This is a genomic window from Nocardia sp. CDC159 (genome assembly GCF_023740735.1).
Taxonomy (GTDB): Bacteria; Actinomycetota; Actinomycetes; order Mycobacteriales; family Mycobacteriaceae; genus Nocardia; species Nocardia pulmonis.
In genome coordinates this window covers 171,969-287,311 of the sequence record NZ_JAMRXH010000005.1, presented here as the reverse complement: position 1 = coordinate 287,311, position 115,343 = coordinate 171,969, and the positions used below count along the sequence as shown (strand labels likewise).

The window sequence follows — 115,343 nt, the reverse complement described above, 5'->3', positions numbered from 1 at the left end:
GTATCCGGAGCAGCTGACCGATGAACATGCCGTGCAGGCAGGTATTCACCCCGCCATCAGCGGACACATCCGAGACGGTGCCCGGCATCTGACGTTCACGTCGCTGGTCGATGTCGGTCACGAGCACGCGCACGGCCGCCCGCTCGGGGTCGCGGTGCTGCTGCCCCGCATCGAGGATGCAGCTCAGCGGAAGCTGTTGCGACAGCAACTGTTCCGCGCGATCGGCGATACTCCAGGATTGACGCGGTTGCAGCCGTGGCGTATTTCGCGTGCCATTGATATCGAGCGGGTGGATCCCACCCAAGGCCGCACGCCGTGGACGTTGCAGCCGCGGCGCTGGAGTGGCCCGAGCAGGTACTGGGCGACGGTGACACCGTATGTGCTGGATCGCTATGTCAAGCGTGGCGGGCCGCGGGAGGCGTTCGCACTGTCGTGCGAACTGGCCGGGCTACCCGTCCCGCGCACGGTGGCCGTGCATCCCGCCCCGGTCGTCACAGGTGCGATCACGTTGCGCGACAGCGACATTGCCTGGGGTAACCGCCGCCGCCGACCGCAGTACCATGTCGCGGCCGCATTCGATCAGCAGATCACCGGCCCGGTCCTGGTCGGGGCGCTGCGCTACATGGGACTCGGGCTGATGGTCCCGCTGACCGAGAGGCACTGGCAGTCGTTGCTGACCCAGGACGCGAAACGGGGACAACACCGTGGCGTTTCCTGAGTTCGCGGACTTCTACCGCGAGGTCCACGGTGTCGCACCGCACCGGTGGCAGATCGACCTGGCCGCCCGAGTGATCACCGAGGGATGGCCGACGGCCCTGGACGTGCCCACCGGGCTCGGCAAGACCTCGGTCCTCGACATCGCCGTCTACGCCTTCGCCCACGACCGGCTCACCCATCCGCGCCGGATGTTTCTGGTGGTCGACCGGCGCCTCGTGGTCGACCAGGCCCACACCCACGCACACCAGCTGGCGGCAGCGCTGCAGATCCCATCCGGCCCGGCGACCACAATGGTCGCTGAGCGGCTGCGGGCGGCGACCGCGGCCACGCAGCCGGTGCAGAATCCGTTGGTAGTCGCGCGACTGCGCGGTGGTGTCAGCTGGGCTACGCGGTGGGTGTCGCGTCCGGATCAGCCGGTGATCGTGACCGGGACCGTGGACCAGATCGGCAGCCGCATGCTGTTCCGCGGCTACGGCACCAGCACCTACGCGCGCCCGATCGATGCCGCGCTGACCTTCGCCGACTCCCTGATCCTGCTCGACGAAGCCCACCTGTCCGCGCCGTTCCAACAGACCATCATCCGAATCAGCGCCCTCGAACACCGTCGCGCGCTGCCGGTCCGGCCGGCTCGATTCGTGTCGATGTCGGCCACCACCAGTGGCCACGACACCACGGTGTTTCGGCTCGACCCCGACACCCACCGCACCGGCCACGCCGCACAGGTCTTGTCCGCCGGCAAACGCCTGTTCCCGGTGCGCAGCACCGACAAACCCTACGCACAAGCCGCAGCAACACTCGCCATCCACGCCGCGACACAGCCCGGCCGAGCAGTGGTGGTGTTCGCCAACACCGTCGCCACCGCACGCACCGTCTTCGGGCTGGTCGCCAACAAGCTCGGCGACGCGGACACCCTGCTGCTCACCGGCCGGTCCCGCCCCGCCGATCGCGAAGCGCTGCTACAGGCCTGGCTACCGCGAATCACCGCCGGCCGGTCGCGAACCGACGCGCGGTCGCTGGTCGTGGTCGCCACCCAAACCCTCGAGGTAGGTGCCGACGTCGACTTCGACATGCTGATCACAGAACCCGCCTCGCTCGACGCACTGATCCATCGCCTCGGCAGACTCAACCGCCGCGGCACACTCCCCGACCCGGCACCAGCGATCGTGCTGGCAGGCAAGGGATTCGACGACTCGACCCCGGTATACGGCACCACCGCCAGCGCCACCTGGGACCACCTCCTGCAACACCACGACGCCACCGCCTTCGACCCCACCCACCTCGCCGCAGGCACCGGCAGCGGGCTCGATGTGTCGCCGCTGGCGTTGCGAAGTCTGGTCGAGGCAGCCCCCCCGAGCACCCGCAGTACGGCGACGCCGGCACCGCTGTTGCTCGACACCCACCTGGACCTGTGGGCACGGACCTCACCGACACCGGATCCCGACCTGCCGGTCGCACCATTCCTGCACGGATTACAGAGTCCCCCAGCCGAAGTCAGCGTGGTATGGCGTGCAGCGACCAGTATCGACGCCGTCGATGCCGCGACCGAACAAGCCGAGATCGCCGACACTCTGGCTCTGCTGCCCCCGTCGGCCGAGGAGATGCTCGAACTCCCGCTTGCCGCGGTTCGCTCCTGGCTGGCTAGCGCGAAAACCGATATCCCCGTGGCCGATACCGATACCACGTCGGCACTAGTCAGCGATCCCGAACAGCGGTGGGCACTGCGATACCTCCCCGACCGTGACTCCGACACGACCGGTAACCCGTGGCGCTACGTTCCGCTCGACGAGCTGGATCTGCGGGCCGGGGACATCATCGTCGTTCCGTCCCGCTACGGCGGCTGCGACCGCAACGGCTGGTCCCCCCGCACCACGACCGCGGTACCCGACCTGTCGCTGCTACGGCACTCGGCCACCCGCCGCCCCGGCACCACGGTCCACCTGTCGGCAGGACTGCTCGCCTCCCTGGCCACACCCACCGATCACGGCACCTGGGTCAAACAGGTCAACGCACTATTCGAAAGGTTCACGGACACGCTCGACCAGCCGGGCCAGGCCGCCACGCTGCTGACCAGTTTCGCCCACGACCACGACACCCTGCTGTGGCCCGCGATCCGCGACAACCTCGCCTCGGCCGCAACCGTGCTGGCCAATCCTCGTGCCCACCTCGGATACCGCATCGACGATCACGGCACGGTCATAGCCGTCACGGCGTCGCTGGACGCCACCGTGGACGACAACGCCGACGACGAAGCCACCGACTCAAGCAGCCTCACCGGCTCCGTCGTCGCACTCGATGCCCACCAGCAGGCGGTCGCAGACTGCGCCGTCGGCTACGCCCGCGCGCTCGGCCTGCCCGAACCGCTGCAACGAGCCGTCTACGACGCCGGACGCCTGCACGACCTCGGCAAACACGACGAACGATTCCAACTGCAGTTGCACCGCGGCGACCCGATCCGCGCCGCGCTGGCCGAACAACCCCTCGCCAAATCCGGAATGGACCCCTCCGACCACGCGGCATGGCATCGCGCCCGGACCCTGTCCGGCTACCCACGGGGCCTGCGCCACGAAGCGCTCTCCGCCGCACTGGCCACCCACTACCTGAACACCACCGACGCCGACCCCGACCACACCGACCTGGTCATCCACCTCGTTGCCGCCCACCACGGCCGCACCCGCCCCCTGATGGACCCCCACACCGACCCCGACCCCCGACAAGTCACCGTCACCCTCGACGGCCACCAAGTCACCGCTTCCACCGGCGAGGTCATCGACTGGACCTCCCCGGCCCGATTCACCCGACTGCACCACCGCTACGGCCACTACGGGCTCGCCCTGCTGGAAACCATCGTTCGCCTCGCCGACATGACGTGCTCCGCGGAGGGATCATGACCCCACCCCTGACCCTGCCCGCCCTCGACGGCCGCTACGCCCTCGGCTTCCTCACCGCCCTGGGCACGCTGCGACTGCTCACCACCCGCGCCATCCCCGCCACCCTCGCCTGGGACTCCGACACCTACCGCGCCGTACTCACCGCCCCGGGCCACGCCACCATCGACGACCTCGTCACTACTCTCACCACCCTGGTCACCGGCATCGGTTCCGACGCAGCACTACCCGACACCGATCCCGGCTTCCCGCCACCGTCCCGCACCGGACGCGACCCCCTCCGCGTGCCTGCCACCGAACTCGCTGCCGCCGCCAGAGGGTGGTCTCGCCTGCGCGGCGCCGAGCAATGGTTCCCGGCATTCGTCACCGACCTCGTCGATGACCCCACCGCGCCCACCATGATCAACCCCTACGTCGCGCCCTCAGGCCAACAGAAATTCCGCACCCTGTTCGAGAAATCCCTCAACCTCGTACGCGCCGACCCGAAAACCCTGCTGCGCCAAGCCTTCACCGGATGGATCCGAGTCCCCGGATGCACCGGCGAATACTTCGACCACCGCGTCCTCTACAGCGCCGCCGACGCCCCCGACGGCACCAGCCGCGAACGAGGCGTCCCCGGCGCCACCTGGCTCGCCGTCATGGCCCTGCCGGCCCTGCCCGTCTACAGCGACGGCGCCCACCGCACCAGCCCCGGCTGGCACCGCCTCCCACAAACCCGCCGCGGCAAAACCACCTGGCGACCCATCCTCACCTGGCCACTGTGGCACCAACCCCTCGACATAGACGCCGTCACAGTCCTTCTCAACCACCCCGCACTCACCCCCACCAGGAACAACAATGACACCCTCACGATCCCCACCGCTCCCGCGCACGCTCTCGGCGTATTCACTGTCCGCGCCGCCGTCCGCCGCAAAATACCCGGCCGCACCTTCGACGGCGTCCTGGCCCCACACGGCGACGACGGCATCCCCCTCACCTGACCCACCCACACACCCACGCACTTTGATAACTCCACACAGACAAACCACGAGCGGTCCAATACCACCCGACACGCCTGCACCACTTGCACACAGGTCACGACATAATCCATGCCGACCCAGATAAGTGCACTTCGGCGTGTCGCAACATCGTGGGGCCACTGCTCGCAACAAGCTGACATCGCCGCAGGTCAAAGATGCGAAAATCCGGGAGCCTTGTCTCCGGTTGTCTCGGCCGGACTCGATTGCGGCCCTTGGGCGTCTCCCCCACCGCCCTGGAAGCGCTGGCTGCTTCCGGCCGAACCAGCCGGACTCTATGCAGGTCGAAGACACGAAAATTCGGGAGCCCCGACTCCGGCCATTCCGGCCGGACCATATTGCGGCCAGTCCTGGAATCCCGGGGTTCTCGCACCATTCGACGGCGGCTGCGTCCAGCCAACCGGGATCGGCCGGCCTAGATTGCGGCAAAGAAGTGCGGTTGCAGTTCTCCAGCGAGACACGGCGCTGCTCAGTACCAGCCGGACTCGATTGCGGCAGCCAGACGTCGGTGGTACCCACGAACAGGCCCTCCTCTCCGGCCGTACCAACCGGACTCTATTGCGGGCCGACGCCCATGGGCCCCGAGCACACGACCGAACACCCCTGTCTCCGGCCGTACCAGTGCGAACTCAATTGCGGCCAGGCGTTCGCGCTGTTGTGCACGGGTCCGCCGGGTCTGTCTCCGGCTGTAGCAGCCGGACTCGATTGCGGCTTGGATTGCTGGATGACTCCCACCGCAATCCGGCAGCCCTGACGCCGGGCGTCGTGGCCGGACCCGATTGCGGCCCGTTGGCTTTCATCGCGGTGCCAACGCTGTCGTACCTGGCTCTCCGTGAAAGCGGGGAACCTCAAGTCTATAACCGGTCGTCGACGAGTCCGTCGACCGAGATCCGACGGACCCGATTGCGGCATTTTGTCTCCCATGGGAGACGCGACGATGGGCTCGCTGCCTCCGGCCGTCCCCGGACCCCGAATTTTGCGAGTCGACCGGGCCCAGTACGCGACATGCGGTCCGCTGCTTCCTGGCCGCAGATGGACTCAATTGCGGTGCGACCCAGCTGCGCTCGGAGACCCTCGCGCGTCTTGCTGCTTCCGGCTGTCCAAACCGGATCCAATTGCGGCTGGATGACTTAGAAGGGCACCGGCGACGCCATTCCCACCCTTGCTTCCGGCTGAACCGGCCGGACTCGATTGCGGCGTCCTCGGCGGGCGGCGAGATGTCTTCGTACGTTGCTGCTTTCGGCCGAGCCAGCCCGAGCTCGATTGCGGCGGTTTAGTAGCTGAACGTTACTGCGATCACATACAACTGCTTCCGGCCGAATCGACCGGACTCGACTGCGGCTCCACAGGCAGCCTCACAGATTCATGCAGCGCCGCCACCGCTGATTCCGGCTGACCGGTGCCGGACTTGATTGTGGCCCACGCCGCCGGGCGGGGTCGGATCAGGCTCTCCATGGTGCTTCCGGCGGGTATTAACCGGACTCGTTTGCGGCGGTACCGCCAAGAAGCTGTGCAATGTGTTGGGCCGCAGTGCTTCCAGACGAACCAGCCGGACTCGATTGCGGCAAAGCGAACATCGGCGTTGAGCACAAAGGTGCTGCGTGCTTCCGGCCGTCCCGGCCGGACCCGATTGCGGCGAGAAATCGCTGAGGGAACGCGGGGCGAAGACAGCAGCAACTGCTTCCGGCTGTTCCGGCCGAATCCGATTGCAGCCACGAATTCCAGCATCGCTTTCCAGCCGAACCAGCCGGTCCCGTTGCGGCGAAACCTTCCCGGACCAGGTCGCCGAGGTGCGGTGCCTCCGGCCAGACCCGATTGCGGCCCTTCAAGCCATGCGGACCACAGGTCGTAGGCTTCCTGTCTGTCTCCACCCGTCCCGGCCGGACCGGATTGCGGTCAACCACCTCGATCCGCAATGATTTTCACGTCGTGGCCTGCTGCTTCCGGGCAACCTGCCGGACTCGATTGCGGCTCGTGTACTGGGATGATGACTGCGATCTCTTCCGCCTGCTTCCGGTCGAACTGGCCGGACTAGATTGCGGCCCCGAGAGGATATCTAGGGCCCGTTTCATCGCGCTGAGCTTTTCCGGCTGAACCTCCCGGACCCGATTGCGGCACCTCGGTGGCCAGATGGATCACCAGATCTCCCGGCCCGGCCGGACCCGTTTGCGGCGGGAACATGGAGCGCGTGTTCGGGCGCGAGCGGGCCGCCCCTGCTTCCGGCCGAACTAGCCGGACTCGATTGCGGCCCGGCATTGAACGGGCCCGTCGGATACCTGGCTTTCTGCTTCCGGCCGAACCAGCCGGACTCCATTGCGGCCACGCGACGACCTGGATCGAATACAGCGACGCCATCCCTGCCTCCGGCCGTCCCGGCCGGACCCTATTGCGGCAACGCGGCACAGGAACTCAATGGCATGAGCGATGCCTGCCTCCGGCCGTACCAGCCGGACTCGATTGCGGCGGGGCGTCGGACCGCACCACCCGCCGGATGGTCGCCAACTAATCCGGCCGTCCGGGCCGGACCTGATTGCGGCCAGGATATTTGGGCGAAGATGCCCAAGGGGGTCCAGCTGCCTCCGGCCGTCCCGGCCGGACCCGATTGCGGCGACGAATGGGCCGCGACCTTCGGCAAGACCAAGACAGCTGACTCCGGCCGGCCATACCAGCCGGCTCGATTGCGGCACCGACTGGTCCTGCTCCTCAAGGGAGCGGGTGACCTGCTTCCGGCCGTCCCAGCCGGACTCGCCCGATCGAACGCATTCAGCCGTGTGGGCTTGCGTTGCAACTGTTTCCGACCGATTTAGTCGGACTCGATTGCCGCGACCTCGGCGACCGCGATTTCCGCGCCGGTGACACCGACATCCTGCCCCGGCCGTCCCGGGCTGACCCGCTTGCGGCGCGCTTGCCCGCCGCACCTGCGGGTCCAGCTCCAGCACGCTGCCTCCGGCCGTCCCAGCCGAACCCGATTGCGGTGCGAGCGACCCGCTGCGAGCGCTTGCCTCGATCATTCACTGTTCTCCGGCCGAACCAGCCGGACTCGATTGCGGCTGCTGCACGGTGAGCGCCGAGAACATCATTGCGAACGTCTGCGTCCGGCCGAACGAGCCGCCGGACTCGATTGCGGTGAGCAGACCGGTGTGGCGGCCATCCATCTTGAGGATCTGCCTTCGGCCTGGCCTGCCCGATTGCGTCGCCTAGTTGCGGAACATCGATCACTGCGCGTCGGCCATCTGCCTCCGGCCGCCTCGGCCGGACCTGATTGCGGCATCTTGGTACAGATCGCGGTGAGCAAGGTTGTGTTGGGCTGTCTCCGGCCGTCCGGGCCGGACCCGATTGCGGCTGCGGCACGAACACTCGGTAGCGAACAGGACGAGGACCTGACTCCGGCCGTCCCGACCGGACTAGATTGCGGCTGAGGTTTGACGGAGCATCCTGGGAACGGGTCGGATCCTGCTTCCGGCCGAACCGGCCGGATTCGATTGCGGCGGTCTAGCCGGTTACAGCCAGGGCAGCCACGTCGTCAGCCTGACTCCGGCGGTCCTCCGCCGGACTCGATTGCGGCCATCAACCTGTTGGCAGAGCAGCGAATCCGAGCCTGTTTGGTTCAGGCGGCCCTGGCCAGGCCCGATTGCGGCATCTGCGACTCGAGCAGTGACAGTTCGGCATTGCCGCGCCTGCTTCCGGCTGTCCCGGCCGGACTCGAATGCGGCTACCGGTTCGCGGTGTCCGCATCGGAGGTCTACAACCCAGGTTTACCGACACCCCAGCCGGACCCGATCGGGGCACTGGTGGTGGGTAATCCGAGACGCGTTGGCAGCCAACTACTTCCGGCCGATCCAGCCGGACTCGATTGCGGCTAGACCTCATGGATCTCCGGGCCTGCCAGACAGGTCCCCCCTGCTTCCGGCTGAGGCCGGACTCGATTGCGGCCCGAAACCGGGCGACCCGTAGATGCCGACGCCAGACTGCGTCCGGCTGAATCAGCCGGACTCGATTGCGACGCGCTGTCGGGCAGTGAGGTCTACAACCGGTCGTGTACGACTTTGCCGACCGGCATCCAATCGTGCCGTTTGCACTGATCGATCGTAGATTTGCCGGGAGCTATGGGTGAGGAGAAGTATGGTCGCTGCGGCGACGTGGTTGCTGTCGGCGGGGCCTGGGCGTTGGTCCGATAGTCATCGGCGCTGCCACTGAGCAACTGATGTTTTGGCAAGGCCTACAGAGGATGATCTGGGTCTGCGAAACGGGCCATTGCCATTGGCGGCGTCCTTCATTTGTCACAAGCGACCGCGGTAGCCGAGGTTCTGGGAAGGGGCTGCGGCATGGACAGAATCTAGAGCCCGATGTCGTGATCTGGTCGGCGGCTGGGATTGTCTTCCCTGCTGAGGTCGACGGCTGTCTCGGCGTCGCTCGACTGGCGGTGGCTGTCGCGTAAGTCGTCTTCGGCGGTGACCTGATCCGGTGTCAATCGCGCACGGCGGTCCTGTTCCGCGGTGAGATCGGCAAGTTCGTCGCGTAGCCAGCCACGATGAACTCGCGGCTCGTTGGACTTGGAGTCAGTGCTGCTCGACGCGGGCCCGAACAGTATGGAGTCGTTGGCTTGCAACGCGATTCGCTGTTCGATGTTGCCGATGTGTTGAGCGAGTTGCCGGTCGGTGAGAATTTGGACGGGGTCGTTCGGATCGAAGGTCGGCGTCGCTGGCGTGTCGGGGAATGGATGATCGTGGACCCAGTCGGCGATGGCGTGGCGGTCGCGACGGGAGGGTGCGTGGCGCCAGTCGTGGGCGAGTTTGGCGCGTGCCTCGGTGGCCGGGTAGAGGCTGGTGACGTGGGTACAGCGGGCCGAGATGTGGTCGACAGGGTCGTGCTCGGGGATGGCGGGGACGCCGCCGTCGCGGCAGTTCTCGCAGAGGCCGTCGTCGCCGCGCCTGTGCGAGGGTAGGGCGATGACCGCGCGTTCGATGGCGCAATGGAAGCAACAGAATCCGAGGGATCGGGGTGCCGCGGCACAGTCGTAGTCCACTGTGTACGGGTCGGGTGTGTCGCGGTGTGTGACGGACTGATAGCGGTGGTCGACGGCGTCAGGTATCGGCATGTGGTCGGGGTCGTCATCGACGGTGGCTCGGGTGGCGTGGTAGGCCTCGATGGTGGCGGTACTGCGATCGCGGGATCGTGTCGGGCGAGGGCGGGGCGGCTGGTCGGGTTGTTCGTGGTCGCGGGGGGCGGTGCGGCGCCGTTCGTCGCGTCCGAGCGTTGTGGTTGCCGTGGCGCCGGGTTGGTAGACATGTGGGTCGGTGTCGGGGATGCAGGCGTGGATGAGCGCGCGGTGCTGCGGATATCGGTCGGCGGCCCAACGGAGTCGGGCGCGAGCGACGGGAAAACTGTTGTGATAGAGGGTGTCCGCTACGCGGGTGAAGATGTCGCGTTCATCGTCACCGAGCTTGCGATCGAGCGTCCGGAACATTGTGTTGGCGTCCTTGACCCGGCCGGCGCGGAACAGTTCGGCCACGCCGCGGAGCTGCTCGGGTACCGATGATGCCGAATCAATCAGGTCGGAATGGGGTGCGGGCTGCGGTGCTCGGCTATTTGTGGCGGGGGTTTCGGGGGTGGGTTCTGTGCTGTTCATAGTCGTTGTGGGGGTTGAGCTTTCGGTGCTTGCGGTGGGGGTTGGGGGGTGGAGGATGGTTTCGATGCGCCAGGCGAGCGCGGTGGCGAGCTGGTCGGGTCGGGGTCCGGAGGCCGGGTCGGGGTGGGCGGTGAGCAGTAGTTCGTGGGCGGTGGTGAGGATGTCGGCGGGTGTCCAGCCGGTGGCGCTGTCGACGGCGGCGACGAGGCGTGGCCAGGCCGGATCGATGATGAGTTGTTCGGCGATGTCGTCGCCGAACAGGCTGTGCAACTGCGGTATCCAGTCCGGGCGTAGGTTGCGGTGGCTGATGGTGGTGAGGGCGGAGGGGTCGAAACCGAGTCGGAACCACAGTGCGGCGGCGGGCATCTCGTCGGGCAGTGGGCGCTGTTCCGCGGCGGCGGGGAGCAGGGTGTCAATGTCGATGCCGGCGGCTGCAGCGGTGTCGAGACGGTCGGCGAGCACGGGCCACCACGGATCGGTGAGTAGTCGGGTGTCGATGCCTTTGGCGAGTGCGGACCACTTGTGGACCGCGGTGTGCAGGTCGCCGAGCGCATCGGTGACCCGAGCATCGAGTAGCTGCTGGTGATCGCGTTCACGGACCGCGTGACGGGAGGGGCCGGTCGGGCGCAGGTCGGTGTCGGAGACGCGGTTAGCGGCCCGCCACACCGCGAGGTCGGTGAGCAGGCGCGGATTGGCGAGGACGGGCCGCGCCCATACCGGCGCCGCGGCCGCTGACCATTCGGCGGTGGTCTGGGTGATCTGGTGGGCGAGTTCGGCGATAATTCGGTGGCGGGCGCGGAGATGGTCGGTGACCGGATCGGGTGGCAGGTTGGCGGGGACGTTGGGCAGCCACGGCAGTGGGCCAGTGCTGGTGGAGTGGTTGCCGCTGGAGTCCAGGCGCCAGTCCAGCACCGCCGCAACATCTTTGGCGGTATCGAGTTCACGTGCCAGTGCGGCGTCGGACAGGGCGGTGATGGGGTCGCGGCCCGACCACGCGATCGTCGCCAGATGCTGCCGCAGCATTGGGTAGGCGGGGGCGTCGGCGAGACGGGGCCAGAGCTGTTGGGCGGCCTGGTCGATGCGGGCGAGCACGGTAGAGCCGATGGCCTGTTCGGCGGCGAGCCCCAGTGCGTCGAGGTAGATATCGACGGCGGGTCCGAGCCGATTGTGGGGGTCGAGGGCGTCGCGGAGTTCGGCGTGCGGGGATATCTGGGCGGCGTCGCGGTCGAGGATGCGGAGCAGGACTTCCACCGCGGTGCGCGGGAACAGGCCGGGTTCGGTCCAGAACGAGGCTTCGCTGCCGTCGATCGCGGTCGGGACGTAGAGGTGATTGGTCGCGGCGCCGCGGGTGAGGGCGACATAGAGCTGGTTGCGGGATTCGAGCCCGGTGAGCACGACATGGCAGGTGTCGGTGGTGATGCCTTGCGCAGAGTCGATGGTGGCCGCGTACCCGAGCCGCACCTGCGCGCGCACATACTCCGGTGGCAGCACTGTCGTGGCGCCGCGCTGGCGGCCCTGACGCAGGTGGGTGACCGCCAGACTCCCATCCTCGCGGACGGCGTCGACGACCCACCGGTAGCCGTTGCGAACCCAATCCCGCTCACCCAACCGAATCCGGGGCGCGTTACGGCGTGTGGCGATGATGTCCCCGGCCGAGGCACACAGCTCATCGGACAGCCGGGTTTCCGCGCCCGGTGTCCCGGTGCGGGCGAGGCGTTCTACGCGGGCACGGTCGTTGAGTTCGGTGACGGTCTCGTGCGTGGGTGCGAGCATGACCGCGTCACGACCATCGCGATCGTCGGCGATCCAGGCGGCAAATGCCTGATCGTGCGCGGCGCCGGGCGCCCCGGAATGCACTCTTTGTTGGTCGAGATAGAACCCGAACGCGGCCGGATCACCCTCGCGAACCAACAGACTCGCGGACGCTTCCGCGGCGTCGGCGAACCGCACCACGTGAGTGAGAGTGGCGTCTGCGGTGTCGAGCGTGGTGCCGCCGGCCTCGATCGACGGCAGTTGATGGTCGTCGCCGACACACCGGATCGTCGCGCCGCGCTGGACCAGGAACTCGAACAGTCGCAGGCGTTTGTCGTCGCCGAGGCGCACATGCTCGTCGACGATCACGAGAGTTCCGTTGTCGATTTGCAGCATCCACTGAGGCAACGGCGGCGGAAAGCCGGGGTCGTCACGCGCCGGATCGGGGGTGTGGTGGGTCAGGACGGTGAGCAGTTTGTCGACCGTTTCCGCGCGCACCGTGGTGGCTTCGGCGAGCACGGCGGCCGCCTTGGCGGTGGGGGCGAGACCGAGCACGGTGCCACCCGAGGCGTGCCAGGCGTCAACCAGCACGCGCATCGCGGTGGTTTTTCCGGTGCCCGCGGGCGCGTTCGCGGTAGCGATCCGGCTCGGTGAGGTGGCAAATTCGGTGACGGCGGCGACCTGTCCCGCGTTGAGCCGGCGCTCGCAATTGTCGGGATCGGTGTTGTAGTCGCGGATCGCGGCGGCCACGAACCGTTCGGGAATGGTGCGGGCGCCGGTCTGGTTCGACAGCTCGATCAGCCTCGCTGCGACCGCCAATCGGCGTGGTGAGGTGTAGGACTGAGCGCCCGCGACCGTGTGCACGCTGGCGCCGTCACGACGGCGGAACACCTCCGGTACCTCGCCCAGAACGGGCTCGGCGACAAGATCGGGATCGCCGCGCGCCAGACTCCGCGACGGGTCCAGCGCCGCCGCGAGGACCCTGGAGGTGACCCGTTCCCACTGATCGCGGGCGACCAGGCCGCGGAGTTGACGCTCGGCTTCGCTGCGCAAGTGATGCGCGCGCCATGTCCCACGCTCGGCCGACACCGTCGCCACCACCTGATCGGCCAGACGAGCGATCCGTGCGGTGTCGAACTGTTGGCGGGGCCGCCGTGGTTGCCGCAGGATCTGGGACACCTTGTGGTTGAGGGCTTTTCGGCCGCCGAGGATCTGCTCAGCATCGCGGCGCCAGGCGGCGCGCTGCTCGATCCACGACCGCGAGCCGTGCTTGCGTGGACGGGTCTCGAGGGTGGCGCGCTCCATGAGCGCGAACATCTCCTTCGGCATCGGCTCGCGGCCGAGCTGCTGTTGAAACAGCGAGGCGAGTTCCCCAAGGCGGGTCGTGATGGCATGGTCGCGCCGCGACCAATGCTCGGCCAAAGCCCAGGGAAGACCGACAATTTCACGGATCGGACGCTTCGTCGGATCAGTGAACCTCTCCGCGAACGCCAGGCCCAGATCGGCATCCAGATGCTGTTCGAGGCGGGAGTTGTAGATCTCCGACACCGTGACCACCAAGCGGTAGATCATGGCGCCATCCAGGGTGCGCCACAGTCCGTTGAGGGTGCGGACCCGATTGGCGATCACCACGTGGGTGTGCAGATCCGGGTCCCCGGCACGGGATTGACGATGAGTGAACCGGGCCGCGACCACACCTTCCACGTCCACTTGGCGGATACCGTTGCGACCCAACCGGGTATAGACCCCGTGCTGCTCCAGCCACCTGATGGCGTCGTCGACAGCGCGATCATGGGCGGCGGCGATGCGCTCAGGGGTGTTCTTCGGTGCGATGGCCCACAGCGCCGACACGCTCTTGACCGGAGAGAACGTGATGTCGAAACCGGCCACCGCCGCCGATGCCGGCCGCGAGTTCTTCGCCACCCACCCGGACAACTCGCGCGCATCCAGCGACGCACGCCCGTACTGTTCGGTGAACATGCCGGCGGCGACCTCGGTGCGGATCCGAGCGCGAATGTCATCGGAAATCCCTGCGGTCGGCTCGTTTCCGGAGGTGACATTATGCTCGGAAAATGCTTGCCCGCAACGCTCGCGGAACGCATTATCGGCCACGTAAACGCGGTAGGGATTGCCCAATCGAGTCGCTTTATCCGCAGCATGCTCGGCCTCTTTACGGGATGCACCCTTGTCCATTTCTGTGTCGATGACACGCGCTTGGATCGCCTCGGCGTCTGGATGGCGGCCCATCCCGAACAGGGCTTCCATCTGCTTTTCGGTCACCTGATCGCCCGGTTGGAGCCCGAGAGCGGCTAGTCCGGAGCCGTGCCAGGTGCCGGGTGCCTCACCGTGTGCGGAGTAATAGTCGGCTAAACCGTCGGGCTTGGGATCGGTGGAATCGGCAGCAGCGACCTGCTGGACGTAATACAGATAACCACTCCCAGCCAAGACCTTGTGCAGCGTCGCTGTCATAGATCCATTCAGCTCGCGAATGAGCTAAAATTCAAGGATTTGGAGGTACGCTGTTTGCGTCAAAACTTAGGGGCGGTCAACATGGTTCCAGCGCATCCGCTTCGGGAGTGCATCTGGCTGGCGTGACGAGTAGGAAGTTTCGGGAGTGCCGCAGTCTTTTGGAACGCCATGGTTCTGTGACAGTCGCTGATCAAAGCGACCAAAGCCGGATTTCCTCGCCGTATTCGGCGATCGTGTCGAGACGCCTGTCGTCGGCGTAGATCGCGCTGAAGTCGGTTTCGACGGCATCGAACCGGTGTCTGTCCAGGTATGGGCACCAGCGGTGGGCGATGGTCAGGCAGGTGGCGTGCATCGCCGCATCGCCGAGGATGTAGCTGTCGGGGGTCAGGATCACCCAGGCGCGGCGCGGAAGTAATTCACCGCAGACCTGGCAAATCCACTCGGCCTGGCATCGCAACAGGCGAGCGGCATCAATGCGGGCCCAGGTCGGACCTTCGGCGCTGACACGGGTGACCCAGGGCACGGGCCTGCCGTCCATTCTCGGTCGGGGTAGGCCCGCAGCGGTTTCGTTGCGGTTCAAGGTGTTTCCGGTCGATGGGCTTTCGCCTCGACCATGTCGGAGTATGAGGTGTGGAGCTCGGGCCAGTCAGGGCCTGCTTCGAGTGCGGCCGGATCGAGGCGCTTGCTGTGGACAGCGAGGCGGACGCCAAGGTGGTAGTAGCCCACGGTGGCGAGCCATCCGGCACAAGCTTCCTCATGGCCTTCGGGGCTTTTGTGGCAGGCGAAGAGTGGAGCATCCAGCCATACTTCCTGGCCGGGACTGCCTGTGGTGGCTGCCAGGTAGTCGAAACGGTCTTGACTGAATTGTCCGGGTGCTGTGTCGCGTCGCCAGGGACATTCAGCGCAGGGGAATTTGCGGTGTCGCACCGATTCGATGGGCTCAGCGGGATCGTCACAGTGCGGATGTTGTGGTGCCGTCATCAGTTTGCCTTCCCATCCGGTACGCGTAGCTGATCGTAGCGGCGGCAGGTAGGGGACGGGTGAGGTTGAGGTGGCTCATCGCGGTATATCGAACGCAGCCGAAGTCGGCCAGGGAGGTCCAGCGCCCTGCGGTAACCCAGTGTGGGCCAGGTAGATCGGGCAGGACGAGGGTGATCACGTCAGTGGCAAGGTGGAACAACCCGGCGGGTGAGGTCGGCGGGGATGTGTCCCGAAGGTGGCGAGCTCGTCGCGGATGTGCTTGGCGATCAGGTGCTTTCCGGGCGACCGGCCGGGGAGCGACCGAGTTGCTGTATTGGCTTAGGAAGCGCGTGCGCCGACTCGGAACCCTTACATTTTCGAGATAGTCCGGAATGTGACCTCGGATGCAAGAGGTCTGCCTGTTGTGAGTGAGTGGCAGGGGTGGTGGGGATGAGGATGGTGGCGGTTGGTGGTGCGGTTGTGTGAGTGAGAGGTGGAGAGGGAGGGTTCATGGGTGGGGGATGTGCTGGAAGGGCTGGTAGGTGAACGGGGTTGCCTACCAGCCCTTCCGGTCCTGGAAAAATGCGGTCAGGCGTCGGAGCCGGGACCGCGGTCGCGGCGGCGGCGCGGGTTGCACGCGAGAATGATGTTGAACACGGAGCCCCCGGCGAACGGGTCGGGCGCGTAGCGGCTGCAGGTGATTCGGAGGAAAGATTGGCCGGTGGCGTCTTTCCAGCGGGCCCAACCGAGGTCGAAGGCGACGCTGGCGGCAGCGAGGGCGGCCAGGATCGAGAACAGCGGGCTGTCGAAGGACACCGGGAATCTGCAGAGGCTGGTCGTGGTGCTGGGAGAGCGGGCATGTCAGTGGTCGGGTGGGTCGGTGGTGCGGGGGACGTGGTGGATGGAGATTTGAATCTTGTCCGGCAGGAGCAGTCCGATGCGGATGCCGAGCAGGTAGTCGATGAGGTGGTGAGGCATGCGCGGTGCTCCGAGGTAGGCGGCTGGTGGTCCGGCCCGCCGCGGGGGTGGTCACCGTGGCGGGCCGGGGTAGGGGCGTGCGTTGTCTGTCAGGCGGCGCGCTGGCGGGCAGAGGGAATGGGCAGGCCGAGCCAGACGCGGCATTCAGTGCAGTAGCCGTCGTCGTAGATGCCACGAATACGCGTGCAGCCGTCGCATCGAGCCTGACGCTGCCCGAGCGGCAGAACCGGTCCGCGACGCGCAGTGCGAGCGGTGGGCCTGGCGCGCTCGGACGATTCAGCGGGAACCGATGACTCCTCGGTGACAGGCCGTGTGGTGACGAGAGTTTCGTCGATCACCGGACGGAGCCAGCGTGGGGCGCGGCGGCGGGTCTCGGCGAGCACTGCGTGCGCGGCGTCGGGGTGAAGCTCGGCCGGGTCGCGGGTAGTGAGGAAACGGCAGTAGGCGCGAGCGAGATCGCGACCGGTGAATCCAGCGGGCAACTCCGGCAGGCCGGGACGATCGTCGCGGCAGAAATCGCACAGGCCGTCGTCGCTGCGCCGGTGTCCGTTATGGACGTGGAGGGCGCGCTGGTCGGCGAGGGCGCGTTCGATGAAGCACGACACGCACCGCCACCCGACGATGGGGTTCATCGCCTCGTGGTCGTAGTCGAGACCATTACCGCCCGACGGGATTTCCTCACGCATGTCCCCACGCAACCGGGTGCGCCTGCCCGCCTGCACGAGCGCGTTCTCTTCGGAGATGGGGCGCTTGCCCGCGAGAGCAACGGCGCGCATGCGCTGCTCGGCGACGTAGTGCACCAACTCGTAATCCCAGCGCTCGCGCAAGTAGTCGGCGTCGGCTGGGGGAGTATGGCCAGGGTAGAGCGGCGTCCACTCTGCGGGTTCGGGATCGGGAAGCAGTCCGCGGGTGCGCAGCCGGTCCTCCTTGGCCCGCAGCTTGGCGAGTTCGCGCGCGGCGGTGTCGATGTAGAGCTGTTCGCCGACGTAGGCGGTGACGTCGGCCGGTTCAACGGTGGCGGGGCGGCGCTTGCCGCGGGCCAGGATCCGCTTGCGGACCTGCTCGACGCTCGAGGTCGCGGTGGCGCGCGACGGCGCGAGGAAGAGGCGCCCGGGTGCGTTGCGCCAGAATCGGATCGACTGGCGCGGCATCTCGGCGACGGCCAGACCGGTGTGCTCGGCGAAGTACTCGTCTTCGACGCTGGTCTTGTTGCGGCGGGCGCGCCGCTCGATCACAGCGAGGCGGTCGGCGCGGTCTCGGACATACAGGTGCGGGTCGGTATCGGGCAAAAGCCGCAGCATCCGCTCCCGCTGCGTCTCGTCACCAGCCCACTTCGCCTCTAGGCGGCGCAGCGCGGTCGGAAACGGGTAGCAGACGAAGCTTTCGATCATGTCGTCGAGAAATTCATGATCGGCAGGGGTGGCGAGTTCGAGCGCGGCGGTGAAGCGGTCGCGGGCCGCGCGCCGGTCGTAAGCGAAGGTGATATCCAAATCTGCGATGGCATCGAGGAACGCACGAGAGTCGGTCACGTCACTGCTCCTGTTCGATTTCCGTTGAGAGAGGACACCCGCCGCGATCACGAACCCCGCGCACGGGCTGTCCGGCTGGTCCGGATGACCAGCCGAGTGCGCAAGACCGGGGCGGGACGCGACGCACCGGCCGGGAACGCGCCGAGACGCGCGCGAGCGAATTCCCGCGCACAACAGCCGTGGTGGGACGGTCGCGGTCGCCGCGCCGGGGAATTCGGTTGCGCCGGGCGCGGTCTCGGTGGGCGCGGCGCGGCCCGACCTGGTAGCCCTCGGAATGGCTGGTCAGCCGGACCAGCCGGACAGTCACCCCCGAACCCACCCGACGCCGCCGAGGCCCCGGGTGGGTTACCTGAGAGATCAAAATCCGGGGTCGTCCCCGCCCGCAGCCGCGGCAGCGAATGCCGGTGCGGCCCACGGATCGTCAGCGGTGGTCTGCGATGCGGCAGAGTCGGAGGCGGGATCGGTGGATGCGGGCTGGCCGAACCCGTTGCGGCTGGTGGCCCGTCGCCGCGTCAGTGACGTGACGTTGGACCGGTTGCGCGTGATCGTGGCGGTCGCGAACCGCAGCGACACGGCGACCTCGTCTGCTTCCAGCTCCACCACGGTGCGCTTCTCCCCTTCGGGGGTGGTGAAGGAGCGCTTCTTGAGCGCGCCAGTAACCACGACCCGCGATCCGCGAGTCAGGCTTTCGGCCACGTTCTCCGCTGGTTGGCGCCACTGGCTGCACCGCATGAAAAGGGCTTCCCCGTCGCGCCACTCACCGGCGTTGCGGTCGTAATAACGTGGAGTGGAGGCGACGGTGAAGTTGACCACCGCGTCCCCGGACGGCACGAACGTCAATTCCGGATCAGTAGTCAGATTCCCGACGATCGTCAACGTCGTGTGTGTCGTCATGGACGAGTCTCCTCAGCATAGGAAAGCAGTGGACGAGAACGGGGTGCGTCGCCGCACTAGCCGCACGACGGCGGCAGGTCTCGGCGACGCACCCGATGGAGTGAGTCGAATGCGGTTCAGGCGGCGTCGATGTCGATGCTGTCGGCGTCGAGGAGCCCGGCCGCCGCTTGCTCCACCTCGTCGAGGTGATAGGTCAGTGGTTCGTCGAGCCCGGCGAGGAACCGGAGATAGTCCTGCACCGCCGTGCTCTTGTATCGCCACAGGGTCTTGTCGATGCGCGACTCCAGTGCGCCCAGGACCAAGCCGAGCACGATCACCCAGGCGCGATCCGCGGTGGACTGTTCGGCCGCGTCGGTGAGCCCGGTGACGGAGTTGCGGATGCCGAGCAGCTCACGCGCGGTGGGTTGGGCGTGGCAGCGGCTGAGCAGTTGGTGGTCGCGCACGAGCGCGCGGGCCACGAATGCCGCGGCCTGCGGCGGGGGCGCCGCCGCGCGGAGCAGCTCGGCGACGGCTTTTTCCCGTCGCTCCTTGGCCGCGAGGCCACGCTCGTTGAGCTTGCGCACTCGGCGTCGCGCGATCCGGGCGGCTTCGCGATCGGCCGCTGCGTCGGTGGCGTGGTCGAGCAGCGCGCCGTCGACGGGCTCGAAGGGACGCATGCGCAGTCCGCTGCCGTCGAGCTGGTCGGCGGGCATGAAATAAATCGGCGTCCACCGGTCCCGCCGCTCGACACTATCGGCGTGGCGCATTCCTTGCGCGGGTTCGAGTTCGCTGTCGTCGCTGGTGTTCCAGTCGACGCTGTCGGGGTCGACCAGCTCGCCAGTCTCGCGGTCGACGATATCGGCGTCCTCGTCGACGTCGACGTAGACCAACCACCGTTCGGCGTCGCCGTAGATCGTGTCTTCGGTGACCGCGTCGCCGGTGTCGGTCTCGAGCAACTCGGGAGGGATGAACTCCGGTGCCACGCCCGCCGTCGAGGGCTCGCCGGTGAGCACTCCGAAGCCGAGCGCGCCGTAGAGCAGCGACGCCTGCAACCGGGCGCGTTCGGTCGCCCGTTCCACCGCGATGCGGTGCGCGGTCATGCTCACCCGCCACGACGGCTCGGTCTCCAACCGCGCGACCGCGTCGGTGTCGCCGAGGTTTTCGTAGTCGGCGATCAGCTGCAGATGTTCGAGGGAGTACCCGTCGTCGAGCATCCGTTGCGCGGTGGGCGATTTCCCGATCGCGGCCTGGGCCTTGACTCGAGACCGCTTACGCTGCAACCCCTTCGCCACCCGGGTCACCGACGCGCCCAGATCGAGCATCAACGCGACCGCGGCCGCGTCGTCGGCCCGGGTCATCGGGATACGGCGATGGTTGGCGTTGAGCTGCCGCAGCATAGTCCGGATCCGGTGCTCGTTGTCGGGCACCGTGGTGTCGCGGACGCTCACCCATACCGGTACCTTCTCGATGCCGACCTCGAGAGCGATCAGGGTGCGGATCTGGCCCTCCCACACGTGCAGGGAGCCGTCGGGTTGACGTTCTGCGCAGATCGGGACCAGAACCCCGAACTCGCGGATCGACTCCTTGTCCTCGGGATAGTCGTCGAGCAAGAACGTCTTTCGCACGTTTTCCCCGATGACGAGCTCGGCAGGGTCGATCCGCACTGCTTCGACAGTCGGCCAACCGCCCGGCGTGAGGAGTTCCTCTCCGCCCGCGGTGGTGGCCGGGTCGGTGGGGACATGTGCGGCGTCGATGATCTCGGCGGGGTCCTCGCCGGCGGGTGGATCGAGAACCGCTGTCGCGGTGGTTGTTTCGGGTGAACCCATATCGGTCTCCTACTCTGTCGGCACGACGACGAACGGGGCCATCCAGCGTCGACCAGGGAGTCGATGCTGGCTGGCTTATGCGGGAAACCCGCAGGTGCAGTGAGTCGGGGTCAGGCGGCGGCTTGCGAGCGTGTCGTGCGGGCGACATTGAGCGGTCGCAGCCGCAGCACACCGTCGTCGGTCTCGGTGTAGGCCCAGTACCGGCCCCGCCAGTCGGGGTGATCGGCACGCCACCGCGTGATGACCGCGGAGTCCTCGATCATGGGAGCGGGGCCCGCGAGTCCGCGATGCACGCACCGCTCGTACTCGGCGCGGGACATGGTGACGGTCGCTGTCCTGGAAGAAGACATCACAACTCTCCTACTCATGGGGGAATCGGTTACCGAGATGCGTTGCGGGGCAGTGGGTGCAGTCCACGACATCGACAGACAGCGGATCGACTTCCTCCGGCCGGGGGCGCTGACGCTGATGCGGTCACGTGACCACGAGCTGATCAACGGGTGATAGTCGAAGGCGCCCCTTCCTGCAGCGCAGCGGATCTGCATGTCGAGGTCAGTGAGCGGGTTCGGTACCGGCGCGATGGGTGAGGATGTTGAGGACATCCTCGGTGCTGGTGGCCAGCCGGGCATGGCCGTCGCGAATGAGTTGATGGCAGCCGCGGGAGGCGGCGGAGTAGATCGAGCCGGGCACCGCGGCCACGGGCCTGCCCAGCTGGTATGCCCACCGCGCGGTGTTGAGGGTGCCCGAGCGCAGTCCGGCTTCACAGACCACGACACCGGTCGACAGGGCGACGGTCAGGCGATTGCGATGGATGAATCGGTCGCGGCGCGCGGGCTCGCCCGGCGGGTACTCCGAGACGATCAGCCCGTTGTCGAGGATGCGGGTGAACAGATCGGCGTTCTGACTCGGATACAGCCGGTCCAGACCGCAAGGCAGCACCGCGACCGTGGGTCTCCCGCAGCGCAGCGCCGCGGCATGCGCGGCAGCATCGACCCCGAACGCGCCGCCGCTGACGACATTCCACCCTCGGGTCGTGAGTTCTCCGGCGAGGTCTGCCGCCACATGAATGCCGTAGTCGGTCGCGGCGCGCGCCCCGACCACAGCCACCGTGTACGCCGAATACGCGTCGAGCCGGTGCTGCCCGCGGGTCCACAAGGCCACCGGCGCGAACGCGTCGGGTGCGAGGGTGTCGAGGTCGGCGAGTCGGCCCGGCCAGGAGTCGTCGTCGCGGGTGAGCAATCGGCCACCGACCCCATCGATGTGCGCCAGATCGTGGTCGGCCTGAGCCCAGGCATCGCGGGCCGCGCGGAAATCGCCGGAGCGTGAGGCGATTCGCGCGGCGGCCTCCACCACGTCCTGCGTGGTGAGGGCATGGTGGACCGAGTGGGGGACGTCGAGGGAGGCGCGCGACAGCAGCGCCCACGCCCGCAGACGACGTTCGTGATCGAGGACCGGTTCGGGCGCAGCGGAATTCACGGATGATCCTTCTAAGGGTGGAAGGGGCTTTGGCTGGAAAGGACCGAGCTCACCCGGCGCGTGGGGAAGGATGGTCGGAATCAATCGAGGGGGATGCCGAGCCTGTCGGCTGCTGTGTGCCCGGTGGTCGCCAGCGACCGCAGTTGCTCGATCGGTGGATGGCTGATGAGTGTGCGTGCCCACGATTGTGCGGGTGCCCGGGTTCGTCGACCAGGATGGTGCGCAACGCCGTACCTGCCAGCCATAGTTTGTCGGCGAGGATGGCCGCGCTTGCGGTCAGCAGAGCAGCCTGCGTGCGGCGACCGGGCGGCAACGCCTGCCAGGTGAGCGTCCACAGATCCAGCGCGGCAACTGCGCGGCGAGTGGTGGCCAGGGCGTGACAGCAGTCGCGCACGAGGTCGTCGTCGAGGATCAGGGTCAGCTCGACCACGTCCTGCGCGCTGGGCCAGCGGTGCGCCGCGATGCTGTCGACCAAGCGCAGGACGACACGGAGCTGATCTCGGTGGCGGGAACGCAGGTCGGCGTCGGCGGCCGGGGAGGGTTCCGCGCGTCGCTCGGTGAGCTGGGCGGCGACCTGCGCGGCCAGGCCCGATTGCGGGCCGGTCAAATCGAGCGGGGATGGAGAGTGGCCGGGCTGGGGCCGCTCGAATGCCTGCCCGGCGATGTCGGCGTGAACGACGCTCCACCACGGCTGCCCCGCGGCGACCTCGGGTGTGGCCCACGCATCCATCAACGGAACACCCCAGACCAGCGTTGCGCGTTCCCGCAGCAGCGCGATCACGTAGTCGTAGCGGTCACGGGGCTCGCGGGTGTGGAGGTCGTCGTCGATGATGACCGCGCACAACAGGTCCGGGTGGAAGTAGGCGCACAGGTCGAAGGCGGCCATCGCGATCGACTGCGCATCGATCGCGCCGTCTGGCAGCAGGAGATCGCACCGGCGCACGTGGGTGGCACGCAGCAGCTGATCGGGAACATCGGTGCGGTCCAACAGGATCAACACCATGGACCGTCGAGGTGTGTAACCGAGCCATGGTGGGAGCGCGGCGATCACTGCGCCCGGATTCTCGATAGCGACCATTGCGTAACTCCTGCTCTCCTGCACGGGATTCGGACTCCTGCCGTCGACCGTGCAGGCTTTCCGGGCGCGCGGCGGTGAGTCACGGCGTGGGCTGGCGGGCGGCCGGATGGGGGCGCGGTGTCGGCGGGTTGGGCGGTAGGGTGGTGGGGCGAGGGACTGACCGGCATGTTCGTGGCGCCTGTCAGGAGGCTTGTCATGGCCGAGAACACTCGTCGCGGTCCGCGTGGTGCGGCCCGCTCACCCGAACTCACCGCCCGGATGGAACGGGCGTCAGCCCGGATCGGGGAATTGCGGTCCGCGCAACGGGAACGGGAGAAGACGGTGAAGGCGCGGGTGCGGGAGTTTCACCGCGCCTGGGCGGCGATCGCGCTGGTTCGGACGAACTGTGACCGCGACATCGCCGATCTCGAACAGAAAATTGCCGAAATCAGAGCGCAGGCCGCCGCCGAGATCGACAACCACAACCGCGTCCAAGCCGCCGCGGCAGCCGCCATCCGCGCCCAGCGCTACACCGAGGAGGAAGTGGCCGATCTGCTGGATATCACGGTGAAACAGGCCCGCCAACTGATCACCCGCGACAACCGTCCCAGCCAAGCGCGGACACCGGAACCGGACCCGCGCAAACCCCGGACGAGGCACCGGCACACTGCCACCAGCTCAGGGCCCGACCATGGACCCGAACCAGCGTCCGAGGGACGTGGGATCATCGACAGTCGCGGCCCCACGGCGAGGGCCGAACCCAGCGCTGGCGAGGGTGGTGGTATCGGGGCGTCCCGTGAACCTGCCTAGGACTCGTCGTCGGTGCGGTCGGACTCCGGTGCGGGAATGTAGGCGGGGATGTGGGACAGGCTAGTTAGAAACTGGTATCGGGATCGGATCCTGGCCAGGATTCGGTCCAGGTGCCCGGTGTGGTGCTCTCACAGCGGCTGCCCACCGTCTTCGCTGGTGTGGCTCTCAAATTGGCTTGCCTCCCATCGGGCGCCGTGCCGGGAATGGCTGAAGAGGGGTCTGCCCAGCTCGAAGTAGCGGTGCCTTCCCGTGCGACACCATCGATGTCGAATCGGGAGGATGTGCTGGTGACGGTCATCATCGGAATGGACCCGCACAAGAGATCGGCCACGATCGAGATCATCGACAGTACCGCGACGGTGCTGCTGACCGGGCGGTATGACACCAACACCGCCGGATACACCGAAATGCTCAACGCCGCACAACGATTCAACGACCGCATCTGGGCGATCGAGGGCTGCAACGGTGTCGGCCGTCACCTGGCTCACCGCCTGGTCCACGACGGTGAAACCGTGGTCGACGTTTCAGCGAAATTGTCCGCGCAGGTGCGGGTCTTCGCCACCGGCAACGGCCGCAAAACCGACCCGGTCGACGCGCATCCGGTCGCGTTGGCGGCACTGCGCTCGCCGAATCTGCGCCGGGTGCACGCCGACCCGGAACTGGTCGCACTGGGCATGCTCGCCGACCGTCGCGACGAGCTCGGCCGGGCCCGCACCGACACCGTCAACCGGCTGCATCGGCTGCTGCTGGAACTGCTGCCCGGCGGGGCGAAGAAGTTTCTGTCGGCCATGCAAGCCCGGAAACTGGTCGCGACCGTGAAGCCGCGGGATCCGGCGGGCAAGGTCCGCCGTCGTTCGGCGGTGGAGGTGATCGAGGATCTGGAACGGATCGACCGCAAGATCAAGACCGCGGACAAAGAGCTGCGTGAGCTGGTCGGCGAGCGCGGTCCGCTCTTGCTCGAGCTGAACGGCATCGGACCATCCGGCGCGGCGCGGCTACTGGCCGATGTCGCTGATATCCACCGATTCTCCGATCGGGGCCGGTTCGCGTCCTGGAACGGCACCGCCCCGCTGGATGCGTCTTCGGGTGAGCAGAAACGACACTGGCTCTCCCGCGCCGGGAACCGGAAGATCAACCGGGTTCTGCATCAGGAACCGGGTGGAGCGTTCGACCAATGTCGCGATCGGGGTCATACCCCGGCCGAAGACCAGATCCCCTTCCCAATGTCCCGGCACCGCGGGATCATCGGCCTCCGCCGGCCGCGCGGCGATGTTCAACACTCCCGGCTGGCGGCGCATCGCGCGGCGGGTGCGCAGAGTACAGCGTGTTTTGGTCAGCAGCCGTCCCTTCAAATCGGTGAGCAGAGGATCACCAAGAGAGACGTCAGGGTGAGTCTACCGCGTACGATCGTGTCGGCTATCCGCATGCGGCGTTGAGTGCGTCGATCGCCGCTGCTTGGGTAGCGAAGTTCGGGTAGTCGTCGGCTTGCATCGGCGCATGCCAGCGGAATCCGTAGTCATCGTCGTCGCTGGTCAGCGAGTTCGCCTGGTGGGTAAGGAAATCGCTGGTAGCGGCCCGGGAGCGACCGGTATCGGCCAGTTCTCGGTAGGAGCGGACGAAGACGCCTTTGAATGTTTCCGCATCATGGCAACCGGGGCCGGGACAGTCCGTGGCGGCGTATTCCCATAGCACTCCGTCCCGGAGGAATGGAGAAGCGGCATCTGTGCTCGCGATGACGATCCTGTCGGCCGCGCGCAGGAGTTCTTCGTTTCCGGTGGCTCGATACAGGGCTACGAGTCCGCCGACCATTGCGCCTTGGGTGTAGGTCCACCGCGTGCCAGAGTCGACGAGGACGCAGGTGTCGCCGTACTGGTCGAGATGATCGTTGATCAGTCCGGATCGGTCCAGCAAGGCGCGACCGGCACGTTGGGTGAACCATTGCTGAGTCTGTTGCGCCCGAGCGAGATATGCAGGGCGGCTTGTCGGCTCGACACGGGTGCTCAACAATGCCGCGGCCGTCAGGTACAGCGCGTTGGTGATCGAGTTGACCTGGGTCCACGGACGCCGCTGCGGATCGATCCCCATCCGCGCCCACGCCAACCCGCCATCGCAGAACGCGGCCCGTTGGTCATCGAGGCTATCAACGATGGTCCGCGCGGCATCGAGGTAACGCTGCTCGGAGGTGAGATCGAAAGCATCGATCCAGGCCAATGCCCACCATAGTTCATCGTCGTTATACCCGGTATTCCTCGGAACGCCCGTCTGCGCAACCGTTCCGTGCCGGTAGGTTTTGTCGATATAGCCGACATACTGCCGGTCATCGGTACGCGCCATGTAGTCGATCAACGCGGTTAGCGCGTTGGCGCTCTGCCAGGTACTGGCATCGTTCTCCCACAGCCCGGTCGCGGTGTCGTAGCGATCCAGCAACCGCTCCACCGCACGCAGGCGGCGGTCAGCGGCTGCATCGTGCTGCCCGATCCAGCGGGTGCACCGGATCTCCTGCCTGTCACCAGCTTTCCCGCACGCACGCAACACGCCGCCCGCGAACTGGTAGGACTGCGTGCTTGCCGATGTCCCGGCCGCTGCGACCGCGACCACGCCGAGCTGTTCCTGACGAGGATCGTCGTCCTCGGCACGGCGATCGAGCCATACCATGTCACCGGGCTGCCCGTTGTCGATGGCCGCGCCAGCAACCGCGCCCGCAGTGGTCAGCGTGATCACCCGCGACCACTGCCGGACCTGCGCCACTGTCCTGGGACCGTTCGATGTCGCCGGGTCATCCCTGTCACACGCGCGACCGGAGCAACTCGGTGACTGTGCAGACAATCCTTCGAAAGCGGAAAACGGCCGCACTACCAGGAGAATCCCCAGCGCTACCGCCACCACGCAGGCGAGGACACCCCACCGAACCTTCCCGTTCTCGACCACCGCCTACACGGTAGCCGTCCGAGCGGCATTCCTACAAGATCTGTATCGGGAGCAGGGGACTGTCAAGTTTTCGGCTCTGGTGCACTTTCGGTGGTCGCAGCACGTGAGGGCTATACCAGACAACGATGGTAACCAGGAGCACCACGTCGACAAGCACATCGAACTCGCACCCAAACTTGTCGTATCACCACCGCCGGCAGTACACCACCGAAAGTGCACCAGAGCCGTTTACCGTACAGACCCGCCTGTTGTCGTTGTGCTGGCGGGCTGTCGGGGAGTGCGCCTCAACGAGGAGATAAGAATTCGATGGTCTGCGCGGGGGTTCCAGCTCAGTTCCCGAGTGTATGGGTGACATCGGCGCGCGTACGCAGGTCATCGTTGTGCGTGACTACGATGACAGTTGCTCCCGTCGTCGTCAATTCGCGCAGGATATTGATGACGATGTCGATGTTGGCGATGTCCAAGGCCGCGGTGGGTTCGTCGGCGAGGATGACGGGCGGTTGTTTGATTAGCAGCTGGGCCAGGGCCACGCGTTGTTGTTCACCGCCACTGAGTTGATGGATTGTGGTGTTTTCTCGACCGGCGAGTCCAACTTGTTCGAGCGCGCGATGGCAGCGGATTCGACGGGTGGCGCGAGTGGCGCGCTTAGTGAATGCCAACTCCAGATTATCTGCGACAGTGGCGTTTTCGATGAGTGCGTAGTGCTGGAACAGGTATCCGAGGCTGTTGCGTCGGTAGTGGCGGGCCTTGCGCCGGTTGAGGGCCGTCAGATCGGTACGCTCGTACACGATCCGACCCGAGGTGGGTGGTTCTAGTAAGCCGAGGCAGTTGAGCAGCGTGGATTTACCCGATCCGCTGGGACCGGTGATCGCGGCCATTTGTCCAGTGTCGACGGTGAGGTTCAACCCATCCCATAACGTCCGGGGGCCAAAAGACTTGCTCAGGTTCTCAACTCGGATCATGAGGAACTCTTCGTTTCGTGGAAGTGGAGGGAAGAGGTTATTTGGTGGTGATGCGTCGATGCGCGACTGCCAGGATCGCGGTGAGAAGTGCGGTGGCCAGCAGTACCGCGATGCTGCCTGGCACTATTCGCGACCAGTCCGGTGCCGCCAACTGTGGAGGGGGCGGGACATTGAGACCGTCGATGAAGAACGCACGGGCGCGAGCGCGCCGCCAGTTATCCCCGCAAATCCATGCCAGTATCCCGACCGGGAGGAGCGCTTCCCACAGTAAAATCCTGCGGTGAATGCGCCAAAATGATTGGCCCGCGAGATGGCCGGCAAAGATTGTGCGGACATTTTTTCGCGTATACAGCACACATGTGGTGATGGTGATCGACACCAGTGCCAATACCATGAGTCCCAGTACCGAGAGTTCAGTTACTAGGCGACGGATCGTGGTGGTGTGGTTATCGTCGAGCTGTGTGGTGATCGGCAGCATTCCGAGGATGTGGTCGCTAGGTAGGGTCTTATCGATGGCCGAGGTGATGTCGGAGGAAGAGAAAACCACCCTAGATTGGCTCGCCCACGCAGCGTAACGGATATCGCTGATCAGTTCGGTGCCGTTGGGGTACGACACGATAACCGGGTCATGGATCATCGGCTGGTTCATTTTGCGAATCCGCGTTGATGGCGGGGACGCAGGAATAATGCCCCCTGTGGCGGCGTAGGCGAAAAAGGTCTGTCCGTCGGCAGCCAGAAGCTGCTGAATGCGCGGGGGGTGCGCCCGGTCAGGAAGATTTTCGGGGTTGAAACTCCTGCGGATTGCGGCGGTGATGAATTCGCCGTATTGGCGCAGACTTTCTGGGATAATGATGCGCACCGTGTTCTCCGGCGCCGGACCGTAACGGCTGCCTGCGGGGTCTAGCACCGGTTGATTAGCCAGGAAAGTATCATTCACCGATATCATCTCCGCGCCCGTCGGGGTCACATGCAGAGGTAGGTACGGGGCTTGCAGCCATTCCCGGTTCACGATGATCACCCGTCCGTGGCTATCAAGATTGCGGATCCATCGTCCCGTCTCTTCATCGTTTTTATCTGCGGTCTCCTGCGTGCGTGAGCCAGGAAATGCGATGTTGACGGCGTCGCCGCCTCGTTCGATGTATGAGTTGGCGGCCGCCTGATTGGCTAGGTCGCTGTGCGCGGCTAGGACCGCCACCACGGCGGGTGCGATGGCTAATACCGCAATGATCCGAAGCGGGTAGAGCCCCAATAATGCTGGTCCCAACTTCAATCGGCCCTTCAGCGCTGCAACTATCGGAGTTGTTGTCACAAGGGCGATGGCAACAAGGTAGGAGAGAGTTACCACTATGCCCATGGCGACTGCGGCGATAGCGAAGCCGTAGGCGAATACCGAGAATTGTGCAAATCCGTTGTACCAGCAGAGAAAACCACTGGTGATCACCGCTGCGACCGCACCAGCGCACATGCCAAAACGAATGAGGCCCCGCATATCACGCCATATCACGTGTGATGTCGATGCCCCATGTGCCCGCCACACCGCGTACCGGCGCGCGTCCAGTAGAACCCCGCCCATAGTTAGTGCAACCAGCGCGGTCAACAGTCCGAGGATGACTTCCCAGGCCTGCAATGCCCATATCGTAGCTACATCGCCGAATGATTTGGCCGGTAACCATCGGCCGTACAGGCCAATCTGTTCGAACCGTGCCCTGAGATCTGCGGCCGCAGTCTGCGATCCGTAGATCCGATATTCGGTTCGTGGATCGAGTCGATCATCCCTGCTGATTGGAGAGATATCGAATTGCATCGCTGGTGACCGACCGAATGCGGCCAACCGATTCTGGATCGGCTCACCCGTATCCGTCTCACCGTTAACGACAAATAGATGTTGGCGGTGATTGACATCGTGAAAATCAGGGTCTACACGCATGATCGTCGCATGATGCTGCGTGGCTACTGTGGTGATAGTATCGGCCACCCGACTCCACGGCACTGCATCACGATTCTCGTCGATCCATCCCGTCGCAGCCCCTAACGCTCCCGGTGCTCGGTCCAGCTCCTCTGCCAGTAGAAACCCCGACAGTGATGCTGTGGCCAATATGCAGCATAGGATGAATCGCAACCCGAAAAACCGCACAGCAACAATCCTCTTGTGAAAAGTGGAAGTGCTGACTGTGACACTCGCGCCACAGTCAGCACTTAGCCTAATCGCTCTATGCGCTTTACCAACTCAACGCACACAATGATCTTCGGCTGTTGAATTACTCACTCCGCTGGGTGCATGAGACGCCTACACCTTAGTTGTTGATTCGCCAAAAGGCTTGCATACTCCCATCACCGCCGATCACCGTTCGGAAGAGGGATGTGTAGGCCCAAACCTCAGGCCCCTGATCATCACGCTGCTGCACGCTGCCACTTCGCGTTGTAGCGCCATGGTTGCGGCGGGGGTGCCAATAGTTAGACCATCCTCTCACGGGATCCGTGCCTTTGTCCCAGATTCCTCCCTCTGGGTACTCCCAGTGGGGCGGGTTGCCCCGTGGCGTCAAGTTGTTAGGCCCACTGGGGTCGGGGAGGAGTACCGAACCGCCCTTAACCCCACCATCACCAGGACCAGGCCGGTGAACTACCGGACCCGGAGAGGCCGAGCCGGCCGGGCTTTCTGCCCAGGCAGCTGCCTGGATCCCCAGGGAACTCATCACCGCAATAGCAAGGCCACCAACGATCGCTGCGGTACTTACTTTCTTGAACATTTTTCGATCAAACCCTTCTGAGATTTGCGTTGCCAGCAGAGAGTGGAAAACTATTTCCCATTGGCCGCCCGCGTAGCGGCCTACCTTATGGTCGAGTCGATGGAATAGCAGCAAGGCAGCGCGAATAACATCTCGGAAAACATGGTCCGATGATGTCCACGCAGCCACGACTTCAGGGACCTAGGCCTGTTGTATTAGCCCCCCATCCGTCTCCCAATCCCTGACACCGGTGACTCTACTGCACGGCCAGAAGTCGATGCAACCAGTTGGAACGACTTGTGCCGCGCGTAATCCCCTGCGCTGCAACCATTCTCGCTGATGGAAGGTCGAATAGGGGTTCCAGACTGGTGAGATCTCGTAATCAACTGTCGCGGGTTGTCGATGGTTTCCAACCGGTGGGTGACCGAACCGAGGAGTGGTGCCGTAGCGGCTCCAGGTCATTGCCGGGCCAGCTCCTCCAGCGACATTGATCAGATCCGCCGGATTGTCCTTCGTCTGCGCAGCCGCTCGTATCGCCGCCTCGGCAATTGCCCTCACCCGCGCCAGGCGCTGCCGTAGGCTGGTCGACCTCGCCTCGAACATGGGTGCGAACTGGGTGCCCGGACGTCGTGGCTGGAAGCCGCCGACATCCACGCGCGAGCCATCCGCGTCTACCGCCGTATGGGATGCACCTTCTGCGGGTTCGACACATCGCTGTATCGAGGGACGCCCGCCGAGGGGGACATCGCGATCTTCATGAGCCAGGATCTGACCGGCAACGGATCATGATCAAAATCGGCAACCGAGGGTTAGGAAGGCTTGTCCACCAACCAATCTGGCCGATTGACAATCGCCCTACCAGCGGCATGAGCGGATGTTCGTCGCTCTGCCCTGGATAGTTTCATCAGTTACGGGTCTCCGTCCCTGCCATGGGAGCAGTCGGGCAAACCTAAGGCTGCGGGCTGATCAATCGTGCGACCCGCTCCGCTGTTTCACTCGGCGTCAAGTCAGCGGTATCGAGCCAGAAACCCTCCTCGGCGAGTTCCCAGCGTATCTGCGCGTCCAGGTGGCCGTACAGGTGCGCGACACTCTTACCGCCGCGCACGCGATCCCGCTCGACACTGACCTCAACAGGTGGGGCCAGCACCACCACAGTCAGCGACCGTGGCGCTAGCGCCTCCCGCAGCAGAGCGACGCTGGCCCGGTCCGGCACGGCCCCCTCCATAATCACGGCGAACCCGGCATCATGGAAATTCACGGCCATCGCGGCGGCATTACGCAGGCCGAGCCGGATCTGCGACGGGTCCCCTGCATCCAACCCACTCACCACGAAATGGTGCAGGACCACGTCCAGATCCAGGTGGACACCACGGTCGAACTGCTTGGCGACGATCCGTGCGACGGTCGACTTGCCAGCACCGACCGCTCCGGAGAGCAGCACGATCGAGCCGAGCGTTCCCGACGCCCGCCCCGCGCATACATCCGCGGCATCGCCACGCACGCCACGCTCCCGCTGGGCCACCCCGCTCGGCATAAACAGTCCACACCCACACGGGCACCGCATCTCGGATGCATCCACATCCGCACCTTAGACAAACGTGGCCTCCGATCACCCGTCTCACACCATCACACTGCTGAACCCCGCGAAGACCGAATCCTCCGACCGCACATCGGCATTACCGCGCGTTCGGCACCGGGTGGGTCACGACTGAACCGGACCAGATGTGTCAAGGTTCAGGTTCAGGCACATTTTGCGTGATGTGCTCGGCGGATTGATTACGGTCGGTCGGGTAGCGCGCTGCGTGCTCCGCGACATCACATCTGTCAGACCCTCGGTTCATACTGCGTCTCATGTCAGAAGAACCCTTGGTGGAGGATGGTTTTGAGCTCACTCCAGGCGTCCCGGCCGTTGCGGATTACCAGTATTTGCGCACTGCATGCGGACTCAGCGCCAAGTCCATCGAGGCCGCGCAGCTTGGCTTGCCCAACACCTGGCACGGCATCATCGTGCTGCACAGCGGCGCGCCCGTCGGCATGGGACGCATCGTCGGTGACGGTGGCTGCTTCTTCCAGGTCGTCGATATCTGCGTGCTCCCCGAACATCAGGGCAAAGGGTTGGGGAAGCGCATCATGCAGGCACTCGCCGACGAGCTCGACCGTCGAGCCCCCGCCTCGGCCTACGTCTCCCTGATCGCTGATGGCGACGCGCATCATCTGTACCGCAAATTTGGCTTCACCGATACGGCGCCGGCTTCGATCGGCATGTACCGATTGATTGACTCTGGTACTGGGATGCGAACGGGCGCTTGATGATCGATCATGTTGCTGGTGTTCTGATCTTGGACCGCTGACGGTCCTGTTCCCGCATCTGGATGGGGTGAAGGTCGACGGGATGGACTCGACAGGACTGCGGGTTCGGCTCGACGCGAGCACTTGTGGCGGACCAGTCGCATGCCCAGGCTGCGGAATGTTGTCGCGTCGAGTCCACAGTCGCTACCAGCGGCGATTAGCCGACACCGCGATCACCGGCCGAGAGGTCTTGATTCGGTTGACGGTGCGGCGGTTGTTCTGCGACAACCCCAACTGCGGCAGAAGGACTTTCGCTGAGCAGGTCCCGGGCCTGGCAGCGCGGCATGCCCGGCGCACGACGGTCCTGCAACGCCTTCTATATGCGGTCGCGCTGGCATTGGGCGGTCGTCCCGGTGCCAGGCTGACACGGCATCTGGCAGCCACAGTCAGCCGGATGACGTTGCTGCGACAGATCCGGGCGCTGCCGGATCCGGACCAGCCGACACCTCGCGTACTCGGCGTCGACGACTTCGCGTTGCGCCGCGGACACCACTACGGCACGGTCCTGATCGACATCGAGACCCGGCGGCCGGTCGACGTGCTCGCCGACCGCACCGCCGACACCCTTGCTGCCTGGCTACGTGCCCATGCCGGAGTCGAGATCGTATGCCGGGACCGCGCTGGTGCCTATGCCGACGGCATCGCGGCCGGAGCACCGAATGCTCTGCAAGTCGCGGACCGATGGCACCTCTGGCACAACCTCGGCGAAGCCGTCGAACGCGTCGTGGCCCGGCATCGAGCCAGCTTTGGCGCCGCGACCGCAAAGTCCGATACCGAACCGGCGATTATGGGCCAGCAGGAAACTTCGGCGGCTGCCGAGGTAATCCGGTCACCAACGAATCGGACGGACAAATGGGCTGTCCGGACCCGCGAACGCTACGCCGCAGTCCATGGGCTGCTCGCCGAGGGAGTGAGCCTTCGCGCCATCGGCACCCAACTCGGTCTTGCCCGAGGAACCGTGCGGCGTTTCGCCCGGGCGACCAGCGTCGAGGAGTTACTGGTCAACAACGGGACCGGGCGACGCCCCAGCCTGCTGGAGAAGTTCAAACCCTACCTGCACCAGCGGTGGAATGAGGGCTGCACCAACGCAGCTCAACTGTTCCGTGAAATCCAGGACCTCGGCTACCGCGGCGGCCCGAAGATCCTCCTCCACTACCTGCATCCCCTCCGCGCCGCGAGCCTCATTCCCCGCCCAGACCGCAAGCCGCCATCGGTCCGCCGCGTCGTCAGCTGGATCATGAACGACCCGACCCGCCTCGACCCCGACGATCGGCAGCGGCTTGACGCGATCCTCGCCACCAGCGCTGAACTCACCGCCCTAGCAGGTCACGTCCGCGCCTTCGCGACGATGATGGGGCACCTTCGCGGTCGTGAGCTGGAGCAATGGATGACGGCCGTCGACACCGACGACCTGCCCGCTCTGCACTCGTTCGTCCGTGGCCTGCGCCGTGACTTCGATGCCGTCACCGCCGGACTGACGCTCCACTGGAGCAGCGGACCGGTCGAGGGGCACGTCAACCGCATCAAGATGATCAAGCGCCAAATGTTCGGGCGAGCAAAACCAGACCTCCTAAGGAAACGAATCCTTTTGAGCAACTGAGCAGCTCAACCGAACGAATCACCAAATTTGTGCCTGAACCAGGGTTCAGCCGGACTTGACATGTGGTCCGCCGATCGCGGCGGCGCGCACGAGTAGGTCGGCGGTCCGGATGCTGTTGCTGCGGCGGGAGATCTCGACCCCCGGATCTCGACCACGATCCGGGCGAGGACGGCCTGCGCGTCACGCACGCCGATACGGCGGCCACCGAGCGACTTGTCCTCCGCGAATCTCTTCCTGAGCCCCGAGATCCGGGATAGACAACGGGCCGCCGACAGCGGGGGCGACACCATCACCACTGCGAGCGAGACATCTATGCCAACCACCGCTCGGGGCGATATCACGGGATCGGCGCTACCGGTTGAGGATTCGGTCGAACGCGAGCGCGGCAGCGGCCACATCGAGGGCATTCGGTCTGTCGGCGTGCTCGGCACCGGGTGCGGCATCGCGGACCTTGCGGATGGCCAACGGGCGCACGCCAGCAAGCTGGACCCCGGTCAGTGCCGGGGTGTGCTCGTCGCCGGGACGATCGATGACGGTGTAGTCGCTGGCGGCGAGCCACACCGCGTACCAGGCGTCGGCTGGTTTGCCGGTCCGGTCGTCGGATTCGGCGACGGCGGCGTGCGATGCCCACCGACACGGTAGGCACAACGGGTCGCCGCAGGGGACGACCCGCGCCAAGGCCGGCGTGGATCGGTAGTGGGCCATGCGAGAAGCCAGCATGGGACAGGCGCGGATCGAGTAGGCGGCGCACTCGGGGTGGAGCCCAGCTTCGGGGCCGATGCGACGCAGCCAGTCACCCGGCCGCACCATGACCACGACCCGGTGATCGAACGGTTCGGCGCATACCTGACACAGCGCGAGCTGCCACACCACGCGCATGCGGCCCGGGTCGATCGAGCCCCAGATCGGGATCCGCTGTCCGCGGTGACAACGGGTGATGAAGGGCACGGTCAACCCCTGCGCCGTCGGGAGACGGTGCAGGCGCGCCACAATCGGCGCTCGCGTCGAATACGGTTTCCGCGGAACAGATTCCATGACGCAGATATCCTCGATTCGCTGTGTTACATACGGGAGGCGGGTGCTGACCCACAGGGTGCGGCGATCCACGGGAGTGACCGGACCGTGCAAGCGATTGAATCCATCGCGTCGCGCGGCCGGATCGCGGTCACGGCCACCGGCGCCGGGCACCGGTGGTGAGGTCGAGGTCGTGGACCGCGACGGCCGCAGGCGCGGTGGGGGCGTGGCGGGCGAGGGACCGCGTGAGCAGGGCGTGGTAGCCGCTGGCCGTCCAGCGGCCGGCGGCGATGTGGAAGCGGCCGTCTGGGCCGGGGTGGACAGGAAGCAGCCGCCAGCTGATGGGTGGTCCACCATGGATGCCGAATGCGTCGTGTTCCCAACGGATCTGGCGTTCGCCACCGGAGTCGATGGTCACGACTGGGGTGGCGTGCTCGACCGCGACGAGAACAACCGGCGCCGCCGTGCTGGAAACTACGGCGGCGGTGTCGATGGCATCGAACCCGGCCACCGGTGTGCCCGGTGCTGGGACGGTCGCGAATACGGCACGGTAGCCGATCACCACCATCGAGGTATCCAGGCCCGGGGCGGGCAGGACACCAGCGAGGGTTTGGTCGGGGCGCATCCGGACGGTGTAGGGGGTGGGGTCAGCGGGCATGTGCGCCACTGGTGGTGCGGGGGTTGTCGAGGGCGGCAGCGACGGCGGCACGCTCGATGAGCAACGTGTTTTCCAGCTGCCGGGTGGTGGCGGCGAGATCGGTTGCGGTGGCATGGATGTCGCCGCCGAGGTGACCGGTGACGGCGGTGGTGAAGTCGAGAACCCGGCGACAGTGATCGACGTAGTCGGTGACGGCCCGCAGCAGAGCCTGTTGAGCGGTGAACATCGAACCTCCAGGGGGAGAATGGGAATCGCGTGCCAATGCGCACATCCCGGGGTGCCGATCCGGCTGGGGGGAGGGCGCCTGCGGGATTCAGGCGGCAAGGTATTCCTCGAGATCGGCGTAGCGTTCGACGCCGGGTGCGGCGGGGCATTCGCAGTGGGGGAAGGTGTGGAAGCATTCGGCGCAGAAGCCGCAGTAGCTGCAGTGCGGGCCGAAGAGTTCCGGATCATATTCCCCGCACCCGTAGCAGTAGCCGTCGTCGTCGGGGTGGCGGTAGAGCAGGGATTGGTAGCTGGTGTTGGAGTACCAGACCCCGGTGTCGCTGTAGTGACCGCGGTGTTCGTTGAACACGTAGGCGCGGTGACGGTAGGCGGGATCGACGGTCAGTAGCACCATCTTGTCGCTGCGCAGCCACTGTTCGAGGCCGCTGCGGCCGACCCAAGAATCTGGGGGCCCGAACGGTTGCGCGGGGAGGAAGTCCTCGGCGGCGATGCGGGTATCGGATCGCAGATCGCCGGGCCGCGGTTGCACGAGGGCTGGCAGGATCCCGTTGTGCGCGAGCACGGTCCGCTCGTCGCCGCCAACGGCGAAGGGGTGGCAGTTGTCGATGGTGATCTGGCCGTGGGTGGCCCACCGGGAGTGGAACAGCGCCGGGGTGTGCGGGTATTTCGCGCGCAGGTCGGTGAATTCGGTGATGACCTGTGCAGGGTCGAGGTCGTGCCCGGTGCGAATGTGGTCCTCGGCCACCACGGCATAACCGTGGCCGTGCGGATTGGCGACGGCGCCGGCGGCGAGCGCGTCAACGTCGACGGGGACGCCGGGTTTGAAGAAAGTCAGGATGCACATGCGAGGTCCTCCAGTTCGGCCAGCAGCGGCAAGAATTTGGGGCGAGAGCGCAGCCAGGTCACGAACGCGGTCCATTCCCACCCGCGGTGGCGGGCGATGCCGGAGACGGTGAGGGTGCGGGTGTAGTCGACCGACGCGGCGACGAACGCGAGTGCGGCCTGCACCTGCTGGGGCAGTAGTGAGCTGGCGAAGATCCGGACTTCGAAGGTGTCGTCGGGCAAGGTGTTGATCGCCTGGAACCGGCCCAGGCCCGCCAGACCGCGGCTGTGGTGGCCTTTCGCGTAGTCGCCGATGCCGGCACGGGCGTCGGATGTGAAGCTGGCCCATTCATCCGACGAGCGGCGCGCGAGGCGGGTGGCGGCGGATTGGTTGCGGTAGACGAACTTCAGCCACCGATACACGTGCGCCCGGCTGGCGAACGCCGCCCGGGACACGTGGACGTGTATGCCGACCTCGTCGTCGACGTAGGCGCCCTGAGATGCCAGCTCCGGCAACAGCTCCCACGGGAAACGTTCGATCGCCCACTGGTAGCTCATCGGGTGGGTGACCAGCTCGAACCCACACCCGGAACCGATCGACCCGTCGTCTTTCAAATACGCCAAGCCGTCGACAGTGTCGGCCGCCAGGTCGACGCAGCGGTCGTATTCCTCGGCGGGAGTGCGGATCTCGAGTTCGAGGCCGAGAAACAGTGGTCCGCGTCCGTGGAAGACGGGGGTGGGTTTGTAGCTGTAATCGTGGACGCGCCAGTGCGTGTGGTTGTAGGTGCAGTCGAGGCAGTAGCTGTCGGAGGAGGAGCTGACCAGGATGTAGCAGTCGCGGCATGCGCTGTAGCCGTCGGAGCAGTCGTCGCAGACGATCAGATCGTTGTCGAGCCGGAGGTAGTCACGGGTGTAGCGCAGGCAGTCGGCGCAGGTGTCGCAATCGCGTGCGCAGCCGTCGCACAGGGCGTTGCCTTCAGCGGTGTCGTGTTCCAGGTTGGTGTAGAGGCGGCATTCGCGGCACTGCGTCCAGTCGCGGGCGCAGTCGGCGCACAGGTCGGCGTCATCGACGGTGCGGTGCGGGTTGGTGGCGGGTAGCTCGCATTGATCACAGGGCGGCCATTCGGCGCAGGCGGGGCAGAGTGGATCGCCGGCGGCCGGGGGATCATCGAGCAGCAACGCGCTGGAGCACGCCGCGCAGCGAAGCGTAGCGGATGCGACGGGCATGAGGGATCGCCTTCCAGGACAGTGGGATTGCGGACATGCGACGGCGCCCGCCGGGCTCGCACGGGAAACGAGCCCGGCGGGGCACCGGGTGGGTTGGCGTGGCCGGTCAGGGATCTCCCGCGGTCGGCAAGAAAGCCAGCTGGTGGCCGCGGCGGTGGGGCGGGGAGATCGAGGTGACCGTTGCGGTCACCTGGGGTGAGGGGGTGCAGTCGCAGTCGGGGTGGGGGTTGGTGCACCAGAAGCACCAGCCGCAGATCCCGCAGTAGCGGCCGAGGCGGGCGAAGTCGACGGTGTGGCAGCGTCCGCAGGTGTGCATCCACACCCAGCTCGCCTGGTGCCCGGGTAGGTAGCTGGCGTTGGAGTACCAGATGCCGCCGTGCCACATCCCGGCGTGCTCGTTGAAGATGTAGCCCTGCGCCGCGTACTCGGGATTGGTGGTAAGGATCAGTTTGCTGGCACCGAGCCAGGATTCGAGCCTGCGCCGCCCCCGCGCGGTGTCGAGGGACCCGAACGGACGAGCGGGGAGGTATTCCTCCGCGGCGATCCGAGTGTCCGAGCGGAGGTCACGCCCGCGGGGCTGCACCCGCCGGGGCAGGACACCGTTGTGGGCCAGCACGGTCCGCTGGTCGCGGCCCAAGTGAAACGGGTGGCAGTTGCTGATACTGATGGCGCCGTGCGTGGCCAGGCGAGAATGAAACAACGCGGGACCGTCTGGGAAATCGTTCCGGACACGGACGAACTCGGCGATCACCGTTTCCGCGTCCATGCCGTGGCCGACGAGGATGTTGCTGTCGGTGACGATCGCGAAGCCGTGCCCGTCGCGATTGACCCGAGCCCCGGCGGTCAACGCGTCGTTGTCGGGGGCGGTGCCGGGCGGCAGGTAGGTCAGCAGGCACATCCGAGGGCCTCCATCTGCGCGGACAGTGGCGCGTAGTCGGGGCGGGCGGCGACCCACTCGGCGAACCGCGTCCACACCCAGCCGTCGTGATGCAGGACGTCGGCGGCAGACAGCAGGCGGGTGTATTCGATGCTGGCAGCGGTGAACGCGAGCGCGGCCTGCACCTGCTCGGTGTCCAGGGATCCGGCGAACACCCGCAGTTCGAGGGTGTGGCGAGGGTGTGGGTTGATCGCCTGGTAACGGTTGAGCCCGAACCGGCTCAGGTCACCTTTCGCGGAGTCCTTGATCCGTGCGCGCGCATCCGCGGAGAACCCGGCGTACCGCGTCGAGTGCCGCCGTGCCAGCGTGACGGTCTGCTCCTGGTTGCGGTAGACGAGTTTGGCCCACCGGTAGATGTGGGCGGGGCTGGCGAACCCGGCCCGGGAGGCGTGTACGTGCAGGCCCACCCGTTCGTCGGAGACACAGCCCAGGTCAGCGAGCTCCTCGAGCAACGGCCAGGGGAATTCGGTGAGGGCGAACCCGTAGGACATGGGATGGGTGACCAGCTCGAAGCCCAGCGGCCGGATCGAGGAATCCTCTTTCAGATACCCCAGTGGCCCGAGCCGGTCGTAAGCACGCGCGACGCAGTCGTCGTAGTCCGCTTCGGGGACAACGATTTCCAGCTCCAACCCCAGAAACAGCGGACCGGCGCCGAAGAACAACGGATCGGGCCGATACCCGTAGCCACGCACGTGCGGGAAGCGGTGGCAGGTATCGCAGACCCCGCGACGGGGCACCAGCGTGCCGCAGTCCGGGCACGAGTCGAAGAATTCGGTCGCGCAGCGCTGGCAGGCACGGTCTCCACCGGACACATAGCGTGCCGCCGCGGAGTAGCGACCGCATCGGTGGCAGTAGTCGCACAATCGCCGCGCGCACAGCGGGCACGCATGCCCACCGGTGTCGGTGGGAAACCCCGGTGGGGTGTGGTAGCCGCAATGGACACACACCAGCCACTCCGAGGAACACCGGCGGCACAATCGCTGCAGCTCGTAGGTGACCGCGAGCCGCCGCGACGGTCGGCGGCAGTGATCACAGCAATCCAGACGCGATACGCATTCGTCGCACAAGCACACCGTCTCGCCGTCGACGTCACGCATCCGGGCGCCAGGGCCGCGCGAGCAGCACACCGCGCACCCACCGGACCGCAGTACTGATGTAGGCATGGCAGATCACCTCCCAATCGAGGACCGAAGAAGCGAAAAGTGCCGTGACGGAGGAATTTCCGTCACGGCACTGAAGAAGGCTTTGCTAGGAAGTGGAAATCGCGACGAACGGACACACCACGGGCACCGACAGGTGTGGGCCGGCGCAGATGAGACTGGACAGCGTGCGGTCGACGACGGCCAGACGTGTGCGGACGTCGTGTTCGGCCGCATCGATCGCGGGCTTGCGCGCGAGTTCGTGCGGGGCTCGCGGCGGATCGCGACCGTTCATCGGGCACCTTCCTTTTGCTTAAGGTGGGTTCCGCTTTCGCACGATAACGGCGGAGGACCGGGCCCCACTACGTGTACAACCACCCCGCCGCTCGCGGCCTGGTCGAGCACCTCCTCCAGCGCGCGCGGGGCCCAGCGCCTTCGACGCCGGACTGAGCGGCCTGGAACGCGCAATGAGACTGAGCTGACCCTGCGTTCGGACTGTACGTACGGGAAGGGCCCGACAAGAATTGTTGGACACCAATGGTTTTCGACACTTTCCTGGACGCTTGCGACGCGCAGGGGATCAGAACCTCCGGCCGCGGCGGTCCGGTGTCGATAAAGCGATCGACGATCGAGAGCGTCGATCGGCATCGCTAGGGGTCGGAGGGGTTCGAACGATGACCTCGTCTGGGCGCGCCTCGCTGGGTCCGTCGCCCCAGGTTCTTGGCGGAAGCACGGGCGACGGACCACTCGGCAGACACCAACAAACCTTGAACCAAACCACCCGGGCCCGGCGAGCCGCGAATCAAGAGTATTCGTCCGCGTCTCGGTTCACTGGGGCCTGTCGATGCTGGCGAGGTGGTGGGCTACGTCGTTGGCTTCGGGAGCGCCGAGGTCGGTGTAGAGGTCGAGGGATTGCAGCCAGTGGGTGTGCGCGGTGTGGGGGTCGGTGTCCAGGAGGGTGTGGGCGAGATTGTCGTGGGCGCGCGCCTGGTGGTAGCGCTCGCCGATCTCGCTGGCGAGAGCGAGGGTTTGGCGGAGATGGTCTTGGGCTTGGCGTTGATCGTTGGTGGAGTACGCGGTCTCGCCGAGGCCGAGCAGCGCCTGACATTCAAGAGCGCGGTCCCCGGTGTCACGGGCAAGGGTCAGGGATTTCCGGAAGTGGGCGAATGCCTCGTCGAAGCGTCCCATGCGTCGGCAAGCGGATCCGACGTCGTGGAGCGCCTGGCATTCGGCCGCTCGGCTGCCGGTGGCGCGGGCGACGTTCAGGGACTGCTGGGCGTAGTTCAACGCCTCGGCATTGCGTCCCAGACGCCGATAGACAACGCCGGTGCCGTGCAGCGCTTGGTATTCGATCTCGCGATTGCCGTGGTCACGAGCTAAGTCCAAGGCCCGCTGAAAATAGATGAACGCCTCGGTGAACCGCCCCGTCCGTTCGTGGACAAGGCCGATGCTGTGCAGCGCATAGCTTTCGATTTCGCGGTTGCCGATGGCTCGGGCCAGGCTCAGCGCCTGCAGTCCATGCGCCAGGGCCTCCTTCAAGCGGCCCAGCCGCCACTCTACGACGGCGCGCCCCTGCAACAGATAGCCTTCGATTTCGCGGTTGCCGATGGCTCGAGCCAAGCTCAGCGCCTGCAGGCCATGCGCCAGCGCCTCCTCGAAGCGGGACGCCCGCAGAAGCGCCAGGGCATGACCAGTCTGCGCAACGCATTCGACCGCGCGACCGCTGGTGCGGTCGTGGGCGGCCGCGACAACATGGGCGTGTACGACGAGTGCGTCGTCATTGTGGCCGCGCAGGTCGAGGTAGCGCATCAGAATGGCGGACAACTGGCCGGCATGGGCAGACCAACCATGGTCGGCGGCGTGGCGAACGGCGGCCAGGAGATTGAGCCGTTCGGTCTCCAGCCACGCTCCCGCCTGCCCACAGTCGGACAAAGTTGGGGTGGGAGTCGCCGCGACAGAGATGTCAGGTCGAAGGCTCTTGTCGTATGGGACGACAATGTCCATGGCCCTAGAGGCGGTGTGCACGTAGTAATCCAACGCACGGGTCAGTGCTGCGTGGCGGTCGGCGGCGGTATCACTGCCGGCGGATAGTTGAACGGCATATCGATGGAGCAGGTCGTGGAAACGGTATCGGCCAGGTGCGGGTTGCTGGATCAGGTGGATGTCGACCAGTTCTTCCAGCAACCGATCGGCCTCGACCAGGCCGATGTCGGCCAGGGCTGCGACAAGGTAGGTATCGAAGTCGGGGCCTGGATGCAGGCCCAGTAGTCGAAACAGGCGCTGCTGGTCGGGCGTGAGATGTTCGTAGGACAGAGCGAAAGCGCCGGCCACGCCGCGGTCGCCGATCGCCAGCTCGTCGAGCCGTCGTTGTCCTTCGCTCAAACGCATGGCTAGGTGCGCGACCGTCCATGCTGGGCGCGAGCGCAGCCGTCCGGCGGCGATCCGGATGGCCAGCGGCAAATAGCCGCACCGTTCCATGAGATCAGCGGTCGCAGCGGGATCGGTGGTGGCACGGTCATCCCCGAGGATCCGGCTGAACAAGGTGACCGCCTCGCCGTGGTCGAGCACCTCCAGGGACAGGATCTGCGCGGCATCCAGGGCCACCATCCGTCGTCGGCTGGTGATCAGGGCGAGGCAACCAGCGTTTCCGGGCAGCAGCGGCCGGACTTGGGCGGCATCGGCGGCGTTGTCCAAAACCACCAGCACTCGGCGTTGGGCGAGTTCGGCACGCCACAGTGCCGCCCGCTCAGCCAAGGTTTGGGGGATCTTCGTGCCCGGCACGTCAAGGGCGCGCAAGAGTATGTCGAGGGCCATCATCGGTTCGATGCCGCGATGGTCCTCGCTGTGTCCTTGCAGATCGATGAAGAGTTGTGCGTCGGGGTAGCGCTCGGTGAGCTGGTGGGCGGCATGCACCGCGAGCACGGTTTTGCCGACACCGGCCATGCCATCGATCGCCTCGATGATCACCGCGGTCGCGCCGTCCCCCTCCCTGGGAAGCACGGCATACAGTTGCTGCATCTCCTCGTCGCGACCGGTGTAGTCGGCGATGTCACCGGGAAGATCGTTGCGGCCAGTCGGTGGTTTCACCTGCGGGGGAACGGCCAGTTCCGGGTCACCGGCCAGAATTCGCTGATGTAATCGGCAGAGCTCCGGTCCGGGTTCGATACCCAGTTCCTCGGCTAGTTGGTGCCGTGTCTCCAGGAATACCGCGAGCGCGTCGGCCTGACGACCACAGCGGTAGAGCGCTACCATCAGCAGACCCCGTAGCCGCTCCTGCAGTGGGTGGGCCGCCACCAGGTGGGTGAGCTCGGCGACGGCGTCGCTGTGCAATCCGCGATCCAGGGTGATCGCCGCCCGCAGTTCCAGGGCGGCTAGATGGCGCTCCTGCAACCGTCGGCGTTCCGTCTCGATCAGTCGACCTTCCAGACCGCTGAACGGCTCACCGCGCCAGAGGTCCAGCGCCGCATCAATCTGCTCGGTCGCCGCGGCGAGATCGCCGCGGCGGCGGCAGTCCTCAGCCTGTGCCAGGTGCTGCTCGAACACGACAAGGTCCACCGCAGCGGTGTCGCCGCGTAACACGTACCCCGCGTCGGTCCACCCCAACCCGGGATCCGACTCACCCGCCGCGGGACCGAACCGTAGTGCCCGCCGCAGACGGCTGACGTAGCTCTGCACAACATTACGAGCCTCGTTCGGCGGTTGCTCACCCCACACCGCGTCGATGATCGCTGTCACCGGTACCGGCCGGTTCATCTCCAACAGCAGCACAGCCAGCACGGTTTGTTGTTTCGCCGGACCCAGCGCGAGGACTCGCCCATCCCGCCACGCCATCATGGAGCCGAGGACGCCGTACCGTATCTGCTCCACGGCAAATCCCTTCCCAGGATCGCGACCGTTCAACAGCCCAGCACCCGAATCTAACCACGTCACCACCGTGAACCGCCGACTTATCCGGCTACGGTTTCTGTCGGATCAGGGCGACCTGGGCCCGGCTGGGGAGGATGGCCGGTGATCGTGCTGGAGGGGATTTACGGCCGCGATGGCCGATGGCCAGGTGTTCAAGCGGTATTTCAGCTGTTTGCACGCGAAGAGGAGAAACCTTTTGGTGCACCGGCAGATCGTGCGGACAACGGCGGTCTGGACGGGTTCGAAATGTTCGACAACATCGCAGTTGGGTGCCGATGCGGGACCGCGGCGAGGCAGCCGCGAGAAAGCGTCGGGCTCGAGAAACCACACCAAAAGGATTGATCATGAACGCACGCAAGAGCATTACTCTCGCTACTGCCGCCGCGCTGGTGACCGCCGGACTCGCGGGAGCGGGAGCGGCTACCGCGCAACCGGAAGCGCCCGCCCCCGTGCGGTGGACCAAGGTATGGCAAAGCACCATCTCCGCAGATTACCTCGAAGGACATGGCGGTAAATGGCAGTCACAGAATTACACATTGCCCCGGGGCTCGAGGGTGGGTCGAGCGGTATTCTCATGCCACGGAGGCGGCCAGGCAAAGGTCACGATCAAGAATCTCAATACCGGGCAAAAGGGAACCAAGACCCACGACTGCAACGGGGACCGGCACCATACACCAGTAGTGGCCAATCGCGACGGTGAATCTTTCCGGATCTTCATAGACAGAAGCCGAAAGACGACCACTATCGAGGCGTGGGCGGGTAGGTAAGCGGGCGAGGTCGCCGGGCTCGGCTGACCACACCGCGACCGCTACGAATCAGCGTCTGACCGCCGAACGTTTCATATCGGCGGTCAGACATGTTCGGTTTCCGAAGCGAAATCGCCGCTTGATGCGAGCCGGAAACCGTTACGAAGAAGAGCGCATTCGGTCTGCGAATTTCACAGGGCAGGTCACTTTCTGGCCAATCCTGCTCGATGCCGCCGTCGAGATGCCCGCCCCCGACACCGACAATCACGCGCCAAGTCTGCGGTTGAAGTCTGGCGAGCACGCGACAGGGAATGCCGCGGGCACGTCGATCAGGTGTACTACGTAACGCACTGTCGTCCGGATCCGGCCGCCATCAAGGGGTGTGATTGCTCGTGGTTCGAGCCCGCCCGCACGATTCGACGCCCTTTGTCATTGGTGAGCCTTTTCGAGCTCTGATGCAGACCGGCACCGTGCGGGTGCGCTGGGATCGCGAACAGCTCATCGGAGGCCAGCCCATAGAGCTCTACGCACATTATCGCCGACCCGTGGATGCCAGTAACGGACCCCGCACTGAGTCGTACCGATCGGTATGCTCCTGTGGTGGATTGGAATTTCGCCGACCGACAACTGGTTTCGTGGCTGGGCACGCCGGAAACCGATCTCGGATGGTGTGGGTATGAGATCGACTCACGACCCCACGCGGCATGGCTGTTGCACGCGATGTACGAACACGAATCCGGCCCGACCGACATCACCTATCGTGAGGCACGGTGGCTGCGGCTGACGGCCGGTCTCGACACACCGGCAGCGTTCCCAGGCCTCGAGCTCGAAGCAGCGGAGTTCGGGGGCTACGACGGCGTCCGTTCCGCGCATCCCGGACCGGTCGACTTGGGCGGAGTTGACCAGATACCGTGCCGTGGGGTCGGCGACCACCCGGGCCGCGACTTGCGGGCGGCGCAGGAAGTCGGTGGCCACCCGTGCGGCCACGTGATCGTCGGGCGCCAGTTTGTGAATGGCCTCGACCCGCTCCTGCGCCGACACTGCCGTTTCCGGCCGGCGTCCCACCACGCGCCGGGCCGCGTCCGGTGTCCACCGCCGCCCGTCGGGCGGATGCTTGATCACCTCGAACGGATCATCGGCCGACAGCAGGATCCGGTGCACCTCGAACGGAACCTGCGACACCCGGTGCTCCTTGGGCCAATGGCCCGCGACCCACCGATACGTTTCCACCGTCGCCGGTGCCAGCCCGATATCGTCGGCGAACTGGGCCATCAGATACGTCACCGTGAACATTTCCTCACCCGGCCCGGGACACGCCCTTCTCATGCGGGTCGTGCAGCCCCTCGATCTCCAAGGCCAGCTCCCCGATCCGGAACTGCACGCTGGTCTTGGTCGCCACCAGCTTGCGACCCTCGGTCACAATCTCGTCGTAACGGTGCTTGCTCACGCTTCCGAACTTGTTCGACATCCCAGGTCACACCTCTCGCCGCCAGGGTCGCGGCACCGGTGCACCGCGAAGCGGGCCCCGGCGTCCGACCCGCTCAGCATGCACCCGGCGAACACCGACCCGCCAGACCCGCAAGACCCCTTATCTTCCCAGGTCGGACCCGGTAAAAGACCTAGAGGTATCCGTTCGTGAAACCGTCACCGTGACGGTTTCACGAACGCTGTTTCCGGTTCCGCCAACCCCGAGTCCGGCATTTCGGGCTGCAATACCGTGCCTGGGACCGCTTCCCGACGCCCCGCGGCCACACCGCACCGCATTCCGGGCACACCGACTGGGCGGTCGGCGACTCGTCGCGCATCGCCGCGAGCCGGGTCCGGCTGCGCTGCACCCACCGCCAATGCGACTCCGGCAGGGATCAGAACAGTACTTCGCCTTCGGCCCCCGACGCACGGACAGCGTCTTACCGCAGCTCAAACAGCATCTTGCCTTGGCCCTGTCCCGCCCCGTCGCCGAAGCGCCAGCGCCGCCGGAAGCGTTCGGATCCCACTGCCTGCCCATCCCTATCGAGCCTACGAGTCGGGGGGGAGCCACGATCACCAGATCAGGAAGTTCCGAGACACCCTCTTAAGACAGCCGGACGAACAACTGGTCAAATTTGGGAGCGGACCGCTGCGATAGTCGAACTCATCGTCGCGAAGACCGATCTCGCGCAGTGGATTCGTTACTAGTCGATGAGGCCGAGGTTCATTGGGAGTGTCGGCGTGAACGACAGGTTCAGCGCGGCGAGGTCCAGCTGGGCCGCGAGCGCGGGACCGCAGTCGAGCAGCCATCGCCGGATTTGCTCGACGCTCATCCCTGTGTGGAGGGCCAGATCCAAGTCGGTGGCCAGACGGTGCTCGGGATTGGATGCGAGTGCGGTCCGGAAGGCCAACTGCGCGAGCGGGCCGTTGCCGCTGACATAGGCGCAACAACCCAGCAGCACCGCCGCCTGCGCGCGATCGGGATCGGGTAAGCCGCGCACCAGAACAGCCCACAGTTGTTGGGCCGCAGCGGCTCTCTGGGTCACCGCCACCGCAGTCAGGAAGTCGGCCACGACCTTGTCCTGCAGGGCGAGACCACAGCGCGCGAGCATCTCCACCGACAGGCTCGCCCCGGAGGTCACGGCGTCCATACAGGCGAAAACGAAATCGACTACTCGAGCGCGGCTCATCCCGCCCGCCGTATCAGCCAGTGCGCCGTCGGGGTCACAGGTGGTCAGATCCTTCATGACGTTGGCCACCGCCCGCACCATGTCGTCGTCCGGGCGAACTATGGCCTCCAACTCGGTGCGGGAACCTAATATCGGGTGCCCTTCGAGGACATGCGCGACCGCGATCGGCGACGCATCCGGATCCGGTATCGGGCCGGATCGGTCGGGCTCGAACACATCCCACCACCGTGAATCCGCCGCGATCACCTGGGTCGCCAGCGCGCCCTCGAGGCGAATCCCATTGCTGGACAAACACTTTTCCAACTGATCTACCAGGCTGCGATGGTCGGACGCGCCTAGCTGTGAACCGTTGGTATCCGGCGGCGAGGCGGCGCTGTCGACCAGCACGGCGGCGGCCCGGTCGACCTCCTCACGCAGGCAGCGCGAAACAAGCTCCGCGCTCAATCCCGTCGGATTCGAACGGAACGAATCAAGATCAGTCCTGGCGACGAAGTGCAGCCGCAACGATTCGGCAGCCTGGTCAGCAGTGGGCGCGAAGGTGGCCACCACGAGCGAATCGTTGGGGTAGAAACCGAGCATCGCCGGCACTGCGGCCAGCAAATCGCCAGGGTCATTGATCGCCAAACTCGGACGAAACATCACTACTCCTTCAGCGGAAACGAGTGCAACGGGCGGCGACGGCGGGCGGACGCGGGAGACGGAGGCGATAACGGCAACGGCAGCAGCCGGGGCAGCGACGGCTCTCGTAGTCGGAAATCTCAAAACCTCTGTCGCGTTGGGTGGTTCGCCATTTCAAATCGGCGATCGGGAGGTGTATTACTTGATGGCAACAGGGACCGCCGGTAATGAGCAGGCGGGGGTCCGGTTGGCTTCGCGAACCACGACGGTGTCGAGTCGCAGATCGGCGGCCCGAGAAGGCTGGCCCAACTCGATCGGATGGGCGGGTCTCGACGCGGCGGAGTCGGACTGCTGCACAGGGAATTCCGATCGGTCGCCGGGCAGGAATTCAGCGCCGCTCGAGGCGGCGCTGGCTGGGTGGCTAGTGCGGTGGCGCAAGGGATTTGGGATTGTGCGCGGTGGTCGCGCAACTGTTCGACGGCCTCAGCAAGGAGATCGTGATGTCCGAGAGGCACATCCGCTCCGCGGGCCGGACACAGAACCCGCCAAAGCATACGTTGGCCGGGGCGGGTGATCTGGTGCCCGTCGTCGAGGACGTACTGGTTTGGTGTCACCCGATACACCTGCCAGGAATTGGGCCAATGCGGGCGCGGCGGAGGGTCGACCGGCGCCGGGCAGTCCAGAAGAGCACTCCGGCCGAGATCTGTGATCTCCCACCAGGTCCTGGCCCGCTTACGCACGAGTACTTGGCGCTGGCGCGCCCAGCCGCGGCGTGCCAGCGCGTGCAGAGTGCGCCTGTCGGTCTCTTGCATTTACCCGGTGTCATCGGCGCTGTCCAGCGCATGGAACTGCGCGCGGGTCATCCTTGGGCGGTTCATGTCGTGGGACGGCATCGAGGACTCCTACGTCGCAGGTGGAATGTGCGACATTGATGTGGCGGTGGCTGTGTAGATCGCGCCGTTTGTTGACCGCAGCGTGCCCACGAATGCCGCGCATGGCTCTATGGGCCGGTAGCGGGTTCGCAGCGGCTGGCAGCCGCGGCGCGGGAAGCTGTGCCGCACTGCTCTGCTGATCCACATGGGGGCTTGCATCTAGACACCCGGGGCCGTGGAGCCAGGCACTGCGAAACTTCGCTGTCGCCCACGAGGTAGGTCCCGTAGATCAGCTGCGGCGTAAGGGCAGCCGGGGTCCAACTTCGGATTTGATAGCGTCAGGGGAAATTGACCGAGCCAGCCGCAGCCCGGTCGGGCGAGAGCACGTGGTCGGCGCAGATATCAGAAGGCCCTCCGGTGGCCGCATACCGCGGCAACTGCGTCTGGGCGGTCGCGATGGCGCCTGGGGTGTGCTGTCAGAGGGCGGCGTATCCGCCGGTGGTCCATACCATCCTGCGGAAATCGTCTACCGAGAACGGATATCGCGCGGGGAGATGAGGGGACGGTGGGTCCGGCCAGTAGCAGACCCCACAGCGGTGGCAGTAGAAGCCAGCGCGCCACACCGCGAACGCCGCGCCACGCCCACGAGAAACACGGGCGTTGTGGCGGACTCGGCGCCGGAAAGTGGAGAAGGCGAGGAAGGTGGGGATCGCGAGTACGAAAGTGACGGCGAGGCCGACCATGAGCGACACGGTCTTCCATAGGAGCGTCGGTTGATCGATCCCAGGATGACTTATCACGTTCGTCAGCGTCGCGGCTCCCAGGACCAGGGAGGGAATCACAAGCACCGAACCGAGCAGAAGCGGTCGCGCGGTGGGCATCTGGCCTGGCTCGAACGCGAGGGCGGTGGCCAACGCGGTGCGACGGGTCTGTTCCGTGAATGTCGTGCCCAGGACCGGAACCGGACCTGAGGAGCTGATACCGATCCCGGCGCAGTAGCCGGTGCCGTCGACGGTGGACACACCGGTGGCCCGAAGGGCCGGGATGCTCTGGACCCAGTCTTGGCTGTGGCAAGTTGGACAAGCGATGTCGTTGACCATGTCGGTGTCCCATTCCGGCGATGTCGTTGAGGGCTGGTGAATGCCGTTCGCGTTCAACGGTTCAGCCCCCTTACTGGTGCTGGAGCGAAAGCTGTCTCTATGGAACACCGACCGCTAGGGAATGTCGATACCGCTGGATATGCGGTTGAGTGCCGCCGAGGGTGACGTTGCTGCATGGAATCTCCCTCCGGGATGCGAAACATAGGGCCCGCAGCGAAGACGTATCTCGAACATTTGTGCGATTGTGGTCTATGCTGCGAGTATGGATCGTTTGGGGCCCGAATTGAGAAATGCTCTGGCGGCAGCGTTGCAAAACGCGACGCATCCCCATTCTCGGCCGTATGGGCGTGCCCTGGTGATCGAGGAGATCCTCCGAGCGGTGGAGGAGGAGCTGGCTGATCCGCGGTATGGCCGCGCTGAGCGCCGAAGCGTCCGTGAGATCACTCTGGAAGCGATGAACCACGGCCGCCGGATGACTTCCTGACTCGTGCTTCGGGCGGGGACCGGTCTTCTCGCCTGGTGGGTGCAGCGTTGGCGGACTCAGCTCCGGGTGCCAATTCGCCACGGATCTGCGCGGCCTGCTTGATGATCCTGCTGACCGTGGACCGGCTGCGCTCGGTCGTCCGAGCGATTTCGCTGGGCACAAGGCCGCGGTCGTAGTGCGCAATCAGTATCCGCACAACCTCGTCGCGGTCCCGTCGGTGCGCACGGTCCCGGTCACAGATGATCGTGGCGATGTCCGCCCAGCTGAGGTGTGCACACGCGCTGACAGCGTCGTAGTCACCGTTGCCTTGCTCGACGGCGGTGGGGGAGTCGACGGTCGACGGCGCGGCGGGGGTCGGTTCGGACCGTTCCATCGCAGGCGTGTGTGGAGGGCGGACAGTGAGTGGCTGCGAGGGGTGAGCGAGGGTGATGAGGGCGATGGTGGCTTGCGTCATCGATCCCTCCACGATCAGTGGCCAGAGCCAGGCCTGGGCGTGTGAGATACCGGCCATCTCGGCGAAAGCCCGTAATGCGGTGAACGACAGCCAGAAAGAGCCGATGGCGATCAGCAAGGTCATCGTGGTCGAGATCAGGTGGGCTGCGCCCGCCCGAGCCCGTGCGCGCAGCAGGACGGTCACGCCGTGCACGGCATCGAGCAGGATGACCGGCGGCACGACGGCGACCGCGGCGGCCACGATCGGTTGGGCCCGGACGTTTAGGACGGCGTGTATCGCGTTGCCGGTGACGCTCACGCTCGCCGCTGCTGTGAGCACAGTCCAGAAGAAGGCGTGCGCACGCGATGCGGCTCGAGTGCCGGGCCAAGCGGGTGTCGGTGCGGATGGTGCGCACACCGACGGATCGTGTCGTGTGGGTATGATGCGTGTCCTGATCCTGTGCGGCCATGGAATACACGGGGAGGTGCGGGCGATGGGCATGCACACCAGTGGCGCGCACGACTCGAACGCGGCAACGCAATGCGATCGGTTTGGTCATGATCGATCGGTGGACAGAATTCTGGTGTTGGTGAACGGGCTTCCCGGGGCAGGGAAGACGACCTTGGCAGATGCGTTAGCCCGGGAGTTGAACGCCTGGTTGTTGTCCAAGGACGCCGTCAAGGAGGCCTTGGTAGGCTGCCTGAAAAACGCGTTCCTGATACCGGAACTCGGCGGGATCGCTATGGACACGGTGTGGGCGTTGGCGAAGGCGTCACCGGTCGATGTCGTCATCGACTCGTGGTGGTTCAAGCCACGCGATCTGGCTTTCGCTCGTGCCGGCATCGAGCAGGCCGGTGCTCGACGGATCGTGGAGATCTGGTGTGATGTTCCCGCAGCGACGGCCAAGGCGCGCTTCGCATCCCGAGACCGATCGGCGATCTACCAAGACGAGCGCCGCCTCGCGGAGAACTGGGACGACTGGGCGGCGCATGCCGCTCCGCTCGGCCTGGCCACCACGGTCACCGTCGACACCACCCGCGCGGTCGACATCGCTGGCCTTGCCGACCGGATCAGGACCATCGCAAGCTCATAGGCGTGGCGGGTCATCTATCAGGGGAGAGCGACCCGTCCTCCGGGTACCTCGGCGCCATACGGTAGATACGAATGCGCATGAGCGCGGTTCCGCGATCGATGACCGGGCTCGACCCGAAAACTTATCTAGGTCAAGCCTTTCCGGATGGATCCGTGCCCCCCGGTTGCACCGGCGAATACCCTGGAGTCCGTGCCTCTACAGCGCCGCCGACGCCCCGACGCAAAATCCCCGGCCGTGGGCATCGGACAGATCACCCTGGCCTGACTCCTCCTGCTCGCCAAGATCTTTGACAACTCAAAGCGCACCGATCACGAGCGGTCCAGTGACACCGCGACACGCCTGGGGCGCTCGCACCTGGTCAGCCTCGCTTCCACGACCCGACCACCGCGTGTCGAAGTCATTGCTGCACCGCTCGCGAACAGGCGAATCGACCCAGCTCAGACACGGCAAAGTCGACGAGCCCTGCTTCCGGATGTCCTCGGCCGGACTCTATTGCGGCTCGTCGCCGAAAGTTGTTTTCAGCACCTCGAGGTTGGCCTGCTTCCGGCTGTCCTGGCCGGACTCCATTGCGGCTAGCCGACGCGTTGATCCCCGTACAGGTACAGTCCGTGCTTCCGACTGTTCCAGTCGGACTCCATTGCAGTCCCCACTGGGTGTACCACCGAGCGGGTGACCGGACGGACGTACTTCGAGCTGGCACTGCCGGACTCCATTGCGGCGCCGCTGGGCTGATCAGCAATCCGTCAGCGTTCGTACCTGCTTCCGGCCGTTCCGGCCGGACTCCATTGCGGCATCGCGACCGCGGCCATCATCTCCTCCAGCAGCGCGTGCTTCCGGCCTCAACAGCCGGACTCCATTGCGGCCATGAGGGCAATCACGACGAGAGGCCCAGGGTCTACGTGCTTCCGGCCTCAATGGCCGGACTCCATTGCGGCATCACGGCGGCGTGCAGCTCGGCGTCCAGGCCCGCCGCCGGTGCTTCCGGCCTAAACGGCCGGGTTCCATTTGCCAATATCGGTCTGAAACCGATATTGGCTAGGCAGGCAGGTGGATTCTGATGTCGATTCCAGGTGAATCCGAGCGTCGCAGGGTGCCCTCCGTGATAGCCAATCCAGACGAGAAACGACCTCACTCGGGTACCCGGGACGCGGTCGTCGGGCGAGCGGGTGCCTATGGTCGTAGAGGAGCGGGTCCTGAGATTGTCAGAGAGTCGTGGTGAGAGACGTAGTTCGGCGATCACATTGTGCCCGAGGGCGTGCTCGGGGTCCACCAGCCATTGCAGCATCGGCCCGGTCAGCAAGGCGAGCGGCAACGACTCGCCGAGTTCTGTGCTCCCCTCGCGTTGTCCGCTGCCGAGGTATTTTGCGCATGTCGGGCGATCTTCGGCTTGCACGATGCCTTCGAGTTGGGCGACCCAGTGAGATCGAATAGTGGCTACGGAAGGCCGTCCATCTCTCCGACTCCGCCCGGGACCGGCTGAACCCGATCACGCGGGCGCCGGCGCTTTGAGGTTGTCGTAACGGATCTTGCCGAACGGCACCCCGCCGAGCACCCGGAACGCGTGAACGTGCCCTTCCAGGAAAGCTTCCTGCCCGCCCGAGGCGAAGAGCCGGTGCACCGCCCGGCCGCTGAACGACATCCGCAGCGAGAACAGGTAGACCACGACCTCTTCACCACGCAGCCGGATCGTCACGTCACCGAAATCGACCTCGGCTTCCTCCCCGGGCCGGTGGGTCTGCGGGATGAACACCTTCGCCGGGCCGCGGCCGGCCTCGATCCTGATCTGCGGCTTACGTACGGCAACGTAGTCGTGGACCGTCTGATACGCGACACCGGCCAGGTCGTGTTCGTCGATCAGCCGCGCGTAGATCCGCTTGATCGTATGCCGCTGCTTGCGAGGCGCGTCCAGATCCTTGCGCAGCATCTCATCGATGAACGGCTTGAACGGATCCAGCTTCGACGCCCGCCGCGGATACTGCTTGCGCTGCTCGGGCCACGCCGAGGTCACCGCCGCGTTCACCGTTCGGTACCCCACGTTGTACTTGCGCTGAAGCTCCCGCCCCGACATCCCCGCTCGCGAGTCCCGGCGGATCGCGGCATACAGCTGCACCTTGGACTGGTTCGGCGACAAGGCTCAGCTCCTCGGATGGTGCGGGGACAGCACGAAGATCTTGCCACTGCAACCGGTCAGATGGTGTCAAAGTTGGCCGATTCCAACATCTTCCACAACAAGGTGATGTCGGGGTTCACCGATCAACGATGCCGTAATTCACCGATGTGGCCAAGACGACTTTGGCCGATGCGTTGGCCCGGGAGTTGAACGCCTGGTTGTTGTCCAAGGACGCTGTCAAGGAAGCCTTGGCGAGTTGCCTGGAAACGCTTGTGCGGTACCGGAACTCGGCGGGATCGCTATGGACACGGTGTGGGCGTTGGCGAAGGCGTCACCGGTCGATGTCGTCATCGACTCGTGGTGGTTCAAGCTACGCGATCTGGCTTTCGCTCGTGCCGGCATCGAGCAGGCCGGTGCTCGACGGATCGTGGAGATCTGGTGCGATGTTCCCGCCGCGACGGCCAGGGCGCACTACACATCCCGACAACGATCCGCGATCTACCGAGACGAGCGACACCTCGCGGAGAACCTGCTTGACGTTGGGTTCGCGTTTCAACCCCCGTCATAGGACGCGGCATCGGGAAATAGCTGCGCATTGGCTATTCAGGGAAAGCTTGATGACCCCGTTATCCTTTTGCTGTGAGCCCGAGCGAGCCGACACGTGAGCGCGGTTCCGCCATCGATGACCCGGCTCGACCCGAACACTTGTCTACGCCAAGCCTTTCCGGATGGATCCGTGTCCCGGCTGCACCGGAGGATACCCTCGACCCCGTGCCTCTAAAGCTCCGCCGACGCCCCGACGCAAATCCCCGGCCGTACCTTCGGCGGCGTCTTCGCACCACTGGACATCGGACAGATCACCCTGGCCTGACTCCCCCTTCTCGCCAAGATCTTTGACAACTCAAAGCGCACCGATCGCGAGGGGTCCAGTGACAGCCGACACGCGTGCAGCGCTCGCACCCAGGTCAGCCTCGATCTCAAGACCCGACTATCGCGTGTCTTCCCGGCGTGTCGAAGTCATTCCTGCAACGCTCGCGAACCCGCGACTCGACCCAGCTCAGACATGGCAAATCGGCGAGTCCTGCTTCCGGCCGTTCCGGCCGGACACAATTGCGGCTTGATCGCGAACGTGATCGCGGCATTCACCCAGCCCTGCTTTCCGGCCGTTGCGGCCGGACCCAATTGCGGCTCCTTCGCCACCACGTTGTTGCAGGCGCTGCTCACGCTCGCTGCTTCCGGCCGTCCCGGCCGGACCCAATTGCGGCCCCCATCTGGTGGACTCCCCCGGCTTGGCCACCACCCTGCTTCCGGCCGTCCCGGCCGGACTCCATTACGGCTGCCGCAGCGTGTCTCGTTCCTCGTCGTTGTGCAACTGCTTCCGACCGGACTCCATTGCGGCGTGTCGATCACGCTGTGTGACAATCGGTCCGACTTGTGCTTCCGGCCTCAACGGCCGGACTCTATTGCGGCACTATCGCGTCCGGCCTGAGCTGACGCTCCGGCATCCTGCTCCCGGCGGTTCCGGTCGGACTCCATTGCGTCCGCCATCCCTTGAACGTGCCGGGTAAGCAGGCGGCCTGAGGTCTGTCGTCGGCCGAGCATGACGAGTTGGCCCGGTTGCGGAGAGAACCGTAGTCGAAGGCGGATTTGCACTTTCGCAACCAAGTACCCGGTGCAACGATGGCACCTATGCCTGATAGCCCGCAGGGCACTACGCCCCCGCCTGCGGCGGCCCAGAACGCGCGTCACACACAAGCGATGAAGCGTCTCCGCGATATCAGGCAGCTGAAGGATTCAGCAGCCGCCTGGATGCATGACGCAATGGACGCCTGGAGCGACGACAAATACGAGAAGGTCGCGGTGCTGGCACCGCTGGCAGTCGAACATCTTGGCAAGGCGTTGCTGTGGCGCACGAACCCGGTACTCGTTGTGCCCCTGTTGCCGGAAGCCGAAGCGAGCCTAGTGAAATTGGCGACCGCGCCGTCGCTGGCTGACCCGAAGCTACGGACCATTGGACTGAGACTGCTACTGAGCAGAATCGAAGCGGCCACCGGTGCGCTACCGCTCAACGCCGAGCGGCGCACGCGCATGGTGGAGGTCCGCAACGGTGCGACGCACGTGGCGGCGGCAATCACCTCACGCCATGTCCTCATCGACTCGTTGACTGTGTGCAATGTGTTTCTCGAACGCCTGGGACTGGACCCACTCAACTTTTATCGCGAGCACTTAAACAACGTCACACAGCTTGTCGCACAGGGCCGTTCCGAGGTCGAGCATCGGGTAGCCGCTAAACGTGCACGGGCCAGGAAGGAGCTCGATAAGTTGGCAGAACGGCTGAGCCTTGAACTGTTCGAGGAGCTGACCGACCGTATGGTGGAGGATGCCCGGCGATTGCGCGAACTTCCCCTCGATGGATGGGCTATCACGCAGTACTGTCCGGAGTGCGGACGCCCCGGCTCCCTCGCCGGAGCGATCGAGGTGGACCCGCAGGTCGAAGTCGCCCACGAGCCCGGTGTGGAAACGCCCTATGCCTCCGTCGCGGGGTACGAGGTCACGATGTCGCCGGATCGCTTCGCCTGCAGCGTCTGTCGTCTCGCGCTGGAGGGCACACAAGAGCTGGCCGCAGCGGGGATGCCTGCCTCCGCCTTCGGGATCGACCCCGGCGACCTGGGGCCGGAGTTCGACCCTGCGGAGGAAGCCGCGCAGCGCTATGACTTCGACAACTACTGACTTGATGTGCGAGCCATGGGATGGCGGCTGTTAACCGGCCGTAGCTGCCGCTTCCAAGAACCCCAGCGTGCTGCGACGAAAATCGGAATCGGACGGCTCCGGAATCCAGCGGCCACTCGCGCAAATGCGGACCGAGCTAGGTTTGATGGAGAAGGTATCGAGACCGAGGGAGTCCTTGTTTGGACAGGTGAGATTGGGTGCCGAGGGTGCCACCAGTGTGCCAAGACTCCACCACACGGGACGGACACGGAAACGGCTGCGACCTGGACGGGACGGACTCAGACGGACGCACGATCACGGTTCCCGCGTCCCTGGGGGTCGAGGGGCGAAGGTTCAATCCTGTCAACCGTGCTTAACTTAGTTGGGGCGGACAGGTCGGCTGCAGTCGCTGCTGTTCGGATCTCCTAGTGCTCGGCTTCGCTCTCGTCGGTGCTCATGGCGTTGGTGGCTTTGGCGAGCTTTGAGATGTTCTCTGCCAAGGTTTGTGCGCGCCCTGCGGCTATCTTCTGATAGCGCATGGCCGCTTGAGGTGTTTTGTGGCGGAGCCGTTCCATGACTTCAGGGAGTGTGCCGCCAGCTTGTGCTGCAACTGTGCCGCCGGTATGTCTTTGTTCGCCGGGGCGGAAGTCTGGGCGGCCGATGGCTGTGCATGCCTTGTTGAACGTTCGGCGGTAGATCCACTCCCGCATGGTCTTGCCCGTGTCTGGGTCCGGGAATAGGAGCGCGTCCGGCGCTGAACCCACGTACTTTTCGAGGTGGTTGCGTATCGCTGGGCGAATGTGGTCGGGGATCACGACATCTCCGCTTGAGCCCGCTTTTGGTCGGTCGATGACGATCTTCTGCTCCCGATACGTGGCGGCGAAGGCCACTGTCAGTACGGAGCAGTCAGCGTTCAGGTTCCGGCGGCGAAGCTCGAAGGTCTCGGAAGGGCGAAGGCCGCACCACGCCGCGAGTAGGACGGAGGCGGCGAGTTCTTTGGGCATCGCCGCAGCCAGTGCCTCGATCTCGGCGGGCAATAGTACCGTCGCGTCGTGTGCGGGCTGCACTGCGGTTGCGCCCTTTATCCGGCATGGGTTCTTGTCACGGAGACCGTCGTCAACCGCAACGTTGAGCACCATTCGGAGGACTTCGTAGGCGCGGGCGCGGGCGGTGGGAATTTCGACATCGTCCTTGTTGGCCTTGGACTTACGGCCCTTAGGGCGCACGCGTGACACCGAGCTGTACCAGTCGCGAACCATCTGATAGGTGATCTCGTCAACGGGGGTGGTTTCAAACGTAGGGTTGAGGTGTTCCCGCAGGAGGTAGTTGTACGAGTCGACGGTGCGACGTGCCAATGGTCTACCCCGGCGAGATACCCGTGTCGCGATGACTCGTTTAGCGTAGTCGCCGAACAGTATCCGATCGCTCTTCGCGGCTTCGGCGGCTTCGGCGGCCCGGTCAGCGGGGGAGGTCCAGATACCTAGATCTATTAGCCTGCGTTCGTCCGCGATCCAGCCTTCCGCGCGGTCCTTGGTGTCGAACGTGTGAGGAGCCTTGTGCAGCCCCAGGTCGGGCCCAATGTAGGCCGCCTGGATGCGGCCGGACGGCAGTTTCCGGATCCGGCCGAAAGCACGGCGAGGGGCGCGTGTCTTGGCCTTCTTCGACGTCGATGGCATACAACCTCCGCTGGATCGGCGTGCAATATACGTGCAATAGCGTGGCTGATTCATGCGTAAACCTGCGTACGTCTGCGACTCTAGCAGGCGACATAACCAGCTGGTAGAGGTCCTATTTCGGCTGATTGACTCACAATCTCAAGATACCCCTGTCGCTGGTTCGAACCCAGCTGGGACCACCATGATTGTCCAATTGGAACCGTCGGGCCGCTCGTGCGGTCGGCGGTTTTTCCTCTTTCGAACCCACCCTCTTCGCGTTGTGACGGCTGTGTGCGGGTAGGCGAAGGTCGTCACCGGCGCGGTGCTACGAGATCGCCTCTCCGATACGTCGCCTTGCGATCGTGGCCGCGTCGAACGGATACTCGTCGTAGACCGCAAACCGTTGGATAACAACGGATTTCGGTATTTGCTGGGCGGAAAATCGGTGTACGAGGCTGCGGTTGTCCCAGATCAGGACATCGCCGCGGGTGAGAATCTGGTGGTGGACGAGATCGTGGGTGAGACTCGCGTCGAGTTGTCCCGACAGCTCGAGCAGGGTTCGCACTGTTTTGGTGCCGAGGCTCATTCCCTCGTGATCCTCGATATCCACCGTGCAACCCGCGCTGAGGTACAGGATGTGCTCGCCGGTGCAGGGGTGCACTATGACCGCGGGGTGGCGGACCGTGGCCAACGGCTGCGTGGGGCGCGGGGGTGTGTGTACCGCGCACGCTCCTGCCAGGAGGCGTCGAAACGATTCGGGCAGACGGCAATACGCTTTGCCCTGATCGATGAAATGGATTCTCCGGCTCGGGGCGAGTTCGGCGGGTGAGCAGGCGATCGAGATCGCGAACGGATAGGGGGTGTGTTGATTTTCCGAGCACCACGAGTCGCGGACGAATTCCCGCCGCCGTTCGATGCGGCCGAACAGGGCGCATAATTCGACCAACTCGGCGGGGGAGGGGAGCTGTGCGCGTAGCACGACAATCTTGTTGGCGTAGAGGAGTTTTCGTAGCTGTGCGACATCGGACTCATGGAAGTCGTAGAGATCGAAATCCTCCACCCGGACCCCCATTGTCGAGTCGGGTTGTCCAGCGACCTTCATGAATACCTCATAGCAGCACCGTGCCGACCTGACCTACGATGGGACGCGAGCCGGTGCGGGTCCACTGTCCGCTGGGCGGGCCGCGGAACGCCGGTGTAGGCTGGCTGATCAACAAGGGGGCTCCGCGTGCCGTCGGACGAGTACACCGAACACGCGAAATCATCGGATGAATTCGAGGATTCGAGCGGGCCGTATCCCATCAGCGACATCATTTACCTCATCTCGGCCTGCCCGACCGTCGATCTCGACCCCGATGCGCTCGTCCGGCTCGGGGTCGCCCACACCCTCACCGTGCGCGGCGATCTGCCCGCCGCATTGGCCGGAGTCGAGGCCATGCTCGTCCGGGACACCCTGCCGCCCGAAGCGTTCGCGCACCTCAACGCGCTGCACCTGTTCCTGCTCGTGCTCGTCGACGAGGAGAAAGCCTGCCGGATCGCAACCGAACTCATCGCCGAGGGCCATCCGTCCCCGGATTCGGTGAAGACGGTGGCGATGTGCGTGCTGGCGAACCGGCAGTGGTACACCGGCAGGCTGGCCAAGGGGCTCTGGCTGAATCAGCTGGCGGTGCACGCCGCCAGCAATCACGGGCCGATCTGGCGCTTCTACGCGAATCTGCTGCTGGCGAAGAAATTCTCCGACCTCCACATCACCGGCAAAGCCGCCGAAATCGTGGACGAATTGCAGACGATGGTGGAGCGAGATGGGCTGTACGCTTTCGAATCCGCGCCACTCGCTCTGCGCGCGGCGATCCATCTGCGATGCTCCGAACTCGAGCGCTGCCTCGCCACCGCCACCGCCGCATTGCGAGCCGCCCGGCAGCGGCGCACCGATGTCGGTGTCGCCCTCGCGCTTTCGGTTTCCGCGGAGGCCGCCCTGCGCCTCGGCAATATCAGCGCGGCCGCCGAGTTCATCGCAGAACTGCGCAACGAACGCCATTACTATGTACTTCCGGATTCCACGGCGCGGGTGCGGTTCACCGAAATCGATATCGTCGCCCAACGACAGGGGCCAGTCCAGGCCGCCGCGCGCCTGCGCGATTGGTGGGACGATCTCGGGTCGCGAAACGCCTGCCTTGTCGAGGATCCGAGCAGACCGGCACGACTGATCGAACTCGCCCGCGCGGCCGGTGACGACGAAATGGCAAAACGCATTGTCGAGACGATGGATTGGCTCGCCCGCGAAAATCCCGGTGCGCCGCTGATCGAGCAGGTCGCGCATTATGTGCGCGGCGTGTTCGAAGGCGACCGGGCGGCGCTGGAATCGGCACTGGCGGCCGGTGGCGATCCGTTGCTTCGCCAGCACATCCTCCGCGATATCGCCGCACTGCCCGAACACGAATCCCCGCGCGCGGCTTGGGCGCGCGTGGCCGATCCACCGTTGCCGCCGCTGCCGACCCGGGCGCCGGCGCCCGGACTGGATCAGCTCACCGATCGGGAACTCGAGGTCGTCGACCTGGTAGCGGCCGGTATGACCAACCGGCAGATCGCGACCCGGCTGGCCGTGTCCCCGCACACCGTGAACTACTACCTGCGCAAGATCTTTCGCAAGGTGGACGTCTCCTCGCGGACCGAATTGGCGGGCCTCGCGGTGCAAACCCGGAGATTCACGGCGAACCAGAACCGAATGCGTTGAGCGCCAAGAAGTTCCCGTCATCACACCGTCTTCCCGGCGGTCTGCCCGGCGACCCGCGTCGCCTCCTCGCGCTCGACTCTGGCCATCGCCGCCCGCAGGAGCGGCGCGGTCATCACCGAGGTGACGATGGCGATCATGACCACGATGGTGAACAGCTCCGGACTGAGTACACCCAACCGCAGACCGACCATGGCTATGACGATCTCGACGACTCCGCGCGCATTGACGGCCGCACCGATCGCCACGCCCTCCCAGTGCCCGAATCGGCTCATCCGCGCGCCGAGGTAGCCGCCGAGCAGCTTGCCGACGATCGCGACGACCAACAGCGCGATGCCCAGGACGCACACCACCGGCTGGGCCAGCACCCCGAGATCGACGCGCAGACCGGCGGTGGCGAAGAACAGCGGCGCGAGCACGCTCATGGTGGTCGTGCGCAGGGCCGCGATATGCGCCGGATCGAAGGCGCCGCAACTGCTGATGACCATCCCGCAGACGAACGCCCCGAACACCGCCTCGAGCGTCATCGCCTGCGTGGCCGCCGCGGACAGCAGGATCAGCGCGACCGCCAGGCCGATGGTGGCGTAGTGCTCGGGCCCGCCCGCCGCCGCCCGGAATCCGATCCGCACGATCGGGCGCAGCGCGAACGCCGCCGCGAGGGTCAGGATCAGGAACGCGATCGAGATCGCGATGCCGCGGCCGTGCGCGCCGGAGGTCGCCATCGCGGCCACCACCGACAACAGCAGCCATCCGGCGATATCGTTGCCCATCACCGTGCACAGCGTGAGTTGTCCGATCTTGTGGTGAATCAGTCGCAACTCCAGCAGGATCTTGGCGATCACCGGTATCGCGCTGACCCCCATGACCACCCCGAGGAACAGCGCCAGCGTGGCGCGGTCCGCGCTGGCGGGTATCTGCGACGCCGGGATCAGCAGCGCGGCGCCGATACCGAGCGCCAGGGGAATCACGAAGCTCGACACGCTGATTCGCATCGCGTCGAGTCCATGGCGGCGCATGAGCTGCCCGTCGATATGAACTCCCGTGATACCCACCAGGATCAGCACGCCCAGCTGCCCGGCGGCGTCGAGCATGTGGAACTGATCGGGATCGGCGGGAAACAACCAGTGCTGCAGATCGGGCAGCGCATGCCCGAGGACGGACGGTCCGAGCAGCACACCGGCCAGCAGCTCACCGACCAGCGTGGGCAGGCCGCATCGCCGAGACAGTCCGCCCAGGACCCAGGCCAACGCCAGCAGCAGGCCGCACTGCAGCAGGAACAGCAGTAACGGCCGCGCACCGATCGGCGCGACGGGGTCGGCGGCGAGTAAGTACTCCACAGTCGGCCAGGGGCTCAGATCTTTTCGAAGACGACCCGCACCAGCCCGAGATGCCGGTGCTCGAACCCCTCGATGCACGCCTCGAGATAGCGGCGGTAATCCGCGACCACCTCGGGACCGACCATTGCCAGCGCGCGGTCCTCGGCGGCGTTGAGCGCCTCCAGCCAGGCCCGGCAGGTCCGGATGTACTGGTCCGGCTCGTTGCGCAGCACCACCACATCGAACAGCCGTTCACTGGCCTCGAGTATCTCCGACGGCCACGGCAGCTCCGATTCGGTGAAGATCCGGTCGATGATGAACAGCTGATTGCGCACCGCCGCCCGACTCATCCGGACATTGTTCCCCTTGACGTTGGTCTGGAGCCCGAGCCGCCCGCCCGGCGCCAGCCAGTCGTGACAGCACTGGAAGAAGCGCCGATACGCCTCGACCCGCCCGGCCCGCGACAGCCCCATATCGGCGAAATGCTCGAAGGCGCCGAGCGAGACGATGGCGTCGTAGGGCGCGTCGGGCCGATGGTCGGCCCAGTTCTGCACGGCCACCGCATAGCGGTCGTCGGCCCAGGTGCGGATGTGGTCCACCTGCGCATCCGACAGGGTCAATCCGACAACCCTTGTGACCCCGTGCTTTTCGACGAGGCGACGCAGCATGCTGCCCCAGCCGCAGCCCACGTCGAGCACCCGCTCGGCGCCGACCGCGCGAATGTGGTCGATGTAGAAATCGAGTTTGCGTTCCTGCGCCCGCTGCAGCGTGTCGTCCTCGCCGTCCCACAGCGCGCACGAATAGGTGCGGGTGGGGTCGAGCCACAGCGCGTAGAAGTCGTTGCCGATGTCGTAGTGGCTGCGGATCGCTTGCTGGGATGCGCCCTGGTACTGGGTATCGATGGTCTCGGTCACCGGTGGTCTCCGTCCAGACGGTTCGAATTGGCTGATAGCGGTTCGCGCACCGGCTCACCCCGTGTCCGCCACGGCGGTGCGCCGATCCGCCCAATACCTCAGGCTCGCGCGCAGGGCCTGCCCGATATCGGCGTCGGGGATCCCGAACCGCTCCCGCAACAGCGGCAGCGAGGTCGGCAGGACTCCGCCCCACGTCCGGGTCATCTCGCTGAGGTCGGTGAGCACTCGCAGATAGGCCCGAGCGGTGGGGGCGACGCGCTCGAACGGAATGGGCAGCGGCCCAGCCGGATCCACGACCGGAACGGCCGCGATCGTCCGGCCCCGCTCCGCGGCGTGCGCGGCCATCACCTCGACCACCTCGGCGGCGGTCAGGGCCGCATCCCCGTAGCTGAGCCAATAGTGCTGGCCCAGTTCGCCGTTCGCGACCGCGGCGGCGACGGCGCGAGCGGTCACGTCCAGGGGCACCAGGTCGATGCGATTGTCCGGGTGGGCGGGAAAGTAGGGGGCGCGCCCGCGGCAGAACCAGTCGGCGATCTGCTGGACGATCTGCGGCGCGGAACTGGCTCCGGTGACCGAATCGCCGACCAGACTGGTGGGCCGGAAAACGCTGTGCGGCACACCGCTTTCGGCCACCACTCGCTCGGCCTCCAGTTTCGATCGCGCATAGGAGACCAGCACATTGCCCTCGCTCAGCGAATCCAGCGCGCCGAGCAGACCGGCCAGTACCATGACGGTGCTCAGCTGATGGATCGGCGCCCCGGCCGCCTGTGCGAGTTCGACGACGCGGGCGGTGCCCTCGACGTTGGCGGCGCGGTACTCCGGCCACGGGCGTCCCCACTCGGCCAGGGCGCCGGAGTGCACGATGATGTCGGCCTCGCTCGCCAGTCGCCGCCATTCCGGCCGCGCGAGGCCGAGTTTCGGGTGGGTGAGGTCGATGGGCACCAGCTCACACACGCCCGCCACGGTTCCCGGATCGCCCCCCGCGCGAACCAGGCCGATGACGCGAAACCCGGTGAGCTCCCGGGCAATGGCCCGGCCGATCACACCGGCCGCGCCGGTCAGCAGGACCGTCGGGCCGTCGATTTTCGTGCTGTCGTGCTGCATCCGCCTCACCCGTCGAATCGAATGGTGGCGAGCGGCCGGAAGGTCTCCGCCCGGATCAGGGCCTGGCAGCGGTAGCGCTGAATCTTGCCGCTGGGCGTCTTGGGCAGGCTGTCGCGCTCGAGGAAAACGCATTCGTCGATGGCCACGGCGGCCTTGGCCATCGACAGGGCGGCCGCGGCCTCGGCGACCGCCGCATAGTCCGCGAGCTCCGGTTTGGCCTCGACCAGCAGGCTCAGCCGGAACTTGGGCCCGTCCTGAACGCCGACGAGCGTCGTGCACCCCCGCCGCACACCGGGGATGGTCTCGACGGCGGTCTCGATCTCGCGGGCGTACACCTTGCGACCGGCGACCGAGATCATGTCGTCGGTGCGCCCGACCGGGTACAGATAGCCGTTGCGGACGAAGCCGAGATCGCCGGTGGCGAGGATGCCGCCGTCGAATACCCGGGCCGTGCGCTCGTCGTCGCGCCAATAGCCCTGGGCCAGACTGGGAGTGCTGACCCTGATCTCGCCGAGCTCGGTCGCGGGGGTGTCCAACAGCGAGACACCGCGACAGGCGGGCCCGGCCGACACCACCGTGGCGGCGCCCGGCTCGTCCGAGGACACCTCGACCAGCTGGCCATCGGCCAGGGCGACGGCATCGAAGGACAACTGGCGCGGCAATTCCCGCATCGGTGTGGCGGTGATCGCGAGCGTCGCCTCGGCCATCCCGTAGGCGGGCATGAACGCCTCCGGACGCAACCCCACCGACGCGAAGGTCTCGGTGGCGAGGGCGAGCGTGGTGGACTCGACCCGCTCGGCCCCGATCACGCAGATCCGGGTTGCCGCCAGCCCGCCGTCCGGCCAGCTCGCCCGGTGCCGCGCCGAGGCGCGCGCGGCCAGGTGCAGGGCGCTGCTGCTTCCGACGGTCATCGTCGCGCCCACCCGAGCGGCATCGGCGAACCAGGTGGCGGGGGAGAACGCGAACCGCAGCGGGGTGGACAGATAGGCCTCGATATTGTGGCCCAGGCAGTTCAGCAGGCCGCCGAACAGCCCCATATCGTGCGACAGCGGCAACCATCCGGCCCAGATGTCGCCCGGCCGCGGTTCGATGAAATCGGCGATGATGTCCAGCTGCGCGGCCATCGCCGCCGGGGTCAGCACGCATCCCTTCGGCGTGCCGACACTGCCCGAGGAGAACTGGACGAACGCCGGGTCGGTGTCGGCGGGTGGGGCGGCGTCGATCGCGCCGGTCCCGGCGAATTCGCGCCAGGCGCGGGTCCGGACCCCGAAGGTGTCGGGCAGCGCGGCGAGCAGATCGTCATCGGCGGCGAAGAACACCGGCTCGAGCCGGTCGCAGATGGTGCGGAGCTGGTCGGCGTACTCCTCGGGGGCCATCCCGCGGGCCATCATCGGCAGGGAGGCGACCATCCCGCCCGCGAGCCACACCGCGAGCAGGCCCCGCACGGTGTCTGGGGAATTGCCCAGCACCGCAGCGACTCTGGTGCCCGACCGCACCCCCGCACGGCGCAGACCGGCGGTCATCCGTTCGGCGTCGCGCACCACCTCGTCCCATGACGCACCCTCGAACCGGGTTCCGGTCCAGCAGTGCAGGGCCGCGCGCGGTCGCGCCGAGCCGCCGAACAGCCGATCCCACAGGCCCGCGGATTCATTCGACATCGGCATCCCCCTCGGAACCGGCGCGTTCGGACAGCGGCTTGGACGGCGACAGCGCGGCGCGCCGACCGCCGCCGACCCGCGACAGACCCTCGGCCCGCCGCTGCTCGCGGGTCCGATCGATGCGCACGACGTCGCGCGCCAGCCCGGTCGCCTCCAGCGTGCGGATCAGTACCGCGCTGGGATCGATTTCCCACCAGCGGAATCCGTGATTGGCCACCCGCGGGAAGGCGTGATGATTGTTGTGCCAGGAATCGCCGAACGACAGGATCGACAGCAGCGCGACATTGCGGGATTCATCCGGCGTGTCGAATCGGCGTCGGCCGTAGAAGTGGCCGATCGAGTTGACGGCGTAAGTGGTCTGATTGTTGAAGAAGATTCGGACCGGACCGCCCCAGACGAAGGCGGTGAGCGCGCCCTGCCAGGTGCCGGTCCACGCCAGGCCGATCAGGGTGGGCAGTGCCAGCCCGGCCACCACGAAGGCGAGGAAGTGCCGGGTGATGAACCGAACATCCTTGTCCCGCGCGAGATCCGGACAGTAGCGGATGGGGTCCGAAGACAGCTCCGAATCGAACAGCCAGCCGATGTGCGCGTGCCACAGACCCTTCAGGACACCGCGCAGACCGGGTTCGTCGCTGTCGTAGGGACTGTGCGGATCGCCGGGCCGGTCGGCCACGCGGTGATGTCGGCGATGGTGCGCGGCCCAGGTCAGCGGCGGCCCCTGCGCGGCCATCGCGCCGGCGGCGGTCAGCGCGAACCGCACCGCGCGAGGGGTCTTGAACGCCCGATGCGACAGCAGCCGGTGATAGCCGGTGGAGATGCCGAATCCGCCGATCAGGAACATCAGCAGGAAGGCGGTCAGATCGGCGGGACCGAAGACCCGGTTCCACAGCAGCACCATCGCCCCGATCACGCCGAGCACCGGTGTGATCGAGGAGATCACGATGAAGCCGTAGTGCTCCCTGTTGTTCATCGCTCGCCCCTTTCCATGACGAGGTCAGCGGGATTGCGCCGCTAGCGCTTGATTGCCCAGGACGACCAGGTCACCGAGCGTCTTCGCGTTCGCGGCCAGATGGTCGGCGAAGGTCGCGCCGTGCGCCTCCTCCAGCGTGAACACGATCTCGGCGATCTGCAGGCTGGACAGCCCGATGTCGGTCAGCGGGGAGGATTCGTCGAGCACGGTGTCCCGGCGGGCCTTACCGCGCATCTCACGTCGTACCAGGGCGACAACCTCGTCGATGGTGATCACTGATGGGTCCTTTCTCATTCGCCGGAGGGGTCCAGCGCATGTCGGCGCCGTTCCCAGGGGTAGTGCGGCAGGTCCAGTACCGAACGCGGCAGTGACAGCGAGAAGCCCTGCGGCGCCGGAGATTCCAGGCCCGGCGCCGGGTCGCCCGCGGCCAGCGCCCGCAGTGCGGCCGCGGCGGACGTCGGATCGGAGGCGGTGACCCGGGCGGTGTGGCGCTGGCGCATCCGCCCGTGGGTAGCGGTGTAGGCGAAGGCCGGGTACTGCTCGTCGGCGAGTCCGTCGAGGCGGTCCGCACAGGCGGCGGCCAGAATGCGCAGGGCCGCTTCGCTTCTGGCCGACAGCTCGAATCCGGGCACGGCCTCGGCCCGCGCCGCGGCGGCGGGCTCGGCCGGGCCGAGGATGACGTGCGCATTGGTCCCGCTCATCCCGAACGCGCTGACACCGGCGAATCCCGGCTCCCACGAGCGTGATTCGGTGGCCAGCCGAATACCGCTGCCCTCCAGCTCGATGCGCGGATTCAGCGTGCGAAAGTGCACCAGCGGCGGTATCGCCGCGTGCCGCAGGCACAGCACGATCTTGATCAGACCGGCGACCCCGGCGGCGGCCTCCAGATGACCCAGATTGGTCTTCACCGCTCCCACCTGCAACGCCGCGCCCGCCGTGCGGCCGAGTGTTGCCGCGACAGCCGCGATTTCGATCGGATCGCCGAGGGCGGTGCCCGTTCCGTGTGCCTCGAGCAGTTCGACGTCCTCCGGTTTCAATCCGGCGTCCTGCAGCGCCGCCTCGAGGAGCCGGGCCTGCGCGAGGACATTCGGCGCCGTCAGGCCGGAGGAACGGCCGTCCTGATTCACGGCGACACCGTGGATCACCGCGTGGATTCGGTCGCGGTCGTGCCGCGCGTCGGCGAGCCGCTTGAGCAGGACCACACCGCAACCCTCACTGCGGGTGAAGCCATTGGCACGCGCGTCGAAGGTCCGGCAGACCCCGTCGGGGGACAGCGCACTGGTCTGGTAGACCAGCCGCGTCGTATGCGGGGACAGAATGAGATTCACCCCGCCTGCCACGGCGAGATCGCACTGCCCGGTGCGCAGCGCCTGTGCCGCAAGGTGAATCGCGACGAGTGAGGACGAACAGGCGGTGTCGACGGCCATGGCCGGGCCGCCGAGACCCAGCAGATAGGAGATGCGCCCCGCGGCGAAGCAGTGCCCGCCGCCCAGCGCCCAGAACCCGTCGGGAGTGCCGCCGCGGTAGTAGTCGAGGTGATCGTTGGTGCTCAGCCCGACATACACACCGGTCCGCGGCCCCGCGTCGCGGCCGGGGACGATACCCGCGTCCTCGAATGCCTCCCAGCTCACCTCGAGCAGCAGCCGATGCTGTGGGTCCAGGGCGCGGGCCTCCTTGCTGGGCATGCCGAAGAAGCCGGCATCGAATCCGAAGACGTCGTCGAGGAACCCGCCGCGGTCCGGCAGACCGGCCCACTCGTCGGCGAAGGGCTCGCGCCGGTGCTCGGGCATGGGCGCGACCACATCGCCGCCGCGCTCGAGCAGGCGCCAGTACCCATCCAGATCGTCGATGCCGCCGGGCAGCCGCAGCCCGATGCCGACGACTGCCAGGGGTTGCGCGGAAACGGTCACGGCACCCTCCTCGGCACCGGGTCGGTTCGCTCGCGCAGCCGCAGGTCGAGGGCCTCGGCCAGAGCGCGGGGGCTGCCGTAGGTCCACAGCAGGGTCACGGCCAGGCGCATTCCGACCAGCCGTTCCAGTTGGCCGCGCAGCCGCAGGCCCTGCATGGAGTCCATGCCGAGCTGTTCGAGCGGGGTCTCGTCATCGATCGACTCCGGCGATAGGCCGAGCACATCGGCGGCCAATTCGCGAATCTTGTTCAGAATCAGGGCCGTTCGCTCCCGCGTCGGGAGCTCGGCGAGGACGCGCGGCAGATCGCTCGCGACGGGACCGGGCGCTTGGGGACGGGTGCGCAGCCGTCGGAAGCTGCCCAGGGCGGCGGTGGCCGGATAGGTGTCGAACCACTGCCGGATGTCGACCCCGCGACAGCCGATCACCGGCTCACCGCAGCGGAGCGCCGCGTCGAAGCCCGGGCCGGATCCGACCAGCGCCGACGGCATACTCACCGCGGTCGGTCCGGCGGCCGCGCGGTCGGCGGCCAGCCGGTCCAGGCAGCTGTCGATGGCGACCGCACCGGCGGTCGCGGTCATCGAGTCGGGCGAACCGAGCAGGACGAACAGGTCGATATCGTCGGCCCTGGTGAGCTCGTCCAGATTGACCACGGCCCGGCGAACCGACACCAGTGCGGCAGCCAGATCGCGCGCCTCCGGTGAGCGCAGCGTCGGCTCCGGTGGCGACGCGGGGGCATACACCACGCCACGGATCGGCGGCAGTTCCCGGCGGATGCCCGTCAGCGCCCGCTCGAGTCCGGCCCGGTCGGCCGGGTCCGCTGCCACGATGCGACCGTCCGGCCGCGCGGCCCCGGCCCGATCCGGAGTATTGGTGAGTACCACCGGGTTCGGGGCGCCCCGCGCGGTGAGCGCCGCGACCGCGCGCTGTGCCAGCGAATCGGGCACGGCCACCAGATAGGTTCCCGCGCCGGGTAATTCGAGCGGCTCGGCGACGCCGAGTCGATGCCGGTGCCAGCGGCCGGTGAACCGCACGCCCTGGCGGATCAACACCAGGTCCTCGTCGTCGTCGGCATCGAGCTCGCCGACCAGTGCCGCCACCCAGTCGGGGTCGCCGGAATCGAGATCGACCAGCCGGGCACGCAATTCGGGATGGTCGCGGCCGAGCACCCGAACGATGCCCAGGTACGCCGCGGTGACCGGATCGCTCGCGCCGCTACCGGGCCGAGCGCCGAAGGTCGCGACGGTCAGCGCCGGAACCGTCGCCCGCGCGAGCGCGGCGGCGATGATCTCGAACAGACCCGCCAACCCGATGCGCTGGGCCTCGAGATCCACGGTCGGCGGGGGCGCGAGATAGACCACGCCCTCGGGCTCGTCGGCTGGGGCCAGCGCCGAGCGCAGTGCCGCCACACGCGCCGTCGCCGCGCCGCGGACCTGCCAGGTCCGCTCGCGGCGCAGCGTACGCGGCGGGGCCGTGGCCTCGAAGGCCAACCGCAGCAGGCCCGGGTCCGGTTCGTGCGTCATCGCGAATCGCCGTTCACGCCCGCCCGCTCAGGACGGCGTGCTCGAGGTGGGCTCGGAGGTCTGCGCGAAGAACTTCTCGGCAATGGCCCGCAGCGACCGGAAGTGATCGGCCTCCACTTCGCGCCGGTCGATCTTCGCGCCGCCGGCGCGTTCGATCACGACCAGCAGCTCCACCGCCTGAATCGAATTCACCAGTCCGGCCTCGATGAGATCCAGATCCGGATCGATATCACCGAAATCCGGTTCCTGCTGGTGCAGCCACTCCTCGACCGCGGCAATACCGGTCGTCATTGTCATCTCCATTCGAATCGGATGCGGAAGGGTCGTTTCGGGTCAGGCGCGACCGATGCCCAGTTCCGGCGTGGTGCGCAGATACAGTCCGGACGATGCCTGATAGAGGTCGGTGGGCTCGATTCGCAGCGGTGCGAGCCCGCGATGCCTGCCGTCGGCCGAGCGGCCTCCGGAACGCAACTTCTGGGCCTCGGCGCTCAGGCGGTGGGCCACGTCGACCGCATCGGCGGTGCCCGCATCGCGCAGATCGCTCAGTCCGGCGACGATTTCCACGAAAGCGGCATTGGAGATCTGCGGCAGTTCCCCGTCCGGCCGCACCAGCCGCTGCGCCAGCCAGAAGTAGCTGTCCTTCCCCTTGTACTGTTCGTACACACCGGACACGATGAGGAACAGTCGCGCATAGGCGTTGCGGTAAAGGGATTCGTAGAAACCCTTCGCCTCCTCCGGGGTGACATCACCGCGATCGAGCGCGATGGTCGTCGCGGCGGCCAGCATTCCGCTGTACAGCGCGAGATGCACGCCGGTGGACAGCAAGGGATCCAGGAAACACGCGGCATCCCCGACCAGGAAATAGCCGTCGCCGCAGAAGGAGTCGGCCACATACGAATAGTCCTGCTCGATGCGCACCGGCGGTTCGAAGGTGCCGTCGCGCAGGAGCTCGCTGACCGTCTCGGATTCGCCGACCATATGCAGCAGCATGTTCTCGTGGGAATCGAAACCGGCCCGTCGTTCCCGGAAAGTGTCGCGGTGGGTGACGAAACCGACGCTGAACCGATCCTTGCGCAGCGGAATGATCCAGTACCACCCCTCCGGATGCGAGATCACATCGATACCGCCCTCCGGGGTGTTCGGCAGCGTTTTGCCGCCCTGCCAGTAACCCCAGATCGCGACATTGCGGAAGATCTCGTGTTGCTTGCGGTCGCGGAAATGTTGCGCCGACAGCACTCCCGCGCGGCCGGAGGCGTCGATCACCGTGTCGAACTCGATCGTCCGCACGCTGTCCGGGTCCGCCCCGTCCACCCATTCGGCCGCATAGGGTCGCTCCGCGCCGTCGAACAGCACCCGCTTGACCGTCGCGCCCTGGATCACCTTCGCGCCCAGCACCTCCGCGTGGTCGAGCAGCAGCTGGTCGAACTCCTCCCGCTCGACCTGCCAGGACGAGACGTTGCGGCCGAACATCCCCGACCAGTCGATGGTCCAGTCCTCCTCGTTGCCCCACCGCAGCAGCGCGCCCCGCTTGATCGGAAAGCCGTACGCGTCGACCTTGTCCACGACACCGGACATGCCCAGCAGAGTGCGGCAGGAAGACGCGAGGGATTCACCGATGTGATATCGCGGGAATTTCTCACGTTCGAGAAGGGTGACATCGAGACCGGCCTGCGCCAGCAGCGCCGCCGCATTCGCGCCCCCGGGGCCGCCACCGATGATCAATACTCGGGAGGTCATCTGCCACGGTCCTTTTCTGTTCGATCGGTCTTCCGTCGACGAGTCTTGCGACGGTCGCGTTCGGTGTCCACCGACTCAAGAAATACGCAAGTGTGTCGAAAGGCATTGCGCAAGGGCGGCTTTAGCGATACTTCAATGGTGCGCAGGAATTTTCGGGTGCCGCGGCGATCTGGCTACACTGCGGCCGATCACGTGTTTTTCGAAAAGTGCGAACGGAGTGTTTCCCATGTCCGAAACACCAGCCACCGGCACCGCCTCTCGGGCACCGGATCCCGGTTGCGCCGTCGTCACCGGCGCGGCGCGGGGGATAGGCCGAAATATCGTGCTCCGGCTGGCCCGCGCCGGTTACGACATCGCGGGCTGTTACCGCACACCCGGCGAGGAGGTCGACACCCTCGCCGACGAGCTGAAGGCGCTGGGGGTGCGGATGCTGCTGGCGCGGTTGGACGTTCGCGACCGTGACGGCGTGGAACGCTTCGCCGAACGCGCCGAGGAGGAGCTCGGCCCGATCACCGGCCTGGTCAACAACGCCGCGGTGGTGCGCAACGGCCCGATCGCCTTCATGCGCGGCGAGGCGTGGGACGAGGTGATCGAGGTGAACCTGACCGGCACCTGGAATATGTGCCAGGCGGTGCTGTACCGCATGCTGCGCCGCAAAGCCGGGGCGGTGGTGAACATCTCGTCCATCGTCGGTACCCACGGCTATCCCGCGATGAGCAACTACGTCGCCAGCAAGGCGGGCGTGAACGGGCTCAGCAAGGCGCTGGCACAGGAGGTCGGGGGCTACGGCGTTCGCGTCAACGCCGTCGCGCCCGGCCTCATCACCACCGACAAGGTGGACGATCACTTCCCGGCGGCCGAGCGCGAACGGTTCGTCGCGCGCACCGCGCTGGGTCGGCTCGGTGATCCCGACGACGTCGCCGAGGTGGTGGAGTTCCTGCTCTCGCCGCGCGCCCGCCACATCACCGGCCAAATCATCCAGGTCGACGGCGGTGACCGGCGGTGAGCCGATTCCTCGACGCGCTGATCGCCAACGCCCAGCACTCCGACGGGGGCATCACCACCGGCGAACCGGACGCGCCGCGCCGCCGCACCTGGGCCGGCCTGCTCGACACCGCCCGGCGCATCGCGGCCGACCTGTGCTCGGCGGGCGTGGCCCCCGGCGATGCGGTGGCGATGCTGATCGGAGACCCCGATCGGTCGGTGCCCGTCGCCGAGGCGATCTGGCTGGCGGGCGCCAGCGTCACCGTCCTGCAACAGCCCACCGCGCGCACCGATCGGGAGATGTGGCAATCCAATTCGCTGCGGGTGCTGCGAATGATCAAGGCCGGGTTGGTCGTTGTGGGACCGCCGTTCCTCGAGCATGCGGAGTTCCTGACCGCCAACGGCATCGAGGTCCGCACGGTGGATGAACTCGGTGCGCGCCGCGCACCCGCCGACTTCACCGCACCACCCGTCGGCGAGGAGACCGTGGCGCTGCTGCAGCTGACCAGCGGCTCGACCGCGCAACCCAAGGCCGTGCAGGTGACACACGGCAATTTGGCCGCCAACGTCACGGCGATGGCCGCCGGAATGCGGATCGATCCGGCGGCCGATCTGATGGTGTCGTGGGCGCCGATGTACCACGACATGGGCATGATCGGATGTCTGGCGCTGCCGCTGTTCACCGGAATGGAGCTGGTGAAGATCGCGCCCACGACCTTCATCCGCGATCCGTATCTGTGGGCCGACCTGATCAGCCGTTACCGGGCCACCATCGCCGCGGGCCCCAATTTCTCCTGGGATATCCTCACCCGCCAGCTCGAGCTGGCCGAGGCGGGCAGCCTGGATCTGAGTTCGGTGCGTATCGCTGCCAGCAGCGGCGAACCCGTCGACTATCGCACCGTGACGGCCCTGACCGCCGCCGGTGCGCGGTTCGGGTTGCGTCCGGACAGCCCCAACAGTTGCTACGGCGCGGCCGAGATCACCGCCCTGGCAACGCTTTCGCCGCTGTCGCGCCCACCTCGCTTCGATCTCGTCGACGCGGTCGAGCTCGAGACCCAGCGCCGCGCCGTACCCGTGGATACGGCTCCCGCGACCGGGGCACGGCGTTTCGCGGTCGTCGGCCCGCCGCTGCCCGGAATAGAGCTCCGGGTCGTCGACGAGGACGGCCGGGCGCTGGAACCGCGACGGATCGGGCGCATCCAGGTCCGCGGTCCGTCGGTCACGGCGGCCTACGTCACCGTGGACGGCGTCGTCCCGATTCAGGATGCCGACGGCTGGGTGGATATGGGCGACGACGGATATCTGGCCGAGGGCGAGGTCGTGATCTGCGGACGCCGCAAGGACGTCATCATCATGGCGGGCCGCAATATCTATCCCATAGATATCGAGCGCGCGGCCGAGACGGTGACCGGGGTGCGCGCCGGCAATGTGATCGCGGCCGGATACCGGGTCGACTCCGGAATCGACGTCGGCCGTGAGACTTTCGGGGTGCTGGCCGAATCCCGGCAGGTCGGTGATGCGGCCGCCGAGGAGCGCATCCGGTCGCAGATCGCCGACCGGGTCGCCGCCGCGGTGGGGGCGCGTCCCGATCGGGTGCTGCTGCTACCGCCGAACCGGCTGCCCAAGACCTCGTCCGGAAAACCGCGACGGTTCAGGGCGGCCGAGCTGCTGCGGGCCGATCACCCGGTGAGTTCCGCCGCGCGCGAGCGGAATCCGGCTATCCCGCCCGGGTAGCGGGTGGCGAACCGATGAGCGCCGCCGGTGTGCGCCGGAAACCCGGCCCCCTCGACGGAGACGATGTCGGCGTCCTCGGGTGAGCGGAGCAATCCGGTGTCCAGGCAGCGCAGGGTCGCGGTCACCACGGCGAAGATCATGCGCTCGGCCGCACCGTTCGCGTCCGCCGCAGGGCCGGGAGTACCGGCGGCCCAGGCGAACCCGGCCGCCGCGGCGGCGGCGGTCAGCTCGGTGAGGGACAGCCCGGATTCGACCATCGCGGTCAGCTCCGCGAGCAATGCCAACCGCAGTCGTACGGCCACCGAGTCCGGACCGCGCACGACAATGGGCAGTACACGGGCCCGGAGCAGGAAATCGAAGGCCGCGCCGACGGTTTCGTCGCCTGTCGACGCTCCGGTGAGGATTTCCGCGGCGTCCGGGGTGAGGATCATCAACCGGATCGGTCCATGCGCGCTGCCCTCGCGGTCGGTCGTGGTGAGAGCGAGTTCAGCGCCGGGGTCGGTGGAGCGGGCGGTCACCTCGACTCCGGCGCGTTCGGCCCAGCCGACCACCTCGGCCACGGCAGGCGGCGGCCCCGTCACCGAAACCGAATGTGCCATGCCGGGTTTCGAGCCATCGGGCCGGGTGCCGCCAGCCGCCACATACTGCCGGTCGTACCAGAAATCGACCATGGCGGCGGCACGCTCGCCCGATGCGACCCGGACCAGCCCCCGGGTCTCCCATTCCTCCGCTGTCGCGGGGTCTGCCTGCGCGCTGGCCCGTGCGATATCCGTGATCACGGTGGCGATCGGCGTCCGCATATCCCAGTCCACGTGCGGTACAGCGCGTTTCGGGACTGGCGCGCCGGCGCGGAGGCCGCGACGACCGGCCGCGATTCGGGCCCGTGCCTGCGCGATGAGCGCACCGCGGTCCGGGGCCAGCTCGTCGACCAGTCCCACGGCCAGGGCGGCTGCCGGTCGGAACCGGGTGCCGGGAACCAATACCTCACGCAGTGCCGCATCGGCGCCCAGCAGCCGGACGGTGCGGACCACCCCGCCCGCCCCGGGCAGCAAACCCATGGCGGCCTCGGGCAATCCGATCTCGACACCCGGTGCGTCGACCGCGATGCGGTGGTGACAGGCCAGCGCGAGTTCGAAACCGCCGCCGAGCGCGGACCCGCTGACCGCGGCCACCACCGGCCGGTCCAGCGCCTCCAGGCGACGCAGGGCCGCCTTCAGCACGCCGACCCGGTGCGCGAGCAGCCGCTGCGCCTCCGGTTCCGGGCACAACACCGTCCGCGGGTCCGCGCCCAGGCAGAACGTCGACTTCGCCGAGGTCAGGATGACCCCGGCGATATCGCGCTCCGATCGCGCCAATTCCGAGACCACCGAAGCGAATTCGGCGATGAACGACTCGTCCACCACATTCGAGAAGCGGCGGCGATCGTTCATCGTGACGGTGACGACGCCGTCGCCGTCGCGATGGATGTCGAACCGCGGCCGCTCACCGCGCCCGGCCATGACCGCTCAGGCGTCGAGCACCGGTTCGACACCGGCGAGATGTCTGCGGGCCAGTTCCTGATAGGCGTTGGGATTCACGTTCACCCAGAACTCGGCACTGGTGCCGTCGATGGGCGATTTGACCTTGGCCGGGCTCCCGGTCACCAGCATTCCGTCCGGAATCTGGCTGCCGCCCACGACCAGCGATCCGGCCGCGACCATACACCGCGCACCGACCTTCGCGCCGTCGAGCACGGTGGCGCCGTTCGCGATCATGGCCTCCGCGCCGATGGTGGCGCCGTGCACACAGCACAGATGCGCGACGGTCGCGCCCGGTCCGATTTCCGCTGTCATCCCCGGTGGCGCATGGACCACCGCTCCGTCCTGGACATTCGCACCCGCGCGCACGATCACCTGGGCGAAATCACCGCGCAGCACGGCGTTGTACCAGACGGACGCACCGGCCTCCACGACGACATCGCCGACGAGGGTGGCCGTCGGCGCGATGAACGCGTCCGGATGTACCTGGGGAGATTTCCCCTCGAAGGAAAACAGCGGCATACGTCCACCTTTCTTCTGTTATGCAGAAAATTGGGATATCGACAAATCATTGAGCGCGGGGTCCCGGCACAGCAGGCGTTGATGCAGGCGCCGCGATACCGGGCCGGGTTCCATTCCGTACTCGTCCACGAATCGAATTCGCATCTCGCCGTAGATATCGAGCGCGTCGGCGGTCCGGCCCGATCGATGCAGCGCGATCATCAAATGATGATAGAGGGTTTCCCAGTTCGGATACTCCTCGACCAGCCGATAGAGTTCACCGACCAGCGACCGATGCCGGCCGAGCTGCAACTCGAGTCCGATCCAGCGCTCCCGGAGGTCGGTCAGCTCCTCGTCCAGCGCCTTCGCCTGCGAATTCAGCCACGAACCGCCCCGGACATCGGCGAGCGCCGGCCCGCGCCACAGCGCCAGCGACTCCGACAGCAGCCGCGCCGCCTCGGCGAGATCGCCGGACGCCTCCGCCGCGCGGGCTTGCTGACCGAGTGACCGCACCCGCAGATAATCGCAGCCGTGACCGGCCATGCGCAGCACGTACCCCGACGTGTCGGTATCGATGACGCCGCGAACCGTACGCCAGTCGGGCCCGATCAGCGCGCGGCGCAGCTTGGAGATGTAGACCTGCAACGTGGTGACCGCGGTGCGCGGCGGGTGCGCGCCCCACAGGCCGTGGATCAACCAGTCGGCCGACACGACCTGATTCGCGCGCAGAATCAGCATCGCGAGCAATAGGCGCAGTTTCGGTGGTGTCGGTGTCAATACGAAACCATCACCGCGAGTGACCGTGAGCGAACCCAGCACAGAGAAATCCAGCCGTGGTGATTCGGTCCGCACTGCCGCACTGGACAGGGATAATTCTGTCATGCGCCCCCGCCTCGACTCTGATTTGCAGAATTCTTTCAAACGACGCCCAGCAGCGTCAATCCGGTGCTGCTACTCGATCACATAGGGTCGACTACCAATCCGGGTAGCGGGTTCGCCGGCACGCAGTTTGGAGGCGTAGACCGCGGCTTGGGTGCGGCGTTCCAGGCCGAGTTTGCCCAGGAGCCGGGAGACGTAGTTCTTGACGGTTTTCTCGGCCAGGAACATGCGTTCGGCGATTTGGCGGTTGGTGAGACCCTCGCCGAGCAGGTCGAGCAGGGTGCGTTCCTGGTCGGTGAGTCCGGCCAGCGGGCCCTCGGGTTCGGTGCTGCGGCGCAGCCGGTCCATGAGTGCGGCGGCGGCGCGATTGTCGAGCAGAGAGCGGCCGGAGCCGACGGTTTTGATGGCCTCGGCCAGTTGCATGCCCTTGATGTCCTTGACGACGTAGCCGCTGGCTCCGGCGAGGATGGCGTCGAGCATGGCTTGTTCGTCGGTGAAGGAGGTGAGGATGAGGCAGCGCAGGTCGTCGAGGCGGGAGAGGAGTTCGCGGCACAGTTCGATGCCGTTGCCGTCGGGGAGCCGGATGTCGAGGATTGCGACGTCGGGTTGTAGCGCGGGGATGCGGGCCAGGGCCTGGGCGACGTCGCCGGCCTCGCCGACGACGGTGAGCTCCGGATCACCCTCGAGCAGGTCGGTCAGCCCGCGCCGCACGATCTCGTGGTCGTCGACCAGGAACACCTTGATCATGGGCCGTCCAATCGGAGAGGAGTGAATAGAGCTCACCCTAGGCGGACCGGCGGCCCTCGGACATGGCCGAAAGTCCTTTTCACCCGGCGGGGCGGGATCAGGCCAACGGAGCGGTCCACCGCACCCGGGTACCCGGGCCGCGCGGGCCCGCGCTGGTCGCGGGCGCGATGTCGAAGGTGCCCTTGCGATGTTCGGCGCGGCTGGCCAGGTTGTTCAGCCCGCTCGGCGTCACGGCGTGCGGCAGGCCGCGGCCGTTGTCCTCCACGACGACCTCCACGTCGTCGGCCACCGTGATCGCGACGGTGACGGTGTCGGCCCCGGAATGCCGGACGGCGTTGCTGACCGCCTCGCGCACAACGGCTTCCACATGATCGGCCAATTCGGCGTCGAGTACCGACAGCGGACCGCTGGCGCGCAGCGTGGCGGTGATCGGGGAGTCGGCGGTCTGTTGACGCACCGCGTCGTCGAGACGTTGGCGCAGGCGGTTGACGCGGCCGTCGCCGCCGTGCAGGTCGAAGATGGAGGTACGGATCTCCTGCACGACCTCCTGCAGTTCGTCGACCGCGCGGGAGATCCGTTCGCGCACTTCGGGTCTGCCGCTGCGCGGAATGGTGCCCTGCAGGCCCAGGCCGATGGCGAACAGGCGCTGGATGACGTGGTCGTGCAGGTCGCGGGCGATGCGATCGCGGTCGGTGAGCACGCCGAGTTCGCGCATCCGCTCCTGGGCGGCGGCCAGTTCCATGGCCAGGGCGGCTTGGTTGGCGAACGATGTTGTCAATTCCAGGGTTTCGTCGTCGTAGCGCGCGGCCCCGCGCGGCCGGGCGGCCACCAGGACCCCGAGGCTGGAGTCGGAGGTGTGCAGGGGCAGCAGCAGGACCGGACCGGCGGTGGGCAGTTCGCCATCGAGACCGGCGGCCGCGGGGCTGTCGAAGCGGTACGCGGTCTGCTCGGTGAAGGCGCTGCCGACCCCGGTGCCGCGGGTGGGCAGTTCGCGCCCGGCGAGCTTGCCGGCGGGGCCGTCGCACCGGGTGATGCGCAGCGTCGCGACTTCGTCGGGCGGGAGATCGGTATCGAGGCTCACCGCGAGAAAGGCGGCCTCGGATTCGGTCAGCCGCCGTGCCTGGCCGACCAGCTGTGCCAGCACCTGCGCGGTGTCGGTACCCGCGAGGAATTCGGTGGTGATGTCGCGGGTGGCGGCGATCCACCCCTGGCGGCGGCGGGCCGATTCGTAGAGGCGGGCATTGTCGATGGCGACCCCGGCCGCGGCGGCCAATGCCTTGACGATCACCTCGTCGTCCTCGGTGAACGGCTGCCCGCCGAACTTCTCGGTCAGATACAGGTTGCCGAACACCTCGTCGCGGATGCGGATGGGCACGCCGAGGAAGGTGAGCATCGGGGGGTGGTTGGGCGGGAAGCCGACCGAGGCGGGGTGGTCGGCGAGGTTGTCCAGCCGGATCGGCTTGGGCTCGTCGATGAGCAGGCCCAGCACGCCGCGTCCCTCCGGCAGGTGTCCGATGTGGGCGCGCAGTTCGTCGTCGATGCCCTCGTAGATGAACTGGATCAGTTCGTGGCCGTGGCCGCGCACCCCGAGTGCGCCGTAGTCGCTGCCGACCAGGGTGATGGCGGTGTGCACGATGGTGCGCAGCGTCTCGTCCAACTCGAGACCGGCGGTGACGGTCAGCATCGCCTCGACGAGGCCGTCCATGCGGTCGCGGGCGTCGATTATCTGCTCGATCCGGTCCCTGACCTCGGAGAGCAGTTCCCGAAGTCGCAGTTGGGAGAGGGTGTCGCGGACCGAGTACGCGTCACCGGGAAAGTGGTCGGTCACCGGCTTCCTCCCTACGCTGGGGTCCGGCCCATCCTATTGGCCGGTGACTTCGGCTCCCGCAGTGGCGGCCCAGGCGTGGGCGGCCCGGGCGACGGTGTCGGGCAGTGGGGCGGTGGTGTCCAGGGCGACGGCCTCGGGCCACGGGCAATCGTGCTGTGCCATGGCCGACGCGACGGCGGGGGTCGCCTCGGAGGCACCGCCGGTGCGGGCGGCGATCCGAGCCGCGGTGACCGATCGCGGGGCTCGGCAGACGAATTCGAGCAGTTCGGCCGCGGTCTCCTCGGCGAGTGCGGTCGCGCGGCGGCGTTGCTCGGCATCGGTCCAGCTGGCGTCGAGGATGACCGAACGGCCGAGGTGGAGCTGGGTGCGCGCCTGACCCAGCAGCGCGGTGTAGACCGCCGCCCTGGCTTCGGCGGAGTAGGCCCCGTGGCCGTATTCGCCGCTGGCGCCGTGGATTTCGCCGGTCGCGCGCAGCCGGGTGCGGATGTGGTCGCTGGACAGGACGACGGCATCGGTGGCGGCGGCGAGTTCGGTGGCGACGGTGGATTTTCCGGTTCCGGGCAGTCCGCCGATCAGTGCGAGGCGGACCGCGCCCGCCTCGAGGTGGCGCAGCGCGATCTCGGCGTGGCGAACCGCGTGCTCGGCCGATTCGGCGCCGCCTTGGCGGTGGCGGATGCAGTTGACCTTGGCTCGCACGATGGCGCGGTAGGCGGTGTAGTGGTGGCGTAGCGACGGCGGGGCGGAATCCTCTGTGCCGGTGCAGTATTCGTCCATCACGGCCGTGGCGAGGTCCGAATGGCCGAGGAATTCCAGATCCATGGCGAGGAAGGCGATGTCGTCGAGGCGATCGAGGCGGCGCAGGTTGTCGTCGAAGTCCAGGCAGTCCAGGACCCGAAAGCCGTCGGGGAGGGCGAAGATATCGCCCGCGTGCAGGTCGCCGTGGCCGTCGACGATGCGGTGCTCGGCGATCCTGCTGTCCAGCAAGGGTTCACGGCCATCGATGTAGCGGTGCGCCAGCGCGGTGATCCGTTTGATGGACTCACCCGGAATCGGCGGATCGGTGAGCCCGTCCAGCAGCAGCGCCCACCGGTCGCGCAGGGCCTCGACGGTTCCGGCGCGGTCCACCTCCGGTCCGCGTTCGGCATCGTCGTGGAAGCGTGCCAGCACGGCCAGCAGCGCCGACAGCGCCGCTCGCGCCCGATCCGGGTCGTCGAGCAGACTGGTCAGCCGGGCGTCGTCGGGCATGCGGCGCATGACGAGTACCGGTTCGCTCGGCCCGCCCTCGGGATCGTCGAGATGGGAGACACCCAGGTACACATCCGGCGACAGGCGGCGGTTGAGTTCCAACTCCCGGGCGATGGCGCGTTCGCGGCGCTGCGGGGTGCCGAAGTCGAGAAAGTCGGTGACCACCGGTTTCTTGATCTTGTAGGCACGGTCGCCGCACAGCAGTACCAGCCCGATATGGGTTTCCTTCACCTCGGCCCAGGGCGTATCGGTGGGGGTCATACCTCCCATGGTCCTCTCGCTGGGCTCACGCCCGCGCCGGCAGCTCGAGGTTCGCGAGCAGGGTGACCACCCGGCGGTCGATATCGTCGCGGATCGGGCGGATTTCGGGGATCGAGAGTCCGGCCGGATCGTCCACGATCCAGTCCTCGTGGCGGATGCCCGGAGGCAGGGGGCATACGTCGCCGCAGCCCATGGTGACGATGATGTCGGCGGCGCGGATGATTTCGTCGGTCCAGGCCTTGGGGAATTCGTGGGAGATGTCGATGCCGACCTCGGCCATGGCCGCGACCGCGGCGCGGTTGAGGGCGCCGCTCGGCTCCGAACCGCCGGACCAGCCCAGTGCTCGGCCCTGGGCGTAGTGCTCGAAGAAGCCCAGGGCCATCTGGGAACGTCCGGCGTTGAACGGGCACAGGAACAGCACCACCGGAATCGCGTGCTCGATCCGGCCCTCCCCCTTGGCGCGGGCGTGCAGTCGCTGCCGGGCGAAGCGTTCGGCCAGCAGCGGCAGATACAGCCGCACCGACGCGCGGGCCTTGATCTCCTCGTAGCAGTCGCGCAGGTAGTGGTGAATCGTGTTGGCGTCGAACAGGATCGTGAACTCGCGGGCCAGCCGTCGCTCGGCCCGCGCGAGTGCGGTGGCGGGCAGAATATCGAGGAGTCGGTAGGCCGGGGTGATCTCGTGGTATCCGTCCCGGTAGGTCCGCTCGGGCGTAGACACGCAGATCAGCGTGACAGCATGCGCCCAGCGGGAACCGAACTGAGGATGAACCCCATGGTACGAGCTGGCCACAACGCGACACGCACCGCGAAAGTCGTTAAGATGGCTAACTTTTCGGTGTGCGGTTTCGCTCCACCCGTTCGCCTTCTGCCTGCTCGGCCCGTATTGTCGCGGCGACGGCACCGGGGATGTGCCGGTGATTTCTAGGAGCACGTGTGGTGTACCGGCTGGATGATATCGACTGTGTCAGTGCGCGGAGCCATGCCGCGCTGGGGGGAACCTTGGCGATACAGGCGGTGTGGCGTTACGAGCGGGCGGTGGATGTGGCGCGGTTGCGGGAGTTTCATGCCGCGCTGTGCCGGGGGCGGCTGGGGCGGGTGGTGGCCCCGGCAATGATCGCGGCGGCGGGGGATCGGTGGAGTGCGCGGGCGCGGTTCGCCCCGCTCGAGGTGGCGGCAGAGCCGATTCGGCGCGACGAGCTCGAGCAGTGGATCGCCGAGCGGGGGCGGGCGGAGTTGCGGACCTACGGGGGACCCGCATGGCGACTGGCCGCGGTCGGGCTGGACGACGGCGGAAGTGCGGTGTCGCTGGTGGTTTCGCACACCCTCGTGGACGGCCGGGGATTGTGCGCCGCCATCACGGCGGCAATCGCCGCGGAATACTGTGAATTCGACTATCCCAGTGACGAATTCGGGCCGATGCGGGCGCTGTGGGCCGATCTCGGCGCGGCCGCCGGGAAGATCGGGCCGATCGCGCAGGCCGTCGCGCTCGGGACGCGGGTCGCGCTGGCCCGGCGCGCCGAGGCCCGCGGGGGCGTCGGCGGCGACCCCGAGTTCCGCCTGCCGGTCGTCGAGGTGACGGTGCCCGCGCAGCTGTGGCACGCGGCCGCCCAGGCCCGCAACGGCACCGGCACCACCCTGGCCGCGGCGGTCATGGCCGATCTCGCCACCGAGATCGGCCGCGTCGACGAGCAGGGCCACGTCCGGATGATGATGCCGGTCAGCACCCGCACCGACGGCGACGAGCGTGCCAACGCACTCGGTTCGATCGACTTCGAATTCGACGGCGACACCACCGATCTCGCTCCGCTGCGGGCGCAGATGAAGCTGAAGCTGGCCGCGGTCGCCGGACAGCCGGTGCCGCCGCTGATTCCGATCGCGGTGGCGCTGCCGCGCGGTCTGTACGGTGCGCTCGCGCGGCAATCCGCGACCGATCCCACCCGCACGGTGTGCTCACATCTGGGCAAACTGGAACCGGAGATCCTCGACATCGACGGCACCCCGGCGTCGTCGATCGCGTTCGGGCTGGCCAATCAGAGCCTGAACGCACGGGCGGTGGTGGCCGCCCGCGGCGGCGACCTGTACGGCCTGTTCTCCGAGGTCGCGGGCCAGGTCACCATGCGGATCAAGGGCTTTCACCCGCCCGCCCTGGAGCGCGCCGACCAGCTGACCGACCTGCTGGGCCGCGTGCTGGCCCGCTACGAGCTCACCGCGACCGTTCGCTAGCCCTCGCCCCGCCGCGCGGCGATCAGTCGTGCGGCAGGGCGCGGTCCACCAGCGCCGCGACCACCGGAGCGAGGGTCTCGGCGTAGCTGACCGTGAGATGGTTGTCGTCGCGGTAGATCAGATCCTTGCGGTTGATCAGCGGGCAGCGCCGGTCGGTGCAGAACAGCGCGGTGAGATCGTCGTAGCGACCGCCCGCGGCGGTGGCCGCCGCGGCCTCGGCGGCGATGCCGGAATCGTTCACCGCCTCCGGCCGTGCCGGTGCGCACGCCAGGGCATCGTCCAGATGCGCCGACAGACAGGTCGGGACGGTGGTGTGCGGATCCGGAATCGGGCCCAGCACCAGGACCGTCGCCCCGGTCGCGCGCAACTGTCCGACCAGCCGACCGAGGCTGTCGATCCAGGCCGGGTCGTAGGAGACGAAGCCGAAGTCGCCGCCGTAGCGCCGGGACATGCTCAGCACGATCAGCCGGGGATGTTCGGCCCGCAACCGGTCGAGTACCAGCGGCCGCCACTGCTCGCATTCGGTGTACTCGCGGCCCAGATAGGGGCTGGTGATGGGCAGGTCCATCAGCGGGCAGGTGACCTTGCTCATCGTCTCCAGCCGCCAATGCCGTTGCGTCGCGATCCTTTCCAGGGCCGGATGCCACATGGCCGCGTGCGAGTCGCCGACCAGCGCGACGGTGGTGGCCGAATCGGGGTCGCCGGAGACGCATTCGGGTTGGCCGTGATCGCGCCAGGATCGGACGCAGCCGTTGACGAACACATCGGCTTTGTCGCCCGGCGCGTCGGCCAGCGACGGAGTGAGATTGGAAGGGACCGAACGGGTCTCGGCCGAGGCGGAGATCGCCGCCCGCACCTGCGCGGTGAGCTGCCGGACGGTGGCGTCGGCCGGATCCTCGGCGGGGGAGCCGGCCGCGCGGGGCGCCGACAGCACGGTCAGCGCCTCGGCCGCCGCACCGTGTCCGACCGGCACCGGCACGACGACCAGCAGGGCCAGCGCCGCGGATCCGGCCGCCGCGGTCACCGCGCCACCGAGGCCGAGACTGCGCACGGCCGAGCGCCGCAGCGGGGCGGCGAAGCGGATCGGATTCTCCACCAGCTGCAGCGTCAGCATGGCCAGCCCGGCCGCGATCAGGACCGCGCCCGCCGCGCCCGCCGTCCCGAGCGGATGCCCGAGCGCGCGTGGGGCCAGTATCAGCACCGGCCAGTGCCACAGATACAGCGAATACGAGAGTCGACCGATCGCCCGCATCGGCGGCAGCGACAGCACCGCTCCCACCCCGAAACGCGCTGCGGCACAACCGGCGACGACGATCAGCGCCGCGCCCAGCACGGGCAGCAGCGCGGCCGTCCCGGGATACGGGGTCGCACCGCCCAAGCGGAGGACGGCCAGCCCGATCAGGCCCAGCCCGGCCCAGCCGAGCACGACGGCCAGCGTCGCGGGCAGCCGACGCCACGCCGGCACCGACAGCGCCACCAAACCACCGGCCGCCAGTTCCCAAGTCCGCGTCGGCAATCCGAAGAACGCCCACGGCGGCAGCGTGCGGGTCCACAGCAGCGACACCGTGAACGACAGCGCCGAAACAACGAGCAGGACGACGAGATACGGGACAGGGGAGGGCCGTCTTCTCGACCGTCGGACGATCCAGGCGGTGAGGATGATCAGCGCGGGCCACAGCAGATAGAACTGCTCCTCCACGGCCAGCGACCAGTAGTGCTGAAACGGCGACGGCGGCGCACCGGCATTGAGATAGTCCGTGCCCTGCGCCGCGAGCCGATAGTTGCCGACATACAGCGCACTGGCGATCGCGTCCCCGAGCACGGTGCGCGCCTGCAGCGGAGGCAACAGCGCCGCGGCGCCCACCGCGGTGGCCACCAGCACGAGCCCCGCCGCGGGCAGCAGCCGCCGCGCCCGCGCGCCGTAGAACCGGGTGAGCTCGATCGTGCCGCGCTCGGCCACCTGCCGCCACAGCATGCCGGTGATAAGGAAGCCGGAGATCACGAAGAAGACGTCGACGCCGACGAATCCGCCGCCGATGCCCGGCACACCCGCATGGAACAGCACCACCGCCAGCACCGCGACCGCGCGCAGGCCCTCGATATCCGGACGAAAACCCCGCCCGGGTGCGTCTGCTGCCATGGCAGGCATTGGGCCAAACACCTCCCGCCCGCGGCAACAGTCTTTAGCTGTACCTTCACTGGCCCGTCCGCCCGGAGCATTTGACCGGTCTGGCAAATTTGCCCGTTGCCACCCGGTCGAGCGGGGTTTACCGCAGACTGATCTCCTGGCGAGCGCCGTGCGAGGGCGGCGTTCTCACGCGGGAGCACGCATGACCGATACCCAGCCCCGATCCGATGACGAACGGCGCCTCGCCGAGCTCGGCTACAAACAGGAACTGGCCCGATCCTGGTCCGGATTCTCCAACTTCGCCATCAGTTTCACGATCGTGTCGATCCTGACCGGCGGGCTGGCCAGCTACGGCATCGGCCTGGCCAACGGCGGGCCGATCACCATGGCCTGGGGGTGGCCACTGGTCTCGGTGATGGTCCTGTTCGTCGGATTGGCCATGGCCGAACTGGCCTCCGCGTATCCGACCTCCGGCGGCCTGTACTGGTGGGCGGCGCAACTGGGCGGGCCGATCTGGGGCTGGTTCACCGGCTGGTTCAACCTGATCGGCCAGATCGCGGTGACCGCGGCCATCGATTACGGTGCGGCCATCTTCACCACCGCGGTGCTGAATGTGATCGGTATCGATATCGGCACCGACCGCACGGCGATCTTCCTGGTGTTCGCCGCCATCCTGGTGCTGCACGCGGTGCTGAACATCCTCGGCCCGCACCTGTCCGCGGTAATCAACAACATCTCGGCCTGGTGGCATGTGGGTGGGGTGCTGATCTTCGTGCTGGTGCTCGGCATCGGCGCGAAACACCATCAGAGCGTCGGCTTCGTCTTCACCGAGACCGTCGACAACAGCGCGGTCGGCTTCGGCGGCGTCGCGTTCAGCTTCCTGCTCGGTCTGCTGCACGCGCAGTACACCTTCACCGGCTACGACGCCTCGGCCCATATGTCGGAGGAGACCCACGACGCCGCCCGGATGGCGGCCAGGGGCATCATCAACACCATCCTGGTCTCGGCCGTCGCCGGATATCTGCTGATCATGGCGGTGACCTTCGCGATCCCGAATCTCGACGACGCGCTGGATCCGGCGAAGAACAGCGGCTATCCGGTGATCTACATTCTGGAGAATTCGTTGAGCGCGTTCTGGTCCGGCCTGCTGCTGATCATCGCCGCGCTCGCGCAGCTGTTCTGCGGCTACGCCTCGATCACCTCGGCGTCGCGGATGCTGTTCGCCTTCGCCCGCGACGGCGCGGTTCCGGGTTCGGCACTGTGGTCGCGGCTGTCGTCGCGTCAGGTGCCGGTCAACGCGGTGCTGTTCATCTCGTTCTTCGCCTTCGTGCTGCTCATCCCGTCGATGCTGGTGCCCGCCGCCAACGCGCCGACCGCCTATGCCGCCGCCACCTCGGTCGCGACCATCGGCCTCTACATCGCCTACGGCATCCCGGTGCTGCTGCGACAGTTGCACGGCGGCCGATTCCGCACCGGCCCCTGGCAACTCGGCTCCTGGTATCGGCCGATCGGGATCATCGCGCTGGTCTGGATCGCCTGCATCAGCCTGCTGTTCATCCTGCCCATGGACGATCGGGGCTATCCGTGGCACGACGAATTCACCTGGACCGCGGTCAATTACGCGCCGATCACGCTGGCCGCGGTGGTCGGCGCGATCGCGGTGTGGTGGTTCGTCTCGGCCCGGCGCTGGTTCACCGGGCCGCGGCGCACCGTCGAGGAGCCGGATTCCTAGAGCGGGGTCACATACGCCCCGGAGATGCCGCCGTCGACCAGGAACTGCGAGGCGGTGATGAAGGAGGAGTCGTCGCTGGCGAGAAAGGCGACGGCGGCGGCGATCTCCTCCGCCTCGGCGAAGCGGCCCAGCGGGATGTGCACCAGTCGGCGCGCGGCGCGTTCGGGATCCTTGGCGAACAGCTCCCGCAGCAGCGGGGTGTTCACCGGCCCGGGGCACAGCGCGTTGACCCGGATGCCCTGGCGGGCGAACTGCACGCCGAGCTCACGGCTGAGCGCCAGCACGCCGCCCTTGGAGGCGGTGTAGGAGATCTGCGAGGTGGCCGCGCCCATGACGGCGACGAAGGAGGCGGTATTGATCACCGAACCCTTGCCGCGCTCGAGCATCTGCCCGATGGCGTATTTACTGCACAGGTAGACCGAGGTCAGATTGACCTCCTGCACGCGCCGCCAGGCATCGATCCCGGTGGTGAGGATCGAATCGTCCTCCGGCGGTGAGATACCCGCGTTGTTGAATGCGACGTCCAGGCCGCCGTAGGTGTCGACCGCCGTCTGGAACAGCGCCTTCACCTGAGCCTCGTCGGTCACGTCGACCTTGACGTACAGCCCGCCCACCTCCGTCGCCGCGGCCTCGCCGGAGGTGGCGTCGATATCGGCGACCACGACCTTCGCCCCCTCGGCAGCGAAGCGGCGGACGGTGGCCAGGCCGATGCCGCTGCCGCCGCCGGTGACGACCGCCACGCGATCCTGTAAGCGCTGCACCATATCTCCTTCTGCTCGGATATCGGGAACTAGTCGGTGGCGATGAAGACGTTCTTGGTCTCGGTGAAGGCCTTGGCGGCGTCGGGGCCGAGTTCGCGACCCAGTCCGGACTGTTTGTATCCGCCGAACGGGGTCCAATACCGCACGGAGGAATGCGAATTCACCGACAGGTTCCCCGCCTCGACCCCGCGCGCGACGCGCAGCGCCCGGCCGACATCGGAGGTCCAGATCGAACCCGACAGCCCGTACTCGGTGTCATTGGCGATGCGCAGCGCGTCGGCCTCGTCCTCGAACGGCAGCACCGCCACCACCGGGCCGAACACTTCCTCGGTCACGACCCGGTCGTCGGGACCCGAGGGCAGCACCACCGTGGGCGGAAACCAGAATCCGGGACCGTCGGGCGCGGACCCGGTGAACGCGATCGTGGTCGACGGCGCGAGGAATTCGGCGACCCGCTCGCGGTGTGCCGCGGAGATCAGCGGCCCCATCTCGGTGGCCTCGTCAGCCGGATCGCCGACCCGTACACCCCGCACCGCCGGTTCCAGCAACTCCAGGAAGCGATCGAAGATACCGCGCTGCACCAGGATCCGGGAGCGGGCACAGCAGTCCTGTCCGGCATTGTCGAAGACGCCGTAGGGCGCGGTGGCCGCGGCCCGCTCGAGATCGGCGTCGGCGAAGACGATATTGGCGCTCTTGCCGCCCAATTCGAGGGTGACCCGCTTGACCTGTTCGGCACAGCCCGCCATGATCTGCCTGCCCACCTCGGTGGAGCCGGTGAACACCACCTTCCGGACCGCGGGATGGGTGACGAACCGCGCGCCGACGACCGAGCCGCGGCCCGGGATCACCTGGAAGACGTGCTCCGGCAGGCCCGCTTCCAGCGCCAGCTCGCCGAGCCGCAGGGCCGTCAGCGGGGTGAGCTCGGCGGGCTTGAGCACCACGGTGTTTCCCGCGGCGAGCGCCGGTGCGAAGCCCCAGGCCGCGATGGGCATGGGAAAGTTCCACGGCACGATGACACCGACCACGCCGAGCGGTTCGTGGAAGGTGATGTCGACCCCGCCCGCGACCGGAATCTGCTGGCCCAGCAACCGTTCCGGCAGTCCGGCGCTGTAGTGCAGCACATCGCGCACATTGCCCGCCTCCCAGCGGGCATTGCCGACGGTGTGACCGGCATTGGTCACCTCGAGCGCCGCCAACCGTTCCAGATCGGCGTCCACGGCCTCGGCGAAGCGGCGCAGCAGTCGCGCGCGATCACCCGGTGCGACGGCCCGCCAGGCGGGCAGCGCCCGCTCGGCCCGGGCGATGGCCGCGTCGGTGGCGGCCCGGTCGGCCAATTCCACTGTGGCCACGACCTTTTCGGTCGCGGGGTTGACGACCTTCGTCGTTGTCACCGATTGCGCTCCCTTCCGTATCGTGCTGCCTGCTCCACCAGCGCCCGCATCAGCCGCTGATCGGTCGCGTTCTCCTCCGGATGCCACTGCACGCCGACCAGGAACGGCCCGGTGCGCGCCTCCACCGCCTCGATGGTGCCGTCCGCGGCGTGTGCCGAGGCGATCAGATCGGGGGCGAGGGTGTCGATCGCCTGATGGTGATGGCAGTGCGCCCGCACCTCGGGCCCGGCGATGGCGGCGACCCGGCTGCCCGGCAGCGTCGCGACGGTGGTGACCCCGAAGACGCCGGGAGTGTGCGAGTGATCGCGGTGGCCGAGCACGTCCGGAAGATGTTGCAGCAGCGTACCGCCCAGGGCGACGTTCACCAGTTGCAGTCCCCGGCAGATCGCCAGCACCGGCAGACCCGCGTCGCGGGCCAGTTCGAACAGGCCGAATTCGGATTCGTCGCGATCGGGCCGGGTGCGGGTCGCCGGATGCGGCGCGGCGCGGTAACGGGCGGGATCGAGATCGGCCCCGCCGGTCAGGACGAGTCCGTCCAACCGCGCCACCAGCTCCGCGCGCGCGGTTCCGGTGGGCGGGAGCAGCACCGGAATACCGCCCGCCCGCGCGGTCGTATCGACATAGGTGCGCGGCAGCACGGCGCTGTCGACGTCCCAGTGTCCGAAGCGGGTGCGTTCGCAGTAGGTGGGCAGGCCGATCACCGGCCGCGGGGCGTCAGAGTCGCTCGAAGCCACGGATTCGCTCCCAATCCGTCACCGCGGCATCGTAGGCGTCCAGCTCGACCTGCGCCGCATTGCGGTAGTGCCGCACCACCTCCTCGCCGAAGGCCGCCCTGGCGACCTTGCTCTCGCCGAACAGCCGCGCGGCCTCGCGCAGGGTGCGCGGCACCCGCGGCCGCTGCGAGCGGTAGGCGTTGCCGTGGAACTCCGGCTCCAGCGGCAGCCGATGTTCGATGCCGTGCAGCCCGGCCGCGATCGACGCGGCCACGGCCAGATACGGATTCACATCGCCGCCGGGGACGCGGTTCTCCATGCGCAGGGAGGGCCCGTGCCCGACCACCCGCAGCGCACACGTCCGGTTGTCGCGTCCCCACGCCACCGCCGTGGGTGCGAAGCTACCGGCCTGGAAGCGCTTGTAGGAGTTGATGTTCGGGGCCAGCAGGAAGGTGAGCTCGCGCAGGCAGTCCAGCTGGCCGGCGATGAAGTGTCGCAGCAGCGCCGATGCGCCGTCGGCATCGTCTCCCGCGAACACCGGCGCCCCCGCCGCGTCGCGCAGGCTGATATGAATGTGGCAGGAATTGCCTTCGCGCTCATTGTATTTCGCCATGAAGGTGATGCTGCGCCCCTCCTGCGCGGCGATCTCCTTGGCGCCGGTCTTGTAGATGCTGTGGTTGTCGCAGGTCACCAGCGCCTCGTCGTAGCGGAAGGCGATCTCGTGCTGGCCGGGATTGCATTCGCCCTTCGCCGACTCGACATACATTCCGGCGCCGGACATCTCGTTGCGGATGCGGCGCAGCAGCGGTTCGATGCGGGCGGTGCCGAGCATGGAGTAGTCGACGTTGTACTGATTGGCGGGGGTGAGGTCGCGGTAGCCGCGGCGGAACGCCTGCTCGTAGGTGTCGTCGAAGACCAGGAATTCCAGTTCGGTGCCGACGTAGGCGCGCAGGCCGTGCTCGGCCAGCCGGTCGAGCTGGGCGCGCAGCACCTGCCGCGGCGATACCGCCACCGGCTTGCCGTGCGGTGTCACATGTTCCACATCGCACAGGACCAGCGCGGTGCCGGGCCACCACGGCACCAGCCGCAGGGTGGTGAGGTCCGGGCGCAGCACGAAATCCCCGTACCCGGTGTCCCACGAGGACATCTCGTACCCGTCGACCGTCGTCATCTCCACGTCGACCGCGAGCAGATAGTCGCACGCCTCGGTGGCCCGATCGATCACCTCGTCCACGAAGTAGCGCGCCGAACAACGCTTTCCCTGCAACCGGCCCTGCATATCGGTCATGGCGACCAGCACCGTATCCAGCTTGCCCGCCTCGACCAGCCCCACCAGCTCCGCAACACTCAGCATCCCGGCTCGCATCACGACCCCTCTCGGACATCGACATGATCAACGTAGGCGACGCGGGGTCCCGCGCGTGCCCGAATGCGCGAGGAGATGTTCAGCGCAGGATGGTCTTGCCGCGCATAAGGAATCCGCCCAGGTAGTCGTCGTGCGGCAGCCCGGGCCGCATCCAGGTGGTGGGGTGTGCGCCGAGGTGGACGTTGGCGATCGTCGGGTCGGCCACCAGCGCGTCGATGAGATCCTCGTCGGTGGTGCACGCGGTGAGCACGAGCGTGTCGCGCAGCGGCGCGATTCCGGCCGCGCGGGTCCACGGTGCGATCCAGGCGCAGGGGAACGGCAGTTCCGCGCCGAGTTGCTCGGCGCGCGGGTCGTCGAGCTGGTGCACCGCCGGGCGCAGGACCGCGCTGCCGTCGCCGAGATCGGCGACGATGCCGTCGCCGCCGAGCCAGGCCCGAGCGGTCCCGGCTCGCTGCCGCAGGTGCTGTTCCCAGCGCCGGGCCGTCTCGATCGGTTGCACGGGCAGCGCCGCGTTGTCGTCGGTCGCGGGCAGGCTCGGCAATGCGGCGAGACGCTCGGATACGGCCGCGGCCACCGCGGCGACATCGCCCTCGACGAATATGCCGGTGGCATTGACGCATCCGACCCCGCCCCCGCCGCCGATCGAGGTCACGAGCATGTCGACCAGCGGCTCCCAGTCGGTGTCGGCGGTGATCAGGATCTTGGAGCGCCCGGGCCCCTGCGGCAGGATGCGCCGATCGCCCGCGTATTTGCGGACCACGTCGTCGCCGCCGTAGACCATGCCCAGATCGGCCTGCCGCAGTATCTCGTCGGCCGCGTCGTGATCGGTGGGCAGCAGCACGAGGCGATCGTCACCGATTCCGGCCGCGCGCAGCGCGCTGATCAGCCGGTGCGGGGTGAACGGCTCGCGGCGCGAGGGACGTACGGCGATCCGATAGCCGAGGGCCAGCGCCTCCAGCCAACCCTGATGCACCGCGGGGTGATTGCCCGCCGCGTGCACGGCGAAGACCTCGCCGCGCCGGGTCCAGACCGCCCGCCCGGCGCGGGTCAGCGGGTCGCGCCACCCGTCCACCGCACCGATCGGGCGGGCATTGTGCACGAAGTGACCCACGCGCCGGGCGGCCCGCGCGATCGCGTCGGTGGCCTCGCGCACCACCGTGATCGGGACTCCGGCGACGGCCGCGACGGTGTGCTGGTACTCGTGCACGGTCACCCCGGCGATCGGCTCGGTGGCGAACGCCTCACCCGCCCGGGCAATGGCCGCGAGCCGTTCGTCGGCGGGCAGGGTCGTGGCGCGGTGCAGCGCCGACATGGTGCGGGTGAGGTAGAGCGGGGGAGCGAGACTCAGTGTCGCCGTGGGGTTTCCGGTGACGTCGTGGAGGGTTTCCTGGCGGCGCGAGCGGTAGGGTCCGCCGGGGCCGAGCGCGTCCAGTCGCAGCATCAGTACACCCCCTCGATCACCGCGGCGCCGCCGAAGTTCGCGACGGGGGCGACCTCGGCGACGGAATCGCCGAATCCGCCCGGCGGCGGTGGGACTCGCACGGCGGTATCGCGCTCGGTGTTGTTGACCAGCAGGGCGGTTCGGCTCAGATAGTGCATCACCACCCGGCCTCGTTCGCCGTAGCCGACGGTGTGCCCGGTGTTCGGATCGACCACGCGGAAGGTGGTGTACGGACCGAAGGTGTCGAATACGCACGGCTCCTCGACGTCGAGGCCCGGCCGTTCGACGGCCGCGCCGAGAATCATGGTGCTGCCGTAGACCCCGATCAGCCTCGCCGCCGGGAAGACCTCGTCGCGCAGCAGGTCGCGGGTGTCGGCGTCCAGGTGCGCACCGCCCCACACGATGGTCCGAACCTTTCGGTTCACCAGTTCGACCAGGTCATCGTGGCGCGCGAGGCGTTGCAGCAGCGGCGGAGTGGAGACGAGCGCGCCGACGTCCTGGCCCCGCAGAATGTGCCCCATCTGCTCGACGAGGTGATCGGTGTAGTCGTCGGCCACATCGGTGCGGCCGCTCGCGATCAGCCGCTTGACCCAGCGCGGATCGAGATCGATGGTGAGGGTCAGCCCGCCCCGGGCGGCGGCCAGGGCGGCCATCGTCGCCCCGATGCCGTGCGGTCCGCTGGGGATCGCGTTGAGCCAGTCGATATTTCGTGGCACACCCAGCGCGTCGAAGCGCCCGTCGAGCCACTCGACGGCCCGGCGCTCCCAGTCCGCGGTGGACACCACGCGCTTCGGCTGCCCCGTGGTGCCGCCGCTTTCGTACACCCTGGCCCCGTGGTTGTCGCCGAATCCGCGCGGAATCAGCTTGCGGACCGGAATATCGCGCAGTTCGTCCACGACGTTCGGGAACCTCACCAGATCGTCGAAGCCGCGGATGTCGCGCAGCGGATCGAAGCCCAGCGTCTCGGCCCGCCGCAGCCAGAACGGTGAGCCGGTCGCCGGGTCGAAATGCCACCGCATCATCTCGCGGACGAATGCGTCGCCCTCGTGCTCGGCCATGAAAAGCCCTCTCGCAGAGTCTGTTTCGTTGTCCTTTCGACGCTAGGCCGGGTTTTTCATGCCGTCCAAGACCAGATCGCTCATGTATTGATGCCTCACCGGTTATGAGATGATCGGAATCGTGGATCTGCTGGCGCTGCGCTATTTCCAGGTCGTCGCGCGCTTCGAGCACATCAGCCGGGCCGCCGCGGAGCTGCGGGTGGCGCAGCCGTCGCTGAGCCGCACCATCGCCCGACTCGAGGCCGAACTCGGGGTGCCGCTGTTCGATCGGCAGGGCCGCCACATCCGACTCAACCGCTTCGGCGCGGCCTATCTGCGCCGGGTCGATCGCGCGTTGGCCGAACTCGACGACGCCCGAACCGAACTCGCCGATGCGGCCGGGCTGGCCCGCGGTATCGTGGCGGTCGCCTCGGAGACCCTGCTCTCGCTCACCGATCTCGTCGCCGACTTCCGCGCTCGCCACCCCGCGGTCTCGATCCAGCTGCATCAGTCCACCGCCGAGCGCATGGCCCAGCAGTTGGCCGCCCGCGAGGTGGATCTGTGCCTGGCCTCCCAGCCGATCGCCGGACCCGCACTGCGCGCGGTCGAGTTGGTCCGAGAGGAGGTTCTGCTCGTCGTGCCGCCCGCGCATCCGCTCGCCGCCCGGCGTCGAGTAGCGATCGAGGAGCTGGCCGACGAACCGGTCGTGACCACCCGGCCGGGCTATTGGCAGCGCGCGCTCACCGACCGGCTGTTCGCCGCGGCCGGGCGTACCCCGAATGTGGTGGTGGAGGGCGACGAACTGGCCGCCGTGCAGCCGCTGGTGCACGCCGGTCTCGGCGTCGGGCTGATCCCCGAGATGTCCCGCCGCGCGGGCGGGCACCCGGCCGTCGGCTGGCTGCGCGTCGACGATCCCGGCTGCCAGCGCACGCTGCGCCTGGTCTGGCGCGAGGACGCCTATTCGTCCGGCGCCGCAGCGCGTTTCCGCGACCTGGTCATCGCCCGGTACCGCGATCCAGCGCCGCGCACAGCGCCCTGACCCCGTCCGCATCGGTCGCGAACCGGTCGAAGCCGTCGGGCACACCGACACCGGCGAACGACACCGTCCCAGGATCGGCCCCGCGCACCGGCGTCCGCACCGCGGCGTGAATGTCGCGCACCCCGGTCGCGGCGACGATCTCGCGCGCGCCGGCGGCCCGGATGCCGCCGCAGGCCATGATCGCGATGCGGCCGTCGGCCTGCGCCACCAGGCGGGCGATCGTCGCCGCGCCGTCCACCGCCGAGCGCTGTGCCCCGGAGGTCAGCACCCGGGTGAAGCCGAGGGCGATCGCCTGATCCAGGACCCGATGCGGGGACGCGCTCGCGTCGATGGCCCGATGCAGGGTGACCGACCTGCCCGCGGCGGCCTCGATCAGCGCCGCACACGCGGCCGTATCGAGCAATCCATCCGCACCGAGCGCGCCGACGACCACCCCGTGCGTCCCGGCTCGGACGGCGGCTCGCACATCCGACACCATCACCGAGACTTCGTCGGGCTCATAACGAAAATCGCCCGGCCGCGGTCGAATCAGCGGATGCACCTCCACGTTTCCCGCCAGGCGCAGGGCCACCTCGATCAGCCCCTGGCTCGGCGTCAGCCCGCCCTCCGCCAACGCCCCGCACAGCTCCACCCGGTCCGCGCCGCAGCGCGCCGCCACCTCGACCCCGGCGATCGACTCGACACTGATCTCCACCCGCACATCGCGCATTCCTCTACCGATACCGGACGCGATCTCGAGCCGGGTTCAGCAGCTCGCCGGAGTCCGGGTCGAACAGCAGAATGCGGCCGGGCTCGGCCACGGCGGTGAGCGCATCGCCCACCGCGGGTTCCTCCGACTCGGGCACGGTGACGCCGAGTTGTACGCCCTCGGCGCAGTCCAGCACGACCAGCGCTGTGACACCGAGGTTTTCCACGACCGATACCCGGCCCCGGAATCCGTCGGCGTCGGGGCGCAGCCGCAGATACTCCGGCCGGATGCCGACCGTGATCGCGCTGCCGTCGGCCCGGTCGATACCGCCGGGCAGCGCCAGGACGGCGCCCGCGACCTCGACACCGGCCGCGGTGATGCGCCCGGGCAGCTGATTCATTGGCGTCGAGCCGATGAAATTGGCGACGAAGGTGTCGGCGGGATACTGGAAGATCTCGCGCGGTGTGCCGATCTGACGCAGCCGCCCCGATTCCAGCACGGCGATGCGGTCGGCCACGGCGAGCGCCTCGGCCTGATCATGGGTGACGAATACCGTCGTCACCGCGAGTTCGCGCTGCAGCCGCTTGAGGAAGGTCCGTGCCTCCAGCCGCAATCGGGCATCCAGATTCGACAGCGGCTCGTCGAGCAGCAGCACCTGCGCGCCCATGGCGATCGCCCGGGCCAGCGCCACCCGCTGCTGCTGACCGCCCGACAGCTGCGCGGGGCGGCGATCGAGCAGGCCCGAGAGGCTGAGTTCGGCGCCGGTCTGCTCGGCCACCGCCTGTCGGCGCGCCCGGCCGGTGCGGCGCACGCGCAGCGGATAGGCGATGTTCTCGGCGACGGTCATATGCGGAAACAGCGCATAGTCCTGAAACACCATGGCCACATTGCGCCGTGCGGGCTCGAGCGCGCTCACCTCGCGGTCGCCGACGACGATGCTGCCTCCGGTGGCCCGCTCCAGCCCGGCGAGGGTACGCAGCAGCGTCGTCTTGCCACAGCCCGAGGGACCGAGCAGCGCGAAGAATTCGCCGTCGGCAATCGTCAGGCTGAGCTCGTCCAGCGCGCGGACCTCGTTCGGGTACACCACCGACAGCCCGCGGATCTCGATGCCTGCCATCAGCCCTTGATCCCTCCGTGGAAGCGAAATCCGTAGCGCCGGTTCACCAGCAGGAACAGCACCACCACCGGGATCGAGTACAGCAGCGAGAACACCGGCAGCGCGCGCAGATCCGCCGCGCCGCCCTCGTTCTGCATGGTGTGGACGATGACCGCGGCCGGTTGTCTGTCGGTGTCCAGCAGCAGCAGGAACGGCAGCAGGAAGTTGCCCCAGGCATTCACGAACGACCAGACCAGAATGGTCGCGATCCCGGGCCGGGCGATCGGCAGCACCACCTGGGTGAGCACCTGCCCCGGCGAGGCGCCGAACACCCGCGCCGACTCCTCGTAGGACGAGGGCACCGAGTCGATGAAGTCCTTCAACATGAAGATGGCCGCGGGCAGCAGCCCACCGGACAGCACGACCGCCGTGCCCAGCCGCGAATTGATCAGGCCCAGTTGGTACATCATGAGAAACAGCGGCACCATCGCCGCCGTCCCGGTCACCACGCTGGACAGCAACAGCAGCACGTACAGCACCGCCCCGCGCCCCGGAATCCGCACCCGCGACAGCACATACGCCGCCAGCGCCGCCAGCGTGACGGTGATCGCGGTGCTCACCCCGCACAGGATCAGCGAATTGACCAGGGATCGAACGACGTTCGGATTGTCCAGCGTGGCCGCGAGATTGGCGGTGGTCCAGCGCGGCCAGCGCACGGTCAGCCCCGGGTCGCGATCGAACGGCGCGGTCGCCAGCCACAGCATGGGCAGTGCGAAGAACATCAGCACCACCGAGATCAGCGTGTAGAAGCCGATCCGGCCCAGCACCCAGCGCGGAGTCACGTGCGCCTCCTGAGCAGTCGCAGATACAGCACGGCGATCACGAGATTCACCGCCAGCAGGATCGCCGAGACAGCCGCGGCGTAGCCGAGCTGATCACCGATCAGTGCCTGGTCGTAGATGAAGACCGGCAGCACTTCCGAGGCGTGGTTGGGTCCGCCCGCGGTGAGCAGATACGGCGTGAAGTCGTTGGCGGTCCACAGGGTGATCAGCAGCGTATTGGTCAGCACATGGCCCCGGATGTGCGGGAAGACCACATCTTTGAGCAGCCGCAGCCCGCGCGCCCCGCACAGCCTCGCCATCTCCAGCTGCGCGGGCGGCACCGTGGCCAGCGCGGAACTGTAGAGCATCATCGAGAACGCGGTACCGCGCCAGGTGTTGAAGACGATCAGCGCGAGCATCGGATAGTCGATCAACCAGGCCGTGGCATGGTTGCCCAGCACCGTGTTCAGCGTGCCGGACTTCTGCTCCAGCAGCGCGTACCAGAGGAAGGCCACGACGGTGCTCGGCAGGATCCAGGCCAGCAGGACCAGCCCCTGCGTGGCGGTGCGCACCGGCTTGGCGGCCCGGGGCAGCGCCCAGGCCAGCAGGAAGCCGAGCAGGTTCTGCCCGATCACCGCGGATCCGGCCACATAGAGCACGGTCAGCCAGAGCGCGTTGTGGAAGCCCGGATCGCGCAGCGCCTTGGTGACATTGCCGGTGCCGACATTGTTCGGCTGCACCGAATTCGGTCCCGCCAGTTCGTAATCGGTCGATCCGATGTACAGCGTCCACAGTGCCGGGAAGATTAGGAACACCCCGATGACGAGCACGGCGGGCGCGAGCAGGGCCAGCGCCCGGGGCGCGCCCAGCCCGGCGACATCGCGCACATCAGTCCTCGGCAACGTTGTCTCTACCTACGATCTCGGCCAGTTCGCGGGCATAGGTCGCCGCGGCCGTTTCCGGTGAGCCGCCGCTGATCACGTCGGCGGTGGCCTGCTGGATCAGCGCCGAGACCCGGGTGTACGCGGCCTCGGCGGGGCGGAAGTAGGTGTGCGGCAAAGCCTTCGTGGCGATGTAGCGCATCAGCGGTTCGCTCGCCAGCAGGGCGTCGTTGACGTCGGTGCGGGGCATGATCTGCGCGGAGCCCAGATACTCGCGCTGGTAGGCGATCATGGCCTCGGCCGAGCTCATGAAGGTGAGCAGCGACCACGCCTGCTGCGGATAGTCGGTATTGGGATTGATCAGCCAGACCGCCCCGCCGGAGAAGGTGAGGACGTCCTTGCCGTCCACTCCCGCCCCCGGCCGCATGGCGGGGATCAGCGCATATCCGATCGTGGTGTCGCGCTCGGGCATCGGATTCGTCCCGACCGACGGGGAGATGATCGACCGCCACAGATAGTCGCTCTCGAGATAGATGCCGATCCGGCCCGCGGCGAATTCGGCGAAGGACCGATCCCGGCCCTGCGCCTCCAGATTCAGATTCGGATCGATGAGTTTGTCCGCGACCAGGCGCTGATAGAAGCCCAGCGCTGCCCGCATGGCGGCGGTATTGCCCTGCCACTTGCCCTCGGCGTGGATCAACGCGCCCGCTCCGGCGAGCAGCGGCAGGAAGCCGTTGATGGTGGTGGTCTCGGCCATGGCGGTGCCGCCGTCGAGCTGCATCGGCGTGACCCCCGGCAGTTTCGCCAGGGCCGCGGCCGCGCCGAGGATCTCGTCCCAGCTGCGCGGCTGCCACTCGGTGGGTAGCCCGGCTCGGGCGAAGAGCTCGCGGTTGTAGAACAGCACCCGGCCGTCGGTGCCCTTGGGAATGCCGTAGTCCTGCCCGCGGAATTGTTCGAGTTGCCGCACGGCCGGATAGATCTGGCTCCAGCCGTCCCACGCCGCGACGGTCTCCGCGCCGACCACCGCGGCCAGCGGTTCGATCAGCCAGCTCTGGGCGAAGTTGCCGATATCGGTGCCGTCGATGTCGAGCACGTCACCGCCGCCGCCGGTGCGCAGCTGCAAAATCTGCTTCTGCTGATAGCTGCCGTCGTCGGCGCCGCTGCCCTGGAATTTCAGGTGCACCGTGACACCGTTGGCGCGCTGCCGTGCGGTGAAGGTGGGGATCACGTAGTCGGTGATCCACCGGGCGATCGCGGAATTCTTACCGCCCTCGATCGCATTGGAGGCGATCGTGAGGGTCACGGTGGTGGCGTCGGCATTGCGGCGGGGATCGTTCACCCGGGCCGGGCGGCCGAGGCAGGCGGTCAGCAGCAGACATGCCGTCAGCGCGAGGGCCGCGATCACGGTTCGTCTGCTCACCTTCGCCCCCCACGATCACCGGGACAGCCGAAGCGTGCGAATCTCGAATGGGCGCAACGAGATATCGATACCGCCGTCGGTGATCTCGCACGGTGGGCCGTCCGGCCACGGGCGCTCGAGCAGATCGGTGACGACGGCCGCGCTCAGCGAGAACCCGGCGGTCAGCCGGGTCCGGGCACGACCGCCGCCGGATTCGTAAAGCCGAACGATCACATCGCCGGAGCGGTCGTCGGCCAGCTTCACCGACTCGACCACCACGGCCGGGTCGGTCACCTCGAGCAGCGGCGGCACGGCGGCCTCCGCACCCGGCACCTCACGAATCGGCAGATTGATGCGATAACCCTCGCGCACGGCGGTATTCACCTGCGCGCCGGGGATGAGCGCGTGACGGAAGCGGTGTACGCCGTGATCGGTATCCGGGTCCGGGAAGCGGGGCGCGCGCAGCAGCGAGGCCCGCAGGACGGTCGCGGTCCCACCACCGTCACGAGTCGTTCGGACGACGTCGTGACCGTAAGTGGCGTCGTTGGCGAGGGCGACGCCGTAGCCGGGTTCTGCCAGCAGCACCCAGCGGTGCGCGCAGATCTCGAATCGGGCCGCCTCCCAACTGGTATTGACGTGCGTCGGACGGTGGATGTGCCCGAACTGGATCTCCGCGGTCGACCGATCGGCCCGCACATCCAGCGGGAAGGCGAGCTTGAGGAACTTCTCGGCCTCGTGCCAATCCACCTCGGTCTCGATCTCGAGCCCGTGGCCGTCGGCGCGCAGGGTGAGCCACTGGCGCACGGTCGACGCCCCGAAGGTTCGCACCACGCGGACGGTGGCCTGTTCCGGACCGGTGGCTTCGAGTGCGATCTCGTCGATGTCGAGCAGATCGGTGACGGTGTTGCGGTAGAAGCGATCCACATCCCAGGCGTCCCACCGATTCGGCACATCCGGATGCAGCTGCAACAGATTGCCGCGCCGCCCCGGCGCGATGACCTCCCGGTCGGCCGCGCGGTCGTAGACCGATCGCAGTAAACCATTGGCGTCCACCGTTGTTCGCAGCGACTCGTTGCTCAGCACGTAGCCGCCGTCGGCCGCCTCGGCGGTGACCGGCCCCGCCAGCCGATGGGCGCGGGGGCCCGCGCCCATACCGGGCACGCCGTCGCGCGGATGCGGCGCGGCGTTGAACACCAGGGGCGTCTCACCCGTACCGGCCAACCGTCGCTGCGCTTCGGCGATGATCTCGGTCGCCGCGGCGGCGACCGCCGCGTGGTCGCGCTCGGCGTCGCGATAGACCCAGGCGATCGAACTGCCGGGCAGGATATCGTGGAACTGGTTGAGCAGCACCGTCTTCCAGAGCCGATCCAGCCGCTCGTAGGGATAGTCGGCATGCAGTCGCACCGCGGCGGTGGCCGCCCACAGCTCGGCCTCGCGCAGCAGATGTTCGCAGCGCCGGTTGCCCTGTTTGGTCCTGGCCTGACTGGTGTAGGTGCCGCGATGCAGTTCCAGATACAGCTCGCCCACCCACACCGGTGCGTCCGGGTACTCCTGTTCGGCCGCGCGAAAGAAATCTCGGGGCGGTTCGATCGCCACCCGCGGCGAACCCTCCAGATCGGCCAATCGGGCGGCGCGGGCCAGCATTTCGCGGGTCGGGCCGCCACCGCCGTCGCCGTGGCCGAACGGGATCATCGATCGGGTCGCCCCGCCCTTGTCGGCGAAGTTGCGTTCGGCATGCGCCAGTTCCACGCCGGACAGTTCGGAGTTGTAGGTGTCGACCGGCGGGAAGTGTGTGAAGATCCGGGTCCCGTCCAGCCCCTCCCACCAGAAGGTGTGATGCGGGAATTTGTTGGTCTGGTTCCAGCAGATCTTCTGGGTGAGGAACCAGCGCGAGCGGGACTGCGCGATCAGCTGCGGCAGCGCGGCGGTGTAGCCGAACGAGTCCGGCAGCCACACCTCCTCGGTCTCCAGCCCGAATTCCTCCAGGTAGAACCGTTTTCCGTGCACGAACTGCCGGGCCAGCGCCTCGCCGCCGGGCATATTGGTGTCCGATTCCACCCACATGCCGCCAACCGGTACGAACCGCCCCACCGCCACCAGCGCGGTGACCTCGGCGAACAGTTCGGGGGAGTGGTCCCTGATCCAGGCCAGCTGCTGGGCCTGCGACATCGCGAAGACGAAGTCGGGATGGTCGGCCATGAGCGCGGTGACATTGGCCACGGTGCGGGTGACCTTGCGGACCGTCTCGCGCAGCGGCCACAGCCACGCCGAGTCGATATGCGCGTGACCCACCGCCGAGATCCGATGTGCGCTGGCGTGCGCGGGCCGCGACAGCGCGTCGGCGAGCGCGTCCCGGGCGGCCTTGGCGGTGCCGGGCACGTCGTGGACGTCGAGCGCGTCCAGTGCGCGCTCCAGCGCGCGTAGCAGTTCCCAGCGGCGCGATCGGTCCACGGGCAGTTCGGCCATCAGCTGGGCCGCGACCTCGATATCGGAAACCAGTTCGGCCACCTCGGGATCGAAGACCGCCAGGTCGATCCGGCCGAGTCGGTACAGGGGCAGATCGCCTGCCGTCGCCCGGTCGCCCAGCGGGGTGGGCCGGAACGGGAACGGCGAGCGATTGTCGAGAATGATCGGATTGGCGGCGGCCTCCACATAGAGCTGGACCGGTTCGCCGCCGGTGGCGGGCGCGGCGACGCGCACCCAGTCGTTGCGCGGCGCGAGCCCCTTGACGATGGCGCCGTCCGGTGTACGGACCAGACCCTCGCATTGGAAACCCGGTGTGGCGCCGTCGAATCCGAGATCGATGCGGGCCTCGACGATGCGCCCGGCCCAGGCGGCGGGCACCGCGCCGCTGATGCGCAGCCAGGTGGTCGCCCACGGCGGACCCCACGCGTCGCCGACCCGGGCGGGACGGTAGTCCGCGGACAGCGCCTCGGCGAACGGGACCGGCTCGCCGGGCGCCTGCCATGACTCGACGCGCAGCGGCGCCGACGCCGGATAGACCGCGGGGCGAATGCGTTCGGCCAGTATCCGGTCGATTCGGTCCTCGACCAACACCCGATCGTCATGCATGCGCGGCTCCGATGGTTTGCGGGCTCGCGCCCGCAAATCCATGGAACCACAAGAGCTTCCGTTCGGTCGGTTGTTCGACCATCAAGCCCGGGGGAGCGGGCTCATTCGGTCGGCGCGTCCGGATCCTGCTGGGCCAGGACGAACGCGCCCTGGCCGTCGTCGTCGAGTCCGGTGTCGAGGATCTTGTCGTCGAGGAAGGCCGCGGCCTGCTGATCCAGGAAGATGCGCGAGCCCTCCGCATCGAGTATCTGGTCGTTCTCGGCCGGGGCCGCGGCGACGGCGAGCTGCAACGTCTGATCGGCGGTGAAGATCCGCAGACCCGCGTCCTGGGGCGCGCCTTCGGTGGCGGTCAGGCTGCGAACGGCCTCGAGAGCAGTGGGGGTGAGCATCAACACGATTTGTTCCTTCCCGCTGTCGTGACAAATCGACCAAGCCAAATGGCGTTCTCCTACGGGTATCCAGCGCGTGCTTGGTGAAACTACCCAGTTGCGGTGATCGCGCTCACCGGCGCGCTCACCTGGCCGGGAAGCGGATGATTCGGTCGTCGCCGGTGCGGACGTCGCCGCGGCCGTCGGTATTGGAGGTCGTCAGCCACAGCGCGCCATCGGCGGCCACCGCCACCGTGCGCAGGCGGCCGTAGCGGTCGCGCAGTTGCGCCTGCGGGGTGCCCAGGCTGCCGTCGCCGCGGATCTGGATCGTCCACAGCCGCTCACCGCGCAGCGCGGCCACGTAGAGGGTGTTGGCCGTGATCGCCAGGCCCGAGGGGGAGGCCTGCTGGGTGGACCAGGTGATCAGCGGGTTCGTGTAGCGGCCGCCCTGGGTGTTGCCCTTGCCCTCCACGACCGGCCAGCCGTAGTTGCGTCCCGGTTGGATCAGATTGACCTCGTCGTAGGTGTTCTGGCCGAATTCGGTCGCGAACAGCCGCCCGGTCGCATCCCACGCCAGGCCCTGCACATTGCGGTGACCCAGAGAGTAGACCGGCGAGTTGGCGGTCGGGTTGCCCGGGGCCGGACGGCCCTCAGGGGTCAGGCGCAGAATCTTGCCGCTGGGATTGGCCGGATCCTGCGCGCGGTTGGACTGTCCCGCGTCGCCGGTGCCGACATACAGCATGCCGTCGGGTCCGAAGGCGATTCGGCCGCCGTTGTGAATGGAGGCCTTGGCGAGCCCGGAAAAGATCACCTCTGGCTGCCCGTCCAACCGGAAACGCACGATCCGATTGTCGTTGGCGGCGGTGAAATAGGCGTAGACATAACGATCTTCGGCATACTTCGGCGATACCGCCAGGCCCAGCAGCCCGCCCTCACCCCGGGCCACCACGCCCGGCACCCGGTACACCCGCTCGGGCTTGGCGCCAGGGGATATCCGCTGGATCTCGCCCGTGTCGCGCTGGGCCACCAATGCCTTCCCGTCGGGCAGGAATGCCAGACCCCAGGGCGTATCGATGTCGCGCGCGATCTCCTCGGGCGCATTGAGATCGGGAGCTCCGGCCACCGCGTCGTTCGACGCCAGTGAAACCGCGCTCGAATCGGCGGGATTCGGGGTGGTGGCGCAGCTCGATAACAAGGTCATCAGCAGGGCTGCGGCAATCGACAAAAGTGTCGCAATACCTTTGTTTCTCATACCTTCCATTCTTCGTGAAATGCATTGGTAATTACCCGCTTTGAGGTCCTCGAGTGGGCGACCCCTACCGGCCTGGCGGCGAAAGCCGCTAGCGGCCAACCTGTTTCGGACCGGACACCGGACGCACCCTTGCGGGCGGTGGATCACGCCGAGTACTGTGCAATGTCACACATCACATGTCACTTCGGCTCGCGTCTCGCCCCAGGGAGGCTGGTATGTCCGACCCGCTCACTTCCGCCGAAACCCGCCCGTGGCACGGGATTCTGGTCGCGACGGCGCTGCCGTTCGCCGACGACTGCTCGATCGACTACGACGCCTACGCCGAGCATGTGCGCTGGTTGGCGGACAACGGATGTCACGGCGTGAGCCCGAATGGATCGCTGGGGGAGTACCAGACCCTCGACGACGAGGAGCGGGCGCGCGTGGTGCGCACCGCGGTGGCCGCTGCGCCGCCCGGATTCACGGTGCTGCCCGGGATCGCCGCCTACGGGGCGCTGCAGGCGCGGCGCTGGGCCGAGCAGGCGGCCGAGGCGGGGGCGCGGGCGGTGATGCTGTTACCGCCGAATGCCTATCGGGGCGGGCACGATACGGTGCTCGAGCACTATCGCACCGTCGCGGCGGTCGGCCTGCCGATCGTGGCCTACAACAATCCGATCGATACCCGGATCGATCTGACTCCCGAGCTGCTGGAGCGATTACACGGCGAGGGATTGATCGTCGCGGTGAAGGAGTTCACCGGCGATGTCCGGCGGTTCTACGAGATCAAGGAGCTGGCGCCGGACCTCGAGGTCGTCGTCGGCTCCGACGATGTGGTCCTGGAGCTGGCCATCGCGGGAGCGGTCGGCTGGATCGCGGGCTGTACCAACGCGATTCCGCGCGCGACGATCGACCTCTACAACGCGTCGGTGAATCGGGATCTGGACAAGGCGCTGCCGCTGTACCGGGATCTGCACCGGTTGCTGCGCTGGGACTCCAAGACCGAATTCGTCCAGGCCATCAAGCTGTCGATGGCTGTGGCCGGTCGCCGGGGCGGCCGCTGCCGTCCGCCCCGCGTGCCGCTGGCGCCGGAGGTGGCCGCGGCCGTCACCGCGGCCACCGAGGCGGTACTGGCCAAGGGCTACCGGTAGGCGAGTCGAGGAGAAACGATGTCCGACAGTGTGATCGAAGCGGAGACCACCGACCGGAGCGTCGATGCCGTGGTCGCGGCCGCGGCGGCCGCGCCCTGGGCGGAACTCGACCTCGCCGACCGTGCCCGGGTGCTGCGCGGCATCGCCGATCGGCTCGACGGGCACCGCGCCGAACTCGTGGCCCAGGCCGCGGCGGAGACCGCGCTGAGCGAGCAGCGCCTGACCGGGGAGCTGCGGCGAACGAGCTTCCAGCTGCGCCTGTTCGCGCGGATCGTGCTCGACCGCGACTTTCTCGACGTGCGCATCGACCCGCCGGACCCGGACTGGCCGATGGGCGCGCCCCGTCCGGATCTGCGGCGGATCAATGTGCCGCTGGGGCCGGTGCTCAACTTCGCGGCGAGCAACTTCCCGTTCGCCTTCTCCGTCGCCGGTGGCGATACCGCCTCGGCGCTGGCCGCGGGGTGCCCGGTCATCGTCAAGGCCAATCCCGGGCATCCCCTCCTGTCCCGGCGCGTGGGTGAGCTGGTGGCGGCGGCCCTCGGCGAAGTCGGCGCCCCGGCAGGAACATTCGGGCTGATCTTCGGGCGCGCGGCCGGTGTGCGGGCGCTGCTGCATCCGGCGGTGGCCGCGGCGACCTTCACCGGCTCCACCGCGGGCGGGCGCGCGCTGTACGACCTCGCCTGCCGCCGTCCGGTCCCGATTCCGTTCTTCGGTGAGCTGGGCTCGATCAATCCGGTCTTCGTCACCGCCGAGGCCGCTCACCGCCGCGCGGCGGAGATCGCGGCGGGCCTGGCGGCGGTGGTGAGTTCCAGCGCGGGACAGCTCTGCACCAAGCCGGGGCTGATCGCGATACCTGCCGATGCCCGGCTCGCCGACGAACTCGCCGATCTGATGCATCGCAGCCCGGCGCCCACCGGGCCGATGCTCAACGACGATATCGCCGCGGGATTCGCGGCCGCCGTCGAGCGGGTCCGCTCCCACCCCGAGGTGCGGGTGCTCGCCGGGGGCGGCCCCGGGACGGCACTGCTGCTGGCGACGACCGCCCGGGCGGTGCTGGCCGAACCCGCTGCGCTGCTGCACGAAATGTTCGGTCCGGCAACGCTTCTGGCCGAATACCGTGACACCGCGGAGCTGCTGGCGCTCGCGCGGTCGATCGGGGGCCAGCTGACGGTGTCGATATTCGGCGAGCGCGCCGACGACACCGCCCGCGCCCTGCTCGCCGCCGCGACGGCCGCCGCCGGGCGCGTGCTGTGGAACGACTGGCCCACTGGCGTATCGGTGACCTACGCCCAGCAGCACGGCGGACCGTATCCCGCCACGACCGCACCGGCGTCGACATCGGTGGGCGCCGCGGCGATCTCACGGTTCCTCCGGCCGGTCGTATACCAGCAGGTACCCGACGACCTACTGCCGCCGGAACTGCGGACCGGCAACCCGCTCGCGGTTCCGCGGTCGGTGAACGGGGCGCGGCCGCGATGACCGACGTGCTGATCATCGGCGCCGGGGTGATCGGCTGCGCCCTGGCGGAGCGGCTGGGGCGGGCCGGGGCCGCGGTCCGGATCTGCGAACAGGGTGCGGTGGCCTCGGCCACCACGGCACACGGCGAGGGCAATATCCTCGTCTCGGACAAGAGCCCCGGACCCGAACTGGACCTGGCGCTGCTGTCGCGACGACTGTGGCCGGAGGTCCTCGACCGAATCGGCACCCGCCTGCCCGCCGACGCCGCCGCGGCGGAATGGGAGCCCAAGGGCGGCATCATCGTCGCCACCACGGACGAGGGCGCGAGCGCACTGCGGGCATACGCGGCCGCTCAGCGCCGAGCGGGCGTGCGCTGCGAGGAACTCGACCCGCCACGGCTGGCGGCGGCCGAACCCGCGCTGACCCCCGACGTGCGTGCGGCGATGTACTACCCGGACGACGCCCAGGTCCAGCCGGCCGGTGCGGCAACGGCTCTGCTGGCCGCCGCGGTCACCACCGGGGCCGTGGTCGAGACCGACTGCGCCGTGCTCGCCCCGATCCTGCGCGGGGAGTCCCTGCTGGGCGTGCACACCACCCGTGGCCCGAGATTCGCCGATGTGGTGATCAACGCGGCGGGACCCTGGTCCGGCACGGTGGCCGCCCTGCTCGGCGCGCCGATCGCGATCCGCCCACGCCGCGGTGACGTACTGATCACCGCCCCGATGCCGCCAACGGTCTTCCACAAGGTCTACGACGCGGACTATATGGCCGCGGTCGCCACCCCCGACACCGCCCTGCAATCCTCGGCGGTCGTCGAATCCACCCGCGGCGGCCCACTCCTGCTCGGCTCGACCCGCCGCCGCTGCGGTTTCGACACCCGCCTGCACCTCGACAGTCTCGCCGCCATCGCCCGCAAGGCTCTCCGCCTGTTCCCCACCCTGGCCGACACCGCAATCATGCGCGCCTACAACGGCTTTCGCCCCTACGTCGACGACCACCTCCCCGTCATCGGCCCCGACCCCCGCCGCCCCGCCCTCTGGCACACCACCGGCCACGAGGGCGCAGGCATCGGCCTATCCCTCGCCACCGCCGAACTGACCAGCCATACCCTCACCGGCACCCCACCCACCCTGAACCTCACCCCCTTCCGCCCCGACCGCCCAGCGGTCATGCCCTCCACCGACCCGACAACGAAAACGGCCACCCCATGACCCCCGCCACCCACCGCTCCCAACCGACCGCAGCTACTACCCCCACCCACCGCCGCGAGACCCACCGCCCACCAGTCGATCCGTTCGACGCCCACACCACACCCAAGAAACCTTCGACGAATTCCCCACTCCGGCCACCGAATTGCGATCGGAAGCCCGTTCTCCCCGCGTTCCGCGCCGACGGCGCGGAGGCGGGCGCGAGGGGAGCCTCGACCAGCCCTGCACGGCGAGCTGCCCTTCGTGATCGGCTAGCCATATCAACCGGAGGTCTGCACCGGCGGGACAGTACTCGCGGGAGGGGTGGTTCGTTGGGGCCCCGTCGCGAGTTGGCCTTCGCGATGGAGCGGGCCGTTTTCGTTGGAGGCCAGCCTCGATGGGGCGAAGCGGCGTGGGAAGGCGGGCGATGAGTGCGCACATGATGTCTGCCGCGGGCGATCCGGTGGGGCGCGAGGACCGGTCGCTGGTCGTCACCGTTGACGGAGTTCCCGCTGGTGGGGTGGTCGGGCAGACCCTGGCGGCGGTTCTGCTGGCGGGCGGTCGGGCTGCCTGGCGCACCGCGCCCGGTGGGGGCGGGCGAGGTGTGTTCTGCGGCATCGGGATCTGCTTCGACTGTGTCGCCACGGTGAATGGGGTGCCCGATATTCGGCTGTGTCGCCGTCCCGCACGCGACGGTGACGCGGTCGTGACCCAGACTCGCGGGCCCGCGGGGGCGGGAGCGGCGCGATGACGCGGCACGTCGTCGTGATCGGCGGTGGTCCGGCCGGTTCCGCCGCTGCCGAGGCGGCCTTGAATCGGGGGGCGAGGGTCACCCTGATCGATTCGAACGAAAGCCTTGGCGGACAGTACAATCGGCGCATTCCCGCCGCATTCGGCGTTCGTCGTCCGCTGTGCGTCGGCCACGGCTATCCGGCCGCGGAGCGCCGTGCCGGGTGGCTGGTGAGGCATCCGCGTTGCGAATACCTGCCATGGGCGGCGGTCTATCAGCTGGAGCGACGGCTCGACGGCGGCGGCCCGCTCGTGCGGCTGCTGCAGGGGATCGAGGGCGAACGCCGGACGCACCACGAAATCCACGGCGACGCATTGATTCTCGCGACCGGCGCCTATGACCGGGTGTGCCCGTTCCCCGGCTGGGAACTGCCGGGGGTCTACACCGCCGGGGCCGCGCAGACCTTGGCGAAGACGCAGCGGCTGCTGGTGGGGCGCTCGATCCTGATCTCCGGGACCGGCCCGTTCCTGCTGCCGGTCGCGCAATCACTGGCCGACGCCGGGGCGCGGATTCGAGCGGTGCTCGAGGCCAACCCGGCCGCCCGCATACTCCGGCACTGGACCACCCGTCCCTGGGAACTGCGGCACAGCGCCGACAAGGCCGCCGAACTCGCCGGATATCTCACGTGCGGTGTGCGCCACCGGATCCGGCTACGCACCTCCCATGCGGTCATCGCCGTGCGCGGCGACGGTCACGTCGAGGAGGCCACGGTCGCCAGGCTCGATCACGACTGGACACCCATCCCGGGCACCCAGGTCACCGTGCCGGTGGACGCGGTCGCGGTATCGCACGGCTTCACACCCCAGACCGAATTGGTCCTGGCCGCCGGGGCCGAGCTCACCGTCGAGGGATTCGTCCGGGTCGATCGCGCGCAGCGCACCAGCGCCGAATTCGTCTGGGCCGCGGGCGAGATCACCGGCATCGGTGGCGCGCAGTCGGCCGCCGTCACCGGCACGGTCGCGGGCATCGCCGCGGCGGGCGGTGACCCGTTCGAAGACCGCGCGCTGCGTGCCCGCCACCACACCGCCCGCCGATTCGTCGCCCGCCTGGCCGCGGCCCATCCGATCCGCCCGGGAGTGCTGAGCTGGTCCACTCCGGACACGATCGTCTGCCGCTGCGAGGGCACCACCCGCGCCGAGCTGTCAGCGGCCTGGTCCCGCACTGCCGGTGACGCCCATCGCCCCACCAAACTCGCCACCCGTGCGGGCCTCGGTCCCTGCCAAGGCCGCGTCTGCGCGGCGAACATCGAGGCGCTGCGAGTCCGTCTGCATCCCGAATCGGCCGACCCGGCCCCCACCTCGATGCCACCGGGGCTCACGGCGGCGACCCCGGCCCGACGTCCGTTCGCCGCCCCGATCCGTCTTCACGAACTGGCCGCTCTCGGCGGGGCGGGCGCGGCCGATCCGGGTACCGAAACCGGACGCCGACCGCCATCGGGCCACCCCGGCCCTGCCCCGGCGGCCGCACGCGATCGCGAAGGGAATTCGTAATGCGCAGCAGCCGAATCATTTCCGCGATCGATACCCACACCGAGGGCATGCCGACGCGGGTCGTCACCGGCGGCATCGGAACCGTGCCGGGGGAGACGATGGCCGCGCGGCGGATGTATTTCGCCGAACATCTGGACGGACTGCGCCGACTGCTGGTGAACGAGCCGCGCGGGCATGCGGCGATGAGCGGGGCGATCCTGCAACCGCCCACCACCGGCGATGCGCATTACGGGGTGCTTTTCATCGAGGTCAGTGGGCTGTTGCCGATGTGCGGCCACGGCACGATGGGGGTGGCGACGGCGCTGGTGGAGGCGGGGATGGTGCCCGTCGACGAGCCGGTGACCGAGATCAAGCTCGACACTCCGGCGGGGCGGGTGGTGGCCGCGGTGAGAGTTGTTGGTGGGCACGCGGATTCGGTCACCATCCGTAACGTACCCGCGTACTGTGACAGCCTGGACAACGATATCGACGTTCCGGGGCTCGGCATGGTGCGTTACGACATGGCCTACGGCGGCAATTTCTACGCGATTGTCGACCTCGGCAAGCTCGGAGTGCCGTTCGAACGCGCCCAGCAGGACCGGATTCGCGACGCCGGACTGCGAATCATGCGGGCGGTCAACGCGACCCGATGTCCCACCCATCCGATGGACCCACGCGTCTCGGGCTGCAAACACGTCATGTTCCTCGACCCGGCCTCGCTCCCCGCGCACACCCGCAACGCCATGACCATCCATCCGGGCTGGTTCGACCGCTCCCCCTGCGGCACCGGCACTTCCGCGCTGCTGGCCCGCCAGCACGCGCGCGGACTGCTGTCCGGTGCCGACGTCCTGCGCAGTGACTCGTTCATCGGCACCACCTTCCACGCCCGCGCGGTCGAAACCACCACTGTTGGCGGGCATTCCGCCATCGTGCCCGCGGTCACCGGTCGCGCCTGGCTCACCGCGACGGCGAACTTCCTGCTCGACCCCACCGATCCCTTCCCCGAGGGGTTCGTCTTCTAGTGGACCAGCCGCACGCCGTCCCGCCCCGATCTCCACCCCGCCCGCCCTGAGGAAAGGCCCACCCATGAAACCCGTCGACACCCGCCCGCCCCGGCCCCGCCTCACGCGGCGAACCCTGTTGCGCCGCATGCCTGTCACGGTCGTCGACACCGGTGACTTCACCAAGAGCATGGGGCTGTGGCAGTTGGTCGCCCTCAGCCTCGGCGGGCTCGTCGGGGCGGGTGTGTTCTCCCTCGCCGGTGTCGTCGCCCATGACATCGCGGGCCCGGCCGTCCTCGTCTCCTTCGCCATCGCGATCGTCGCCTCCGGTGCCGCCGGGCTGTGCTACGCCGAATTCGCCGGTATGGTGCCGCGCGCGGGCTCTGCCTACACCTACGCCTACGTATCCCTCGGCGAGATCCTCGGCTTCCTGATCGGCTGGGATCTGCTGCTCGAATACACCGCCATCGTGTCGGTGGTGGCGATCGCGGTCTCCGGCTACCTCAACTACATCACCCATTACTTCGGCTTCGACCTACCCGTGTGGGCGCTCGGCGCGCCGGGCACCGGCGACGGGCATCGGGTCGACCTGTTCGCGGTGCTGTTGTGTCTGCTGCTGGCCTTCCTGCTCTCGCGCGGAACTCGCGAATCCGCCCGCGTCCAAACCGGACTCGTCGCCCTGAAGATGGCCATCGTCGCGATCGTGGTCCTGGCGGGTGCGTTCCATATCAAGGCGGGTAATTACGACCCATTCTTCCCGTTCGGTGTCGGCGGCGCGATATCCGGTGCGGCCCTGGCCTTCTTCGCCGTCTACGGCTACGACGCGATGAGCGCGGCCGCCGAGGAGTCCACCGACGGCAAACGGCTGCTGCCGAAGGCCATCATGATCAGCCTCGGCATCGCCTCGGTGGTCTACCTGCTGGTCTGTCTCGTCGTGGTCGGCATGGTCAACTATGCCGATATCAGTGTGTCCGCGCCCTTCTCCGCCGCCTTCGACGGCATCGGTATGGGCGTGCTCGGGCTGGTGATCGCGGTCGGTGCGGTCATCGGCGTCACCACCTCGGCCTTCGCCAATATGCTCGCCGTCACCCGGGTCGGCTTCGCGATGAGCCGAGACGGACTGCTGCCCAACTATTTCGGCCGATCCAATCCGCGCCGCCGGGTGCCGACCCGGGTGATCTGGCCGATCGGTGTGGTGTCCGCTCTGATTGCCGGATTTCTACCGATTCGCGAGGCCGCCGAACTCACCAATGTCGGCATCCTCATGGCCTTCGTCGTCGTCTCCCTCGGCGTCATGCGGCTGCGCCGCACCCGCCCGGACGCCGAGCGCCCGTTCCGTACGCCCTGGGTGCCGGTGGTGCCGCTGATCGGAATCGCGTTCTCGGTCTGGCTGATCAGCCATCTGACCGTGGTCACTTGGTTGCGCTTCGCGACCTGGCTGGTGCTGGGCCTGGCGCTCTACGTCTGCTTCGGCCACCGGAACTCGAAACTGAACGGCGAGCGAACGCAATTATCCTGATACCGATGGGGCGGCGCGCCCACCGGGACGGATACGGAGCATGGATGATCGAACGGCTGGACACCCGCAAACGTCCGACCCTCCGCGACCACGTCTCGGACGCCCTGCGTGCCGCGATCATCTCCGGGGAACTCGAGCCCGGCGCCCTGTACTCCGCGCCCACCCTGTCGGAACGGTTCGGGATCTCACCGACCCCGGTCCGGGAGGCCATGCTCGATCTGGTCAAGCAGGGCCTGGTGATCTCGGTGCCCAACAAGGGTTTCCGGGTTACCGAGACCTCCGAGGAGGATCTGGACGCCATCGCCAAGATCCGGATGCTGCTCGAACCGCCCAGCGTGCGCTCGATCGTCGGCACCATTCCCGACGCCGACCTCCCCGGCCTGCGCGAGCAGGCCGACAAGATCGTTCGCGCGGCGATCCGAGGTGATCTCGTCGAATACGTCGACGCCGATCGCCAGTTCCACCTCATGCTGCTCGACTACTGCAACAACCCCCGGCTGTCGCAGATCGTCAGCGACCTGCGCTCCCAAACCCGTCTGTTCGGCCTCGCCGCACTGGTCGAACGCGGCGAACTGGAGCAGTCGGCCCGCGAACACCACACCATCCTCGATCTCATCGAATCCGATCAGCCCGAGGAGGTCGAGCGCTTCCTGCGCTACCACATCGGCCACGTGCGCGGCATCTGGGCGGCGAGCAACGGCCGCGACTGACGCCGCGGTCACGAGGATTGGATCGAGAAGTCGTTGGCGACGACGACACTGTCGCCGCCGCGCTGTTTCGCCCGGTACATGGCGCGATCCGCGCGGTGGATCAGATCGTCCAGGGTGGCGGGCGGTCCGGAGACCGCGGCCGCCATGCCGATACTGGCGGTGATCGATACC

90 protein-coding genes, 1 tRNA gene and 2 pseudogenes (2 of these 93 cut by a window edge) are annotated in these 115,343 nt (G+C 67.4%); 26 read left to right on the top strand and 67 right to left on the bottom strand.

The window, feature by feature from the left end:
• The 3 genes in view from csb2 to NDR87_RS13730 are tightly spaced (each overlapping or abutting the next) and all read left to right on the top strand, a layout consistent with a single transcriptional unit that may run on beyond the window.
• On the top strand, positions 1-718 hold the 3' end of the coding sequence (gene csb2 / locus NDR87_RS13740; RefSeq protein ID WP_251912182.1) for a type I-U CRISPR-associated protein Csb2. The gene continues 800 nt to the left of window position 1, outside the view; 718 of the gene's 1,518 nt are visible here — the last part of the coding sequence; its start codon lies off the left edge, out of view; it ends in the stop codon at positions 716-718.
• Positions 705-3,605: a type I-U CRISPR-associated helicase/endonuclease Cas3 gene (gene cas3u / locus NDR87_RS13735; RefSeq protein WP_251912184.1), complete on the top strand. Its 2,901-nt coding sequence runs from the start codon at positions 705-707 to the stop codon at positions 3,603-3,605. Before csb2 ends, cas3u begins: the two co-directional genes overlap by 14 nt.
• Entirely contained in the window at positions 3,602-4,582 is a 981-nt protein-coding gene (locus NDR87_RS13730; protein ID WP_251912186.1) for a hypothetical protein, read from the top strand. Before cas3u ends, NDR87_RS13730 begins: the two co-directional genes overlap by 4 nt.
• 4,372 nt (positions 4,583-8,954) lie before the next feature.
• Here the strand turns inward: NDR87_RS13730 and mobF are convergent.
• The 10 genes from mobF to NDR87_RS13680 form a co-directional block, all read right to left on the bottom strand.
• A complete protein-coding gene (gene mobF, locus NDR87_RS13725) occupies positions 8,955-14,468 on the bottom strand; it encodes a MobF family relaxase (RefSeq protein ID WP_251912188.1) in 5,514 nt (1,837 codons plus the stop codon).
• 190 nt (positions 14,469-14,658) lie between these two features.
• Entirely contained in the window at positions 14,659-14,991 is a 333-nt protein-coding gene (locus NDR87_RS13720) for a hypothetical protein (protein WP_251912190.1), read from the bottom strand.
• 53 nt (positions 14,992-15,044) lie between these two features.
• Entirely contained in the window at positions 15,045-15,449 is a 405-nt protein-coding gene (locus NDR87_RS13715) for a DUF6283 family protein (RefSeq protein WP_251912192.1), read from the bottom strand.
• 567 nt (positions 15,450-16,016) lie between these two features.
• The gene (locus tag NDR87_RS13710; protein WP_251912194.1) at positions 16,017-16,244 is read right to left on the bottom strand and encodes a hypothetical protein; all 228 of its coding nucleotides are present in this window, start codon (positions 16,242-16,244) and stop codon (positions 16,017-16,019) included.
• Between the two features lie 251 nt (positions 16,245-16,495).
• Positions 16,496-17,935 (bottom strand): hypothetical protein, encoded by a 1,440-nt coding sequence (locus NDR87_RS13705; RefSeq protein WP_251912196.1) that lies wholly within the window; start codon positions 17,933-17,935, stop codon positions 16,496-16,498.
• 357 nt (positions 17,936-18,292) lie between these two features.
• On the bottom strand, positions 18,293-18,829 hold the full coding sequence (gene ssb, locus NDR87_RS13700) for a single-stranded DNA-binding protein (protein WP_251912198.1): 537 nt from the start codon (positions 18,827-18,829) through the stop codon (positions 18,293-18,295).
• Between the two features lie 116 nt (positions 18,830-18,945).
• Positions 18,946-20,634, bottom strand: a complete 1,689-nt coding sequence (locus tag NDR87_RS13695) for a hypothetical protein (protein WP_251912200.1) — start codon at positions 20,632-20,634, stop codon at positions 18,946-18,948.
• 110 nt (positions 20,635-20,744) lie between these two features.
• Positions 20,745-20,984, bottom strand: a complete 240-nt coding sequence (locus tag NDR87_RS13690; protein WP_251912202.1) for a hypothetical protein — start codon at positions 20,982-20,984, stop codon at positions 20,745-20,747.
• 202 nt (positions 20,985-21,186) lie between these two features.
• Entirely contained in the window at positions 21,187-22,110 is a 924-nt protein-coding gene (dprA, locus tag NDR87_RS13685; RefSeq protein ID WP_251912204.1) for a DNA-processing protein DprA, read from the bottom strand.
• Positions 22,111-22,159: 49 nt separating this feature from the next.
• A complete protein-coding gene (locus tag NDR87_RS13680; protein WP_251912206.1) occupies positions 22,160-23,188 on the bottom strand; it encodes a DUF4192 domain-containing protein in 1,029 nt (342 codons plus the stop codon).
• 321 nt (positions 23,189-23,509) lie between these two features.
• Here NDR87_RS13680 and NDR87_RS13675 point away from each other — a divergent pair, with 321 nt between their 5' ends.
• Together NDR87_RS13675 and NDR87_RS13670 are read left to right on the top strand one after the other, a co-directional pair.
• Positions 23,510-23,977 carry a hypothetical protein gene (locus tag NDR87_RS13675; RefSeq protein ID WP_251912208.1) on the top strand — a complete coding sequence of 156 codons (468 nt, stop codon included), beginning with the start codon at positions 23,510-23,512 and terminating at the stop codon, positions 23,975-23,977.
• Positions 23,978-24,180: 203 nt separating this feature from the next.
• Positions 24,181-25,068: pseudogene (locus NDR87_RS13670) on the top strand (transposase); the annotation flags it as partial.
• Between the two features lie 63 nt (positions 25,069-25,131).
• Here the strand turns inward: NDR87_RS13670 and NDR87_RS13665 are convergent.
• The 6 genes and pseudogenes from NDR87_RS13665 to NDR87_RS13645 all read right to left on the bottom strand — a co-directional run.
• Positions 25,132-25,248: pseudogene (locus NDR87_RS13665) on the bottom strand (IS30 family transposase); the annotation flags it as partial.
• A gap of 145 nt (positions 25,249-25,393) precedes the next feature.
• Positions 25,394-26,698, bottom strand: a complete 1,305-nt coding sequence (locus NDR87_RS13660) for a glycoside hydrolase family 76 protein (protein WP_251912210.1) — start codon at positions 26,696-26,698, stop codon at positions 25,394-25,396.
• Between the two features lie 536 nt (positions 26,699-27,234).
• Positions 27,235-27,867: an ABC transporter ATP-binding protein gene (locus NDR87_RS13655; RefSeq protein ID WP_286013478.1), complete on the bottom strand. Its 633-nt coding sequence runs from the start codon at positions 27,865-27,867 to the stop codon at positions 27,235-27,237.
• 37 nt (positions 27,868-27,904) lie between these two features.
• Positions 27,905-29,842 carry a hypothetical protein gene (locus NDR87_RS13650; RefSeq protein WP_251912214.1) on the bottom strand — a complete coding sequence of 646 codons (1,938 nt, stop codon included), beginning with the start codon at positions 29,840-29,842 and terminating at the stop codon, positions 27,905-27,907.
• Between the two features lie 319 nt (positions 29,843-30,161).
• Positions 30,162-30,560, bottom strand: a complete 399-nt coding sequence (locus NDR87_RS37880; RefSeq protein WP_374211151.1) for a lactococcin 972 family bacteriocin — start codon at positions 30,558-30,560, stop codon at positions 30,162-30,164.
• Positions 30,561-31,542: 982 nt separating this feature from the next.
• Positions 31,543-32,094 carry an AAA family ATPase gene (locus NDR87_RS13645; protein WP_251912216.1) on the bottom strand — a complete coding sequence of 184 codons (552 nt, stop codon included), beginning with the start codon at positions 32,092-32,094 and terminating at the stop codon, positions 31,543-31,545.
• A 350-nt stretch (positions 32,095-32,444) separates the two neighbouring features.
• Between NDR87_RS13645 and NDR87_RS13640 the strand changes: the two genes are divergently transcribed.
• Together NDR87_RS13640 and NDR87_RS13635 are read left to right on the top strand one after the other, a co-directional pair.
• Complete coding sequence (locus NDR87_RS13640) at positions 32,445-32,903, top strand: GNAT family N-acetyltransferase (protein WP_251912218.1); 459 nt, start codon at positions 32,445-32,447, stop codon at positions 32,901-32,903.
• Between the two features lie 82 nt (positions 32,904-32,985).
• On the top strand, positions 32,986-34,542 hold the full coding sequence (locus NDR87_RS13635; RefSeq protein ID WP_286013532.1) for an ISL3 family transposase: 1,557 nt from the start codon (positions 32,986-32,988) through the stop codon (positions 34,540-34,542).
• Between the two features lie 351 nt (positions 34,543-34,893).
• Here the strand turns inward: NDR87_RS13635 and NDR87_RS13630 are convergent, their stop codons facing one another.
• From NDR87_RS13630 to NDR87_RS13590, 9 genes are all read right to left on the bottom strand, one after another.
• Positions 34,894-35,577 (bottom strand): hypothetical protein, encoded by a 684-nt coding sequence (locus NDR87_RS13630; protein ID WP_251912221.1) that lies wholly within the window; start codon positions 35,575-35,577, stop codon positions 34,894-34,896.
• A 130-nt stretch (positions 35,578-35,707) separates the two neighbouring features.
• Entirely contained in the window at positions 35,708-36,214 is a 507-nt protein-coding gene (locus NDR87_RS13625; protein ID WP_251912223.1) for a hypothetical protein, read from the bottom strand.
• On the bottom strand, positions 36,204-36,440 hold the full coding sequence (locus NDR87_RS13620) for a hypothetical protein (RefSeq protein ID WP_251912225.1): 237 nt from the start codon (positions 36,438-36,440) through the stop codon (positions 36,204-36,206). Before NDR87_RS13620 ends, NDR87_RS13625 begins: the two co-directional genes overlap by 11 nt.
• Before the next feature lie 87 nt (positions 36,441-36,527).
• Positions 36,528-37,283, bottom strand: a complete 756-nt coding sequence (locus NDR87_RS13615; RefSeq protein ID WP_251912227.1) for a class II glutamine amidotransferase — start codon at positions 37,281-37,283, stop codon at positions 36,528-36,530.
• Positions 37,271-38,488 carry a hypothetical protein gene (locus tag NDR87_RS13610; protein ID WP_251912229.1) on the bottom strand — a complete coding sequence of 406 codons (1,218 nt, stop codon included), beginning with the start codon at positions 38,486-38,488 and terminating at the stop codon, positions 37,271-37,273. The genes NDR87_RS13615 and NDR87_RS13610 overlap by 13 nt, the downstream gene beginning before the upstream one ends.
• A gap of 106 nt (positions 38,489-38,594) precedes the next feature.
• Positions 38,595-39,386, bottom strand: a complete 792-nt coding sequence (locus tag NDR87_RS13605) for a class II glutamine amidotransferase (protein WP_251912231.1) — start codon at positions 39,384-39,386, stop codon at positions 38,595-38,597.
• The gene (locus NDR87_RS13600) at positions 39,374-40,588 is read right to left on the bottom strand and encodes an amidoligase family protein (RefSeq protein WP_251912232.1); all 1,215 of its coding nucleotides are present in this window, start codon (positions 40,586-40,588) and stop codon (positions 39,374-39,376) included. The genes NDR87_RS13605 and NDR87_RS13600 overlap by 13 nt, the downstream gene beginning before the upstream one ends.
• A gap of 85 nt (positions 40,589-40,673) precedes the next feature.
• Positions 40,674-40,859, bottom strand: coding sequence for a hypothetical protein (locus NDR87_RS13595; protein WP_251912234.1), 186 nt, complete (start codon positions 40,857-40,859; stop codon positions 40,674-40,676).
• Positions 40,860-41,392: 533 nt separating this feature from the next.
• Positions 41,393-44,431, bottom strand: a complete 3,039-nt coding sequence (locus NDR87_RS13590) for an AfsR/SARP family transcriptional regulator (RefSeq protein WP_251912236.1) — start codon at positions 44,429-44,431, stop codon at positions 41,393-41,395.
• A 141-nt stretch (positions 44,432-44,572) separates the two neighbouring features.
• Between NDR87_RS13590 and NDR87_RS13585 the strand changes: the two genes are divergently transcribed.
• The gene (locus NDR87_RS13585; protein ID WP_251912238.1) at positions 44,573-44,812 is read left to right on the top strand and encodes a hypothetical protein; all 240 of its coding nucleotides are present in this window, start codon (positions 44,573-44,575) and stop codon (positions 44,810-44,812) included.
• Positions 44,813-45,903: 1,091 nt separating this feature from the next.
• Here the strand turns inward: NDR87_RS13585 and NDR87_RS13580 are convergent.
• From NDR87_RS13580 to NDR87_RS13560, 5 genes are all read right to left on the bottom strand, one after another.
• A complete protein-coding gene (locus NDR87_RS13580) occupies positions 45,904-46,509 on the bottom strand; it encodes a DUF6192 family protein (protein ID WP_251912240.1) in 606 nt (201 codons plus the stop codon).
• A gap of 4 nt (positions 46,510-46,513) precedes the next feature.
• Positions 46,514-46,663 (bottom strand): hypothetical protein, encoded by a 150-nt coding sequence (locus NDR87_RS13575; protein WP_251912242.1) that lies wholly within the window; start codon positions 46,661-46,663, stop codon positions 46,514-46,516.
• A gap of 724 nt (positions 46,664-47,387) precedes the next feature.
• Positions 47,388-48,512, bottom strand: coding sequence for a DUF4192 domain-containing protein (locus tag NDR87_RS13570; protein ID WP_251912246.1), 1,125 nt, complete (start codon positions 48,510-48,512; stop codon positions 47,388-47,390).
• A gap of 1,327 nt (positions 48,513-49,839) precedes the next feature.
• Positions 49,840-50,520: a hypothetical protein gene (locus tag NDR87_RS13565; RefSeq protein ID WP_251912249.1), complete on the bottom strand. Its 681-nt coding sequence runs from the start codon at positions 50,518-50,520 to the stop codon at positions 49,840-49,842.
• Positions 50,521-50,903: 383 nt separating this feature from the next.
• Positions 50,904-51,698: a DUF2637 domain-containing protein gene (locus NDR87_RS13560; protein ID WP_251912251.1), complete on the bottom strand. Its 795-nt coding sequence runs from the start codon at positions 51,696-51,698 to the stop codon at positions 50,904-50,906.
• Between the two features lie 175 nt (positions 51,699-51,873).
• Between NDR87_RS13560 and NDR87_RS13555 the strand changes: the two genes are divergently transcribed.
• Positions 51,874-52,473 (top strand): ATP-binding protein, encoded by a 600-nt coding sequence (locus NDR87_RS13555; RefSeq protein ID WP_251912253.1) that lies wholly within the window; start codon positions 51,874-51,876, stop codon positions 52,471-52,473.
• Between the two features lie 1,486 nt (positions 52,474-53,959).
• On the opposite strand, the gene NDR87_RS13550 is transcribed toward NDR87_RS13555, so the two are convergent.
• The gene (locus NDR87_RS13550; protein WP_251912256.1) at positions 53,960-54,583 is read right to left on the bottom strand and encodes a hypothetical protein; all 624 of its coding nucleotides are present in this window, start codon (positions 54,581-54,583) and stop codon (positions 53,960-53,962) included.
• Positions 54,584-54,884: 301 nt separating this feature from the next.
• Here NDR87_RS13550 and NDR87_RS13545 point away from each other — a divergent pair, with 301 nt between their 5' ends.
• Positions 54,885-55,151 carry a hypothetical protein gene (locus tag NDR87_RS13545; RefSeq protein WP_251941142.1) on the top strand — a complete coding sequence of 89 codons (267 nt, stop codon included), beginning with the start codon at positions 54,885-54,887 and terminating at the stop codon, positions 55,149-55,151.
• Positions 55,152-55,600: 449 nt separating this feature from the next.
• On the opposite strand, the gene NDR87_RS13540 is transcribed toward NDR87_RS13545, so the two are convergent.
• Entirely contained in the window at positions 55,601-55,807 is a 207-nt protein-coding gene (locus NDR87_RS13540) for a hypothetical protein (RefSeq protein WP_251912258.1), read from the bottom strand.
• A 534-nt stretch (positions 55,808-56,341) separates the two neighbouring features.
• Between NDR87_RS13540 and NDR87_RS13535 the strand changes: the two genes are divergently transcribed.
• Complete coding sequence (locus NDR87_RS13535) at positions 56,342-57,313, top strand: hypothetical protein (RefSeq protein ID WP_251912262.1); 972 nt, start codon at positions 56,342-56,344, stop codon at positions 57,311-57,313.
• Between the two features lie 404 nt (positions 57,314-57,717).
• On the opposite strand, the gene NDR87_RS13530 is transcribed toward NDR87_RS13535, so the two are convergent.
• The gene (locus NDR87_RS13530) at positions 57,718-58,968 is read right to left on the bottom strand and encodes a tyrosine-type recombinase/integrase (RefSeq protein ID WP_251912269.1); all 1,251 of its coding nucleotides are present in this window, start codon (positions 58,966-58,968) and stop codon (positions 57,718-57,720) included.
• Between the two features lie 108 nt (positions 58,969-59,076).
• Between NDR87_RS13530 and NDR87_RS13525 the strand changes: the two genes are divergently transcribed.
• Positions 59,077-59,150, top strand: a tRNA-OTHER gene (locus NDR87_RS13525).
• Positions 59,151-59,272: 122 nt separating this feature from the next.
• Here the strand turns inward: NDR87_RS13525 and NDR87_RS13520 are convergent.
• On the bottom strand, positions 59,273-60,049 hold the full coding sequence (locus NDR87_RS13520; protein WP_251912271.1) for a TauD/TfdA family dioxygenase: 777 nt from the start codon (positions 60,047-60,049) through the stop codon (positions 59,273-59,275).
• 126 nt (positions 60,050-60,175) lie between these two features.
• Here NDR87_RS13520 and NDR87_RS37725 point away from each other — a divergent pair, with 126 nt between their 5' ends.
• The gene (locus NDR87_RS37725; RefSeq protein WP_251912273.1) at positions 60,176-61,681 is read left to right on the top strand and encodes a LuxR C-terminal-related transcriptional regulator; all 1,506 of its coding nucleotides are present in this window, start codon (positions 60,176-60,178) and stop codon (positions 61,679-61,681) included.
• 20 nt (positions 61,682-61,701) lie between these two features.
• Here NDR87_RS37725 and NDR87_RS13510 read toward each other — a convergent pair whose 3' ends face one another.
• From NDR87_RS13510 to NDR87_RS13465, 10 genes are read right to left on the bottom strand one after another with little or no spacing between them, the layout of a single operon-like run.
• A complete protein-coding gene (locus NDR87_RS13510) occupies positions 61,702-63,015 on the bottom strand; it encodes a cation:proton antiporter (RefSeq protein WP_251912275.1) in 1,314 nt (437 codons plus the stop codon).
• Positions 63,016-63,029: 14 nt separating this feature from the next.
• On the bottom strand, positions 63,030-63,908 hold the full coding sequence (locus NDR87_RS13505) for a cyclopropane-fatty-acyl-phospholipid synthase family protein (RefSeq protein WP_251912277.1): 879 nt from the start codon (positions 63,906-63,908) through the stop codon (positions 63,030-63,032).
• Positions 63,909-63,962: 54 nt separating this feature from the next.
• Positions 63,963-65,012, bottom strand: a complete 1,050-nt coding sequence (locus tag NDR87_RS13500; RefSeq protein WP_251912279.1) for an SDR family oxidoreductase — start codon at positions 65,010-65,012, stop codon at positions 63,963-63,965.
• Between the two features lie 5 nt (positions 65,013-65,017).
• Positions 65,018-66,670, bottom strand: coding sequence for an AMP-binding protein (locus tag NDR87_RS13495; RefSeq protein ID WP_251912281.1), 1,653 nt, complete (start codon positions 66,668-66,670; stop codon positions 65,018-65,020).
• Positions 66,660-67,640, bottom strand: coding sequence for a fatty acid desaturase (locus NDR87_RS13490; RefSeq protein WP_251912282.1), 981 nt, complete (start codon positions 67,638-67,640; stop codon positions 66,660-66,662). Before NDR87_RS13490 ends, NDR87_RS13495 begins: the two co-directional genes overlap by 11 nt.
• A gap of 24 nt (positions 67,641-67,664) precedes the next feature.
• Positions 67,665-67,916, bottom strand: a complete 252-nt coding sequence (locus NDR87_RS13485) for a phosphopantetheine-binding protein (RefSeq protein ID WP_251912284.1) — start codon at positions 67,914-67,916, stop codon at positions 67,665-67,667.
• 14 nt (positions 67,917-67,930) lie between these two features.
• A complete protein-coding gene (locus NDR87_RS13480; RefSeq protein ID WP_251912287.1) occupies positions 67,931-69,550 on the bottom strand; it encodes a polyketide synthase in 1,620 nt (539 codons plus the stop codon).
• On the bottom strand, positions 69,547-71,070 hold the full coding sequence (locus tag NDR87_RS13475; RefSeq protein WP_251912289.1) for a beta-ketoacyl reductase: 1,524 nt from the start codon (positions 71,068-71,070) through the stop codon (positions 69,547-69,549). The genes NDR87_RS13480 and NDR87_RS13475 overlap by 4 nt, the downstream gene beginning before the upstream one ends.
• 27 nt (positions 71,071-71,097) lie before the next feature.
• Entirely contained in the window at positions 71,098-71,361 is a 264-nt protein-coding gene (locus NDR87_RS13470) for an acyl carrier protein (protein WP_251912291.1), read from the bottom strand.
• 42 nt (positions 71,362-71,403) lie between these two features.
• Complete coding sequence (locus NDR87_RS13465; RefSeq protein ID WP_251912293.1) at positions 71,404-72,807, bottom strand: NAD(P)/FAD-dependent oxidoreductase; 1,404 nt, start codon at positions 72,805-72,807, stop codon at positions 71,404-71,406.
• Between the two features lie 226 nt (positions 72,808-73,033).
• On the opposite strand from NDR87_RS13465, the gene NDR87_RS13460 reads away from it, so the two are divergent.
• On the top strand, positions 73,034-73,813 hold the full coding sequence (locus NDR87_RS13460) for an SDR family NAD(P)-dependent oxidoreductase (protein ID WP_251912295.1): 780 nt from the start codon (positions 73,034-73,036) through the stop codon (positions 73,811-73,813).
• Positions 73,810-75,525 carry a long-chain-fatty-acid--CoA ligase gene (locus tag NDR87_RS13455; RefSeq protein WP_251912297.1) on the top strand — a complete coding sequence of 572 codons (1,716 nt, stop codon included), beginning with the start codon at positions 73,810-73,812 and terminating at the stop codon, positions 75,523-75,525. The genes NDR87_RS13460 and NDR87_RS13455 overlap by 4 nt, the downstream gene beginning before the upstream one ends.
• On the opposite strand, the gene NDR87_RS13450 is transcribed toward NDR87_RS13455, so the two are convergent.
• The 7 genes from NDR87_RS13450 to NDR87_RS13415 form a co-directional block, all read right to left on the bottom strand.
• A complete protein-coding gene (locus NDR87_RS13450; RefSeq protein ID WP_251912299.1) occupies positions 75,471-77,024 on the bottom strand; it encodes an enoyl-CoA hydratase/isomerase family protein in 1,554 nt (517 codons plus the stop codon). The genes NDR87_RS13455 and NDR87_RS13450 overlap by 55 nt on opposite strands.
• 6 nt (positions 77,025-77,030) lie before the next feature.
• Complete coding sequence (locus NDR87_RS13445) at positions 77,031-77,564, bottom strand: gamma carbonic anhydrase family protein (RefSeq protein ID WP_251912301.1); 534 nt, start codon at positions 77,562-77,564, stop codon at positions 77,031-77,033.
• Between the two features lie 18 nt (positions 77,565-77,582).
• Positions 77,583-78,425, bottom strand: coding sequence for an AfsR/SARP family transcriptional regulator (locus NDR87_RS13440; RefSeq protein ID WP_251912302.1), 843 nt, complete (start codon positions 78,423-78,425; stop codon positions 77,583-77,585).
• Between the two features lie 69 nt (positions 78,426-78,494).
• A complete protein-coding gene (locus tag NDR87_RS13435; RefSeq protein ID WP_251912304.1) occupies positions 78,495-79,169 on the bottom strand; it encodes a response regulator transcription factor in 675 nt (224 codons plus the stop codon).
• Positions 79,170-79,266: 97 nt separating this feature from the next.
• Positions 79,267-80,997, bottom strand: a complete 1,731-nt coding sequence (locus NDR87_RS13430; RefSeq protein WP_251912305.1) for a GAF domain-containing sensor histidine kinase — start codon at positions 80,995-80,997, stop codon at positions 79,267-79,269.
• 33 nt (positions 80,998-81,030) lie between these two features.
• Positions 81,031-82,503, bottom strand: a complete 1,473-nt coding sequence (locus NDR87_RS37300) for an AAA family ATPase (protein WP_286013476.1) — start codon at positions 82,501-82,503, stop codon at positions 81,031-81,033.
• Between the two features lie 25 nt (positions 82,504-82,528).
• Positions 82,529-83,179 carry an arsenate reductase ArsC gene (locus NDR87_RS13415; RefSeq protein WP_372494162.1) on the bottom strand — a complete coding sequence of 217 codons (651 nt, stop codon included), beginning with the start codon at positions 83,177-83,179 and terminating at the stop codon, positions 82,529-82,531.
• A gap of 260 nt (positions 83,180-83,439) precedes the next feature.
• On the opposite strand from NDR87_RS13415, the gene NDR87_RS13410 reads away from it, so the two are divergent.
• A complete protein-coding gene (locus tag NDR87_RS13410) occupies positions 83,440-84,726 on the top strand; it encodes a hypothetical protein (protein ID WP_251912311.1) in 1,287 nt (428 codons plus the stop codon).
• A gap of 22 nt (positions 84,727-84,748) precedes the next feature.
• On the opposite strand, the gene NDR87_RS13405 is transcribed toward NDR87_RS13410, so the two are convergent.
• Positions 84,749-86,866 carry an acyltransferase family protein gene (locus NDR87_RS13405; protein WP_251912314.1) on the bottom strand — a complete coding sequence of 706 codons (2,118 nt, stop codon included), beginning with the start codon at positions 86,864-86,866 and terminating at the stop codon, positions 84,749-84,751.
• Between the two features lie 190 nt (positions 86,867-87,056).
• Between NDR87_RS13405 and NDR87_RS13400 the strand changes: the two genes are divergently transcribed.
• The gene (locus tag NDR87_RS13400) at positions 87,057-88,586 is read left to right on the top strand and encodes an amino acid permease (protein ID WP_251912316.1); all 1,530 of its coding nucleotides are present in this window, start codon (positions 87,057-87,059) and stop codon (positions 88,584-88,586) included.
• Here the strand turns inward: NDR87_RS13400 and NDR87_RS13395 are convergent.
• The 6 genes from NDR87_RS13395 to NDR87_RS13370 all read right to left on the bottom strand — a co-directional run bounded on the left by NDR87_RS13395 (position 88,583) and on the right by NDR87_RS13370 (position 95,316).
• Complete coding sequence (locus NDR87_RS13395; RefSeq protein ID WP_251912319.1) at positions 88,583-89,350, bottom strand: 3-oxoacyl-ACP reductase; 768 nt, start codon at positions 89,348-89,350, stop codon at positions 88,583-88,585. The genes NDR87_RS13400 and NDR87_RS13395 overlap by 4 nt on opposite strands.
• 26 nt (positions 89,351-89,376) lie before the next feature.
• Entirely contained in the window at positions 89,377-90,738 is a 1,362-nt protein-coding gene (locus NDR87_RS13390) for an aldehyde dehydrogenase family protein (protein WP_251912320.1), read from the bottom strand.
• On the bottom strand, positions 90,735-91,472 hold the full coding sequence (locus NDR87_RS13385) for a gamma-glutamyl-gamma-aminobutyrate hydrolase family protein (protein WP_251912321.1): 738 nt from the start codon (positions 91,470-91,472) through the stop codon (positions 90,735-90,737). The genes NDR87_RS13390 and NDR87_RS13385 overlap by 4 nt, the downstream gene beginning before the upstream one ends.
• On the bottom strand, positions 91,453-92,805 hold the full coding sequence (locus NDR87_RS13380) for a glutamine synthetase family protein (protein WP_251912322.1): 1,353 nt from the start codon (positions 92,803-92,805) through the stop codon (positions 91,453-91,455). Before NDR87_RS13380 ends, NDR87_RS13385 begins: the two co-directional genes overlap by 20 nt.
• 91 nt (positions 92,806-92,896) lie before the next feature.
• The gene (locus NDR87_RS13375) at positions 92,897-94,258 is read right to left on the bottom strand and encodes an aldehyde dehydrogenase family protein (protein WP_251912324.1); all 1,362 of its coding nucleotides are present in this window, start codon (positions 94,256-94,258) and stop codon (positions 92,897-92,899) included.
• Complete coding sequence (locus NDR87_RS13370) at positions 94,258-95,316, bottom strand: AMP-binding protein (protein ID WP_251912327.1); 1,059 nt, start codon at positions 95,314-95,316, stop codon at positions 94,258-94,260. Before NDR87_RS13370 ends, NDR87_RS13375 begins: the two co-directional genes overlap by 1 nt.
• A 109-nt stretch (positions 95,317-95,425) precedes the next feature.
• On the opposite strand from NDR87_RS13370, the gene NDR87_RS13365 reads away from it, so the two are divergent.
• Positions 95,426-96,334, top strand: coding sequence for a LysR substrate-binding domain-containing protein (locus NDR87_RS13365; protein ID WP_251912330.1), 909 nt, complete (start codon positions 95,426-95,428; stop codon positions 96,332-96,334).
• On the opposite strand, the gene NDR87_RS13360 is transcribed toward NDR87_RS13365, so the two are convergent.
• The 8 genes from NDR87_RS13360 to NDR87_RS13325 form a co-directional block, all read right to left on the bottom strand.
• Complete coding sequence (locus tag NDR87_RS13360; RefSeq protein ID WP_251912332.1) at positions 96,291-97,043, bottom strand: copper homeostasis protein CutC; 753 nt, start codon at positions 97,041-97,043, stop codon at positions 96,291-96,293. The genes NDR87_RS13365 and NDR87_RS13360 overlap by 44 nt on opposite strands.
• 4 nt (positions 97,044-97,047) lie before the next feature.
• Positions 97,048-98,139: an ABC transporter ATP-binding protein gene (locus NDR87_RS13355; RefSeq protein WP_251912334.1), complete on the bottom strand. Its 1,092-nt coding sequence runs from the start codon at positions 98,137-98,139 to the stop codon at positions 97,048-97,050.
• Positions 98,139-98,960, bottom strand: coding sequence for a carbohydrate ABC transporter permease (locus tag NDR87_RS13350; RefSeq protein ID WP_251912337.1), 822 nt, complete (start codon positions 98,958-98,960; stop codon positions 98,139-98,141). Before NDR87_RS13350 ends, NDR87_RS13355 begins: the two co-directional genes overlap by 1 nt.
• The gene (locus tag NDR87_RS13345) at positions 98,957-99,826 is read right to left on the bottom strand and encodes a carbohydrate ABC transporter permease (protein WP_251912338.1); all 870 of its coding nucleotides are present in this window, start codon (positions 99,824-99,826) and stop codon (positions 98,957-98,959) included. Before NDR87_RS13345 ends, NDR87_RS13350 begins: the two co-directional genes overlap by 4 nt.
• Before the next feature lies 1 nt (position 99,827).
• Positions 99,828-101,240, bottom strand: a complete 1,413-nt coding sequence (locus NDR87_RS13340; protein ID WP_251912340.1) for an extracellular solute-binding protein — start codon at positions 101,238-101,240, stop codon at positions 99,828-99,830.
• Between the two features lie 15 nt (positions 101,241-101,255).
• Positions 101,256-104,291: a glycoside hydrolase family 38 C-terminal domain-containing protein gene (locus NDR87_RS13335; protein ID WP_251912342.1), complete on the bottom strand. Its 3,036-nt coding sequence runs from the start codon at positions 104,289-104,291 to the stop codon at positions 101,256-101,258.
• Between the two features lie 101 nt (positions 104,292-104,392).
• A complete protein-coding gene (locus NDR87_RS13330; RefSeq protein ID WP_251912641.1) occupies positions 104,393-104,680 on the bottom strand; it encodes a hypothetical protein in 288 nt (95 codons plus the stop codon).
• Positions 104,681-104,804: 124 nt separating this feature from the next.
• Positions 104,805-105,860, bottom strand: coding sequence for a sorbosone dehydrogenase family protein (locus tag NDR87_RS13325; RefSeq protein ID WP_251912344.1), 1,056 nt, complete (start codon positions 105,858-105,860; stop codon positions 104,805-104,807).
• Between the two features lie 266 nt (positions 105,861-106,126).
• Here NDR87_RS13325 and NDR87_RS13320 point away from each other — a divergent pair, with 266 nt between their 5' ends.
• The 8 genes from NDR87_RS13320 to NDR87_RS13285 all read left to right on the top strand — a co-directional run bounded on the left by NDR87_RS13320 (position 106,127) and on the right by NDR87_RS13285 (position 115,172).
• The gene (locus tag NDR87_RS13320; RefSeq protein ID WP_251912345.1) at positions 106,127-107,038 is read left to right on the top strand and encodes a dihydrodipicolinate synthase family protein; all 912 of its coding nucleotides are present in this window, start codon (positions 106,127-106,129) and stop codon (positions 107,036-107,038) included.
• A gap of 18 nt (positions 107,039-107,056) precedes the next feature.
• A complete protein-coding gene (locus tag NDR87_RS13315) occupies positions 107,057-108,517 on the top strand; it encodes an aldehyde dehydrogenase (NADP(+)) (protein ID WP_251912346.1) in 1,461 nt (486 codons plus the stop codon).
• Positions 108,514-109,707 carry an FAD-binding oxidoreductase gene (locus NDR87_RS13310; protein WP_251912348.1) on the top strand — a complete coding sequence of 398 codons (1,194 nt, stop codon included), beginning with the start codon at positions 108,514-108,516 and terminating at the stop codon, positions 109,705-109,707. The genes NDR87_RS13315 and NDR87_RS13310 overlap by 4 nt, the downstream gene beginning before the upstream one ends.
• Positions 109,708-110,110: 403 nt before the next feature.
• The gene (locus NDR87_RS13305; protein ID WP_251912350.1) at positions 110,111-110,434 is read left to right on the top strand and encodes a 2Fe-2S iron-sulfur cluster-binding protein; all 324 of its coding nucleotides are present in this window, start codon (positions 110,111-110,113) and stop codon (positions 110,432-110,434) included.
• Positions 110,431-111,963, top strand: a complete 1,533-nt coding sequence (locus NDR87_RS13300) for an FAD-dependent oxidoreductase (protein ID WP_251912352.1) — start codon at positions 110,431-110,433, stop codon at positions 111,961-111,963. Before NDR87_RS13305 ends, NDR87_RS13300 begins: the two co-directional genes overlap by 4 nt.
• Positions 111,963-112,964 (top strand): proline racemase family protein, encoded by a 1,002-nt coding sequence (locus NDR87_RS13295; RefSeq protein WP_251912354.1) that lies wholly within the window; start codon positions 111,963-111,965, stop codon positions 112,962-112,964. The genes NDR87_RS13300 and NDR87_RS13295 overlap by 1 nt, the downstream gene beginning before the upstream one ends.
• Positions 112,965-113,028: 64 nt before the next feature.
• Positions 113,029-114,462, top strand: a complete 1,434-nt coding sequence (locus NDR87_RS13290; protein WP_251912356.1) for an amino acid permease — start codon at positions 113,029-113,031, stop codon at positions 114,460-114,462.
• 44 nt (positions 114,463-114,506) lie between these two features.
• Positions 114,507-115,172 carry a GntR family transcriptional regulator gene (locus NDR87_RS13285; protein ID WP_251912358.1) on the top strand — a complete coding sequence of 222 codons (666 nt, stop codon included), beginning with the start codon at positions 114,507-114,509 and terminating at the stop codon, positions 115,170-115,172.
• Between the two features lie 8 nt (positions 115,173-115,180).
• On the opposite strand, the gene NDR87_RS13280 is transcribed toward NDR87_RS13285, so the two are convergent.
• On the bottom strand, positions 115,181-115,343 hold the end of the coding sequence (locus tag NDR87_RS13280) for a GGDEF domain-containing protein (RefSeq protein WP_251912360.1). It continues 923 nt past the right edge of the window; 163 of the gene's 1,086 nt are visible here — the last part of the coding sequence; its start codon lies off the right edge, out of view; the stop codon is at positions 115,181-115,183.

What these genes read in the sequence shown, in the direction of transcription:
- NDR87_RS13730 (WP_251912186.1), top strand. Translation starts at nt 3,602, where the DNA reads ATGACCCCACCCCTGACCCTGCCCGCCCTCGACGGCCGCTACGCCCTC.
- mobF (WP_251912188.1), bottom strand. Translation starts at nt 14,468, where the DNA reads ATGACAGCGACGCTGCACAAGGTCTTGGCTGGGAGTGGTTATCTGTAT.
- NDR87_RS13715 (WP_251912192.1), bottom strand. Translation starts at nt 15,449, where the DNA reads ATGACGGCACCACAACATCCGCACTGTGACGATCCCGCTGAGCCCATC.
- ssb (WP_251912198.1), bottom strand. Translation starts at nt 18,829, where the DNA reads ATGACGACACACACGACGTTGACGATCGTCGGGAATCTGACTACTGAT.
- NDR87_RS13695 (WP_251912200.1), bottom strand. Translation starts at nt 20,634, where the DNA reads ATGGGTTCACCCGAAACAACCACCGCGACAGCGGTTCTCGATCCACCC.
- NDR87_RS13690 (WP_251912202.1), bottom strand. Translation starts at nt 20,984, where the DNA reads ATGTCTTCTTCCAGGACAGCGACCGTCACCATGTCCCGCGCCGAGTAC.
- NDR87_RS13680 (WP_251912206.1), bottom strand. Translation starts at nt 23,188, where the DNA reads ATGGTCGCTATCGAGAATCCGGGCGCAGTGATCGCCGCGCTCCCACCA.
- NDR87_RS13655 (WP_286013478.1), bottom strand. Translation starts at nt 27,867, where the DNA reads ATGATCCGAGTTGAGAACCTGAGCAAGTCTTTTGGCCCCCGGACGTTA.
- NDR87_RS37880 (WP_374211151.1), bottom strand. Translation starts at nt 30,560, where the DNA reads ATGAGTTCCCTGGGGATCCAGGCAGCTGCCTGGGCAGAAAGCCCGGCC.
- NDR87_RS13640 (WP_251912218.1), top strand. Translation starts at nt 32,445, where the DNA reads ATGTCAGAAGAACCCTTGGTGGAGGATGGTTTTGAGCTCACTCCAGGC.
- NDR87_RS13635 (WP_286013532.1), top strand. Translation starts at nt 32,986, where the DNA reads ATGGACTCGACAGGACTGCGGGTTCGGCTCGACGCGAGCACTTGTGGC.
- NDR87_RS13630 (WP_251912221.1), bottom strand. Translation starts at nt 35,577, where the DNA reads ATGGAATCTGTTCCGCGGAAACCGTATTCGACGCGAGCGCCGATTGTG.
- NDR87_RS13625 (WP_251912223.1), bottom strand. Translation starts at nt 36,214, where the DNA reads ATGCCCGCTGACCCCACCCCCTACACCGTCCGGATGCGCCCCGACCAA.
- NDR87_RS13620 (WP_251912225.1), bottom strand. Translation starts at nt 36,440, where the DNA reads ATGTTCACCGCTCAACAGGCTCTGCTGCGGGCCGTCACCGACTACGTC.
- NDR87_RS13615 (WP_251912227.1), bottom strand. Translation starts at nt 37,283, where the DNA reads ATGTGCATCCTGACTTTCTTCAAACCCGGCGTCCCCGTCGACGTTGAC.
- NDR87_RS13610 (WP_251912229.1), bottom strand. Translation starts at nt 38,488, where the DNA reads ATGCCCGTCGCATCCGCTACGCTTCGCTGCGCGGCGTGCTCCAGCGCG.
- NDR87_RS13605 (WP_251912231.1), bottom strand. Translation starts at nt 39,386, where the DNA reads ATGTGCCTGCTGACCTACCTGCCGCCCGGCACCGCCCCCGACAACGAC.
- NDR87_RS13600 (WP_251912232.1), bottom strand. Translation starts at nt 40,588, where the DNA reads ATGCCTACATCAGTACTGCGGTCCGGTGGGTGCGCGGTGTGCTGCTCG.
- NDR87_RS13595 (WP_251912234.1), bottom strand. Translation starts at nt 40,859, where the DNA reads ATGAACGGTCGCGATCCGCCGCGAGCCCCGCACGAACTCGCGCGCAAG.
- NDR87_RS13580 (WP_251912240.1), bottom strand. Translation starts at nt 46,509, where the DNA reads ATGTTCACGGTGACGTATCTGATGGCCCAGTTCGCCGACGATATCGGG.
- NDR87_RS13570 (WP_251912246.1), bottom strand. Translation starts at nt 48,512, where the DNA reads ATGTTTCGTCCGAGTTTGGCGATCAATGACCCTGGCGATTTGCTGGCC.
- NDR87_RS13555 (WP_251912253.1), top strand. Translation starts at nt 51,874, where the DNA reads ATGGGCATGCACACCAGTGGCGCGCACGACTCGAACGCGGCAACGCAA.
- NDR87_RS13545 (WP_251941142.1), top strand. Translation starts at nt 54,885, where the DNA reads ATGGACACGGTGTGGGCGTTGGCGAAGGCGTCACCGGTCGATGTCGTC.
- NDR87_RS13535 (WP_251912262.1), top strand. Translation starts at nt 56,342, where the DNA reads ATGAAGCGTCTCCGCGATATCAGGCAGCTGAAGGATTCAGCAGCCGCC.
- NDR87_RS13530 (WP_251912269.1), bottom strand. Translation starts at nt 58,968, where the DNA reads ATGCCATCGACGTCGAAGAAGGCCAAGACACGCGCCCCTCGCCGTGCT.
- NDR87_RS13520 (WP_251912271.1), bottom strand. Translation starts at nt 60,049, where the DNA reads ATGAAGGTCGCTGGACAACCCGACTCGACAATGGGGGTCCGGGTGGAG.
- NDR87_RS13500 (WP_251912279.1), bottom strand. Translation starts at nt 65,012, where the DNA reads ATGCAGCACGACAGCACGAAAATCGACGGCCCGACGGTCCTGCTGACC.
- NDR87_RS13495 (WP_251912281.1), bottom strand. Translation starts at nt 66,670, where the DNA reads ATGTCGAATGAATCCGCGGGCCTGTGGGATCGGCTGTTCGGCGGCTCG.
- NDR87_RS13490 (WP_251912282.1), bottom strand. Translation starts at nt 67,640, where the DNA reads ATGAACAACAGGGAGCACTACGGCTTCATCGTGATCTCCTCGATCACA.
- NDR87_RS13475 (WP_251912289.1), bottom strand. Translation starts at nt 71,070, where the DNA reads ATGACGCACGAACCGGACCCGGGCCTGCTGCGGTTGGCCTTCGAGGCC.
- NDR87_RS13470 (WP_251912291.1), bottom strand. Translation starts at nt 71,361, where the DNA reads ATGACGACCGGTATTGCCGCGGTCGAGGAGTGGCTGCACCAGCAGGAA.
- NDR87_RS13465 (WP_251912293.1), bottom strand. Translation starts at nt 72,807, where the DNA reads ATGACCTCCCGAGTATTGATCATCGGTGGCGGCCCCGGGGGCGCGAAT.
- NDR87_RS13460 (WP_251912295.1), top strand. Translation starts at nt 73,034, where the DNA reads ATGTCCGAAACACCAGCCACCGGCACCGCCTCTCGGGCACCGGATCCC.
- NDR87_RS13450 (WP_251912299.1), bottom strand. Translation starts at nt 77,024, where the DNA reads ATGGCCGGGCGCGGTGAGCGGCCGCGGTTCGACATCCATCGCGACGGC.
- NDR87_RS13445 (WP_251912301.1), bottom strand. Translation starts at nt 77,564, where the DNA reads ATGCCGCTGTTTTCCTTCGAGGGGAAATCTCCCCAGGTACATCCGGAC.
- NDR87_RS13440 (WP_251912302.1), bottom strand. Translation starts at nt 78,425, where the DNA reads ATGACAGAATTATCCCTGTCCAGTGCGGCAGTGCGGACCGAATCACCA.
- NDR87_RS13435 (WP_251912304.1), bottom strand. Translation starts at nt 79,169, where the DNA reads ATGATCAAGGTGTTCCTGGTCGACGACCACGAGATCGTGCGGCGCGGG.
- NDR87_RS37300 (WP_286013476.1), bottom strand. Translation starts at nt 82,503, where the DNA reads ATGACCCCCACCGATACGCCCTGGGCCGAGGTGAAGGAAACCCATATC.
- NDR87_RS13405 (WP_251912314.1), bottom strand. Translation starts at nt 86,866, where the DNA reads ATGGCAGCAGACGCACCCGGGCGGGGTTTTCGTCCGGATATCGAGGGC.
- NDR87_RS13400 (WP_251912316.1), top strand. Translation starts at nt 87,057, where the DNA reads ATGACCGATACCCAGCCCCGATCCGATGACGAACGGCGCCTCGCCGAG.
- NDR87_RS13395 (WP_251912319.1), bottom strand. Translation starts at nt 89,350, where the DNA reads ATGGTGCAGCGCTTACAGGATCGCGTGGCGGTCGTCACCGGCGGCGGC.
- NDR87_RS13380 (WP_251912322.1), bottom strand. Translation starts at nt 92,805, where the DNA reads ATGCTGAGTGTTGCGGAGCTGGTGGGGCTGGTCGAGGCGGGCAAGCTG.
- NDR87_RS13375 (WP_251912324.1), bottom strand. Translation starts at nt 94,258, where the DNA reads ATGCTGCGACTGGACGCGCTCGGCCCCGGCGGACCCTACCGCTCGCGC.
- NDR87_RS13370 (WP_251912327.1), bottom strand. Translation starts at nt 95,316, where the DNA reads ATGGCCGAGCACGAGGGCGACGCATTCGTCCGCGAGATGATGCGGTGG.
- NDR87_RS13365 (WP_251912330.1), top strand. Translation starts at nt 95,426, where the DNA reads ATGATCGGAATCGTGGATCTGCTGGCGCTGCGCTATTTCCAGGTCGTC.
- NDR87_RS13360 (WP_251912332.1), bottom strand. Translation starts at nt 97,043, where the DNA reads ATGCGCGATGTGCGGGTGGAGATCAGTGTCGAGTCGATCGCCGGGGTC.
- NDR87_RS13355 (WP_251912334.1), bottom strand. Translation starts at nt 98,139, where the DNA reads ATGGCAGGCATCGAGATCCGCGGGCTGTCGGTGGTGTACCCGAACGAG.
- NDR87_RS13335 (WP_251912342.1), bottom strand. Translation starts at nt 104,291, where the DNA reads ATGCATGACGATCGGGTGTTGGTCGAGGACCGAATCGACCGGATACTG.
- NDR87_RS13330 (WP_251912641.1), bottom strand. Translation starts at nt 104,680, where the DNA reads ATGCTCACCCCCACTGCTCTCGAGGCCGTTCGCAGCCTGACCGCCACC.
- NDR87_RS13325 (WP_251912344.1), bottom strand. Translation starts at nt 105,860, where the DNA reads ATGACCTTGTTATCGAGCTGCGCCACCACCCCGAATCCCGCCGATTCG.
- NDR87_RS13320 (WP_251912345.1), top strand. Translation starts at nt 106,127, where the DNA reads ATGTCCGACCCGCTCACTTCCGCCGAAACCCGCCCGTGGCACGGGATT.
- NDR87_RS13315 (WP_251912346.1), top strand. Translation starts at nt 107,057, where the DNA reads ATGTCCGACAGTGTGATCGAAGCGGAGACCACCGACCGGAGCGTCGAT.
- NDR87_RS13310 (WP_251912348.1), top strand. Translation starts at nt 108,514, where the DNA reads ATGACCGACGTGCTGATCATCGGCGCCGGGGTGATCGGCTGCGCCCTG.
- NDR87_RS13305 (WP_251912350.1), top strand. Translation starts at nt 110,111, where the DNA reads ATGAGTGCGCACATGATGTCTGCCGCGGGCGATCCGGTGGGGCGCGAG.
- NDR87_RS13300 (WP_251912352.1), top strand. Translation starts at nt 110,431, where the DNA reads ATGACGCGGCACGTCGTCGTGATCGGCGGTGGTCCGGCCGGTTCCGCC.
- NDR87_RS13295 (WP_251912354.1), top strand. Translation starts at nt 111,963, where the DNA reads ATGCGCAGCAGCCGAATCATTTCCGCGATCGATACCCACACCGAGGGC.
- NDR87_RS13290 (WP_251912356.1), top strand. Translation starts at nt 113,029, where the DNA reads ATGAAACCCGTCGACACCCGCCCGCCCCGGCCCCGCCTCACGCGGCGA.
- NDR87_RS13285 (WP_251912358.1), top strand. Translation starts at nt 114,507, where the DNA reads ATGATCGAACGGCTGGACACCCGCAAACGTCCGACCCTCCGCGACCAC.